Here is a 115343-nt window from a genome sequence, read left to right on the forward strand (position 1 = left end):
ACGGCCGGGTCCCGCTCGCCGCGGCCTACGTCCTCGGCACCCTCCTGGCCTGCCTGGTCGCCGTGGCCCTCGCCGACACCCTCACGTCGCGCCGCGAGCCGGTCGACGCCCCATGACCGTCCTGCTCGTGGCCCTCGGCGCAGCCGTGGGCGCGCCGCTGCGGTTCGTCGTGGCGACCTGGCTCGACGACGAGGTCCCGTGGGGCACGCTCACGGTCAACGTCGTGGGCTCGTTCGTGCTCGGGCTGCTCGTCGCCCTCTCCGTCGACGCCGACGCCTACGCCCTGCTCGGGGTCGGCTTCTGCGGCGGCCTGACCACCTACTCGTCCTTCGCGGTGCAGACCGCCCGCCTCGGACGCCGCGGGACGGCGTACGCCGCCGCCACGATCGTCGTGTCGGTCGCGGCCGCCGCACTCGGCTACACCGTCGGCTGAGGCTCGAGGCACCAGGGTCGGCTCAGCCGTAGCCGAGCTCGTGCAGCCGGTCGTCGTCGATGCCGAAGTGGTGCGCCACCTCGTGCACGACGGTGACCCGCACCTCCTCCTCGAGCTGGGCCGCGTCGTCGCAGTAGTCGAGCAGGGGCTTGCGGAAGACGAAGATCCGGTCGGGCAGGGCACCGCCCCACATGTCGTTGCGCTCGGTCAGCGCGACGCCGACGTAGAGGCCGAGGAGGTCGGCAGGCTCGTCGGGCGGCGGCTCGTCCTCGACCAGGACCACGACGTTGTGCACGTGGGAGGCGAGCTCGTCGGGGATCTGGTCGAGGGCGCGGTCGACCAGGGCCTCGAAGGCGTCGCGCTCCATCTGCATCGGCACGACGCCATCGTGCCCGCACCGGTCAACCCTCGGCGCGTCGGCGCAGGCGCGCGAAGGGCCCTGGCCGGCGTGTGCCGGGCCAGGGCCCTTCGTTGCTGTGCGACCCCGACGGGACTCGAACCCGCGGCCTCCGCCGTGACAGGGCGGCGCGCTAACCAACTGCGCTACGGGGCCTTGCTGGACGTGCGTGGTGAAGCGTGGGAACTCTAACGCACGCCCACCGCGAGCACCCAATCGGATGGCGATCGGGTGCCGATCGGGTGCGCGACGACGAAGAGGACGACGGTGATGTGGCACCCCCAACGGGATTCGAACCCGTGCTACCGCCGTGAAAGGGCGGGGTCCTGGGCCGCTAGACGATGGGGGCCGGACTGCCCGACCATCGTAGTGGGCGGCCACGCGATCCCTCACACGCGTTCGGGCTTCGCCGGTAGGTTGGCCCGACCCACCCCACCCCAGGGCTCCGACACGAGCGAGGACCACGCACGCATGATCCAGCTGACCAAGGGCACCAACGCACCGCTCGACGCGACGCAGGTGACGGTGACGGTCGACATCAACGCCACCGCCGACCTGTCCGCCCTCCTGCTCGCCGCCGGCGGCAAGGTGCGCACCGAGGACGACTTCGTGTTCTACAACGCCCCCCACGGCCCCGGGGTGCAGTGCCGGCCGCCGGCCGGTGGCGCCGGCTGGCAGGTCACCGTCGACCTCGCCGCCGTGCCCGCCGACGTCGAGATCGTGCGCCTGGTGACCTCCCTCGACGACGGGGGCAGGACCTTCGGCCAGGTCGGTCAGCCGGTCGCCCGCGTCGCCGACGCCTCCGGCACGCCCCTGGTCGAGTTCGCGATGACCGACCTGTCGTCGGAGATCATCGTGATGCCGCTGGAGATCTACCGCCGCCAGGGCGCCTGGAAGGTCCGCGCCGTCGGCCAGGGCTACGCCGGCGGGCTCGCCGCGCTGCTCAAGGACCACGGCATCGACGCCACCGACGAGCCCACCCCCGGCGCCAGCACCCCGCCGCCCCCGCGGCCCTCCGCGGCCCCCACGTCCACCCCCGTGCCGCCGCCCCCGCCGGCCTACCCGACCCCGTCCTCGACGCCCGCGCCGCCGCCGCCCCCGCCCCCGGGCTACCAGGCCTCCACGCCGGCTCCGCCGCCGCCCGCCCCGAGCACGGGTGGCGTCAACCTGACCAAGGGCCGTCCGGTCAACCTCACCAAGGGCCAGAGCGTCAACCTGGTCAAGGACGGCAACCAGAAGCTCACGATGGTGCGGATGGGCCTGGGCTGGGACGCCATCAAGAAGGGCGGCTTCTTCGGCAGCCGTGAGGTCGACGTCGACCTCGACGCCTCCGCGGTCCTCTTCGCCGGCGGCCAGGTCGCCGACCTGGCGTTCTACAACAACCTCACCACCAAGGACGGCTCCATCCAGCACATGGGTGACAACCGCACCGGTGAGGGCGACGGCGACGACGAGGTGGTCGCGGTCGACCTGACCCGGGTGCCCGTCCACGTCGACACCGTCTTCTTCATCGTCACCAGCTACCAGGGCCAGACGTTCGAGCAGATCCAGAACGCCTTCTGCCGGCTCATCGACCACCAGGACGGCGAGCTCGCGCGCTACACGCTGACCGGCGGCATGCCCTTCACCGGCATGGTGATGGCCAAGATCAGCCGCACGCCCAGCGGCTGGCAGTTCACCGCCATCGGTGACGGCATCAACGCCAAGACGCCCCTCGACGCGCTGCCCCAGCTCGACCGCTACCTCTCCAAGTAGCCCGACCCGCCGTGACCGAGCTGCGCAGCGGCGAGAACCGGCCCTGGCCCGACGCGCGGGTGACGGCGTACGTCGCCGGGGCGCAGGTCGGCGCGCTCCTGCTCGGCCCCGACGGGCGCGCCCTCAGTACGGCCGCCTGGGTCGACGCGGCCACCCCGGCCCGCGGGGCGGTCGCGCACGTGGCCGGGTCCGTGCAGGGCGTCACCGCGCTGCTCGCCGACGTCGACCCGGCCGTGGCCAGGGTGCTGGTCGTGGCGACCGGCTTCGACGGTGCGCCGACCGCGCAGGTGCTCACCTCCGACGGTGCGGTCGCCTTCACGGTCACCCCGGCCGCGCTGTCGACCGAGACGGCCCTGGTGATGGTCGAGGTCTACCGGCGCGACGGCGCCTGGAAGGTCCGCGCCCTCGCCCAGGGCTACGCCGGCGGCCTCGCCGCGCTCGCCGCGGCGTACGGCGCCGCGACGCCGACGTCCGCACCCGCATCGGCCGCCCCGGCCGCCCCGAGCCCGGTGCTGGACGACCCCGTCCGCCAGATCGGGATGATCCTCGACGACGCCTCGCGCACGACCGCGTCGTTCGAGTCGTCACAGGCCTTCGCCGAGCAGCGCCTGGAGCGCGACCTCGAGCAGCTGGTCGGCGACCCGTCGCTGCGGGTCGGGCCGGCCGCCGAGGCGGCCCGGGCGGCGGCCCAGCAGCGTCGCGACCAGCTCGTCGTCGAGGCCCGGGCGCGACACCGCACCGACCTCGCCCAGCTGGGCGACGAGCTGGCGACGCTGGCCCGGGTGCTGCCGCCCTCGCTGGCGCCGTGGACGGCGCCGGGCTGGCAGGTGCCGCGGCCCGACGCGGCCCCCGCGGCCTGGGCGGTCCGGCTCGGCGAGCTGGCCCTGCCCTCGGCCCCCGACTTCCGGCTGCCGATGGTGCGCACCCTGCCGCTGGCCCCCGCCCTGTGGATCGAGACCGAGGACGGCGGCGAGGTGGTCGCCGCCCGGATGATGGCGGCCCTCACCACCCGGCTCGTCGTCGGCCTCCCCCGCGCCCCGCGACTGGCCGTCGTCGACGTCGGCGACCGCGCGATGCTCGGCCACCTGCCGACCTCCGAGCCGCCCGCCACCGATCCCGGCGAGGCGTCGCGCGTGCTCCAGGAGCACGTCGAGCACCTGCGGATGGTCGCGATGGCCCGCCGCTCGCAGGCCCTCGACGACCTGCCGCCCCAGCACCGGCCCGGTCGCGTGCTGCTGGTCCCCGACTTCCCCGGCGGCCTCGACGACTCCTCCGTGGCGGCCGTCCACCAGCTCGTGGCCCACGGCGCCGACTGCGGGGTCAACGTCGTGCTGTCCGGCCGGCGCCCCGAGAGCCTCGGCATCGCCGTGCTCGACCTCGTCCACGACCTCTGCCTGCGGGTGCCGACCGCCCCCGGGGGCGACCTGGTCGACTCCTACGGCGGCGTGAGCTGGGTCTTCCACCCCGACCTCGGCCCCGACGACCCCTTCGTCGCCGAGCGCGTGCAGGACGCCGTGACCCGGCGCGTCACCGAGCGCGACCGGACCTGAGACCGGACCTGATACCGGACCTGATACCGATTCGATCGGTGCCGGACGGCTCCGGTAAGGTTCTCGTCGTTCGGGGCAGGTAGCTCAGTTGGTACGAGCGATCGCCTGAAAAGTGATAGGTCGGCGGTTCGACCCCGCCCCTGCCCACCGAGCACAGCACCCCCGTCGGTCAGCCGGCGGGGGTGTTCTCATGCCGGCGGGGGCGCAGCGTCCGCCACGCCCACCCCAGCCCGGCGCTCGTACGACGGTGCAGCCCGTAGGCGGCGACGCCGACGGCCACCGAGGCCAGGACGGCGAGGTAGGGGTGGCCGGCGTCCTCGAGGTCGGGGTAGACCTGCCACTGCGTGAGGTAGATCCACAGCGACGCGGCCGCGACCAGGCGTACGACGGCCGCGAGCGGCGCCGGAAGGCGCACGGGTCGGCCCCACAGCAGCAGGGCGAGGCCGACGGCGACGACCGCCTCGCGCTGGGGGTCGGCGAAGAAGCCGTGGCTGGCGACCACGGCGAAGGCCCCGACGGCCAGGCGCTGCGGCGTCGTGCGCGCCTCGGCGGCCGCCCAGCCGGCGGCCACGCACCACAGGACCAGCGGCACGGAGTAGCGCTCGGTGGGGCCGGCGGTGACGCCGGTCCAGACGTAGCGCAGCGCGAGCGCGCCCACCGCGAGCGCCAACGGCGTCGCGAAGGGACGCGCGCGCTGGAGCCGGTCGAACGCGGGGACGGCGAGCAGCGCCGCGAGGCCGACGGGCACCCAGACCACGACCTCGAGGAACCACAGCTGCCAGTCAGGGGTCCACCGCTGGTCGCCGAGCAGCCCGTTGAGGAAGAACGCGGTGGCGGGCCGGTAGTCGCCGACCAGCACGACGCACCCCCCGATCCACAGCGAGGCGGGCACGGCGACCGCGGCCGCCGAGGCGAGCAGCCGACCCGCGCGTCGCCGGCGTCCGGCCACGGCCAGGGGGAAGCGGGCCAGGTTGAAGCCGACGACGGCGAGCAGCACGTGGGCACCGCCGGGCACCAGGACGAGGTCGGCGTGCGTGGCCAGGATCATCACGATCGCGACGGCGCGGATCACCACGGGCAGCTCGAGCGAGGTGGTGTGGCGGCGCGGACGGCGCGCGGTGGCGGCGAGGTCGCGGATCGGCAGGGCCTGCCAGTGCGACGGCAGGTGGCCGAGCACCTGGCTCAGCCGGGTCGAGACCTCGACGAACGACAGCGAGTCGCCGCCCAGGCTGACGAAGGTGTCGTCGGGCGTCGCGTCGGGCCGGCCGAGGACGGCGGCGTAGAGGTCGCGCAGCGAGGCGGCGCTGACCCGGGGTGCCGGCGTGGGGGTGCCGGCGCGGGCCTCGGCGAGGGCCGCGGCGTGTCGGGCCAGGGCGGCGTGGTCGACCTTGCCCGACCCGGTCAGCGGGAGTCGCTCGAGCCGGTGCACGCGTACAGCGCCGGGCGGCAGCCCCGTGCGCGCGACGAGCCGGGCCCGGACGCGGTGGGCCACCCGGCTGCGCGTGACGAAGGCGTGCAGGGCGTCGTCGTGCACGACGACGGCGGTCGGCACGTCGGCCTGCTGCTCGAGCCGGTCGAGGTCGAGCCGCAGGCCGAGGACCTTGCGCTGGCGACCGAGCCGACCGGTCACCTCCCACATCCCGTCGGGGGCGCGGCGACCCAGGTCGCCGGTGCGCAGCTCGGTCAGCTCGGGGCCGCGCGCGAGGTCGGCGGGCGAGGTGGCGTAGCCCATCATCACGTTGGGACCCGCGTAGACGAGCTCGCCGACGCCGTCGGCGAGGTCGTCGGGGTCGAGCCCCTCGACCGGGTCGACGCGCAGCGACCCGCCCGGCACGGGGACCCCGATCGCGGTGGGCCGACCGGCCGCCAGGTCGGGCGGGAGGTAGGCCATGCGGGCCGTGGCCTCGGTCTGGCCGTACATCACGACGAGGTCCCAGCCGCGGCGCTGCCCGAGTTGGGCGAAGCGGGTGACGCGCTCGGGCGCGAGCCGCCCGCCGGCCTGGGTGACGTAGCGCAGGCTCGGCAGGTCGCGCTCTGCGAAGCCGCTGGCCTCGAGGACCTCGAAGGTGTGGGGCACGCCCGCGACCCCGGTCACGCGGTGCTCGGCCACGAGGTCCCAGAAGCACTCGTCGGCCACCGACAGCTCAGTGAGGACGACGCCGGCACCGGCGGCGAGGTGGCTGGTGAGCACCGAGAGCCCGTAGCAGTAGTGCAGCGGCAGGGAGGTGATCGCGCGGTCGCGCGGCGAGAGCCGGAGGTAGTCGGCGATGGCGTGGGCGTTGGAGACCACGTTGTCGAGGCTGAGCCGCACCAGCTTGGGCGACCCGGTCGAGCCGGAGGTCGACAGCAGCTGGGCGAGGTCGGGGTGCAGGTCGTCGCGGTCGTGCGGGCGGGTCGTCACCTGCAGCCCGGCGGGGGTCGCGACGACGTCGGGAGCGTAGGTGGCGCGGATGTCGTCGGCGCGCGCCCCGTCGGCCTGGCCGACGACGAGCACCGGGTGGCCGCCGGCCAGGCAGGCGAGGTAGGTGACCACGGTGCGCAGGTCGCGGGTGGCCTCCAGCAGCACCAGGCGGCGCGAGGGCCCGAGCGCCTCGACGGTGGCCCGCACGGCGGCCGCCAGCTCGGCGTACGTCGTGGTGCCCTCGGGGGTGACCAGGGCGACGGCCTCCGGGGCGCCGCCGAGCAGCGGCAGGGCATGGCCACGCCGGGGTCGGGTGGTGGGCCCGGGGGCCACCGGCCGCGTGGTCACGACGGGGTCTGGTCGTCGGGGGCGAAGGCGACGGCCGGTCCGACGACCCTGGCCCGCGCGATCGAGCCGACCTCGGGGATGGTGCCGCTGGGGGTGCGCGCGGTGAGCAGGTCGCCGGTCTCCTCCACGCGGACCCGCACGGTCGCGTCGTGGCCGAAGAAGCTCACGTCGAGGACCCGGACCCGGGCTCCGTGGGCCGGGTCGTCGTCGCTGACGAGCTGCACCTGCTCGGAGCGTACGGCGATCCGCACGGCCCCGGGGGCGTGGTGGTCGCGCAGCGCGACGACGCCGAGCGGGCTGGTCGCGGAGCCGGGCGCCCCGGCGGTGACGACGCCGCCGACGAGCGTGGCGTGCCCGATGAACGAGGCGACCACGGGGTCGGCCGGCGACAGGTAGACCTCGGCCGGCGTCGCGACCTGGCGGAAGCGGCCGCCGTCCATCACGGCAACCTGGTCGGCCAGCGACAGCGCCTCGCCCTGGTCGTGGGTCACCAGGATGCCGGCGGCTCCGCTGGCGCGCACGGCGCGGGTGACGGCGCGACCGGTCTCCTCGCGCAGCCCGGCGTCGAGGGAGGAGAACGGCTCGTCGAGCAGCACCAGTGCCGGGCGGGGCGCCAGCGCCCGGGCCAGGGCGACGCGCTGCTGCTGGCCGCCGGAGAGCTGGTGGGGGTGACGGTGCGCGAGGTCGGCGGGCAGCTCGACGAGCTCGAGCATCTCGGCGACCACCGAGCCCCGACGCTCGGAGCGCAGCAGCCCGAAGCCGATGTTGGCCGCGACGTCGAGGTGGGGGAACAGCGCACCCTCCTGCGGCACGTAGCCGATGCCGCGGCGGCGCGGCGGGACCGTGCGTCCGCGCGACACCATCGCGGTGCCGGCCACGGTCACGGTGCCGGCGGCCGGCTTGAGGAACCCAGCGACGACCCGCAGCAGCGTGGTCTTGCCGCAGCCCGACGACCCGAGGACCGCGGTCACGCCGCTCTCGACGGTGAGGTCGACGCCACGTAGGACCGGGCGGTCGCCGTAGGACAGCGAGACGCCGTCGACGCGCAGGGCGGTCATGCGCTGCGCCCGAGCGTCATGCGGCCCAGCAACCAGGTCGCGGGCACCGAGAGCACCACGAGGGTCAGCGCGTAGGGGGCCGCGGCGCCGTAGGCGACCGCGGAGGCGTCCTGCCAGAAGCCGGTCGCGAGGGTCGTCGTGCCGGTCGGCGAGAGCAGCAGGGTGGCGGTGAGCTCGGTCGAGACGGCCAGCGAGACCAGGGCGACCGACGCCGCGAGCCCCGGGGCGACCAGCGGCAGGGTGACGCGCACCGTGGCCTGCGGGCCCGAGCAGCCGAGCGAGCGGGCGACGTCGTCGAGCACGGGCGGCGCGAGCTCGAGGGTGGACCGGACGCTGACGACGGCGCGCGGCAGGAACAGCACGACGTAGCCGAGGAGCAGCAGGACCACGGTCTGGTACAGCGCCGGGACCGACCGGATCGACACCGTCACCAGGGCGAGGCCGACCACGATGCCGGGCATGGCGCTCGCGGTGTAGGTGAAGCGCTCGATCACGGTGCTCAGCCACCCGCGGTGGCGCACGGCCAGCCAGGCGACGGGCAGCGCGGCGACCGTGGCGATGGCGCCGCCGACGACGGCCAGCCCCACGGTGGTGCCGGCGGCGGTGGCCAGCGCGCCCAGGTCGAGCGAGGTCGACGCCCCCCGCAGCAGCCAGCGCCCCAGGCTCACCAGGGGTACGGCGAGCGCGAGGAGCGCCAGCACTCCCAGGCCCGCGGCGGCCGCCGGCGCGCGGCGGCCGAGCTGGACCTGCGTGGCGGCGCGCGACGCGCCGCCGCCGACCCGCGAACGCCGCCGCCGGCCCCGCAGGGCCAGCTCGAGGCCCAGCAGCAGCAGGCAGAACACCACCAGCACGCCGGCGAGCAGCGTCGCGGCCGGGCCGTTGAAGGCGCTGGCGTACTGCTGCAGGATCGCGGTCGTCAGGGTGGGGTAGTTGAGCAGCTGCAGCGCGCCGTACTCGGCGAGCAGGTGCAGCCCGACCAGGAGCGCCCCGCCGAGCACGGCCGGGCTGATCGCCGGCAGCACGATGCGCAGGAAGCTCGTCCACGGGCCGTGGCCCAGCGAGGCGGCGACCTCCTCGAGGCTGGGGTCGAGGCGGCGCAGCGCGGCGACCGTCGGCAGGTAGACCAGGGGGTAGTAGGACAGGCTCATCACGAGCACCGCGCCGGGGAAGCTCTGCACGGCGTGGGTGGTGGAGACCCAGGCGTAGCCGTTGACGAACGCCGGGACCGCGAGCGGCGCGCACATGACGCCGTGCCACAGCCGGCCGCCCGGCACGTCGGTGCGCTCGACCAGCCAGGCCGCACCCACCCCGAGCGCCACGCTGAGGAGGGTCCCGGCCACCAGCAGCCGGGTGGTGTTCCACAGCAGCTCGCCGATGCGGGGCCGGACCAGGAAGTCGACGGCCTCGCCGGGGGGCTGGTCGGTGGCCGACCACACGACGTAGCCGAGCGGGACCAGGCAGGCCGCTGCCACGACGAGCCCGGCCACCAGCAGCGGGACCGACGCCGTGCCGCGGGCCCCCGGGGGCGGTCCGGCGGGCGACCGGACCGCCACGGCGGTAGCGCTCAGAGGAACCCGGCCTCGGTGAGCATCGAGACGACCTTCTCGCTGTCGAGGTCGGAGACGTCGACCGGCGGCGGGTCGAGCTCGCTGAACGGCTTGACCCCGTCGCCCAGCGTGACGCTCGGGTCGAGGGGGTACTCCAGCGCGTAGCTGTCGGCCAGGCCCTGCTGCCCGGCCTTGCTGGTGAGGAAGGCGATGAACTTCTCGGCGTCGCTCTGGTGGTCGCTGGAGGCGAGCACCCCCGCGCCCGAGACGCTCACGAACGCGCCCGGGTCCTGGTCGCCGAAGAAGTGCAGCTGGGTGTTGTCGCTGACCTCGCCTGACTCGGCCTGGTCCCTGTACCAGTAGTAGTGGTAGATGATCCCGAGGTCGGACTGGCCCGCGTTGACCGACTCGAGCACCACGTTGTTGCCGTCGTAGACGGTGCCGTTGGCCTTGATGCCGGCCAGCCAGTCACGAGTGGCGTCCTCGCCCTCGAGCTCGAGGACGGCCGCGACGATGGCCTGGAAGTCGGCGCCCGTCGGGGAGAACGAGATGCGGCCCTTCCACTCGGGGTCGGCGAGGTCGAGCAGCGAGTCGGGCAGCTCGGACTCCTGCACCTGGTCGGTGTTGTAGACCAGCACGGTCGAGCGGGCCACGAACCCGGTCCACTCGCCGCTCGCCGGGCGGTACTGCGCCGGGATGGCCCCCAGGTCGGCCTGCGGCAGCTTCTGGAGCAGGCCGGCACGCTCGACGGCCGCCATCGCCGGGGAGTTCTCGGTGAGGAAGACGTCGGCCGGGGACGCGTCGCCCTCGGCGACCAGCTGCGAGGCGAGCTCGAGGTCGGAGCCGTTGCGCAGCTCGACCTCGATGCCGGTCTCCTCGGTGAAGGCCGGGGCCAGCTCCTCGATCAGCTGCTCGTGCTGGGCGTTGTAGACCACGATCTTCGGGCCGTCGTCGCCGCCGCACCCGGCGAGGGCGAAGGGCAGCGAGAGCGCGAGAGCCAGGGGCAGCAGGAGACGAGTCACGGGACCTTCACAGCCTTCGTATGGTTAGGACAGCCTCACCATACCGCGCCCGCTCAACTCGTGTGCGTGCGCTCCATCACCCCGGGGCGGAGGCCGACCGCGCCCCGCGCCACCGCTCCCAGGCCCACGCGGCCACCATCACGGCCAGGGCCAGCAACGCCCCGACGACCTCGTCGATCACGTAGTGCTCGGCGAAGTAGACCAGGGCGACGCACATCGACGCCGGGTAGGCGAGCAGCAGCCAGCGCCAGGCCGTGCGCAGCCGCCAGATGCCGTACGCCGCCACGAGGACCGCGGTGCCCGCGTGCAGCGACGGCATCGCCGCGACCGGGTTGCCGACCCCGTTGAGGACGACGTTGGCGCGGTGCAGGCCGAGCTCGCCCCAGCCGCGCGAGGTGATCCGCTCCACGGTCTCGACGTAGCCCTCGTCGGAGGCCATCCACGGCGGGGCCATCGGGTAGAGGATGTAGATGGCCAGGCCGGCGAAGTTGAGACCGAGGTAGCGACGCATCCAGACCAGCCACTCGCCGCGGTTGCGCGCCCACAGCCACACCGCCAGCGAGAGCCCCACCACGAAGTGGGAGGCGTAGACGGTCGTGAAGAACGTGTCGTACCAGCGCACCGGCGACTGCAGGGTGCACGGGTCGCCGCACCACGCCTGCTGCAGGGAGGTGGTCGGCAGGGTGCCCCCGAACAGCCACCGGTCGACGTCGATCGGCATCGTCCAGTGCACGGTGATGTCGAACTCGTCGACCCAGCCGCGGCTGTAGAAGTAGACCGCGAGCAGCAGCGCGGGGATCGACCAGTCGCGCGGGAAGCCCAGGTGGTGGCGCCACGGCGCCTCGACGTGCCAGGCGATCGTGAGCAGCCACAGCGTGATCAGGACCGCCCACGGGTCGTTGGGGATGCCGATCGAGGCCGACCACGCGACCAGCGCCATGATCCACACCCCCACCGCCACCGAGCGGGTGACGGGCCGGGTGACGGGCCGGGTGACCGGCCGGGTGACGGGCCGGGCGGGCGCGGCTCCCCCCGTCGGCTCGTCGCCGACCGCCGGCACCGAGGGCGCTGTCGTCATGACGAAACTCTAGGCCCAGGTGAACCCGAGATGGCCGTACGACGTCCGATCACCTCGCGATCAAGCACGTGTCCTAGTCGTGGGACCGGCGGACACCAGCGCCGTCGCCCGCCATGCTGTGGCCGTGGACACACCTGCCTCCCCGTCTCCTTCCGCCCCCGCCGCCTCCCCCGCCGTGCCGACCTCCCGGCTCGCCGGGCGTCGCGTGGTCGTCACCGGCGCCGGCTCCGGGATCGGCCGGGCCACCGCCCTGCGGCTGGCGCGCGAGGGCGCGCGCGTGACCGCCCTGGACGTCGTACCGGCCGGCCTCGCGGAGCTCGAGGCCGAGGCCGCGGCCGACCCCGGCGTCGACGGGCGGGTCCACACCGGTCCGGTCGACATCTCCGACGAGCAGTCGGTCGTCGCGGCGGTGAGCGCAGCCGTCGAGGCCGGCGGTGGCCTCGACGCGATCGTCAACGCCGCCGCGATCCACTACGGCGACCACACCCACACCACGACCCTCGCCCGCTGGCAGCGGATCATCGACGTCAACCTCACCGGCACGTTCCTGATGACCCGCGAGGCCCTGCCCGCGCTGCTCGAGTCGGAGCACGGCGGTGTGGTAGTCAACTTCAGCTCCACCTCGGCGTTCTTCGCCCACCCCTACATGGCGGCGTACGCCGCGACCAAGGGCGCGATCATGTCGTTCACCCACGCCATCGCCCTGGAGTACGCCGACCGCGGCCTGCGCGCGGTCAGCCTCGTGCCGGGCGGCATCGAGACCGCCATCACCGGCGCCACCCCCGCCAACCTGCCCGCCGACGTCGACTGGGACAAGTTCGCCAAGCTCATGCCGACGCTGCGCCGCGGGAAGTTCGGCGGACCCGACGACATCGCCGGCGTGGTCGCCATGCTCGTCAGCGACGACGGCCGCTACATCACCGGCACCGAGATCCGCGTCGACGGCGGCACGCATATGTGATGGGTCGACACCCGGTGGCTCGGGCCGCGGACCTGCGCTGCCTGGTAGCGCTGCCGCCGGCCTGGCCTCGCAGGCCCGACCGGCCCGGCGGCCCACCGGGGTCGACCGTGCGCCCTGTGGTCACCTTCTCGTCGGGTCGGGGCGCCTGTGCGTGGTCGGGGCTCGGGCCCAGGTCTGGTTCGTCAGTCTGGTCCGACCCCGACGATGGAGCAGTGACAGGACCGATGAAATTTCAGCGTCCCTGTCACAGGTTCAGCGTCCCGGTGGGACCACCGCGTGACCTACGCGGCCGCCCGACCCGGACCCCGAAAGACCCGGAGCCAGAAGGCACCCCGGTCCGGCTGGTGTGGTCTCGAGACGGTCGCGGGCGACCTCCTCGACCACCGTGGGTGGCGGCGGAGGTCAGGCCATGAGGCCGATGGGGGCCGAGGGCGCGAGACCGGGGAAGACGGTCGAGCGCTGTCCCGAGATCGCGGGGAAGCGCGACGACACGACCTCCCAGAGCACGTCGCGGAAGTCGTGGCGCAGGGCGAGGTCGCCGTCCTCGAGGTCGGCCTGGGCCAGCCCGGGCCAGGCACCGCGCACGCTGCCGCCGTCGACCCCGGCGCCGAGCAGCAGCATCGCGTTGGCGTAGCCGTGGTCGACGCCGCCGCTGCCGTTCTCCTCGACCCGGCGCCCGAACTCGCTGATCGTGACCACGGTGACCCGCGAGGCCGACGCACCAAGGTCGGCGAAGAAGGCGCTGACCGAGGCGGCGAAGTGGGTCAGGTGGTCGTGCATCCAGCCGCCGTCGGCGGCGCCGAGACCCTCGTGCATGTCCCAGTCGCCGTAGTCGATCGCGATCATCGAGGTGCCGAGGTCCTCACGCACCAGGGCGGCGGTGTTGGCGAGCACGGTCTGCAGCGGGCCCTCGGGGTACGCCGCGGTGCGCACCTTGGTGTCCGCCTGGTCGACCAGCGGGGCGAAGCGCTGGGCCGCGCCCACGGCCAACCGGACCCCCTGACCCAGCGGGGTGCGGCTCGGGCCCCACATCGTGCTGATCGAGCGACGGCGTACGGCGCCGCTCTGGCCGAGGTCGGCCACCGCGAAGTCGCCCACCTGGTAGGCACCCAGGGCGGCGGCGGGTCCGAGCATCGACACCGGCAGCAGGGTCTCCCCGAGCGACACCGCAGTCTCGGGGGCCGCGGTCGTGTCGAGGCCGGTGACCCGGTTGATCCACCCGACCCGGGCAGCCGACCCGGGGTCGGCGTCCTCGATCTGCTCCATGGCGGCGAAGTGGCTCCGGTTGGGCGCCGGCAGCCCGACCGCGTGGACCGCGCCCATGGTGCCGGCCCCCCACATGCCCATCAGCGGCGCGAGAGCCGGGTGCAGGCCGAAGCGCGGGTCGGCCCCGAGCAGGCTGCCCTCGGGCACCACGATGCCGGGGCGGTACGCCGCCAGGCGGTCGTGGTCGACCCCGCGGGGCACCACGACCGAGAGGCCGTCGGCGCCGCCACGCAGGCTCAGCACGACCACGACGTTGCCGCCGGGCTCGGCGCCGTACGCGACCTGCCGGAAGGCGTCGCCGAACACCTGGCCGGCCGCGAGCACGCCGCCCGCGGCCAGCGACGTGCCGAGCATCCGGCGTCGCGACAGGCGGAAGTCCGGGCACCCGCACGGGGTGCCGGCGCTGGTGGTCGAGGCGGTCGGGTCCATGTCGGGGTCCTCAGCGGTGCAGGTGGAGCGGGGAGTCGAGCAGGGAGGCCTGGATGCGGCGCAGCAGCCAGTAGTCAACGAGGACGTCGTCACGCGTCAGTCGTCGCGCCAGACCGATGCCGAGCACCTGGGCGATGCCGGTGCAGATCGCCGTGCCCGGCTTCTGTCCGAGCATCCGCAGCGAGACGGTGTCGATGACCGTCTGCAGGGTCGCGGGCATCGGCGGCAGCAGGGACTCCTCGCTGGGGAAGGCGGCCTGCTCGCTCGGCCACCACCGCGCCGCGAGGTCCTGGTGGTGACCGAAGCTGGTGAGCACCCGGCCGGCACCGGCCCACGCCGCGCCGAACTCGGGGTAGCCGTTGGGCGCCGGCCACTCGTAGGGGGCCTGCCCGTTGCCGGAGTACTGCCAGTACATCGAGCGGGCGAACGACTCGTCGGTCGTGGGCCGCTGGATCCTGATGCCGAGCGAGCGGACGGAGGCGATCCAGTCCTCCATCGGCATCCGCACCTTGCCCAGGGGGTCGGCACCGAAGTCGGGGTGGTCGACCATCGCGCGCAGCGTGGGCCTGATGGCGGTGCCGTGGGCCAGGTAGGCCTTGGCCACCGCCTTGACGATCGCGGGCGTCGGGGTGTCTGAGACGAACTTGACGCACAGCCGCCGCGCGAGCCGCTGGGCCGTCGCAGGGTGCCGCGCCAGGTAGGAGAGGTACGCCGTCGTCGCGGCCCGACCGTCGGCCGCGTCGTTGGCGTGGCGGAAGCCCAGGACCCGCACGGGACTCGTGTCGTGGTCGGCCGGGCTGTAGTAGGCCCGGAACTCCGGCCACCACAGGTCGACGCGGTAGCCGGTCAGCATCCGGGCCGAGGCCCTGACGTCGGCCTCGGCGTAGCCGCCGTCGACGCCGACGGTGTGCAGCTCGAGGAGCTCGCGCCCGAGGTTCTCGTTGGGGGCTTGCTTGGTGGAGGACGCGTTGTCGAGGTAGAGGCCCATGGCGGGGTGGATGACGGCCGCGCGCAGCAGGGCCTCGAAGCTGGTCAGCGCGTTGGCCCGGACCACCCGGTCGTAGTGGGCGCGCCAGAAGATCGCGTCGTCGTGGAACAGCGTGACGTTGAGCAGGTTGGACCAGAAGTCGGTCATCACCTCGTGCAGCTGGCGCGCACCGTGGACACGCCGGGCGACGGTCCAGCGGCTCAGGTCGACCGCGACCTCCCACGCGCCCTGGACGTCGTCGACCTGGTTCTGGAAGATCCGCTGCGGCGTCTGCGCGACCGAGGGGAACCAGCCGTCGACGGCGGCCCCGGCCGGGTCGAGCACGCGCGCCGGGACGAGCTGCTGCTCGAACCACGCGCGCGCCCCACCGGCCCGGCGTACGTCGGCGGCGAGCTGGGGCGTGAGGCCCCAGCTGAAGCGGCGGACCAGGTGGCGCTCTCGCGCCGGCAGCGGCGAGGGTGACGAGGCGCGGTAGACGCTGGCCGGCCGGCCGCGGCGGCGCGGCGGTGCGGCGTCGACGGGTGGCCGGGACCGTGACTGGGACACGCAGCACTCCTGGGAGACCGGACGCCGGTGGGGGACGGCGAGGTCGTCCCACGCTAGGCGCGCCACCGGCGGACCGACAGGGACGCGACCGAGGTCTGACCGATCGTCCGGCGTCCCTGGTCACGACGGGCCACGACGCCCCGACCGGTCGGCCCGCCGTGACCTCGGTCACCCGGCGAGCGTGAGTTTGACGGCGTAAGGAACGGGAAATGAGCGCGGGACGTCTGAGTCGATAAACTCGGGCACGGCCACCGTGCCGCTCACCTGCGGTGCGCCCAGTCCCACATCATCCTCCCACCCCCTCCACCAGTCGCGGAAGCAGGGTCAACGAGTGTCCGAGCAGCTCATCGACACACCGGTCGAACCCGCCGGTGAGCTGCGTCGTGAGCCTGCCGAGCGCACCGCCTGGCAGGCGGTGCTGTGGGCGCAGCGGGTCTCCTGGCTCGGCGCGATGGCCTGCGCCCTGGTGCTCGAGCTCTCCGGACTGATCGGCCAGGACGCCGGCTGGTGGCGCGCGACCTTCGTCAACGGCCTCGGCTACGTCGCCGACAGCCTCGTGATCTGGCTGGTCCTGCTGGTGCTGATCGCGCTGACCAACCGGGTGATCCTGTCGCTGGGCATCGTGGTGGCGTTCACCGTGGTCATCGCGGTCGCCAACCGGGTCAAGCTCGGGCTGCGCTCCGAGCCGATCTACCCCAGCGACGTCGACTTCCTCAAGCAGCCCAAGTTCCTGGCCACCATGGTGGCCCCCCACATGATGGTCGTGGCGGGCATCGGCCTGGCCGCGATCGTGCTCGCCGCCTGGTTCCTCGGCCGCAGGTACGAGCCGCGGATGGTGCCCATCTGGCCCTCCCACCTCTCGCTCGGCCGCCAGTTCGGCGCGGTCCTGGTGCGGGCCAGCGTCGTCACGCTGGCGCTCGCGCTGCTCGTCGACACCACCCACTTCAACAGCCCCGGCAACCCGTGGCGCGGCATCTACGAGGTCGGCGACGGCCAGAAGTGGCGCTACTGGGACCAGCGCGCCAACTACAACTCCAACGGCTTCGTCGGCGGCTTCCTCTACAACATGCCGACGGTCGCGATGGAGACCCCCGAGGGCTACAGCGAGCAGACGATGGACGCCCTCGCCACGCGCTACGAGCGGCTGGCGGCCAGGGTCAACCGCACCCGCACCGGGTCCCTCGACGACGTCAACGTCGTACTGGTCCTCAGCGAGTCGTTCTCCGACCCGACGCGCCTCAACGGCTTCCAGCTCGACGAGGACCCGATCCCGAAGACGCGCGCGCTGATGGAGGCCGGCACGTCCGGCACGATGATGCCCCAGCTCCTGGGCGGCGGCACCGCCAACATGGAGTTCGAGATGCTGACCGGGCAGTCGATCGGCCTGTTCGCGCCCCAGCTCAGCTCGCCGTACCAGATGCTGGTGCCGGGGTTCGACCAGTACCCCTCGGCCGTCGGGTGGTTCGGCTCGCACGGGCACACGCCGATCGCGGTCCACCCCTACATCACCAGCTTCTACAAGCGCGACCAGGTCTACAAGGTCTTCGGGTTCGACAGCTTTATCCACGACACGACGATGGCCGAGCAGGAGCGCATCGACGACAACGAGTTCATCGACGACCAGTCGGCCTTCGACGAGGTGCGCCGCCAGATCGACGCGTCCGCCTCACCGCTGATGGTCAACCTCGTCACGATGCAGAACCACATCCCCGTCGACGGCAACTACCACGACCCGATCGGCGTCCAGGGCGTCGACGGCGCCGAGGCCGACCGGATCGGCAACTACGCCCGCGGCCTGGCCCACACCGACGACGCCCTCGCCGACTTCCTGCAGAAGCTCAAGGACTCCGACGAGAAGACCGTCGTGGTGTTCTACGGCGACCACCTGCCCGGCATCTACAGCTCCGACACCATCGACCAGAACCCCGGCCTGGGCATGTACACCACGCCGTTCTTCCTGTGGAGCAGCGAGGGCACGCCCCAGAAGGTGCTGCCACAGAGCAGCCCGACCCAGTTCCTGCCTATGCTCTACGACCTGGCCAACGCCCCCATCCCGCCCTACTTCGCACTGCTCGACCGGCTGCGCACCAAGATCGCCGCCCTCGAGCAGGGCCGGATGCTCGACCCCACCGGGCAGCAGATCACCGTCGACGACCTCGACCGGCAGGGCACCAGGATCCTCAACGACGCCCGCCTGGTCCAGTACGACTTCTCGATCGGCAACCGCTACTCCGTCGACCGGATGTGGCCCGGGTCGCTGCGCTGAACGCTCCCCGGCCCTCACCGCCCTTCCCGCGGTTCGCCCCGGTCGCACGGCTGCGTCCGGTCGCGCTGGTCCAGCCCGGCACCGACCTGCCCGGGGCGCCGTACGCCGCCGTCGAGCGCGACCTGCCCGACGCCGGGTTCGCCGCCGAGGTCTCCTTGAGCTCCGGCCCCACCCGGTACGCCGCCACCTGGGACGGCACGCGCGTCGGGCTGGTCACCACCGTCGCGGGCCGCACCCGCCCGCACGTGAGCCGTCGCCACGGTCGCGCGGAGGACCCGACCGGCCTGGCCCTGAGCCTGACCGGCCCGTTCCTGACGGCCTGGACGCGCGAGGGCGAGCGGTGGGTGGCGCGGGCCGTCGTCGACCTCGACGAGCCCGGTGCGCCCGGCGGTCCGGACCCGCACGACGAGGGCTGGCTCGCCGGCCTCACCGCCGACGGCGACCGCGCAGGCTGCTTCGGCCAGCTGGGCCTGCGCGACGTCCGCGTGGTGACCGACGCCGACGGCACGCCGTGCACCGACGACGGCCGGGTGCTCCTGACCGCGACCAGCGCCGGGCCGGGCGGCTTCCGCACCGGGCACACCTCGGTGTGGTCGCTCGACCCCGACACCCTCGACCTCGGGCACCGCGGCGACCTGTTCTTCCGGCGCCCCGAACGACCCGGGGTGCTCGGCGACCACGCGACCCACCTGGTGCGCGACCGCGGGGTCGACGGGGGCGTCGAGGGGGACCGCTGGCTGGTCGCCACCAGCACCTGGGGCGACTTCGACCGGCGCCGCCGCGCGCGCGTCACCACCACCGTGGCCACCGTCCCCGCCACGACCGACGTGACCCGCGGCAGCCACGTGCTCGACACGGTGGCGCTGCGGCTGCCCACCCCGCCCGACTCGGTCGGGTCGTGGGACCCGCACCTGGTCCGCGACGGTGACGGGTGGTGGGCGACCTACGTCAGCGCGAGCCGCTTCTTCCGCTTCCACCCGGTCGTGGCCCAGGGCCCGGCCCTGGACCGGATGTCGCTGCGCGCCTCGGCCACCGGCCGCACGGCGACCGAGGGCCCGACCCTGGTCCGGCGCGACGACCGCTGGTGGGTGCTCGCCTCCGACGGTCGCGACGGGCCCCGCGCCCACCGGGCCCGCTACCCCGTGCTCGACCTCGACCTGCACCAGCACGGCCACCTCGACGCGGCGTACCCCACCAACCTGCCGTGGCCGAGCCTCGTCGACCTGCCCGGACGCCGGCCGCTGCTGGTCGGGTTCAACGGGGCTGCGTACGGCGGCCCGTTGCTGGGCTACGGGACGCACGGCGCGCTGGTCGTGCAGCGGGCCGGCGAGGACTGAGCCCCTCCTGCGGGTTGGCAGGCACGGCCCGGCCCCCTATTATCTGTAGTGTCTCAGTAGATATAGGAGTCAGCGATGAGCACCGTACGCGCCCCCCACCGCAGCCTCGACGACCTCCCGACGCGCGGTCGCGAGTCGCGGCGAGCCGACCTCGACCGTGACCTGGTCGCGGTGCTGAGCATGCTCGCGATCCTGGCCCTGACGGCCCTGTGCTTCCTGGCTCGCACCGCGCTGCCGGCCTGAGCCCCGCGCGTCCGTCCCCCTCCCGTCACCCTCCCGTCACGCCGCGCGACCCGCCCGGTCGTCCGGCGTGGCGGCGGGCTGCGCTACGGTCGGCAGCCGCGGCCCGTCGTGGCCACGACCCTGACCACCATCGAGAGGACACGTCATCCCCATGAACCGCACCGAGCTGCGCGAGGCCATCGCCACCGAGACGGGCCTCAGCGGCGCGCAGGCCGACCAGGCCCTCACCGCTGTGCTCGACGCCATCACCGGCGCCCTGGCCAAGGGCGACAAGGTCACCCTGCCGGGCTTCGGCACGTTCGAGACCCGTGAGCGCGCCGCGCGCCAGGGGCGCAACCCGCAGACCGGCGAGAGCATCGACATCGCCGCCAGCACCGCGCCCGCCTTCAAGGCCGGCGCCGCGCTCAAGAAGGCCGTCTCCGGCAGCTGAGCCACCCCCGTTCCACCCGGAGCCGGTCGGCCCTCCTCGTAGGGGCGACCGGCTCCGCCGGGTCTGCGCGACGGCACGGCCTCGCGCCGAATCGGCTCCGCCGGGGGTCCTGCCAGGCGAGAATGGCGATCGGAGGTGGCTCATGACGGACGGCGGCGACAGCCTGTGGCGCCGACTCTTCGACGCGACCCCTGACGCGATGTGGCTGGTCGGGTTCGACGGCGAGACGTTGATGGCCAACCAGCGCTTCGCCGACCTGGTCGGCCACCCGTACGAGACCATCACCAGCATCTCCGGGTTCGACATCGCCGACGAGGAGGGCCGGGTCGACTTCGCGCGACACCTCGAGGCGATGCGGGCCGGCCACCCCGGTGTCACCAACGAGGACGTCCTGGTCGTGCGCGGCGACGGCACCCGGATCTGGACCCTGTCGAGCTGGTCCCCGGTCCCCGACGCGGCCGGCACGGGAGTCGTCGGCTACCTCCACCGGCTCACCGAGCACACCGAGCAGCGCCACCTCCTCGACACGCTGCGCGACCGCGAGCTGCAGCTCGCCAACGCCCAACGCATCGCCCGCCTCGGCAGCTGGACGTGGGACCTCGAGACCGACCACCTCTGGTGGTCCCCCGAGCTCCTCGACGTCTACGGCGTCAGCGCGCAGGACTTCACCCCGACGCCCGACAGCATCGCCGAGCTGATCCACCCCGACGACCTGGCCACGGTCCGGTCCTCGGTCATCAGCGCGATGAAGACCAGTGACGGCTTCGTCCTCGAGGGCCGCGCGATCACCCCCGCCGGCGAGCTGCGCTGGATCCGCGGGGTCGCCGAGGTCGAGCGCGACGCGACGGGCCGCGCGGTCCGGCTGAGCGGCACGGGCCAGGACGTCACCGAACGACGCCAGGCCCTCGACGCCGCCACCACCGCGACCCGACGTCTCACGCTGCTGCAGCAGCTCGCCGAGGCCGCCAACCGCTCGAGCACCCTCGCCGACGCGCTGGTCCGCTCGGCCCGGCTGCTGGCCGGCTCGCGCGAGTGGACCCCGCTGTGCGTCGTCGTGCGCGCCGAGCGCGGGGCACCCCTCAGCGTCCTGCGCCTCCCCGAGCCCGCAGCCCCCGGCCTGCCCGCCCCCGACCTCGACGCGGCCGGCGAGTGCTGGCGCACCCGCGAGATGGTGCTCACGCGGCTGCCGGGCACGTCCGGCAGCCTCCTGCTGAGCCTCCCGGTCCGCGCGGGGCGCCAGATGGCCTGCGTGGTCCAGGTCGTCGCCGACCTCGACCGCCAGGACGACTACACCCGGTCGCTCATGGCCCAGGTCAGCGAGCAGCTCAGCAGCGTCGCCGAGCGCGAGCGGGCGGCCGACCAGCTCGAGGAGGCGCGCGACCAGGCGATGGCGGCCTCGCGGCACAAGTCCGAGTTCCTCGCCACGATGAGCCACGAGATCCGGACGCCCATGAACGGCGTGATCGGGTTGACCGACCTGCTCCTGCGCACCGACCTCGACGACCGGCAGCGGCGCCTGGCCGAGGGCCTGCGCGGCGCCGGCCTGACCCTGCTCTCGCTCATCAACGACGTCCTGGACCTGTCCAAGATCGAGTCGGGCAAGCTCGAGCTCGAGGCGATCGAGTTCGACGTGCGCCGCGTGGTCGACGAGACCGCGACGATCCTGGCCGGTCCCGCGGCCGAGAAGGGGCTCGAGCTGGTCGTCGGCTGCGACCCCGAGGTTCCCCGGCTGGTCCTGGGCGACCCGGTCCGCCTGGGACAGGTGCTCACCAACCTCGGCAGCAACGCCGTGAAGTTCACCGAGACCGGCGAGGTCGTCATCGACGTCCGGGTCGATCCCGACGACCAGCACGGGCAGGACGGGCAGGACGGGCAGGACAAGCCGCGCGGGCAGCACGGGGCCGGCCCGTCGGTCCTGCTCCGGGTCGAGGTGCGCGACACCGGCGTCGGGATCGCCGACGACGACCTCGACGGCCTGTTCGACGCCTTCACCCAGGCCGACCGCTCCACCACCCGCCAGCACGGTGGCACCGGCCTGGGCCTGGCGATCTCCCGTCAGCTCGTCGACGGGATGGGCGGGCGGATCGGGGTCCGCAGCGTCCCGGGCGCCGGCAGCGTCTTCTGGTTCACCGCCCGCTTCGGGGCCGTCGAGGCCGACGCCGACCCGCCGCGCGACGACCGTCCGCCCGAGCGCCGGCGGGTGCTCGTCGTCGCCGACCATCCGTCCACGGCGTCGTTCCTGCTGCGTCAGCTGACCGCGTGGCAGCTGCGGGTCGACCACGTCGCCTCCGCGCAGGAGGCGTCGGCCGCCCTGGCCGAGGCCGCCGACGCCGGCACCCCCTACGACGTGGCGCTGGTCGACCTCCCGGTCTCCGGCGACGCCGGCCCCGACCTCGGCCGTCGGGTGCGCGCCGACCCGACCGTCGGATCGGTCGACCTCGTCCTCGTGGCGGGTGACGGTGCGATGACCGACGACGAGATGCGCGCCGCCGGCTACCGCACGCGGGTGAGCAAGCCCGTGCGCACCTCCGAGCTGCGTGCCGCGCTCCTCGGCGCGAGCCACGAGCCGCACCGGGTCGTCGAGGACCGCCCCCCGCTCCCCACCAGGGCGCCGCTGGGCCTGCACGTCCTCGTCGTGGAGGACAACGCCGTCAACCAGCTCGTCGCGACGGGCCTGCTTGAGAACCTCGGCTGCACCGTCGCGGCCGTCGGCAACGGGGCCGAGGCCGTCGACGCGCTGTCCGAGGGGCACGACATCGACGTGGTGCTGATGGACTGCCGGATGCCGCGCATGGACGGCTTCGCCGCGACCCGCGCCATCCGCAGGCGCGAGGCCGCCCGGCCCGGGCGGCGGGTGCCGATCATCGCGATGACGGCCTCGGCCCTGCCCGGTGAGCGGGACCGCTGCCTGGCAGCCGGCATGGACGACTTCCTCACCAAGCCGGTCGACCCGGCCCAGCTCGCGGCGGCCGTGTCCCGGGCCGCGGCGCCCGGGCGCCTGCACCGCGCCCCCGCGGCCACCCCCGCCGCTCCCGTGAGCGCTCCTCCGGCCGGCGCCCTCGACCTCGAGCGGGTCGAGCTGCTGCGAGAGCTCGTCAAGGACGGCGTCACCTTCTTCGAGCGCACCCGCACCTCGTTCCTCTCGCGCATCGACGGCGCCGTGGCCCAGATCAGCACCGCCGTGGCCGACGGCGACGTCGAGCGCACCGGGGCGGACGCCCACCAGCTCAAGGGCAGCGCGTTCAACCTCGGCCTGGTGCGGGTGGGGGCCGCCGCGGCCGCGATCGAGGAGCTCGCCCTCACCGGCGACCTCACGGGCGCCGACGACCTGCTCGCGACGCTGCGCGACGCGGTCACCGAGGGCGTCGACGCCCTCATCGCCGTCGGCGGGCCCTGACCACCGGGCCGCACCGCCCACGGCCCTCGCGAGCACACGTCGACCTGTCGTGGGCACTACCCTGGGACCAGGCCCGCGCCACCCCTGCGAGCCCTCCGAGACCACCCACCCCGTGGTCGCCCACCACCTCGAACGGACACCACCCATGCCCTCCTCCGACGTCTTCGAGCTCGGCCCCGACCACGAGCAGGTCGTCTTCGCCCACGACCCCGCCACCGGCCTGCGCGCCATCATCGCGATCCACTCGACCGCCCTCGGCCCGGCCCTCGGCGGCACCCGCTTCCACCCCTACGCCTCGACCGACGCCGCCCTGGCCGACGTGCTCGACCTCTCGCGCGGCATGTCCTACAAGGCCGCGCTCGCGGGCCTCGACCTCGGTGGGGGCAAGGCCGTCATCATCGGCGACCCCGCCACGCTGAAGTCCGAGGCCCTGCTGCGGGCCTACGGCCGCTTCGTGCAGTCGCTCTCGGGCCGCTACCTCACCGCCTGCGACGTCGGCACCTACTCCGAGGACATGGACCAGGTCGCCCGCGAGTGCGACTACGTCACCGGCCGCACGGTCGCCCACGGCGGCGCCGGCGACAGCTCGGTGCTCACGGCGTACGGCGTCTTCCGCGGCATGCTGGCCGCCGCCGAGGTCGCGTGGGGCACCCCCGCCGGCAGCGGCGCGCTCGAGGGTCGCACCGTCGGCGTGGCCGGCGTCGGCAAGGTCGGCCGACACCTGGTCGGCCACCTCCTCGAGGCCGGCGCACGGGTGGTCGTCACCGACGTGTGGCAGCCCGCCGTCGACCGGGTGCTCGACGAGCACCCGTCGGTCCGGGTGGCCGAGTCCACCGAGGCCCTGGTCGCCTCCGCCCTCGACGTCTACGCCCCCTGCGCTCTGGGCCACGCCCTGACCGACGAGGTCGTCGACGTCCTCTCGGCCCGGGTGGTCTGCGGCGCCGCCAACAACCAGCTGGCCCACCCCGGGGTCGACAAGACCCTGGCCGACCGCGGCGTCGTCTACGCGCCCGACTACTGCGTCAACGCCGGCGGGCTGATCCAGGTCGCCGACGAGCTGGAGGGCTTCTCGTTCGAGCGCGCGCAGCAGCGCGCGACCACGATCTACGACACCACCCGCGCCGTGCTCGAGCTCGCGGCGGCCGACGGGGTCACCCCCGCCGTCGCGGCCGACCGGCTGGCCGAGAAGCGGATGCGCGAGGTCGGCCGGCTGCGCGGCATCTGGTTGCGCTGAGCGTCCGGCGGCGGGTGCCCCACCTGGTGCCCGCCGCTGCGACCTCCGGGGCAGGTGCGGGTCGGGGACGGACGGGCGCGGCCGTCCGCCCCGGACCCGAAGGCCCTGTGGCACGAGATGGCGTGCCGGTGCGGCCCGGTGTGGTCTCGTGACGCTCCCTAGCGGGAGCTCCTCGACCACCGTGGGGTGCAGTCGTGGCGCTTCCTGGCGGGAGCTACTCGAGCACGGTGTGCGCGCACGCGAGAGTCGGCCCACGCGACGATGCGCGAGGGTCCTACCGAGGGGAGAGGTCAGTCCCGGGAGCGGTCGGCGTAGTCCGACCACTCGTCGGGGAGCTCGTCTGCCACCGGGTCGGAATGGACTTCGTCGCCGTGCAGCTCCTTGGCCAGCGCCCCGAAGTCCGTCTCGTGAGTACGGTACTTCAGGTCGCGCGCGACCTTCGTCTGCTTGGCTTTCGCTCGGCCGCGGCCCATAGGGTCCAGCCCCCTCGCACACTTGGCCGGGCGCGTGTCCGCGTCCCGGGCTCTCTCAACAGGATCTCGTGAGGACAACGCTACCTGCTGCGTGTCTGTTCCGGCACGCGGGTTCGCGGTTTGGTGCCATTAATTCAAGAGTCGTACGTCACCAGTCGGGGTGCTGACCCGTCAGGCGCACCGTCGAGGCCTGGTCGGGGTCGACGTCGACCTGCCCGGCGACCCACGCCTTGAGCCCCAGGCCCTCGGCCAGGTGCAGGGCGGGGTCGACCGAGTCGGGCGGGCAGAGCACGACCATGCCGACGCCGCAGTTGAGGGTCGCCTCGAGGTCGTCCTGACTGAGGTCGCCGACACGACGGACCAGGTCGAAGACCGGCTGGGGGTTCCAGGTACCGCGCTCGAGGGTGGCGCGCAGCTCGACCGGCAGCACCCGGGCCAGGTTGGCGGCCAGCCCGCCACCGGTGACGTGGGCCATGGCGTGGACCTCGGTGTGGTCGGCCAGGGCCAGGCACGCCTTGGCAAAGATCCGGGTCGGCTCGAGCAGCTCCTCGCCCAGCGTGCGACCGAGCTCGGGCACGTCGCGGTCGAGGGCCCACCCGGCCTCCTGGAGCAGCACGTGGCGCACCAGCGAGTAGCCGTTGGAGTGCAGGCCCGAGGAGGCCAGCGCGATGACGGCGTCACCGGGGCGCACCCGGCCCGGGCCCAGCAGCCGGTCGGCCTCCACGACGCCGGTGGCGGCGCCGGCGACGTCGTACTCGTCGGGGGCCAGCAGACCGGGGTGCTCGGCGGTCTCGCCGCCGACCAGGGCGCAGCCGGCCTCGATGCAGGCCTCGGCGATGCCCTTGACGATCGCGGCGATCCGCTCGGGGACGACGCGGCCGGTGGCGATGTAGTCGGTCATGAAGAGCGGCTCGGCACCGCACACGACGAGGTCGTCGACGACCATGCCGACCAGGTCGAAGCCGATGGTGTCGTGCTTGTCCATGGCCTGGGCGATCGCGACCTTGGTGCCGACGCCGTCGGTCGACGTCGCGAGCAGCGGGCGCGTGTAGGACGTCAGCGCGCTGGCGTCGAAGAGCCCGGCGAACCCGCCGAGCCCGCCGATGACCTCGGGACGGCTGGCCTTGGCGACCCAGCCCTTCATCAGCTCGATCGCGGTGTCGGCGGCGTCGATGTCGACGCCCGCGCGGGCGTAGGCGTTCTGGGGCTGCTCGGTCACGAGGCCGTCCTCACGGGTTGTTGAGCACGGGCAGGGCCTTGCCGTGCGTGGGCGACTGGATCGAGGTCTCGAGCAGGTGCTTGCCGAGCATGCTCTCGTCGGGCAGCGGTACGGGGTACTCGCCGGTGAAGCACGCGCGGCACAGGGTGTCGGGGGCCTGCCTGGTGGCGCCGATCATCCCCTCGAGGGAGATGTAGCCGAGGCTGTCGGCACCGACGCTGGCGGCGATCTCGTCGGGGCTCAGGCCGTTGGCGATCAGCTCGGCGCGGGTCGCGAAGTCGATGCCGTAGAAGCACGGCCACTTCACCGGGGGGCTGGAGATGCGGACGTGGACCTCGAGAGCCCCGGCCTCGCGCAGCATCCGCACCTGGGCCCGCTGGGTGTTGCCGCGCACGATGGAGTCGTCGACGACGACGACGCGCTTGCCGCGGATCATGTGGTCGAGGGCGTTGAGCTTGAGCCGGATGCCGAGCTGGCGCAGGGTCTGGCTGGGCTGGATGAAGGTGCGGCCCACGTAGGCGTTCTTGACGAAGCCCTGGCCGAACGGGATGCCGCTCTCCTCGGCGTAGCCGGCGGCGGCGGGGGTGCCCGACTCGGGCACCGGGATGACCAGGTCGGCCTCGACGGGGAACTCGCGGGCGAGCTGGCGACCCATCTCGACGCGCGACTCGTGGACGCTGCGGCCGCTGATGGTGGCGTCGGGTCGCGCGAGGTAGACGTACTCGAAGACGCAGCCCTTGCGGTCGGCCTCGGCGAAGCGGTGCGAGCGCAGGCCGTTCTCGTCGATCACGATCATCTCGCCCGGCTCGACCTCGCGCACGACGCTCGCGCCGATGGTGGCCAGGGCGGCGTCCTCGCTCGCGACGACCCAGCCGCGGTCGAGCCGCCCCAGGACCAGCGGACGGATCCCCTGCGGGTCGCGGGCGGCGTAGAGGGTGTTCTCGTTCATCCACACGAAGCAGTAGGCGCCCCGCAGCAGCGGCAGCACCTCCATCGCGCGCTCCTCCAACGTCGTGTCGGGGTGGTGCGCGAGCAGGGCGGTCACCAGGCTGGTGTCGTTGGTGGCCGCGTTGCCGGGGCGGGTGTGCAGCTCGAGCTCGTCGTCGGGGCCCGGGAGAGCCTCGACCATCTCGCGCAGCTCGTGGGTGTTGATCAGGTTGCCGTTGTGGCCCAGCGCGATCGAGCCGTCGAACGTCGCCCGGAAGGTCGGCTGGGCGTTCTCCCAGGTGCTGGCCCCGGTGGTGGAGTAGCGCGCGTGGCCCACGGCCAGGTGGCCCTTGAGGGAGGCCAGCGTGGTCTCGTCGAAGACCTGCGAGACCAGCCCCATGTCCTTGTAGACCAGGATCTGGCGGCCGTTGCTCACCGCGATGCCGGCCGACTCCTGACCGCGGTGCTGCAGGGCGTAGAGCCCGAAGTAGGTCAGCTTGGCGACCTCCTCCCCCGGGGCCCAGACACCGAACACGCCACAGGCGTCCTGGGGTCCCTGGTCGTGAGGGTCGAGTGCCGCGGTCAGCCGACCGTCACCACCGGGCCGGGAGCGACTGCTCTGGAAAGGCACGGGCTCATCGTAGTCGCCCCCGCCCGACACTCGGACGGTTGCCCGATCTGCCGCCGGATCCGGCCGTCCGACGTAGGGTGAGGCAACCCACGACAAACGACGAGGCCACGTCTTGACCGACGGCTCATCCCTTGCACGCCCACAGATCGACGTCACCACCTGGTCCGACGCCGGGTCCCGTGACGCCCTCGACCTGGTGGCGTCCTCGGTGGCGGAGATGATCGGCTTCGAGATCGCGATCATCAGCGTCGTGCGCGGCGAGCAGATGTACGCCGTCTCCGTCGAGGGCAGCAGCGGCGCGACCGACGCGATGCTGGGCCTGGCCACGCCGATCTCGATGGTGCTGCCCGAGCTCGAGCGCGCCGACGACTGGGGCCGCTTCCACTTCGTCCCCCACGAGCGGATCGAGTCCGACGTCGACCCGATCGGGTGGATCCCCGACATGGAGCCGATCGACGCGCCTGACGCCTGGCACCCGCTCGACTTGCTGATCGCCCCGTTGTACGACGACGCGTCGCACATGATCGGCCTGCTGTCGATCGACGTGCCCAGCAGCGGCCGGCGCCCGGGCCCGACCCAGCGCGACCTGCTCGAGCGCTACGTCGGGCAGGCCGAGCGGGCGCTGCGGATGGCCGTCGAGCGCGACGAGCTCGCCGAGCGGATCCGGCTGGCCGAGGCGGCGCGTCGTGTCGTGCGGTTCGCGACCTCCCAGGACGACCTCGAGAGCGTGCTCGACGACTGCCGTGAGCCGCTGCTCGAGGGCTTCCGCGCCGACTACCTCAGCATCCGGACCTACCCCAGTGCCGGCGTCCCCTCCGCCGGCAGCCCGTCGAGCAACCTGCCGTCCGACCACGTCGACAAGATCCGCAGCCGCGCCCGGCGGGCCTGGGCGCAGCAGGAGGTCGTGATCGTCGGGGGACGCCCCGGGGGCGGCGACGAGGCCGGCGCTGTCGACACCGCCGAGCACCGGGCGATGACCGAGGCCATGGCCATGACGGGCCTGGGCACGGTGATGCTGGTGCCGCTCGGCGCCGGTCGCGAGAGCCTCGGCCACGTGATCCTGGGCCGCAAGGACCCCGACCTGCACTGGAGCCCCGACGAGCAGAGCGGCGCGCTCGACATCGCCCGTGACATCGGGCAGGCGGTGGTCAACTCGCGCAACCTGCTGCAGGAGCAGCAGCTGGTCTCCGAGCTGCGCCGCCTGGCGACCTACAAGTCCCAGGTCCTCAGCACCGTGTCGCACGAGCTCAAGAACCCGCTCAGCGCCATCACCGGCTATCTCGAGATGCTCGAGTCCGACCCGTCGGTCACCGGCGACGCGCGCCGCTCGATCGACGCCGTGGACCGGGCGGCACGCCGGATGGTGCGGGTCGTCGACGACCTGCTGCTCCTCGCCGCGGTCGAGGACCCCGACAGCGTCCGGCCCACCGAGCCGATGGACGCCGTACCCGTGCTGCTCGACGCGCTCGAGCTCACCCGGGTCGCCGCCGAGCGGCGCCAGCAGCGCCTGGAGGTCATCGCGCCCGAGGGCGAGGTGCGGGTCCGGTGCGACGCCGGCGACCTCGACCGGGTGCTCACCAACCTGCTCAGCAACGCGGTCAAGTACACCCCCCAGGGCCGGACGATCCGCGTCACGCTCGCCGACCGGGGCGACGAGGTCGAGCTGGCCGTCACCGACGAGGGGATCGGCATCTCGGCGGCCGACCAGGAGCGGTTGTTCACCGAGTTCTTCCGCTCCACCAACCCCGGGGCGTTCGCGCAGCCGGGCACCGGACTGGGCCTGACGATCTGCCGCCGGATCGTCGAGCGCCACGGCGGCCGCATCGAGGTCGAGTCCGAGCTCGGCGTCGGCAGCACCTTCCGGGTCTTCCTGCCCGCCGGGGACCGGTAGCCGCACCCCCCCCCGACGGGCGCGCTCAGGCGGGCGTGACGGCCCGCACGGCGCCGGACCGCGCGGGCGACGACGTCCGGGCCAGGATCCGGTCGGCGACCGCCGCGGCCTGCGCCCGGATCTCGGGGATGGCGGTCGACTCCCACAGGGTGCCCTTGCGTGACGGACCGACGGCGTACAGGCCGGGGACGGCCTCACCGTGCTCGCCGACCAGCTCTCCGCCGTCGAGGGTGTCGATGCCGAGCAGCAGCGGGTCGGGGGTCAGCAGGCCGCGCTCGCGCAGCGCGAGGAGCAGCGGGTCGTCGCTGCGCGTGACGTCGGTGGCCGGGCCCGTGCAGTTGACCAGGGCCTGGGCGGTGACGGCGGTCGGCAGGTCGCCGATGCGGACCTCGCAGTGCCCGCCCCGGTCGGCGACCGAGGTGAGGCCGCCGGCGAGCACGCTGAGCCGCCCCTCGTCCTGGTAGCCGCGGATGCGGGCGGCGACCTCGGGGGCCATGCGGTGACGCCGTACCTCCCACTCGTGGGCGTGGACGGCGAGGAAGCGACGGCGCTCGTCGAGCGGCAGGCGCTTCCACAACGGCGTCGTCGCCGCGCGCAGCCCGTCGACGACCGCACGCCAGCCGACCCCCTGGGTGGCGGCGGCGCGCACCTGGTCGCGGACGTGGTCGGCGAGCAGGTCGGCGGTCAGCGGCCCCTCCGGCACGGGCTGCACCCACGCCGTCGACGACGCGGCGACGTGGGCCGCCGGCAGGCGACCGCGGCGGCTGACCATGACGACCCGACGACGCGGGCCCTCCTCGAGCAGGGTGACGACCACGTCGACGGCCGTCAGGCCCGTGCCCACGACGACGACGGTCGCGTCGTCGGCGAGCACGCGCAGGGCACCGAGGTCCCAGGGGTCCGCGACGTACCAGGACGCCGGCGGCAGCTGGTCGCCGTCGAGGACCAGCGGCCGCGGCCGCTGGTGGCCGTGGGCGAGCACCACGCTGTCGGCGCGACTCACGTCACCCGCGGTCCGCACCTCGAAGCAGCCGTCGACCGCGACGACGTCGTCGACGCGGCCCGCGCAGATGCGCAGCCGGTGGTCGGCGACCTCGGCGAGCCGGTCCTGCAGGTAGGTCGCGAAGTCGAGGCGGGGCAGGAAGGCCTGGGGGTCGAGGCTGCGACCGGTGCGCCGGGCCCACTCGATCAGGTCCGAGGGGACGTCGGGGAAGGCACTCATGTGACGCGACCGCACGTTGAGCAGGTGCCGCGCGTCGTTGGTGCCGTAGGCGATGCCGCGCCCCACGATGCCCGTGGCCTCGTGGATCTCGACCCGCAGCCCCGGGTCGGCGCTGCGGCCCAGCAGGTTGATCGCGGTGAGCACGCCGCTGGCCCCGCCGCCGATCACCGCGACCCGGTGGTGGTCACCGCCGGGGTACGCGGTGGGCTTCGCGGCAGGGGTCGGGCGGGGGTGGGTAACCATCCCCAAAGTCTACAAACAAAGGTGACTCAATGGGTAAAGGTGAGGGTGTGTGGGAGCGGGTCCGAGTCATCGCCTGGTCCGAGGGTCTCGAGACGCGCAGGACCCCCGCGAGCACGCTCGCGGGGGTCCTGCACTACGCGACCCGATCGACCTGCGTCAGCGCATCGCGCGGGCGCCGGCCTCGATGGCCTCGCGGATGCGGACGTAGGAGCCGCACCGGCAGATGTTGCGGATGGTGTCGAGGTCGGACTCGCGGATGTCGCGGCCCTCGCGGCGCACCCGCTTGACCAGGGCCACCGCGGCCATGATCTGGCCGGGCTGGCAGTAGCCGCACTGGGAGACGTCGCGGTCGATCCAGGCCTGCTGCATCGGGTGCAGGTCGCCGGGGGTGGTCTTGGCCAGCCCCTCGATGGTGGTGACCCGGTCCTTGGGCTTGAGGTCACCCACGCGGACGGCGCAGGGGTTGAACGCCTTGCCGTTGATGTGGGACGTGCACGCCTTGCACACGTTGATGCCGCAGCCGTACTTGGGGCCGGTGACACCGAGGAGGTCGCGCAGGACCCAGAGGACCCGGACGTCGTCGTTGACGTTGACGGTCACGGTCTTGCCGTTGAGGATGAAGGTCTGCTTGGGCATGTTCTTCGAGTCTCCTTCGCCGTCAGCGGGCGAGCTTGAGGCCGTTGGTGGGCGAGGGCGGGATCGGCGGCACGAACGTCTTGGGCTTGAAGCTGATCTCCCCGTGGTTGATCGGGAAGAACTTCGGCATCGTCTTGGTCGCCCGGGCGTAGGCACACGCCACCGCGGCCGCGGTGGAGCCGACAGCCGCCTCACCGGCCCCACCGGGGGTCTCGGAGTCGGACTTGATGATGTGCACCTCGACCTTGGGCGGCACGTTCCACTGGCGCGTGTAGAAGTAGTTGTCCCAGCTGGCCTCGAGGAAGTGGCCGTCGCGCAGGTGGCAGCTGCTGGTCAGCGTCATGGCGATGCCGTCCATCGCCCCGCCCTGCATCTGGGCCTCCAGACCGCGCGGGTTGATGACCAGGCCGGGGTCGACCGCGATGACGACCTTGGTCACCCGCGGACCCGTCACGGTCTCCTTGCCGAGGTCGCGGTTGACCGTCCGGGGACGGCAGTCGATCTCGACCAGGACGGCCGTGCAGCCCTTGTACTCCTTGTGGATGGCGACACCCTGGGCCATGCCGGCGGGCATCGTGCGGCCCCAGTTGCCCTCCTCGGCCACCTTGCGCAGCGCGGTCTTGACGCGCTCGTCCTTGAGCATCTCGAGCCGGAACGCGACGGGGTCCTTGCCGACCTTCTTGGCGATCTGGTCGATCGTCAGCTCGGTCGCCGTGGCGGTGTCGGGCGAGTAGATGTTGCGCATCGACCCGGTGCTGAACTTGTCCTCGAACTCGAGCGGCTCGTTGAGCAGCTGGGTGACCAGGCCGAAGTTGTAGGGCAGCTCCTGGGTGAGGGTGAAGATGCTCTCGGCGAAGCTCAGCCCACCGAGCCCGAGCGGGTCGAGCTCGTCGGCCTGCGAGGTGATCATCTCGCCGAGGCCGTGGCTGAAGTCGGTGGTGACGCTGGTGTGGCGCTGCTCGAAGCTGAGCACCTGGCCGTTGAGCACGGTCGCGCGGCAGCGCGAGGTGGCCATGGGGTGCAGGCGACCCTGGCGGGGCTCGTCGGCGCGGTGCCACATCAGCTTGACCGGGACGCCCATCGCCTTGGAGATCTGGGCCGCCTCGATGGCGTGGTCGCCGAACAGCTTGTGGCCGAAGGAGCCACCACTGGTGATGACGTTGACCTTGACCTGCTCCTGCGTGAGGCCGACCGCCTCGGCCACGCGCTGCTGCGCAAGGATCGGCACCTTGAGGCCGGCCCAGATCGTCGCCCGGTCGGGACGGACGTCGGCGATGGCCGAGTAGGTCTCCAGCGCGGCGGTGCTGCGGAAGGCGAACGCGAAGTCGGTCTCGATCGTCTCGGCGAGGATCGGCACGTCCGGCACCGCGAGCGGGAGCTCGGCCGCGCGCAGCTTGGACAAGATGGTGGCGTCGGACTCGCCGGACACGGTGCCGGGGTTCCAGTCGACGTCCATCGCGCGGATCGCGTCGATGCACTGACCGAACGTCTTGGCCCGCACCGCGATGCCGGTCGGCACCTGGGCCACGTGGGTCACCCCGGGCATCCGCAGGATCCTCGAGCGGTTCTTGAGCCGCTTCGGGGTGCCCATGTGCTCGGGTGCCCGGCAGACCATGGTGGGCAGGGCGCCGGGGACCTGGAGGTCGGTGGTGAACCTCTTCTTGCCGGTCACCGCGTCGCGGGCGTCGATGCGGTTGCGGGGGCGGCCGACGACCTTGAACTCCTTGCGCGGGCGCAGCGTGACCTCGACGGCCTTGACGACCTGGCTCGCCGCCGCCTCGGCCAGGTCGCCGTAGCCGACCTGGTTGCCGGCCGGGTCGGTGATGACCCCGCCGATCGTGGTCAGGCGGTCGGCGGACGTGCCGAAGAGGATGGCCGCGGCCTCGAGCAGCTGCTGGCGGGCGATGGCGGCGGCGACGCGGATCGGCGTGTAGGTGGAGAACGTCGTGTTGGAGCCGCCGGTGAGCTGGTTGAGCAGCAGCTCGGGGCGTGCGGGCGCCAGCGTGACGTCGACCTTGTCGAAGGGCAGGTCGAGCTCGTCGGCGAGGATCATCGCCGTCGAGGTCATGATGCCCTGGCCGACCTCGGTGCGCGGGAGCGCGAACTGGGCGCGGCCCTGCTTGGTGATCGTGACGGAGATCAGCGCGGAGGTGGGCAGCGCGGAGTCAGTCTGCAGGTCCTCGAGGTCGTAGAACGACGGGATCTGCGGACCCGACGGGACGGCGGCGCGTGCCGGCCGGCCGGTGGCCAGGTCGGCCGCCACGACGAGCGTGCTGCCCGCCATCACGTAGCCGAGGAACGTGCGACGGTTGAGCGCACCGGACCCGCCGGAGGCGTTGTGCAGGTCGCTGGACGGGACGGAGGCGTCGAAGAGTTGAGTCATGTGAATCCCCATGGTGGCGAACGACCCGGGCCTCTGAGCAGGAGGCAGCCCGGGTGAGCAGCGTTCGTGCGACCACTGTGACAGCGATCACCGGACGGCACCATGCCGCGAGTGCCCATGATCACACCGGCGTCGTTGTGCACAGTGCACTGGATTTCACCCAGGTGGGTGGGAAGTGGAACCCAAGCCCATCCGGCGCGCGCGCAGGGCGAGGTCGAGCTCGACCGGCGGGGCGTCGTCGGTCAGGACGACGCCGGTCAGGTCGGCCACCCGGCGCAGCCGGTTGACCACCGTGTTGCGGTGGCAGTGCACCGCGGCGGCGGTCCGCGTGGCCGAGCCGGCGTGGGCCACCCAGGCGGTGAGGGTCTCGACCAGGACCCGCTGCTCGGCCGCCGGCAGGGCGTCGAGCGGCTCGACCCAGCGCGCGACCAGGCGCGACGCGGTCACCGGCGAGCTCAGCAGCAGCGCCTCCGGCAGCCGCTCGTCGAGCACGGCCAGCCCGGGCTGCGCGCCCTGGGCCCGCAGCGCGAGCACGGCCTGGCGGTAGCCGTCGTCGGCCGAGGCCAGCCCGGACACCACCGCGGACACCCCGACCGGGACGCCGTCGGCGCGGGCGGCGGCGTCCAGGGCGGCGTTGGCCTCTTTGGCGCTGTCGTCGCGCAGGGCGACCAGCCCCACCAGCCCCTCGGTACGGCGTACCCAGGCGGTCGCGTGGGGCGACAACCGGTCGTCGACGGCGCGGACGCCGAGCCGGGGGGCCACCACGACGAGCAGGTCGGCCGCCTGGGGCAGGTCGAGGCGCAGCGCGGCGTCGCGCGCGAACCCGGGCTCGCGACCCCGTCCGGCCAGCAGGCCCTCCCACAGCTCGGCGCGCTGCTGCTCGTCGGCGCGCACCAGGGAGCGCTCGTGGGCGTGGTAGGCCGTGGCCACCTGGGCGGAGGTCGCGTCGACGACCTCCCACAGCTGGGTGCCGATGTCGCGCAGCGCGGCGGCGTCGAGGACCTCCTCGCCGCGCTCGATGAGGTCCTCCCAGATCAGCCGGCCGCCCATCCGGAAGGAGCGCAGCACGTCGTCGAGGGGGACTCCCTGCTCGGCGCGGCGGGTGCCCGTCGCCCGCGCGGCGTCGTAGGCGGGGTCCTGGTCGTTCTGGTGCGGCCGCACGCCGGAGCCGACGGCGTCGGCCAGCAGCTCGAGGATGCGCACCACGTTGGTGACGCACGAGTGGCGCAGGTCGGAACGGCTGACCTGCGGGCCGCGGTAGGTCGGGTTGTCGCGCTGGATCGTGTCGACGAGCCGGTCGCTGATGACGTCGGCGCGCTCGCGTCGGTGACTGACCAGGAAGTCCAGGGTCGCGGCGCGCACGGGCGTGGTGCCTACAGCCGGCCCAGGTTGCGCAGCAGGAACGCCTCGGCGAGGACGACCTTCTCGAACTCGGCCAGGTGCAGGCCCTCGTTGGCGCCGTGGGCGCGGGTGTCGGGGTCCTCGACGCCGGTGACGAGCACGCTGGCCTCGGGGAAGGCCTCGAGGAACTCGGCGATGAACGGGATCGAGCCGCCGACACCCATGTCGACCGGGGCCGTGCCGTCCCAGGCCTCGGCGAACGCCGCGCGGGCCGCCTCGTAGGCCGGCCCGGTCGCGTCGATGGCCGTGGGCTCGCCGGTGTCGACGGTGGTGACGGTCATCGTCGCGCCCCAGGGGACGTGCTTCTCGAGGTGGGCAGTCAGGCAGGCCAGGGCGTTGGCGGTGGTGTCGCCGGGCGCGATCCGCAGGCTGAGCTTGGCGCGCGCGGCGGGGGTGAGGGTGTTGCTCGCGCCGTCGACCTTGGGGGCGTCGAGACCGGTGATGGTGAGCGCGGGCTGGGTCCACAGGCGCTCGACGACGGGCCCGCGGCCGATCCACTCGACGCCGGGGGCCGCGCCGCTCTCGGCGCGCAGCCGCGCCTCGGGGTACTCGACGTCGGCGGCCGGGCCGTGGTGGAGACCGGCGACCGCGACGGCGCCCTGCTCGTCGTACAGGGTGGCGAGGAGGGTGGTGAGCGTCATGATCGCGTCGGGCACCAGGCCGCCCCACATGCCGGAGTGGACGGCGTGGGTGAGGGTGCGCACCTCGACGTCGACGCGGACCAGGCCGCGCAGGCTGGTGGTGAGGGCGGGCTCGCCGATGTCCCAGTTGCCGGAGTCGGCGATGACGATGACGTCGGCGCGCAGCGCCTCCTGGTGCTCGGCCAGGAGCGCGGGGAGGGTGTCGGAGCCGACCTCCTCCTCGCCCTCGATGAACATGGTGACGCTGACCGGCAGGTCGTCGCCGAAGACGCGCAGCGCCCCGAGGTGGGCGGCGATGCCGGCCTTGTCGTCGGCGGCGCCGCGGCCGTAGAGGCGGTCACCGCGCTCGGTCGGCTCGAACGGCGGGCTGTCCCACTCGGCGTGGTCGTTCTCGGGCTGGACGTCGTGGTGGGCGTAGAGGAGCACGGTGGGGGCGCCCTCGGGGCCGGGCTTGTGGGCGATCACGGCGGGCGCGCCGCCGTCGGCGCTGACGATGTCGACGCTGGCGAACCCCTCGGCGCGGAACAGCGCCGCCACGGCCTCGGCGCTGCGCTGCACCTCGGAGGCGCGCGCCGGGTCGGCGCTGACGGACTCGATGCGGACGAGGTCCTCGAGGTCCTGGCGGATCTGCGGCAGCAGCTCGGTCACCTTGCGGCGGATGTCGTCGCTCATGCCGATCAACCTAGCGGGGGCCCGGGTACTATCGTCGGGGACCTTCTGCAGGCGACCCGGCACAGCGCCAGGTCGTGTGCAGAAGGTCCACGACTATCCCAGGGGGAGGTAGGAGGTGAGGTCGGTGCGCTCCCCGGAGGCCGAGACCCTGGCGTCGGTGAGGGCGTCGACCCAGGCGAGGGCGCCGGTGGCCAGGGCGATGAAGGTCTCGGCGTCGGTCTCGACGACGGCCGGCGGGGTGCCCCGGGTGTGGCGGACCCCCTCGATCACCTGCACCGCGGCGTACGGCGGGACGCGCACCTCGACCGAGGCGCCCGGCGCCTTGTCCTCGAGCAGGGCCAGGTAGTGCTTGACGAGCAGCTTGAGGTCGGCCCGCTCGGCCGTGCCGTCGCTCAGCCGGTCGGTCGCCGCGGCGACCGCGAGCGGGTCGGCGGGACGGAGTCGGGCGGGCACGCCCCGAGACTAGTGAGGTAGGCGGCCATCAGGTCGCCGGGGCGCCAGCCGGTGGCCCGGGCACGGGTCGTGTCGAGGCAGACGGGGTGCGCCAGCGTGTCGACGGCGTACGGCGTCAGCAGCGCCTCGCGGCGGGTCAGCCCCGCCAGCGCCTCGAGGCCGCGCGCGGCCCCGCGGGCCACGGGCAGCGGCAGGTGGGCGACGGTGACCGGCCGGGCCAGCGCCGCCCCGAGGACGGCGGCGACGGTCTCGTCGCGGCGTACCGGCACCCGGTCGGCGACGTTGTAGGGACCCGGCGGCCAGCCGAGCGCGGCGACGCACGCGGCGGCGAGGTTGTCGACGTGGGTCAGCGAGAGCGCGACGTCGGCGCCCGGCAGCACGATCCGGTCGCGGCGGCAGGCCCGGAGCAGCCGCGGCAGCAGGTGGGTGTCGCCGGGCCCGTAGACGGCGCGCGGTCGGACGACCACGGCCCCGGCGGCGAGCGCGAGACGGTCGCCGGCCGCCTTGGTGCGGCCGTAGGCGTTGAGGTGGCCGCTGCCGGTCGGGTGGTCCTCGGTGACCAGGCTGCGGTCGGGGCGCGGGTCGTAGACGCTCGACGAGCTCACCCAGACCACGCGCCGCTGACCCGCGGCGGCCAGCAGGCGGCGGGCCCCGTCGACGTTGACGCGCTCGAACTCGCGGGCGTCGGTGCCCGGACGCGGGTCGCCGACCGCCGCCGCGAGGTGGACCACCGCGTCGGTGCCGTCGAGGTCGGGCTCGTTGACCGCGGCGTCCCAGCGTCGCCACTCCCCCACGTCGGCGGGGCGGCGTCCCAGGGCCACCACCTCGTGGCCCTGCGCGACCAGCAGCCGGGCGACGCCCCCGCCGCAGAAGCCGGTGGCGCCGGTGACCGCGACCCTCACCGGACCCCCACGTCACCACACCGGACGACCAGCTGGCGCCAGGCGGGCAGGGCCGCGCGCCGGTCGGGCCGGGCCCGGACCACGTGCGGGGACTGCGGGGCGAGCGCCGCGAGCACGTCGTCGAGCTGCGTCCGGGCCAGGGCGGCCCCCGGGCAGGCGTGCGGTCCGGCGCCGAAGACGAGCCGGCTCACCGCCGCCGGCGCGGGGTGAACGACCGACGGGTCGCGCCGGTGGGCGTCGACGGCGTGGCGGACCACGAGCAGCAGCTGGTCGTCGGGGCCGACGTCGTGGCCGCCGACGACGGCCGGCGCGGCGGCGACGCGGGGCAGCAGCGGGGTCGGGGCCAGCACGCGCAGCAGCTCGTCGACCAGGACCGGCCGGCGGGCGTCGTCGCCCGCGTCGGACCACCACCCCTCGTCGGCGACCCAGGCCACGGCCCGCGGCACCGTGGCGTACGTCGTGGTGACCGCCGCGAGGGCCAGCATCTTGCCGAGCGGGTCGACGCGCCCGCCGCAGGCGTCGGCCAGGTGGTCGCGGTAGCGGGTCCGGCGCAGCGACGGCAGCTCGGCGGCCGCCGCGCTCGACGCCGTACGCCGGGCGGCCCGGGCGAGCGCGGCGCACTCGTCGGGCGTGAGGTCGAGGCCGAGCAGGGCGGCGGCCGTGCGCCCCGCGACCGCGTCGGCCAGGCGGCAGACGTCGAGCTCGCCGCCGGCGCGCAGCAGCGCGCCGGCCTCGTCGAGGACCGGACGCCACACCGGGCGCAGGGCGACCACCCCGCGCGAGTCGAGCCGCTCGGCCAGGGCCCGGCGCGAGGCGCGGTGCTCGCTGCCGGACTCGTCGAACAGGGCGCCGGCACCCTCGTGCTTGCGGATGGCGCCCCCGGTCGTGCGGGTGTCGGTGCGGTCGAGCGGTACGGAGGTGAGCACTGCTCTCACCTCGTCGTGGCCGTTCACGACGACCCGGGAACCCAGTCGCTGCACGGGCTTGCGGCGCACGCCGGCCATCAGGGCGAACAGGAGAGGGTGGCCTGCGAGGTAGACACGACGGTCCCGGCTGCGCGCGGTGGTCCTCACCGGACGTGCACCTCGTCGGAGGTGGGCGGGACGTAGCGGCGGTCCCAGTACCAGAGCAGGGTGCGCCGCACGCCCCACTCACGCAGCCGCCGCAGGCTGTTCTCGACGACGACCTCGTCGGCGCGCACGACGTGCGGGGTGACGCGACGGGCCCGGTTGAGCAGCTCGACGTCCTCGGAGCCCTCCTCGAGCCGCTGCAGGGACGCGCCTCCCGCACGGGAGTAGACGTCGGCGGTGATCGCGAACGAGTGGCCGTGGGTGAGCACGTAGGGCGCGAGGTAGTCGGGACCGCGGTGCTCGCCCCGGTAGCGCCCGTAGAGCGCCAGCAGCCGTTGCACCGAGGGCAGCACGAAGCGCTCGGCCCACGTCGGGTGCTCGTCGCGGCGCGGCACGCTCGCGCCGCAGACGACCTCGGCGCCGCGGGCGAACCGGTCGCGGATCGCGCTGACCCAGTCGGGGCGGGGCAGGGCGTCGGCGTCGGTGCGCGCGATCAGCAGGGCACCGTGGTCGAGCGCGAAGCGGACGCCCGCCCCGACGGCGTGCCCCACGCCCCGCTCGGGCTCGACGACGACGTGCACGGGGAACGGGGCGGTGGCGGCGAAGGCCTCGACGACCGCGACCGTGGCGTCGCTCGAGGCGTTGTCGGCGACGACGAGGCTGAAGCGGGTGTCGTCCTGCGCGGCGAGCGCGGCCAGGGTGGCGCCGATCCCGGCGGCCTCCTGGTAGGCCGGTACGACGACCCAGAGCGGCCGGTCGTCGGGCAGCGCCGGGTGCGACCACTCCTCGACGACCGAGGCGATGGACAGCGCGCGCAGCACGGCGCGCACCGAGAGCGCGACCCACAGGGCGGTCGCCACCAGCGTCGCGACGGCCCCGAAGACCGCGCTGCGACCGGGCATCGTGTGCTCGAGATAGGTGCCGCCCAGGGTGCCGAGGAGCAGGACCACGACCGTCGCGGCGACCGCGGCCCACGCGGTGCGGGCCGGCGACGGACGCCGCTCGTCGGGCCACGGCAGCAGCCACATCAGCCCGCCGACGAGCCCCCCGAGCAGGACCGCGCCGGCGACCTCGGCCGAGACGCGCGTCGGCATCGCGACGACGACCACCACCGCGACGGTCGCGGCGGCGTACAGCGCGGCGGCGAGCCAGACGTCGCGCAGGTTGTCGAGCACCGGGTTGCCCGAGCCGTTGTCCTGGCCGCAGACCGCCCGGAACGCCGTGCGCAGCGCCCGCACCGACCGCACCGAGAGCCACAGCACGATCGCGGCCGAGACCCAGGTGAGGCTGCGGTCGAGGTCGGCGCTCGCGGTGGTCACGACCTGGGCCACCTCGGTGGGCAGCGTGCGGTCGGCGGCGGTGCGCACCCCGCGGGCCACCGTGGAGTGGTCGGTGCCGGCCCAGCCGAGCACGGTGCCGACCAGCAGCAGCACCGGCACGAGGCCGACCAGCAGCGAGTAGGTCACCGAGCCCGCGAGCGCGTCGCCGTTGGCCCGCGTGTAGCGCCGGTGCGAGGCCATCAGCAGCTCGCGCCAGCGCCGGGCGGTCCGGCGGCTCGGGCTCGTCACGAGAGCATCCTGGCGGTCGCGGCGCGGTCGGGCTTGCGCGACCGCCCGCTCGTCGGGATGGTCGCGACCACGACGTCGTCGGGCCGGGCCCGGCCCAGGGCCGCCACCGGCGCCCGCAGCCGTCGTCGTACGTCGGCCTCGCTGACGCCCGGCTCGGGCTCGACGACCAGCACCAGGCGCTCGTCGAGGTCGTGCCCGGGCACACCGACCAGCAGGGCGAGGGCGACGCCGGGCACCTGCAGCGACGGCTCGTGCAGACCGGGGTAGATGTTGTCGGCGCCGCGCAGCACCATGTCCTTGAGCCGCCCGTGGAGCACGACCGAGCGCCCGACGACCTCGCCCCGGTCGCCGGTGGCGACCTCGTCGAGGTCGGGGCCGCCGAGGTAGCGGGCGGCGGTCCCCGTGCCGGCGACCACCACCTGGCCCTCGTCGTCGGTGCGGGCCGTCATGCCGGGCACGAGCTCCCCCACCAGGTCGCCGTCGCGGCCCTCGGCGGCGTGCGCGGCCTTGGTGCGCGCCTCCACCGCGGCGACGGGGAAGGCCTCGGTCATCGCGTAGACCCCCCACGCCTCCTCGGCCCCTGCGTCGCGCAGGCGCTCGAGCAGGCGCGCCGAGACCGGCGCTGAGCCGGCGAACACCCGCCCGGAGAAGCGGGTGCCGCCGGCGAGCAGGTCGCGGGCCTGGGGCGGGGTGACGTAGGTGAGCTGGGGTCGCAACGCCTGGATCGTGCGGCGCCCAGCGTGGGTCGCGACCGGCGCGCCGGCGAGCAGTGCGGGTGCCATGGCGAAGAAGGTGCTGCCGACGACGGGACGGCCGGGCCGCACGTCCGCGAGGTCGGTGACCGCGGCGAGCCCGGCCGAGAGCGACGCGGTGGTGTGCACGACCGCGCGCGGGTCGCCGGTCGTGCCGGAGGTGAAGATGACCAGCGCCTCGGCGGCGCGGTCGGGCCCGTCGCCGCAGCGGTCGGGCGACGGCCCGGCGGGGAGGCGGCGCGGGAGCACCGCGACCGGGGCGATCGCGTCGAGGGGGGCCAGTCGCAGGCCGGCGCACCGGGCGATCGGCGCGGCCCAGCCGGCCGCGGCGCGCACCAGGGGGTCGGCGACGACCAGCCGCGCGTCGGCGGCGCGGAGCCGGGCGGTGAGCAGGGCGGGCGGCACGGCCGGGTCGACGAGCGCGACGCGCACGAGCAGCCGCACGCAGGCCAGGACGACCGCGAGAGCGGCCGGCCCCGGCCGGACGGCGAGCGCGACCGTGTCGCCCTCCCCCAGGCCGCGCCGGTGCAGCTCGGCGGCCACGGCGAGCGCCCGCGCGGCGAGGTCGCCCCGCGTGAGCGTCGTACGCCGGGTGGTGACGAACGCGGGGGCGCCCGGCGTGGCGAGCAGCCGCGGCAGGAGCTCGTCGACGCTCACCGGGGGTCGGGGGTCAGCCGGCCGGGGCCGCGGTCGAGGTACCAGCGGGCGGCGCCGACGACGCCGTAGGCGTCGATGCGGCGCATGGAGTTCTCGGAGACCATCGTGCGGCGCTGCTGGATCGCGGTCGTGCAGCGGCGCACGCGGTTGAGGAAGGTGCGGTCGGTGGGCGAGGGCATGCGGGGCATACCGCCGCAGCGCTCGTAGAGGTCGGCCGTGATCGCCATGTTGTTGCCGGCGTGCATCTGGTAGGGCACGAGGTAGTCCGGACCGCGGTTCTTGGCGCGGTAACGACCGAAGAGGGCCGCACCGACGACCATCCCGCGGAAGGCGGCACGGGCGAGAGCACCGTTCTCGTCGCGGCGGGCGACCAGGTGGCCGCAGACCAGCTCGGCCCCGTCGGCGAACCCGCCACGCACCTCGGCGACCCAGTCGGGCCGTGGGAGGCAGTCGGCGTCGGTGCGCGCGAGGTGGGTGGCCCCGCCCGCGATCGCCGCGCGGAAGCCGGTGTCGACCGCGCACCCCACGCCCTTCTCGGGCTCGTCGAGCACGTGCACCACGAACGGCACCGTGCGGGCGAACTCACGGGCGACCGCACCGGTGCGGTCGCGCGAGCCGTTGTCGACGACGACGAGCGTGAAGTCGTCGTCGCTCTGCCGCGCCAGGGCTGCGAGCGTGGCCGGGAGCGTCGCCTCCTCGTCGTAGGCCGGGACCACGACCCACAGGTCCATCTGCTCCCTCGGCGTCGGGCCGCTCACGACTTGGTCCACAGGGTCGACATGACCGAGACGCCGCCGCCGAGACCGAGCAGCATGACGGTGTCGCCGGGGCGCAGCCGGTCCCACTGCCCGCTCAGCTGCAGCGGGAGCGTGGCGGAGGCGACGTTGCCGTGGGTCTCGATCGTGACGTCGAGCAGGTCGCGCGGCGCGCCGGTCACCTCGCAGAAGCGGTCGACGTACGGCGCGGTGACCTGGTGCACGAGGACCGCGGCGAGATCGCTCCACTCCAGGCCGGCGTGGGCCATGGTCGAGTCGACGATGGCGGGCCCGATCTTCTCGAAGACGCGCTTGAGCTCGGCGCCCGCGCCGGTGAAGTAGAGCTTGTCGTGGTCGCGGGGGTAGCGGCTGCCACCGCCGAAGATGCCGCCGACGGCCCAGTGCTCGCTGTGGGTCTCGGTCTCGGTGCGCCCGAACCCGCCGGTGGCGACGGGCTCGACGACCACGGCGGCGCCCGCGTCGCCGAACGTGTAGCCGGCGAAGTGGTGGACGGCGTCTCGGACGTCGCGGACCGACCACCGCGTCGACAGCGAGGGCGTCTCACCGGTCACGACGAGAGCGGTGCTCGCGCGGCCCGACTCGATCATCGCGCGGGCCAGGTCGAGGCCGTTGAGGAAGGAGTTGCAGGCGTTGGTGACGTCGAGGCAGTGCGCGCGCATGCCGAGCGCGTGGTTGACCACGTGGGCCGTGGCCGGCTCGACGAAGTCGCGCGTGGCGCTCGCGAAGAGCAGCAGGTCGACCTCCTCGGGCTCGCGGCCGGCCCGGGCCAGGGCGACCCGGGCGGCGTCGATCGCCAGCGACGACGCCCACTGCTCGCCCTCGACGACCACCCGGCGCTCGCTGATGCCGGTGATCCGCTCGAGCAGCCCGGCGGGGAGGGTGAAGCCGGAGGCGGCCTCGACGCGGGCCTGCAGGTCGGTCGTGGTGAGCACCGTGGGGGGCAGGACGTGGGCGGCGGCGGTGATGCCGACACGGACGGGGACGGGGGCAGCGGGGGCAGCGGGGAGGACGTCCGGGGACGGGCGAGGCATGGATCCGAGGCTAGGTGAGCGCGCGGGCGCTCGGGTGAGTATCGCTACTCCCCGTCGGGCGGTGCGTCGGTCGGTGCGTCGGTCGGCGCCTCGGTCGGTGCGTCGAGCGGTGCGTCGGTCGGCGGGACGACGGCGCCGGGCCGCTCGGGGTAGGGCTGCAGGGCCGACAGGAAGAGGTAGGTGCGCCGCTCGACGCTGCGGTCGTCACGGGTCCGGGTCACCCACCGGTCGAGCACCTCGGTGACCTCGGCGGCCAGCTGGCGGGCCTCGTCGCGGGTGAGCCGCACGGGCACGTCGCCCACCGTGCGCAGGGTGCCCTCGACCCGCTCGCCCTCGTAGGCCTGCTGGACGACGTACTGCGCCCACGCGGAGGCGGTGCGGCGGAACACGTCGGCCGCGGCGGGACCGCCGGGCGCCGCCTCGATCTCCTCGATGTTGATCGTGAAGCCGCTGTCGCTGACGGCGCGCCACACCCGGTCGCGTCGGTCCCGCGCGGCAGCGGGATCCTCCTCGACCAGGCCGTACTTGGCCAGCTGGCGCAGGTGGAAGCTGGCCTGGTTGGCCGGTACGTCGAGGGTGCGGGCGACGTCGGCGGCCCGCATGGGCCCCTGGGCGCTGAGCTCGTTGAGGATCCGGTTGCGCATCGGGTGGGCGATCGCCCGGAGCACCTGGGGGTCGCGGAGGTGCATCGGGTCGGCCACGGCACCATCCTAACCAATCCCGCACCATGTATTGCGCAACACATAATGCGCAACATATGGTGCGCAACATGCCGTCCTACCGCCGCCTCGCCCGCAACCACGACTTCACCGTGCTCTGGGTCGGCCAGACCGTCTCCAGCCTGGGCAGCCGGATGAGCCTGTTCGTCTTCCCGCTGCTGGCCTACGCGCTGACCGGCTCGGCGGTGGTCGCAGCGGTCGCCGAGGCGCTCCACCTGCTCGGTGTCGTGTGCGTGCTGCTGCCCGCCGGCGTGCTCGCCGACCGCGTCGACCGGCGTCGGCTGATGCGGCTGGCCAGCGGCTCCGGGGTCCTGCTCCACGCCTCGCTGGCGGTCGCCGGCCTCACCGACCACCTCGTGCTGGCGCACCTGCTGGTCGTGGCGCTGCTGACCGGGGTCTGCGCCGGGCTGTTCGCCCCGGCCGAGACCTCGGCGGTGCGTGCCGTCGTAGCGACCGACGACCTGACGACCGCGCTGAGCCAGAACCAGGCCCGCGAGCACGTCGCCGCCCTGCTCGGCGCACCCCTCGGCGGAGCCCTGTACGCCGTGACGCGGTGGCTGCCCTTCGCCGCCGACGCCGTGACCTACGCCGTCTCGTGGGTGCTGCTGGGCCGCATCCGCACCGACCTGTCGCCCATGCCCCACGAGGGCAGACGGGCGCGGGTGCGCGACGACCTCGCCACCGGCGCGCGGTTCGTGCTGGGGCAGCCGCTGTTCCGCACGCTGCTGACCTGGTCGGCGCTGACCAACCTGCTGGCCAACGCGCTGTTCTTCGTCGCCGTGCTGCGGCTGATCTCGGCGGACGTCGACCCGGTGCACCTCGGGCTCGTCGAGACCGCCGCCGGGGCGGCCGGGATCGCCGGGGCGGTCGTGGCACCGTGGGTCATCGAGCGCTTCGCGACCGGGTGGCTCACCATCGTGATCGCGTGGAGCTTCCTGCCGGTGCTGGTGCCGCTCGCGCTGTGGAGCGACCCGGCCGTCGTGGCCGTAGCGCTCGGGTCGGTGATGCTGCTCAATCCTGCGGGCAACGCGGGCATCGGGGCCTACCGGATCGCGGTGACCCCGCCGGACCTGCTCGGGCGCAGCCAGTCGTTCATGTCCTTCGCCTCGATGTCGGCGATGCCCCTGGCGCCGGTGCTGGCCGGCACGGCGCTGACGGTCCTGGGCGGAGCGGGCGCGGTGCTCGCGCTCGGGGCGCTCCTGGGCGTCGCGGCGCTCGTCCCGACCCTGAGCCGCACCGTGCGCTCGGTGCCCCGCCCGGAGGTCTGGCGGGCCGAGGTCGCCCCGGCGGCATCAGCGCCGGCGACCGTGTAGACAGGCCCCGTGGACGCTACCGTCGCCGGCCGCACGGCCCGCACCCTCGAGACCCTGCACGCGCTCGGCTACTTCGCGCCCGAGGTCGACGCCGAGGTGGCCGCCCTCGGGGTCCGCACGGGGCGGTCGACCTACTTCGCGTCGCGCTCCGCGGCGATGGGGGCCGTCGGCGCCGGCCCGGTGGCGGCGACGTTCTTCGTCTTCAACCCGGCGCTGGTCGCCAAGCTCGTGCCCGCCGTGTGGGAGGCCGCCTCGCCAGCCGACGTCGTCGCGGCCCGCCTGCGCGGGATCGACGCGGCCTACCGCCGGCTCCTCGGCGACGAGATCCTCGACTCCCCCGAGGTCGCCGAGGCCGCCGAGCTCACCCGCACCGCCGTTGCCGGCTGCGACCCCGCCGGCCGCCCGTTGTACGCCGGGCACGCCGACCTCGACTGGCCGCAGGCACCGCACCTGGCGCTGTGGCACGGGCTGACGCTGCTGCGCGAGTACCGCGGCGACGGCCACGTCGCGGCGCTCCTCGCGCACGGACTGACCGGGCTCGAGGCGCTGGTGACGCACACCGCGACCGGCAAGGGCTTCACCGAGCCGGCGGCCAAGCTGACCCGCGGGTGGTCCGACGAGCAGTGGGCCGGGGCGGTGGCCTCGCTCGCAGCCAGAGGCCTGATGACCGACGACGGTCGACTCACCGCCGCCGGCGAGGAGCAGCGGGTCTCGATCGAGGCCGCGACCGACCAGCTGGCGGTCGCGCCGTGGGCGACCCTCGGCGAGGAGGGTCGTGCCCGGCTCAAGGAGATCGGCAAGCCGCTGGTGATGACGGCGCTCGCGGCCGGGGCCTTCCCCGAGGGCGTCTTCGCCTGAGGGTCGGAGTCAGCCGAGCTCGACGACCGCGCCGGCCGCGCCCCGCCGGGCCAGGTCGACGACGGCAACGGCGACCCGCGACGCCGGCGCCCCGCCCGGCACGACGCACGTCACCCGCGCCCTCGGGGACGTGAGGCGCACCAGGCCGGCGGCCTCGGCGCCCGACGCGACGTGGACGACCACCCCCGGCTCGAGAGCCCGGCCCCGGCGCTGGTCGAGGCCGTCGAGGAACAGCTGCGTCAGGCGGGTCGGTGCGGCCACCGTGTCGACCAGCACGTCGGCGCCACCGAGGTCGCGCAGCCGGGCGGCGAGGAGCCCGAGGTCGTCGTCGCGGGTGACGTCGGCCTGCACCGACCAGGCCTGCACCCGGCAGGCGCGGGCGAACCCCGCGGTCTCGTCGGCGGCAGCCGCGTCACGGTCGACGGCCACGACGCCCGCGCCCACCCGCGCGAACCGCAGCGCGACCTCGCGGCCCAGGCCCGTCCCGGCCCCGGTCACGACGACGGTGCGCCAGCGCAGGTCCATGTCCCGACCGTACGGGTGGCCGGTCGCGGCCCCTGCGGTCGGCATGATGGAACCGTGCCGGAGGGGGACAGCGTCTACCAGCTCGCGCGCCGGCTCGACCGGTCGCTGCCGGGCCGCACCGTCGTGCGCTCGGACCTGCGGGTGCCCCGGTTGGCCACCCGCGACCTGGCCGGGCGCACCGTGGTCGAGCACGCGACGTACGGCAAGCACCTGCTGACCCGGTTCTCGGCCGGGGCCGGGGACGCGCCGGTGACCCTGCACAGCCACCTGCGCATGGACGGCGAGTGGTCGGTGACGCGGCCCGGCAAGGTGCTGCCGCGACGGCTGATGCCCGAGGTGCGCCTAGTGCTCGAGCTCGACTCCGGCTCGACGGCGTGGGGGCTGCGGCTGCACGACCTCGACCTGGCGCCGACCACCGACGAGGCGCGCTGGGTCGGCCACCTCGGCCCCGACCCCCTGCGCGGCGACTGGGACCCCGCCGAGGCCGTACGCCGCCTGCGCGCGACCCCGTCGACCCCGCTGGTCTCGGCGCTGCTCGACCAGACGCGGGTCTGCGGGCTGGGCAACCTGTGGGCCAACGAGCTGGCCTTCCTCATGGGCGTCAGCCCATGGACCCCGATCGGCGAGGTCGACGTCGAGCGGCTCGTGACCCGGGCCGCCACCGCCCTCAAGCACTCCGCCACCGTGCCGGGTGCCTACCAGGTCACCACCGGCCTGGCCCGCCGCGGCGAGAGCCACTGGGTCGCCGGCCGCCAGCGCCGCCCCTGCCTGCGCTGCGGGACGACCGTGCTGATGGTCGCCGAGCTGCCCGACGACGCGGCCCACCGGCGTACGTGGTGGTGCCCGCACTGCCAACCCGGCCCCGGCCCCGAGACCCGCGTGCCGTCCCCCCGACCGGGCTAGCCCTGGCCCCCGTCCTCCACAGATCCCCGTCGACCCGTCGCGTAGACGCGACGGGTCGACCTGCTTGTCCACAGATCTGGGTCGACCCGTCGCGTAGACGCGACGGGTCGACGTCGTTGTCCACAGGAGATGGCTAGGTTGGCGGCCATGGCAGACCTGGACCGGCTGGCTGCGCGCGAGGTGCGCCTGACCGTCGACCGGCTCGAGGAGCGCATCGCCGCCCGCTTCCCGGGGCGTGGGATCGGCCGGCTCGTGGTGCGGCTCGGCGCGCTGGTCGACGACGTCGACACCAGTGCACCCGACCGCAACCGGCGCCAGCGGCAGGCCCGGCTCGCGTCGCGCGTCGTCGCGGCGCTCGTGCTGGTGGCCACCGTGGTGGCGATGGGGCTCGCGCTGCGCGACGCCCTCGACCACGGGGTCGAGCGCACCGTCGACTGGCTGCCGCTGATCGAGTCGACGATCAACGACCTCGTGTTCGCCGCGATCGCGCTGTTCTTCCTCTACTCGATCCCCGAGCGGCTGCAGCGCGGGCGGTCGCTGGCCCTGCTGCACCGGCTGCGCTCGCTGGCGCACGTGGTCGACATGCACCAGCTCACCAAGGACCCCGAGCGGTTCCGCCCCGACTTCGTGGCGACCGCGCGCTCGGTCGACCCGCGGCTCACGCCGGCGGAGATGGAGCGCTACCTCGACTACTGCTCCGAGATCCTCAGCCTGGTCGGCAAGACCGCGGCCCTGGTGGCCGAGGAGTCGCGCGACGCCGTCGTGCTCGACGCCGTGGCCGGCATCGAGAACCTCACCACCAGCATGAGCCGCAAGATCTGGCAGAAGATCACCCTGCTCTCGCGGCTCTGAGGACGGTCCCGAGGGTGGCTACCCGATCCCGTCGAGCACCTCGAGCGTGCGCGTCCAGGCGTCGGACTCGACGTCGATGACGGTGAAGTGGTCGCCGTCGACCTCGACCAGTTCGGCCGTCGCCCCCGCGGCCGTCGCCCGGTCGACGTACGACGTCGACTGGCTCAGCGGGACGATGGTGTCGTCGGTGCCGTGCACGCACCAGACGGGCACGTCGAGCGGCAGCTGCTGCGCGGGGTCGTAGCGCTCGTCGGCGACCGTGGGCTGGTGGCCGAGGAACAACCCGGCGGCCCCTCCCCCGAGGTTCTGCGCCTCGGCCTCGACCAGGTCGAGGACCCCGGCCTGGCTGATCACGTGGGTGACCGGGACCTCGTCGGTCCAGCCGTAGCGGCCGCGGGCCGCCGCCCACGCGGCGAGGTGCCCGCCGGCGCTGTGCCCGAGGGTGACGACCCTCGCGGTGCCGACACCGAGGTCGGCGAGCTTGTCGATACCCGCGGCGACGTCGTCGAAGGTGGCCGGGGCCCCGCCGCCGCCCCCCTCGCCGTCACCGATGCGGCGGTACTCGAGGTTCCACGCGGCCCAGCCCGCACCCGCCAGCGAGACCGCCAGCGGGGTGCCGAGGTCCTCGGCGTTGTACTCGGAGCGCCAGAAGCCGCCGTGGATCACCACGACCACACCACGGGGCTTGCCCACCGGCAGGTGGAGCTCGCCGTACTGGCTGGGGTCGTCGCCGTAGGGCACCCGCCTGGGCCCCGGCAGGGCAGGATCGGCCACGGAATCGTCCTCTCCACACGCGGTCAGGGTCGGACCGAGCGCCGCGAGGGCGCTGAGGGCGAGGAAGCGTCGTCGGTCCACGGCCCTGATCCTCTCGCACGGGCGGTGACGCCCGCGTCCGGGTCGTGCGCCTCAGGCCAGGGCGGCCGGCAGCGTCGCCATCCAGGTCGAGCGGAGCTCGAGCAGGTTGACCTCGAACTGACCCTCGACCGCGAGCACGTCACCCCCGGTGACGCCCAGCTCGACGAGGGGTACGCCGTGGCGCCCGGCGAGCTCGACGAGCCGGTCGGTGTCGCGGTCGGCGACGGTGACCAGCACCCGGCCGGCCGACTCGGAGAACAGCGCGACGAACGGGTCGGCGGCGACGCTCTCGACGGCGACGGTCACGCCGCACATGTGCCGGATCGCGCACTCGGCCAGCGCCTGGGCGAGGCCGCCGTCGGAGAGGTCGTGCGCCGAGGTCAGCAGGCCGACCCCGTCGACCAGCAGCTCGGCCAGTCGCTTCTCGGCGGCCAGGTCGACCACGGGCGGGAGGCCGCCGAGGTGGCCGTGGACGACGTGGGCCCACTCCGAGCCGCTGAGCTCCTCGCGGGTCTCGCCCAGCAGGAACACCCGGTCACCGGTCTGGTCGCCCTCGACGGCCGCCCACGCGGACGGCGTACGGCGGGTGACGTCGTCGATCACGCCGAGCACGGCGACGACGGGGGTGGGCAGGATCGCGGTCTCGCCGGTCTGGTTGTAGAGCGAGACGTTGCCGCCGGTGACGGGGATGCCGAGCTCGAGGCAGCCGTCCTTGAGCCCGCGGCAGGCCTCGGCGAACTGCCACATGACACCGGGGTCCTCGGGCGAGCCGAAGTTGAGGCAGTCGGAGATGGCCAGCGGAACGGCGCCGCCGGTGGCGACGTTGCGGTAGGACTCGGCCAGCGCGAGCCGGGCGCCGGCGTAGGGGTCGAGGCGCGCGAAGCGGCCGTTGCAGTCGGTGGAGACGGCGACGCCGAGGTTGGTCGACTCGTCGACGCGGATCATGCCGCTGTCGCTGGGCTGGGCCAGGACGGTGTTGCCACGGACGTAGCGGTCGTACTGGTCGGTGATCCACGACTTGTCGCACAGGTTGGGGCTCGCGGCCAGCCTCAGCAGGGTGGCGCGCAGCTCGTCACCCGTCGACGGTCGCGGCAGCGACTCGGCGCCGTCGGCCTGGAGCACGTCCTGGCTGTCGGGGCGGGCGTAGGGGCGCTGGTAGGTGGGGCCGTCGTGGGCCACCGAGCGCGGGGGCACGTCGACGACGCGCTCGCCGTGCCAGTCGATCTCGAGGCGTCCGGTGTCGGTGACCTCGCCGACGACGACGGCCTCGACGTCCCACTTGGCGCAGATGGCCATGAAGCGCTCGACGTCGTCGGGGGTGACGACCGCCATCATGCGCTCCTGGCTCTCGCTCATGAGGATCTCCTCGGGCGCCAGGGTCGAGTCGCGCAGCGGCACCCGGTCGAGCTCGACGTGCATGCCGCCGTCGCCGGCCGAGGCCAGCTCGGACGTCGCGCAGGACAGCCCGGCGCCGCCGAGGTCCTGGATGCCGGCGACCACGCCGGCGGCGAAGAGCTCGAGGGTGCACTCGATGAGGAGCTTCTCCATGAAGGGGTCGCCGACCTGCACGCTCGGGCGCTTGGCCGGGCCGGTCGACTCGAAGGTCTCCGAGGCGAGGATCGAGACGCCGCCGATGCCGTCGCCACCGGTGCGGGCGCCGTACAGGATCACCTGGTTGCCGGTGCCGGAGGCGTTGGCGAGGTGGAGGTCCTCGTGGCGCAGCACGCCGACGCACAGGGCGTTGACCAGCGGGTTGCCGACGTAGGTCTCGTCGAAGACGGCCTCGCCGCCGATGTTGGGCAGGCCCAGGCAGTTGCCGTAGCCGCCGACCCCGGCGACGATGCCCGGCAGCACGCGCTGGGTGTCGGGGGCGTCGAGCGGGCCGAAGCGCAGGGGGTCCATGACGGCGACCGGGCGCGCACCCATGGCGAGGATGTCGCGCACGATGCCGCCGACGCCGGTCGCGGCGCCCTGGTAGGGCTCGACGAAGCTCGGGTGGTTGTGCGACTCGACCTTGAAGGTCACGGCGTAGCCCTGGCCGATGTCGATGACGCCGGCGTTCTCGCCGATGCCGGCGAGCATGCCGCCGATCGGCGTGTGCTGCGGGATCTCGGAGAACTGCTTGAGGTGCACCTTGGTCGACTTGTAGGAGCAGTGCTCGCTCCACATCACCGAGTACATCGCCAGCTCGGAGCTGGTGGGGCGCCGTCCGAGGATCTCGCGGATCGACTGGTACTCGTCGGCCTTGAGGCCGAGGTCGGCCCACGGCTGCTCGCGACCGGGGTCGGTGGCCGCGACGGCCACGGTGTCGAGGGCGGACGTCGGCGCAGCGGGCTCGGTCACAGGCGAAATCTACCGGGGCCCGCTGGCGCCCCCGCCGGTGCCTTACCGGTCGCGCTACCGGTCGCGCTGCCGGTCGTGGGCCAGGGCGCCCATGGGGTCCCAGGCCGGCAGCACGATGGGCTCGGTGTCGAGGGCGGCCCGCAGGTCGGCCGGCAGCCGGTCGCGACGTACGGCGGTCTCGAAGACGTACTCGTCGAACCAGCCGTCGGTCATCGTCCAGAACCCCTGGTCGCCCTTCTCGGCACCCCAGCTGTTCTCGACGCGCCAGCGACGGGCGCGGCCGTCGACGACGTCGACGCCGGTGAGCATCATCGCGTGGGTCATCGCGGTCGCCCCGTGCAGCAGTCGGTCGGCCTTGTCGAGGTCGGTCGTGGTGCCGTAGACCCCGTCGTAGTCGTAGAGCTCGGCGTCCCAGGACCCGGAGTCGCCGTGGTGCATCTGGTCGACGTCGCAGCCGAACCACACGGGCTCGCCGCCGACGATCGCCTCCTGCGCCCAGGTCTTGATCTGGGCGATGTCGACGTTGAGGTAGACCACCGGCGGCGCCCCGACGACGTTGCCGAGGTGCTCGACGGTGAAGGTGCGGCCCAGCGGGCTGCTCGGGCGCGGGTCGTGGACCACGCAGACGTAGTCGTCCAGCGGCACGTCGACCCAGCGGGCGGCGAACTCGAGGGGCGTCGTCTCGGGCTCGCGGTGGAAGACGTCGTCCTTGTCGGTCCACTGCCACGCGAAGCGCTCGGGTGGCGTGCCGAGGTGCAGCGAGAGCATCTTGTGGACGACGTCGAGGGTCTCCTCCTTGCGCTGGCGCAGCTGCTCCAGGCCGTCACCGGCCGCCGCCGCCGCGCGCAGGTCGCGGGCGGCCTGGCGCAGCACGGCGGCCAGCCGGGTGTTGAGCTGGTGGGTGGCCCCGGACGAGGCGGTCTCGGGCATCACCGACTGGGGCACCAGGCCGTGCTTGGCGACCAGCGCGACGAACATGTTCCACTGCCCGCCGTCCTCGGTGGGGCTGGCCATCAGGTGGGCCACGGTGCGGTCGTCGACGTCGCGGTCGGCCAGGGCGATGACCGCCTCGAGCCAGTGGTTGGCCTTCTCGAGCTTGTCCCAGAAGAGCAGGTGGTTCTGCGAGAACTCGAAGTCCTTGAGGCCCATCTGGCGTGCCGCGCCCACGCGCAGGAGGTTGAGCCCGGCGAACAGCCAGCACCGACCGCTCTTCTGCTGGTTGGTGACGGCCCAGGCGTCGAGCCGGTGCGACATCGACCGGTCGACGGCCAGGGCGCGCCGCCGGTCGAGCGCCACCGTGTCGACGGGGTGGGCGGTCAGCGCGTTCTGCCAGAGCTGGTGCTGGGGATCAGCCGCCCGCTGCTTGCTGAACGCGTCGAGCAGGTCGGGTCCGAGCTGTCCGTGGGTCACGTCGACGAACATACGCCCGAAGGTCAGGCGCGGGCGAGCATCCCGTCGGCCACGACCTCGAGCAGCGGGCGTACGGCGTCGGCGTCGAGCTCGGACTGGTCGGCGACCGCCGCGACCCCGCCGACCAGGCGGCAGACCTGCACCGAGTCGACGCCCGGGCGCAGGGCACCGCGCGCGGCGAGCTGGTCCATGACGCGGTCGGCCGCCCCGGAGAGCACCTGGCACTTGCTGCGGATCGGCGACTCGGGGTTGCCCATCGCCGTGGTGATCTTGGCCGGCCCGCCCTTGTGGAGGCTGATCAGCTCGACGTAGGTCTCGAACCAGCGCAGCAGCAGGTCGCGGTCGGAGCCCTCGAAGGCCAGCACCTTGTCGGTCGACTCGGTGACCCGGTCGACCCAGCTCTGCATGAGCGCGTCGATCAGGTCGTCGCGGGTCGGGAAGTGGCGGTAGAGGGTGCCGGCGCCGACCCCGGCGCGCTTGGCGACCAGGTCGAGCGAGGCGTCGTAGCCCTGCTCGCGAAACACGTCGCGGGCGACCTCGACGATGCGGTCGCGGTTGCGCTTGGCGTCGGCGCGCACGGCAATCTTCCTCTTTCCACTTGCTAAACGGAGAGTGTCTCCGTATCGTGGTGCAAGAACCGGAGAACGTCTCCACTATACGTCCCCCTCGGCCGATCGGCCAGAACAGGACCTCCTCCTCCCATGTCGCACCAGACACTGTCCCCTGCCCACCAGGCCCTTCCCGACGACCTGCCGCCCGACGCCACCCGCGCCGCGGCCGGCATCGCCCTGGTCCTGGTCGCCCAGCTCATGCTCGTCCTCGACGCGACCGTCGTGAACGTCGCGCTCCCCCACATCGCCACCGACCTGTCCTTCGGCCCGGCCGGGCTGTCGTGGGTCCTCAACGCCTACACCCTCGCCTTCGGCGGCCTGCTGCTGCTCGGGGGCCGGCTCGGCGACGTCTTCGGGCGCCGCCGGATGTTCGAGGCCGGCCTCGCGCTCTTCACCGTCGCCTCGCTGCTCGGCGGCCTGGCCCAGACCCCCGGCATGCTCGTCGGTGCCCGCGCCCTCCAGGGCGTCGGCGCCGCCCTCGCCGCCCCCGGGGTGCTCGCCCTGCTCACCACCAGCGCGCCCGACGAGGCCGCCCGCAACCGCGCCCTCGCGCTCTTCGGGGCCGTGTCGTCGGGCGGCATGTCGATCGGCCTGCTGCTCGGCGGCGCGCTCACCGACCTCGGCTCGTGGCGCTGGACGATGTTCATCAACGTGCCGATCGGCCTGGCCGTCCTGGCGCTCACCCGCCGCGTCCTCGACGAGACCACCCGCCGTCCTGGTCGCTTCGACGTCGTCGGCGCCCTCACCGCGACCGGTGGTGCCGTGTCGGTCGTGTGGGCGCTGATCCAGGCCCCCGAGCACGGGTGGGCCTCGGCCCGCGTGCTCGGCGGGCTCGCGCTCGGCGCCGCCCTGATCGCCCTGCTCGCCCGTACCGAGCTGCGGGTCGCCCACCCGATGCTGCGTCCCGAGCTCCTGCGCGACGGCCGCCGCGTCGGCGGCCTGGCCGTGATGGCCCTGGTCGTCGGCGGCCAGCTGTCGATGTTCTTCCTCGCCGTGCAGTTCATCGAGGGTGAGCTCGGCTTCGGCCCGATGGAGTCGGGCCTGGCCTTCCTGCCGCTGACGCTCGGCATCTTCGCGATGTCGCGGGTCACCCCGCGGCTGCTGGCCCGCTTCGGCCCGAGCCCGATGATCATCGTCGGCGCGACCGGCCTGGCCACCAGCTTCGCGTGGCTGAGCACGCTCTCGGCCTCCGACGACTACCTCTCGGGCCTGTTCGGCCCGATGCTGCTCAACGGCCTGTCGGCGGGCCTGGCCTTCATGCCCGTCACCGCCATCGTCCTGGCCGGCGTCGAGCCCGAGCACGCCGGCTCGGCCTCCGGGCTGTTGCAGACCTTCCAGCAGCTCGGCGGCGCCATCGGCCTGGCCGTCATCGTCTCGGTGTACGCCGTGGGCGCGGTGCCCGGCGAGTTCCTGCCCGGCGCGCGGGCGGCGTTCCTCACCTCGGCGGGCTTCGCCGCCGTGGCCCTGGCGGTCGGCGTCGCCCTGCACCTGCAGGGCCGTCGTACGGCACGGGGCCGGGCGGGAGCGGACGAGCCGCGAGTCGTGGCCGTGGAGGCTGCCTGACCCTCGTGCTCCGGCTCGACCGTCCGTCCGCGCGTGCGGACGGGCGGTCGAGTCGCAGGGGGGTGAGAGCGGGTCGGGCAGCCCCCGGGCTCAGGCCGACTCGGGCCTGCGCACCTGCCAGTGCTCGCCGTCCCACCACCAGTGCCCGTCGCAGCTGAAGACGGGCGGACCGCCGGGCCACGGGTCGGCCTGGAAGGCCGGCGCCCAGGCCAGGACGGCTGGTTCGGTCCAGGTGTCCTCGCTCATGGTCCGGCTCCTCGCCTCGGTGGGGGAACACCAGCGTGATCCCGCGGCCCGACCCACGTCCGGCGAACCGGGCCACGCCGACCGAACGGACGCAGGGATCCCCCGAACGGGCCACCCCGGGCCCGTCTGACCGTCGTCGACCCCGGGCGCGGGTTACGGTCGGGCCATGTCACTGCGCCCGTCGTCCCTGCGCTCGGCGCTGGCCCCGATCGCGCTCGGCGCGGTCCTCCTCGGCGGGCTCCTCGCGTGCGGCGGTGGCGACGACGGCGCCGACGCACCCGGCGCGGCACCGGGCGCCCCGACCGCCCCGGCCACCACCGCGACGGCCCCGGCCTCCCCGACGCCCTCGTCGACCCGGCCGCCGACACCGACACCCACCTCGACCCCGGCTCAGGCGGCGCCGTTCGGCGGTCGGCACGTGGTCGCGATCTCGATCGACGGCCTCAACCCCGACGCCCTGCGGACCCTCGGCCGCGACGGTGCCCCGGCGATCTGGTCGCTGATCGACCGCGGCACCGCCACGCTCGACGCGCGCGCCGAGGTCGAGCAGACGGTGACGCTGCCCAACCACGTCGGCATGGTCACCGGCCGTCCGATCGACCCCGCGGCCGGCGGCCACGGCGTCACCTGGAACGACGACCTCCCGGGCCGCACCGTGCAGCAGGCCGCCGGCGAGCCCGTAGCGTCGGTCTTCGACGTCGTCCACGACGCCGGCGGGAGCACCGCGGTGTTCGCGGGCAAGACGAAGTTCGACCTGCTCGAGGCCTCGTGGCCCGACGCCATCGACACGATCGACATCCTCGACGACCTGCCGCAGCTGACCACCGACGTCACCGCCGACCTCGCCGACCAGCACCGCACGTTCACCTTCGTGCACGTCGCCGAGCCCGACCTGGTCGGCCACGTGGAGGGATGGCTCTCCCCGGCCTACCTCGACGCCGTCCGGCGCTCCGACGCCTTCGTCGGCCGCCTGCTCGAGGTCGTGGACGCGACGCCGCAGCTGCGCGACCACACGGTCGTGGTGCTCACCGCCGACCACGGCGGCCGCGGCCTCGACCACGGCGACCCCGCGCTCGCCGACGACTACACGATCCCGTTCGTGGTGGCCGGTGACGGCGTGCCCGCCGGCGACCTCTACGACCTGTCGCCCGGCCTGCGCGACCCCGGCACCGGGCGGCCGTCGTACGCCGGTCCGCAGCCGATCCGCAACTGCGACCTGGCCAACGTGTCGCTGCGCGCGCTCGGTCTCGCTGAGGTGCCGGGCAGCCGGTGTGTCGGCGCCCGCTCGGTGCCCGTACGCCGACCCTGATCTCGAATTACAGCGTTGTAGTTGTCGCGAACGCCTGTTACGGGTGTGACTCGTGAGGCTAGGGTTCCGCACACGACGGTCCCGCCCCGCCTCTTCCCCCTGGAGCTCCGCCATGCGTACGGCCCTGTCCCGACACCTGCTGCGCCCCGCCCTGCTGGGCGTGACCGCGACGGCCCTGCTCGCCTCGGGGGTCGCGAGCACGGCCGCCGGCCCGACCGTCCTGACCACCGACGTCAGCACGAGCACGACGGCCGGCACCGCCGCGCGCGCCACCGCCCTGCCCCCGACCCCCGGCGACTTCACCGGCTACGGCTTCGACCAGTGCCTGGCCCCGACGCAGGCCACGATGAACCGGTGGCTGAGCAGCTCGCCGTACCTCGCGGTCGGCATCTACATCTCCGGCGACTCCCGCGCGTGCCGCGACCAGCCCCACCTGACCCCGACGTGGATCCGCACCCAGCTGAAGAACGGCTGGAAGCTGCTGCCGATCACGCTCGGTCCGCAGGCGTCGTGCCAGCCTCGCTTCCCGCGCTACAGCGACGACTTCACCATCGACCCGTTCCGCGGCAAGGGCCGCTACCCCCGCGCCCGGGAGATGGGCCGCGCCTCGGGCGCGAGCACCGTCGCCGACGCCCAGAAGCTGGGCATCCCCGCCGGCAGCACCCTGTGGTACGACCTCGAGGGCTTCGACTCCACCAACACCGCCTGCCGCGAGTCGGCGCTGGCGTTCTTGTCCGACTGGGTCACCACCGTCAAGGCCGCGGGCTTCGTCACCGGCGTCTACTCCAGCGCCGGGTCGGGCATCCAGGTGCTCGACGAGGTCCGCGCGACCCGCCCCTCGGCGTACCGGCTGCCCGACCGGATCTGGCTGGCCCGCTGGGACGGCGTCGCCAACACCTCGACGTCCTACATCCGTGAGGACGGCTGGCGCCCGGGTGGCCGCGTCAAGCAGTACCGCGGCGGGCACGACGAGACCTGGGGCGGCGTGCGGATCAACATCGACACCAACTACCTCGACCTCGGCAAGGGCATGGTCGCCGCCCCCGAGGCCCACTGCGGCTCCACCAAGGTCGACTTCGTCGACTACGGCACCCTCGAGCCCGCCCGCGAGGGCTACGTCGCCCCCGCCGACCGGGTCGCCGCACTCAAGTGCCTGATGAAGGAGCGCGGCTACTACGACGGGCCGGTCGACGGCACCTACGGCTCCGGCATCATCGCGAGCGTGCGCCGGTGGAAGGCCGAGCGCAGCCAGCCCGCCGACGACCGCTGGTTCCGCAAGGACTGGACCGCGCTGCTCTCCGGCGGCTCGCGCCCGATCCTCAAGCTCGGCTCGGCCAGCGCCTACGGCCCCTACGTACGCCGCGTGCAGCGGGCGGTCAACGCCGCCGACATCGGCGCCAAGACCAACGTCGACGGCACCTTCAGCACCGACACCACCGCCGCGGTCAAGCGCTACCAGCGCCGCGTCGGGCTGACCCAGTCGGGCATCGTCGACCTCCCCACGTGGGCCAAGCTGCAGGCCGGCATCCGCTAGCCCACACCCCTCGGCGCACGACCTCGCACGACACCTAGGGTGCGACCCATGGTCAACGAGGGCATGCAGCAGACCTGGACCCAGCTGGCGGCGGGCTGGGTCGAGCACCAGGAGATCTTCGACGCGATCTTCGCCCCGGTGACCACCGCGCTGCTGGCGCGCGCCGGCCTCGACGAGGGCCACCGGGTCCTCGACGTGGGCTGCGGCTCGGGCTCCCTGCTGGCGGCGGCGGTGGACGCCGGGGCGCTCGCCGTCGGCGTCGACGTCTCCCCCGGCATGGTGGCCGCGGCGCGGTCCCGGGTGCCTGGCGCGCGGGTGCTGCTCGCCGACGCCCAGACCACCGACCTGCTCGCGGCGGCCCCGGGAGACCCCTTCGACCGGGTGGTCTCCCGCTTCGGCGTGATGTTCTTCGACGACCCGGTGGCGGCGTTCTCCTCGATCCGCGCCGCGTGCGCGCCCGGCGCCCTGCTGACGTTCGCCTGCTGGCGCACCTTCGCGGAGAACCCGATGATGACCCTCGGGCAGGACCTCCTGCTCGCTCGCCTCGGCGAGCCCCCGGTCGACCTGCCCGCCGACGCACCCGGACCGATGGCCTTCGCCGACCCCGACCGGGTCCGCGCGGTGCTGACGGGCGCCGGCTGGTCGGACGTCGCGGTGACGCCGTACGACTTCGACTGCGACTACGGCTGGGACGGCAGCGACGGTGTCGAGCACCGGATGGCCACGATGCTCGCCACGACCACCGGCCAACGGGTGCAGGCGCAGCTGCGGCCACGACTCGGGCCGGACGGGTGGGCGCTGCTGCTCGACGAGGTGCGTGCCCACCTGCGCGGGCACCTCGTCGACGGGTCGCTCCGCTTCCCGGCGGCCGTCTGGCTGGTCACGGGCACCGCCTGACGTGGCCCCCCGCGCCGGGTCCTAGGTCTCGTCGTACGCGATGTCCGGTCGCGCTCGGCGCGCCTTGAGCTCGCGGTAGGCGGTGGCGGCCACGAACCCGCCGCACCCGATCAACAGGCCGTTCGACGTCGCCAGTCCCGCGATGCAGACCGTCACCATCGCGAGCAGGAAGATCCAGAGCGCCGCGACGCTGCGCAGCAAGCGCCGGAAGCCGAGCCACCAGCGTCGTGCGGCGGGCATCCGCGTTGCTCCGAGCCCAGGGTCGGGCGGTTGGGGAAGGTGCAGGTACGCCGGCACGCCTGCGTCCAGGGCCGCAACGGCCCTGTGGCCCTGGCGCCAAGCGCTCGGCTGGACGAACAGGGCCCAGCCGTCGCGTCTGATGAGGTGACGGCTGCCGTCAGCTCGGGTGAGCATGCCCGCGAGGTCGTCGAAGCGGACCGCTTGGGCGGCGGCTCCTACTCGCAGCTCGACCCGATCGGCACCGACCGTGAGGGTGCCCTCGTCGGCAGGCCAGTCGGCGCTGCGATAGGTGCGGCCCTCAGCCCTGGCCGGCGCGATCGGGTAACGGAGCATCGGGAGCTGGTCGTTCCAGGTCGTCTTGCCCGGCACGCCCAGCAGCAAAGATCCGGTGAACTCCCGCAGGGAGTCCCGGACCGCAGGACCGTCCACGGCGTGGAGCTCAGCCAGCAGCTCGTCGTGGGAGTGCACCGTGGTCTCGTCGAGGTGGTCGTGCGCCGCACGAACGGCGAGCGCCGGCCCGAAGAGGGGATCGTTCATCCCCTGGAGACGGGCCTGGAGGACCTCCGACAGCCACGGCCCAGGGACGTCTTCTGTGTCGATGGCGGTGCACATGCTCAGCAGCGTGTCCACGAGGTCCGGCAAGCGTTCGGGAAGCACGTCGCTGCCGCCGAGCAGCACGGCTCGGGTCCGGTCGACCCGCTCGTAGGTCGCCCACGGCGCATAGGCCCCTCCCGTCGCTCGCAGCCGGTCGTGGAGCGCACGCTGGAGGATCTCGACAGCGATCGTCGCGGCCAGCGAACGCCCGACCGTCCCGCTCAGCACCGGGCCGCCCTCATCGACGTAGGCCGCCGGTGTCGGTTGCTCCAACGGGCGGGCCTGCGCGGGCGGGAGCAGGGAGCCCTCGGGCAGTGAGAGACGCAGACCGGGCGGCGGCGGCCCATCCAGGACGAGCACCGCGTTCTGGCGGGTGAACACCCGAGCGGCACGCGCCACCAGCGGTTCCGCTGCTGCTCTGCCGAGGCCGGGCTCGCCCTGCGACAAGGTCCCGGGCCCCTGAGCGCCGTACCGCCAGCCGAGCGCCCGCACGACCGGCCCCCCACGCAGCGCTGCCTCCGCGCGGAGGACCTCACGCTCGTGCTCGAGGTCGTGCAGCGAGGGCCGGCTCAGCCAGTCGACCAGATGACCGAGGTGATCCACGACCGCGTCGCGGGGGCCATGCGCATCGAAGGCTGTGTGCAGGAGGGAGACCGAGCCATTGACCTGCAAGGCCCCACCGCCTCGGCCCTCGAGAGCAGCGTGCTCGAGAAGGTGGAGCCACCCCCGTTCGTGCACGGGCTCGTCGGCGACCCCCTGCCGGAAGATCAGCTGAGCCGCCAGCGTGGGGCGCCCCGTGGCAACCCAGTAGCAGGCGACACCGTCGATGTCGGTGTGGTGCAGTTCGAACACGTGGACACATCCCGAGTCGGTGATGAAGCGGCTGCAGCCTAGACCGCACCTGACGACCGTCGGGGAGGCCTGACGAACAAATGTGGAGAGCGGGGCCGGAGGCGGACGGTGAGGGACAGGACCGATGAGAACCGGCGCCGGCGGCGGTCGTTGTCTCCATACGTCGAGCAGAGGAGCTTTCATGTCGCAGTACGTCATCTTCTTCAACCAGCAGTGGGTGGGCGACCACTCGGCGGAGTGGTTCGGGAGCCGTGGGCCGCTGGCGAGAGCTGTCGTGGACGACATCAAGGCGGCCGGGGCGTTCGTCGCGGCCGGCGGCCTGGAGGAGGACGACGCCCAGGCAGCTCACGCCGATGCGACCAGCGGCGCACTCGTCGTGGGCGAGGGCCCCTACGCGCCCGACGAGCAGCGGGTGGGCGGACTGACGATCATCGACGTCGAGGACGACGCCACTGCTCGGGTGTGGGCGGGCCGCATCGCCGAGGCGTGCGGATGGCCGCAGGAGGTCCGGCGGCTCTGGTGAGCGCGGCACGAGCCGGGGCCCGTCCCCACAGGCGTAGGGGTGGGCGGGCGTCAGGAGCCGACGGGCGGACCGACCAGCAGCGCGAGGCCGGTGAGGGCCGCGACGGCGGCAAGCCCGACGACCAGCCCGCGCACCGGGTTGCGCAGCAGCCAGGCGACCGGACGGTCCGCAGCACGCGCCGGCGCGTCGACGGTGAGCCGCCAGGGGCCGAAGGCACCGCGCCGCTCGGCGAGCAGGTCGAAGACCACCGTGACGAACGGCGGGATCGACGACAGCAGCCCCAGCGCCGTACGCCGCAGCGTCCAGCGCTGGTCGACGGCCACGACCACGGCGGTGACGCAGTAGGCGACGAACGCGACGCCGTGGATCGGGCCCGCGACGCGGACCCCGAGCTCGGTGGTGTCGGTGACGTACTTGAGGAACATCCCGGCCAGCAGCAGGGCCCAGGTGACGGCTTCGGCGACCGCGACGCGGCGGAAGAGCGCCTGGGGCGTCATCAGGCGAACGTCGCCGCGGCGAGCGAGGTGAAGAAGCCGAGGCCGTCGGTGCCGGCCCCGGTGAGGTCCTCGACGGCGTGCTCGGGGTGGGGCATCAGGCCGACGACGTTGCCGCGCTCGTTGGTGATGCCGGCGATGTCGCGCAGCGAGCCGTTGGGGTTGTCGCCGAGGTAGCGCGCGACGACGCGGCCCTCTCCCTCGAGGCGATCGAGGGTGTCGGTGTCGGCGACGAAGCCGCCCTCGCCGTTCTTGAGCACGATCGTGACCTCCTGGCCCTCGGCGTACGACGAGGTCCACGGGGTCGAGACGTTCTCGATGCGCAGCCGCTGGTCGCGGCAGACGAACTTGCGGTGGTCGTTGCGGATCAGCGCACCGGGCAGCAGGTGCGACTCGCACAGGATCTGGAAGCCGTTGCAGATCCCGAGCACCGGCAGGCCCTTGGCGGCCGCCTCGACGACCTCGGTCATCACCGGCGAGAAGCGCGAGATGGCCCCGCAGCGCAGGTAGTCGCCGTAGGAGAAGCCGCCGGGCAGCACGACCGCGTCGACACCCTGCAGGTCGTGGTCGCCGTGCCACAGGGCGACGGCCTCGTGGCCGCCGATGCGCACCGCACGCTGGGCGTCGACGTCGTCGAGCGAGCCCGGGAAGGTGACGACACCGACCTTCACGCGGGGTCCCCGGCGTCGACGTGCACGGTGAAGTCCTCGATGACCGGGTTGGACAGCAGCGTCCCAGCCATCTCGCGCACCCGGGCGAGGACCTCGTCGGTCACCTCACCGGCGACCTCGAGCTCGAAGCGCTTGCCCTGGCGGACGTCGACGACGCCGTCGAACCCCAGCCGGGGCAGCGCGCCGAGCACGGCCTTCCCCTGGGGATCGAGGATCTCGGGCTTGGGCATCACGTCCACGACGACCTTGGGCACGCCCTGATCCTATGGGTCGTCGACGTCATCGCGGTGGTCGGGCTCCACGACCTGCGCGCTGCCGGAGGGCGCGGACGCAGCGGAGGCCGCGGAGCCCGTGGGCGGACAGGGCACACTGGGCGCATGAGCATGTCGTCCCCCACAGGTCCCCCGGGTCGCCCGGTCCCCCACGCGATGCGTCTGGAGTTCCCCCAGTCACTGGCGGTCTACGACGACTACGCCCAGGCCCAGAAGACCGTCGACTTCCTGTCCGACGAGCACTTCCCCGTCGAGAACTGCATGATCGTCGGCACCGACCTCAAGCGCATCGAACGCATCACGGGCCGGCTCACCACCGGCCGCGTGGCCGCCGGTGCCGCCGCGTCCGGGGCCTGGTTCGGCCTGTTCATCGGCGTGGTGCTCTCGCTGTTCTCCACCGAGGGCACCCTGGGCATCATCGTCTCGACGATGCTGTTCGGCATCGCGTTCTTCGTGATCTGGGGACTCCTCGGCTACGCCATGACCCGCGGCCAGCGCGACTTCCAGTCGGTGACCTCGGTCGTGGCGACCCGCTACGAGGTGCTGGTCGAGCACAAGGTCGCCGCGCAGGCCCGCGAGATCCTCGCCCGGCTGCCCGGCGCCCTGCCCAACCCGTTCGAGTAGGGCGACCGAGCCGCTACTCCCGCCGGCGTACGACGACGATGCCGAGGGCCAGGCCGAACCCGGCGACGATCGGTCCGATCGTCGCCCAGGTCCGGCTGCCGGTCATGAAGCTGCCCTCGATGTAGCCCAGGCCCTGGAAGGTCCAGACGACCCCGACCGCGACGAGCAGGAACGCCAGGGTCAGCCCGGCGGTCTTGGCGAGCACGCTGCGGCCCTACGACAATTCGCGCTTGAGGATCTTGCCGGTCGCGGTCATCGGCAGCGCGTCGACGAACTCCACGATCCGGGGGTACTTGTAGCCGGCCATCTCCTGCTTGCCCCAGGCGACGAGCTCCTCCTCGGTGAGGGTGGAGCCCTTCTCGCGGATGACGACGGCCTTGATCTCCTCGCCGTGGCTCTCGTGGGGCACGCCGATGACGGCGGCCAGCGAGACGTCGGGGTGGGTGAGCAGGTGCTCCTCGATCTCGCGCGGGTAGACGTTGAAACCGCCGCGGATGATCATGTCCTTGGACCGGTCGACGATGTAGTACCAGCCGTCGGCGTCGCGGCGGCCCAGGTCGCCGGAGCGGAACCAGCCGTCCTGGATGGCCTCGTCGGTCGCGTCGGGGCGCCCGTAGTAGCCCTTCATCACGTTGTGGCCCTTGATGGCGATCTCGCCGATGACCTGCTCGGGGTCCTCGCCCTCGGCGGGCTCGACCTCGTCCCACGAGTCGTCCTTGAGGAGCTTCATCTCGACGCCGGGGATGGGCGTGCCGATCGAGCCGACGCGTACGGGCTCGCCGAACTTGGAGAAGCTCGCGACCGGCGACGTCTCGGACAGGCCGTAGCCCTCGAGGATGGTGACGCCGAACTTCTTCTCGAACGCCTTGTGCACCTCGACCGGCAGCGCCGAGCCGCCGGCGGCGGCGACGCGGAGGTTCTTGGCGATGGCGCTGATGTCGACGCCCTCCTCGACCGCGCCGAGCAGGCCCCAGTACATCGTGGGCACCCCGGCGAAGTAGGACACCTCGTTGTCGAGCATCAGCTGCAGCGCGGCCTTGGCCTCGAAGCGCGGCAGCATGACGACGGTGCCGCCGAAGGCGAAGGCGCCGTTCTGGATGCAGGTCTGGCCGAACGAGTGGAACAGCGGTAGCACGCACAGGTAGGTGTCGGGGTTGTCGGCGTCGGCGCCGAACAGGTCCTTGCCTGCCAGGGCGTTGTCGCGCATGTTGCGGTGGCGCAGCTCGGCGCCCTTGGGCTGCCCGGTGGTGCCGGAGGTGTAGAGGATGACGGCGGTGTCGTCCTCGTCGGTGGTGACGGTGTCGAAGGTGGGCGGCTGCCCGGCCGTGGCCTGGCCCAGCGTCTCGGTGCCCTCGATCGGGCTCGCAGCGGTCGGGTCGGCGGTGATCATGAAGAAGTGCTCGCAGGAGTCGGTCTGCTCGAACCCGGCGTGGCCCTCCTGGCCGATCGCGAGCTCGGGGGTGCCCTGGAAGCAGAAGTAGGCCTTCGCGTCGGAGTCGGCGAGGTGGTAGGCGACCTCGCGGCCCTTGAGCAGCACGTTGAGGGGCACCACGGTGCCGCCGGCCTTGAGGATGCCGAAGTACACGATCGTGAAGTAGGGCAGGTTGGGGCAGCTCAGGGCCACCTTGTCGCCGCGCACGATGCCGCGCGAGGCCAGGAGGTTGGCGACCTGGTTGGCCGCGCCGTCGACCTGCGCGTAGGTGAGCCGGGTGTCACCGAACACGAGGGCCTCGCGCTCGGGGTGCTCGGCGGTGGTGTCCTCGAGAAGGCTGGCCAGGTTGTAGTCCGTCACGCCGGACAACCTACTCAGACGTCGGTGACCGGGACCACACCCTGTCTCGTGGACGCGGCAGTGGTGGCGTCGTGGCGCGACAGGCCCCCGGGCCACCAGAACCGGCGACCCAGCAGGGCCACCAGCGCGGGGACCAGCACGCTGCGCACCAGCAGGGTGTCGAGCAGGACGCCGAACCCGACGATGACGCCGATCTGGGTGAGCACGATGAGGGGCAGCACGCCGAGCACCGTGAACACCGACGCCAGCAGGATGCCGGCGCTGGTGATGACGCCACCGGTGACGGCCAGCGCGACCCGGATCGCCTCGGCGGTGTCCTCGTCCTCGTGGGTGCCGGCCGCCTCGGCCTCCTCCTTGGCGCGGGTGGTCAGGAAGATGTTGTAGTCGACACCGAGCGCGACCAGGAACAGGAACGACAGCAGCGGCACGCTGAGGTCGAGCGCGGGGAACCCGAACCAGTGGGTGAAGGCCCACCAGCTCGCGCCGAGGCTCGCGACGTACGTCGCGACGACGGTCAGCACGAGCACCACCGCCGCGACCACCGAGCGCAGCAGCACCAGCAGCACGAGCAGCACGACGCCGAGGATCAGCGGGACGATCAGCCGCTGGTCGTGGTCGGCGGCGTCGGCGGCGTCGAGCGACTCGGCGTCCGGCCCGCCGACCAGCGCGTCGGGCTCGACCGCGTGGGCCGCCGTACGCACGGCCCGCACGGCGTCGAAGGCCTGCTCGGAGGCGGGGTCGGTGGTCAGCACGACCGAGAGCACCGCGGTGCCGTCGGCCCCGCCGGCCGGCTCGACCTGCTGCACGCCGTCGACGCCGCGCACGGCCTCGGCGACCCGGTCGCTCGAGCCGGCCGGCAGCACCACCGTGGTCGGCTGCGACGAGCCCGCGGCGAAGTGCTCGGCGAGCACCTCCTGGCCGGTCACCGACTCGGGGGTCGCGCGGAACTGCTCGGTGTCGGACAACCCGACCTTGAGGCCCACCAGCGGCAGGGCCAGCGCCACGAGCACGACCACGCCGACGACGCTGACCACGACGGGTCGGGCGGTCACGCCGGCCCCGACGCGGGCCCAGAAGCCGTCGCGGGTCGGGTCCTGCTGACCGACGCGGGGCACGAACGGCCAGAAGAGCCGGCGTCCGAAGCACGTCATCGCGGCCGGCAGCACGAGCAGCGCGTAGGCCACCGCGGTCGCGATGCCGATCGCCCCGCCGAAGCCGATGCTGCGGCTGCTGGGGTTGTCGGCCAGCCCCAGGCACAGCAGCGCCAGCACCACGGTGCCGGAGCTGGCGAGGATGGCGGGGGCCGCGGCGTCGAGGGCGGCGCGCATGGCGTCGTAGCGGTCCTCGACGCGACGCAGCTCCTCGCGGTAGCGCGCGATGATGAGCAGGGCGTAGTTGGTGCCGGCGCCGAAGACCAGCACCGAGGTGATGCCCGTCGACGCCCCGTCGGTCGGGAAGCCGAAGACCTGGGTGCCGACCGCGACCAGCTGGGCGGCGACCTGGTCGGCGACGCCCACGACGGCCAGCGGGACGAGCCAGAGCCAGGGGCTGCGGTAGGTGATGAGCAGCAGCAGCGCGACGACGCCGGCAGTGACGGTGAGCAGGCGGGTGTCGGCGCCGTCGAAGACCTTCGACAGGTCGGCGACGAAGGCCGGCCCACCGGTCACCTGCGCGTCGAGCCCGTCGGGCAGGTCCTTCACCGCGGCCGCGCGCAGGTCGTCGACGATCGTGCCGAGGTCCTCCTCGGAGGTGTCGGCGGCGATCGGGACGCCGATGAACGCCGCCGCACCGTCGTCGGCGAAGACCGGGAAGGTCTGCTGTCCCGCGGCGGCGTACTGCTGCAGGGCCTGGGCCTGCTGGGCGACCGCGGCCCGGTCGGCCTCGGTGAGCGGGACGCCGCCCCGGTCGAGCACGACGATCGCGGGGGTGAACTCGGCCGTGCCGAGCCGGTCCTGCAGCCGCGCCGCCTGGGCGGACTCCGCGTCGGTCGGCAGGTTGGACGTCGAGTTGTCGGCGACCTTGGCCTCGATGCCCGCCCCCAGCAGGGCACCCGAGAAGAGGATCGCGACCACCACGACGAGCCAGCTCAGCCGGCGACCGACGAGGTGCGGCAGGCGATACTTCGATGAGATGAGTATTTCCACGGACGAAAGAGTAAGGTGGGCGCGTGCCCGGCGCGACCCCCCCTCCGGATCCCGGCCGTACCGAGACCGCTCGGCAGGTCGTGCGGGCCCTGCGGCGCTACGCCACGGAGTCGGACCTCTACGTCGCCGACGCCTCGCGTGACAGCGAGATGCACCGCACCGACCTCAACGCGCTGGCGCTGGTGATGGACTGGGGGATGGTCGGCGAGACCGCGACTCCCGGGCGCCTGAGCGCGGCGATGCGACTGAGCGCCCCGGCCACGTCGGCGTTGCTGGACCGCCTCGAGCGGGCCGGCCACGTCACCCGCAGCCCCCACCCCGACGACCGCCGCTCGGTCGTCGTCGGAGTCACCGACCACGCGCTCGACGTCGGCGGGCGGATGTTCGGCCGGCTCGCCGCCCACCTCGCGCCCGTCCTGGACCAGCGCTCGGACGAGGAGCTGGCCCTGATCGCCGACTTCCTCGACCAGGTCGCTGCGGCGACCGTCGCGGCCCGCCACGACATCGCCGCCCACCGGGACGGGTAGGCGCCGACTATTCCTTGCGGGCGACGATCTTGGCCGCGCGCCGGAGGTCGGAGCGGACCGCGGCCGGGGCCAGGCGGTTGAGCACGGCGGCGACCGGGCGGGCCACCCCGGTGCCGCCCACGTGCATCGACACCCCGACGTCGCAGAAGGTGCCGACCGGGGTGAAGGTCAGCGTCAGGGTGGCGAAGAAGCCGCGCCACGTGCCGCGCTCGGACCAGCGGTGCGGGCGGTCGGCGTCGGTGAGCTCCATGTGGGGGCGCACCCGCGCCGTGGTGACGTCGGTCCAGGTCTGGCCGACCACGCCGTCGGGGCCGACCACGTCGACCACGTCGCGCAGGCTCGACTGCCACTGCGCCCGGTTGGCCGGGTCGATCAGGTAGTCGTAGGCGTCCTCGCAGGAGACCTCGAACCGCACTGGAGCGACCACGGCTACCACTTCTCCCCGGTCAGGAGCTCGAAGGCCTCGACGTAGCGGGCGCGGGTGCGCTCGACGACCTCAGCGGGCAGGGGTGGCGGTGCCTGCCCCGACGCACGGTCCCAGCCCGACTCGGGCGACAGCGCCCAGTTGCGCACGATCTGCTTGTCGTACGACGCCTGGGGACGCCCGGGCGTCCAGGCGTCGGCGGGCCAGAACCGCGAGGAGTCGGGGGTCAGCACCTCGTCACCGAGCACGATGGTGCCGGGACCGTCGAGCCGACGACCGAACTCGAGCTTGGTGTCGGCCAGGATGATGCCGCGCTCACGGGCGATGGTCTCGGCCCGCGCGTAGACCGCGAGGGTCAGCTCGCGCAGGGTCGCCGCGGCCTCGGCCCCGACCTCGGTCGCGACGGCGTCGTAGGAGACGTTCTCGTCGTGGTCGCCCAGGTCGGCCTTGGTGGCAGGGGTGAAGATCGGCGTGGGGAGCCGGCTGCCGTCGACCAGCCCGGCCGGGAGCGGGATCCCGCAGACCTCGCCGGTCGCGTCGTAGTCGAGCAGGCCCGTGCCGGTGAGGTAGCCACGGGCCACGCACTCGACCGGGAACATGTCGAGGCGCTCGCACACGACCGCACGTCGCGCGACGGCGGCGGGCACGTCGGTCGACACGACGTGACCGGGGACGAGGTCGGCGAGCTGGTCGAACCACCACAGCGACATCCGCGTGAGGATCTCGCCCTTGTCGGGGATGGTCGAGTCGAGCACGAAGTCGAAGATCGAGATCCGGTCGCTGGCGACCATGAGCAGGTGGCCGTCGTGCGGGCCGCCCTGCAGCTCGTAGAGGTCGCGCACCTTGCCCGAGTGCAGGTGGGTCGCCCCGTCGATGACCGGCGCCTCGGGGATGTTGAGCACGACCCGATCCTAGGGGCCGACCCCTGCGACCCGGCGCCCCGGTCAGCAGCCGCAGGAGAAGTAGGTGACGTCCCAGTGGTTGCCCTCGTCGGCGTACAGGTTGCCCGACGCCGCCTTGTACAGGGGCGCGCCGTCGCTGCGCAGGCCCTGGTAGCTGTAGGTGCTGTGCACCCAGCTGGTCAGGCAGGTGGTGCGGGTGAAGTCGAGCTTGTAGCCGTTGTAGTGGCTGTAGGTGCCCGACGCGTGGCCGACCTCGGTGCCCCCGGTGATGTTGAGGGCGCAGCCGCTGGCCCGCTTGAGCGTGATGGCGCCGTCGATCGACGTCTGGCGCAGGCCCTCGAAGGAGGTGCAGGTCGAGACGCTGCGCGTCGTGCAGCCGCCCGAGGACGACCAGGTGATGCCGGCGGCGCGCAGCTGCGACTCGGCGCTGGACTGGGTGACGGCCGACGCCGTACCCGCAGTGGCGAGCAGCCCGACCAGGGCGAGCACGAGGATGGTGAGGAGCGTGACGGTGCGGGAGACAGGGGTCATGGGACCCACGCTCACACGACCTCGCACCCGGGGGCATCGGGGAAGACCCTCGCGTCGACCCCCTGCCGACAGGTGGCAGCATGGTCGCCATGCCGGAGCCTGCTGAGGACGTCTACGCACGCATCGTCGAGGCCGTCGGACCCGACGGCCACCTGCCGATGCCGGCCCAGGGCGGGTGGGACATCTTCCCGTGGACCGTCGTCGACGGGGTCATCGCACCACGCACCCTCGCGCCGCCGGCCGACGAGGAGCCCCGCTACGGCGAGTCCCCCGACAAGCCGTGCGGCCTGTGCCAGGACGGCGTCGACGCCGCCCGCGTGGTGTGGGAGGACGAGCTCTGGGTGCTCACCCACCACGGCGCCCCCTCCGGCCTGCCGCTGGTGCTGACGCTGAGCACCCGCGAGCACCAGGACATGGGCGAGCTCGACGACGAGCTGGCCTCCCAGCTCGGCCGGATCACCAACCGCCTGGTGCGCATCATCGAGAACCTCCCCCACATCGGGCGCGTCCACGTCAACCGCTGGGGCGACGGAGGGTCGCACTTCCACCAGTGGTTCTTCGCGCGCACCGCGCGCCTGCCCCACGTGCTGGGCTCGACCGCCGTCGACTGGGACGACATCATCCCGCCGGGTCCCGAGGACGTCTGGCGCGCCGACCTGCACCTGGTCGCGACCAAGCTCGCCAACTGGGGCGGCGACGCCCGGGCCTGAGGTCCGCTCGCCCACGGCCCAGGCCGCCCAGGGCACCGAGCCCCTGGTCGTCGCCGAAGGTCCTGGCGGCCGCCGCCGACCGGGCCAGCGTCGAGACCGCCATCGGCGCGCCCATCGGCGTGCGACCCGACCGCGACACGGTGCGCCTGGCCGACCTCGACCGCGACGACACCGGCCCGCGCGCGATCCTGCCCCTGCTCGACCTCGACCGGGGCAACAAGCAGGTCGCCCACGGCATCAACCGGGTGCTGCGTCCCATCGACCTCTGACGCGCAGCCCCAGCCGGCCGTCGCCGTGCGCCGCGTCGCTCAGGCGCGCCACGGCGGCGGCTGGCCCTGCAGCCACCACTGCAGCCGGCGGGTGATCCACGGCAGGAACACGTAGGTCATCAGCGGCGTCATCACCAGCACCGTCGCGAGCACCCGCACGGGCAGGACCACGTCGGCGAGGAGGTCGCGCGAGAGGTAGTTGGCGAGCACGCTGAGCGGGAAGAACACGACGAAGATCGTGGTGGCCTGCTTCCAGCGCGGCGGCGGGGTGGGCAGCGCGGCCGCGGACTCGAGCACCGTCGAGGCCGGTACGTCGAACCAGCCCTCGATGCCGGTGCGCTTCTCCACGCGGGCCTCGACGACACCCAGCCCGGACGCCGCCGAGCGCCACCACTGGCGCTGCGCCGAGTGCTCCCACTGATCGAGGGACTGCTGGTCGGCGAACCGGTAGAGCATGTGCCACTCCTCCGAGTCGGCCTCGGTGCGCACCCAGCCGGCGCCCAGGAAGCCGGGGAACTTCTCGGCCAGCCCGATGCCGGCGTTGAGCCACGTGCGCATCTCGGCCTCGTGGCCGTTGGCGAGGTGGCGCGTGATCGCGACGGTGACGGGAGCAGTCATGCCCCCATCGTCCCGTGTCGGACGCCCGGGTCGTCCGCCTGAGGGTGAGTCATCGCTCACGGTGGGGCGGACGACCGAGCGGACCGGCCGACCTACAGGATCGCGCCAGGCGAGTACGCCGCCGCCTGCGGGTGGCGGGCGGCGACCTCGGCGACCCGGCGGCAGACCGCCTGGGTCTGCGCGACGGCGGCACCGGTGAAGGTGATCGGGTCGGCGACCAGGCTCGCGAGCTGGTCGGTCGTGAGGCCGAGGCGCTCGTCGGCGGCGAGCTTGGCGAAGACGTCGTTGTCGGCCTGGCCCTGGCGCATCGACAGCGCCGTGCCGACCGCCGCCTCCTTGATCGCCTCGTGGGCGGTCTCGCGGCCGACCCCGTTGCGCACCGCGGCCATGAGCACCTTGGTGGTGGCCAGGAAGGGCAGGTAGCGGTCGAGCTCGCGCTGGATGACGGCCGGGAACGCGCCGAACTCGTCGAGCACGGTCAAGAAGGTCTGGAACAACCCGTCGGCGGCGAAGAACGCGTCGGGCAGGGCCACCCGGCGTACGACGGAGCAGGAGACGTCGCCCTCGTTCCACTGGTCGCCGGCCAGCTCGCCGACCATCGAGAGGTAGCCGCGGGTGACGACGGCCAGGCCGTTGACGCGCTCGCACGAGCGGGTGTTCATCTTGTGGGGCATCGCCGAGGAGCCGACCTGGCCCTCCTTGAAGCCCTCGGTGACGATCTCGTTGCCGGCCATCAGCCGGATCGTCGTGGCGAGGTTGGAGGGGCCGGCGACCAGCTGGACGACGGCGCTGAGCACGTCGAAGTCGAGCGAGCGCGGGTAGACCTGGCCCACGCTGGTGAGCACCCGGTCGAAGCCGAGGTGGGCGGCGACCCGGCGCTCGAGCTCCTCGAGGCGGCTCTCGTCTCCGTCGAGCAGGTCGAGCATGTCCTGGGCGGTGCCCATCGGGCCCTTGATGCCGCGCAGCGGGTAGCGCGCCAGCAGCTCCTCGACCCGCTCCAGGCCGATCAGCATCTCGTCGGCGACCGTCGCGAAGCGCTTGCCGAGCGTGGTGGCCTGGGCGGCGACGTTGTGGGAGCGCCCGGCCATCACGGTGTTCTCGTGCTCGGCCGCCAACCGGGCCAGGCGGGCGAGCGTGGCCACGGCGCGGTCGCGCAGCAGGGCGAGCGACTGCTTGACCTGCAGCTGCTCGACGTTCTCGGTGAGGTCGCGCGAGGTCATGCCCTTGTGGATCTGCTCGTGACCGGCGAGGGCCGAGAACTCCTCGATGCGGGCCTTGACGTCGTGGCGCGTGACCCGCTCGCGGGCGGCGATGGAGGCCAGGTCGACCGTGCCGACGACGGCCTCGTAGGCCTCCACGACCCCGTCGGGCACCTCGATGCCGAGGTCGCGCTGGGCCTTGAGCACCGCGATCCACAGCTGCCGCTCGAGCACGATCTTGTGCTCGGGCGACCAGATCTCGGCGAGGTCGGCCCCGGCGTAGCGGGTGGCCAGGACGTTGGGGACGGTCACGCCCCTCATCCTCCCGTGGCGGTAGTCCCTGACGAAAATCAAGGATCCGGGGTCGAGATCGTTGATTTCCGTCAGGGACTATTACGACGTGGCGGGCACCCAGGCGTACCCGATCGCCACGGCCGCGACACGTTCAGACGGAGAAGACCTCGTCGAGGGAGAGCGGGACCGTGCCGTGCCCGCCGACGACGACGTCACCGCTCGGGGCCGCGTCGTCGAGGCGCAGCACCCGCTCCCAGGCCCCGTCGACGGCCTCGAACACGTCGATCGCCCGCGCGTCGGGGTCGACGACCCAGTACTGGGAGATGCCGGCGGAGAGGTAGTCGCCCGACTTGCGCATCGTGTCCTCCGAGCGGGTGCTCGGCGAGAGGACCTCCACCACGAGCACGGGCGGGTCGGTGACCCACCGGCCCTCCGGCCTGCGCTGCACGACCATGAGGTCGGGGGCGCGCAACCGGTTGCGGGGCAACCAGACGCCGACCTCGGTGACGACGCGGAGCCCGGTGAGCGTCGTGCGGAGGGCGACCGCAAGTGAGATCACGGCATCGCCGTGCTCGTAGGAGACCGGCGGGCTCACCACGACCTCGCCGTCGACCCACTCCGCCTTGGGCTTCTCCGGCAGCAGGAGGTAGTCGTCCCACGACATGCGCAGAAGCTGCAGGCCCTCCTCGGCGACGGACATCGCAACTCCCACGATCGGCTCGGACACATCGGTGCTCCCTCCAGTGTGGACCCCGGACGAGGCCGGGACCACCCTGGCGCAGCCCACCGACCCCCGTCGGCGGTCATCCACAGGCTGCGGGACTCAGATCCCCGCAGCGATGTCGGTGCGGTGCTGGGCGCCGGCGAACGAGATCGCCGCGACCCCGTCGTACGCCGCGGCGCGGGCCTGCGCGACGGACCCGCCGGTCGCGACGACCGCGAGCACCCGGCCGCCCGCGGTGACGAGGTCGCCGGACGCCGACAGGGCGGTGCCGGCCTGGATGACGTGGACGCCGGGCACGGCCTCGGCCGCGTCGACGCCGGTGATCACGTCGCCCGAGGACGACGAGGCGGGGTAGCCGGCCGACGCCATCACGACGCCGACGGCGGCGCCGGGCTTCCACACCGGCGGCGCGACGTCGGCGAGGGTGCCGGTGGCGGCGCCGAGCAGCAGCGGCAGCAGGGGCGCGTCGAGCAGGGCCAGCAGCGGCTGGGTCTCGGGGTCACCGAAGCGGGCGTTGAACTCCACGACGCGGGTGCCGCGCGAGGTCAGCGCGAGCCCGGCGTAGAGCAGCCCGGCGAACGGTGTGCCGCGACGCGCCATCTCGTCGACGGTCGGCTGCAGCACGTCGCGCAGCACCTCGTCGACCAGGCCCTCGGGCGCCCACGGCAGCGGCGTGTAGGCGCCCATGCCGCCGGTGTTGGGGCCCTGGTCGCCGTTGCCGATGCGCTTGAAGTCCTGGGCGGGCTGCATCGGGTAGACGGTGCGACCGTCGGTGATCGCGAACAGCGACACCTCGGGCCCGTCGAGGAACTCCTCGATCACCACGCGCTCGCAGCCGGCGGCGTGGGCCAGCGCCTCGTCGCGCGACTCGGTCACGATGACGCCCTTGCCGGCGGCCAGCCCGTCGTCCTTGACGACGTACGGCGACCCGAGCTCGTCGAGCGCCGCTGCGGCCTCCTCGGGCGTGGTGCAGACCCGCGCCGCCGCCGTCGGTACGCCGGCAGCCGCCATGACCTCCTTGGCGAAGGCCTTCGACCCCTCGAGCCGCGCCGCGGCACCGCTCGGGCCGAAGACCGGGATGCCGCGCGTCGTCACGGCGTCGGCGACCCCGGCGACCAGCGGACCCTCGGGCCCGACGACGACCAGGTCGACCCCGAGCGCGTCGGCGAGCGCCGCGACGGCCTCGCCGTCGATCGGGTCGACGTCGTGCAGGGTCGCCACCGCCGCGATCCCGGGGTTGCCGGGTGCGCAGTGCACCTCGGTGACGGTGGGGTCGCAGGCGAGCGCCCGGGCGAGGGCGTGCTCACGACCTCCGGGTCCGATGACGAGGATCTTCACGGCACACGACCCTAGTGGCGCGTCGTCCCACCGGGGGTGCTGAGGCATGATGTGCCGCGATCGACCCCGCTCGGAGGGTCGATCGTCGACATCCTGGGTAAGGGCGGTCTCGTGGCACTTCCCCAGGTCGGTCAGGTCTTCGGTCGTTACCGCATCGACGACGTCGTCGGTCGCGGCGGCATGGGCGTCGTGCTGGGAGCGACCGACACCGGCCTGGGACGCCGGGTGGCGCTCAAGGTCGTGGCGGCCGACCTCGGCGGCGCCGCCGAGTTCCGCACGCGCTTCGAGCGCGAGGCCGCCACCCTGGCCCGGCTCGCCTCGCCCCACGTCATCGCGATCTACGACTACGGCACCCTCGACGGCTGCCCCTACATCGCCACCCAATACGTCGCCGGCGGCGACCTGGGTGCCCTCCTGCACGACCGGGGCCCGCTGCGGCCCGGCGACGCGCTGCGCGTGTGCGCCCAGGTGGCCGACGCGCTCGACGACGCCCACCGGGCCGGGATCGTGCACCGCGACATCAAGCCGACCAACGTGCTGGTGCGCGACCGCGCCGCCGACGAGCCGCACGTCTACCTCTGCGACTTCGGCATCGCCCGCACCGGCACCGACGGGCTCACCGCGGTCGGCGCGGTCGCCGGCACGTGGAGCTACCTGGCCCCCGAGAACGGCCGCGGGGTGCCGGCCACCGCCTCCTCCGACCTCTACGCCCTCGGCTGCCTGCTGTGGGCGACCCTCACCGGCCACCCGCCCTACCGCGGCACCGACGTCGAGATCGCCCTGGCCCACCAGCGCGACCCGGTGCCCCGGCTGGTCGGCGGCTCGGCGCTGGCGACCGCCGTCAACGACCTGCTGACGCGCAGCATGGCCAAGGACCCCGCCGACCGCTTCCCCGACGCCGCCTCCATGCGTGCCGCCCTGCTCGCCGCGGCCGACCTGCCCGGGGCCGACGCCCCGCTGCCGCCCGTCGTGCAGCACGACCCCACGGTCCCCCCGCACACCGGCGTGCGCCCCTCGACCCCACCGCCGACCACCCCACCACCGGCCACCCCACGACCGGCCACCCCACCACCTCCCGCCCCCCGCCGCCCGTCCGGCCGACGTCGTACGGCGCTGGCCGGCGCGGCCGCCGCGGCGCTGCTGGTCGCCGGTGGGGTCACGGCGTTCGCGCTGACCCGCGGCGACAGCGCCGACGACCCCGGCACCGCCGACCCGAGCGGGGCGACGTCCGGGGCGACGTCCGGGGCGGCGTCCGACCCGGCCACCGTGCCGCCCCCGGGCGACCGACCGGTCACCGGCGACCTCGACGGCGACGGGCTCGGCGACGTCAGCGCCGACTACGACCCCGCCGACGGCGACGCGCTGCTGACGACGACGTGGTCCTCCGACGGGTCCACCCTCGTCGACCCCCGGACCGACGACCTCGGCCCGCGCACCGGGCTGCCGACGTGGCGGGTGCGCGGCCACCTCGACGCCGACGACACCGAGGACGTCCTGGTCCTGCGCCGGCCCGGCGGCAAGGGCCCGATCAGCGTGTCCAGCGACCTCAGCGGCGGCGGCCGCGTCGACGCCGAGCTCGACCCCGGCCAGGACGTGTCGAGCAACGACGCGCTGGCCGACCTCGACGGCGACGGCCTCGACGACCTGCTCCACCTCGAGGTCGTCGACGAGCGGCTGGTGCTCAGCACCCGCACCTTCGACGGCACCGGCTTCGGACCCGCGCAGGAGCGGCTGACCCTCGACGACGACCTCGACCTGCTCTGGATCCGTCCGGGTGACTTCGACGGCGACGGCCGGGTCGACCTCGCGACGCTGGTCCTCACCGGCACCTACGACAACGGCTACCCCGGCAGCGTCGACATCCGGCTGGGCGACGGCGCGGGCGGGTTCGCCGAGCCGATCAGCGCCCCCTTCACCTCGGCCGGGGCCACCCTCTTCCTGCGCAGCGGCGACGTCGACGGCGACGGTCTCGACGAGCTGGTCGTCGCCGACCTCGACACCCGGATCGTCGTGCTCAACCTCTTCGACGTCGACGACGGCGCCATCACCCCCCGCGGCAACGCCGGCAGCATCCGCTACGTCAACACCACCCCGCTCGACCTGGCCGTCAGCGACGTCGACGGCGACCACACCGACGACGTGGTGGCCCTGAGCCTGGTCCGCCCCGGCGGCACGGCCCGCGTGCAGGCCGGCCTGTCCGACGGCACCACCTTCACCAGCAGCCTGTGGCTCGCCTGGGACCAGCTGTTCACCGCCGAGGACAACGGTGACGACGAACGATTCGAGCTCCTGGAGGACGCACGATGGTGAACCCCGCAACCCCGCCCCCGAGCCCCGGAACGACCTTCGGGCCTTACCGGATCGACTCGGTCGTCGCCCAGGGACCCACCGAGGTCGTCTACCTGGCCACTGACCAGCGCCTGGGCCGCCCCGTCGCGCTCAAGGTCGCCGTCACCGCCCCGACGTCCGCCCCGACGTCCGCCCCGACGTCCGCCCCGACGTCCGGCCCCGACCTCGCCGGGCCCTTCCAGCGCGAGGCCGCCGCCCTGGCCCGCGTCGAGTCGTCCCACGTGGTGCAGGTCTTCGACCACGGGGTCGTGGACGGGCGACCCTTCCTCGCCACCCAGTACGCCGCCGGCGGCGACCTCGGCACCCTGCTGGCCCGGCTCGGCCCGATGCCGCTCCCGGTCGCGGCCACCGTGACCTCCCAGGTCGCCGAGGCGCTGCGCGACGTCCACCAGGCCGGGCTCGTGCACGGCCACCTCGACCCGGGCACCGTGCTGCTGCGCGACGAGCGCCTCGACCGCCCCCACGTCCTGGTCTGCGACGTCGGCGTCGCGCCCACCCAGGACCCGGCCCAGGACCGGACCCAGGGCCCGACCCAGGCCGACGACGTCCTCGCCCTGGGGGCCCTGCTCCACCACGCCGTCACCGGACGGCCGCCCCACGACGACGGTGCGGTGCCCCAGGTGCCCGGCACCGACGACGCCACCCGACGGCTCAACGAGGTCCTCGCCCGCACGATGGCCCAGGACCCCGCGCAGCGGCCCTCGGCCGCTGAGGTCCGCGCCGAGCTGCGGGCCTTCGCCGGTCTCCTCTCCGCACCCCCCCGCCGTCCCCGCACCTCCCGTCCACGCGCCGCCCCCGCCGCCCCCGCCCGCCTACCAGTCGCTCAGCGTCCCCCAGGCCCCGCCGTACGCCGCGTACCCCGCCGCGTACCCCGCCGCGGGCGCGAACGGCGCGAACGGCGCGAAGAAGAACCGGACCCTGCTGCTCGTGGCCGGCGCCGCCGCGCTCACGTTGCTGCTCGTCGTGGGCGTCGTGGTCGCCGTCCTCGCCGGCGGCGACGACCCCGCCCCGAGCGCCGGGCCCGCCGACCCCGTGCCGACGTCCAGCACGAGCGACCCGGCGACCACCGACCCCGCCGACCCCACCGCCACCGGTCCGACCGAGCCCGAGACCACCGCGCCCGTGCCGGTCACGCCCGACACGTCGGGTGCCGTGCGCGGCGACATCGACGGCGACGGGTTCGGCGACCTCACGCTGCTCAGCTTCGACGGACTGTTCGTCCTGTCCTCCGACGGCACGTCGTCGTTCGGCAAGCCCGAGGTGCGCCGCAACCGCAGCGGCCTGACCGGCATGTCCGGCGACGTCGACGGCGACGGCCGGCTCGACCTGGTGCGCATCCAGGGGTCGCCGCCACGGATGGCCGCCACGGTCTCGGTCGCCGGCTCGGCCGTCTCACCCGTCGCCACCCCCGACACGCCCGACGTCATCAGCAGCCTCGACGTCCAGATGGCGCTGGGCGACGTCGACGGCGACGGCGACCTCGACCTGGCGGCGCTCACCCCGCTCACCAAGACCAAGGTGCAGGTCGACGTGGCGCTCGGCGACGGCACCGGCCGGTTCGCGGCGACGACGACCTGGTTCGCCGGTGACCTGTTCGCCTCCGAGGGACGCATCGCGCTGGCCGACGTCGACGGCGACGGCGACGCCGACCTGTTCCACAACACCACCGACCGAGACTCCGCGACGCCGATGGGCGAGCTGCTCACCAGCGACGGCGCGTCGTTCGCCGTCGCGGGCAGCGCGTTCACCTTCGACAACGGCGGCTACGCCACCAACTCGGTCAAGGTCGGTGACGTCGACGGCGACGGCGCCGACGAGCTCGTGAGCTTCGCCAGCTACGGGCCCGCCATCAACGTGCTGTCCTACGACGGCAGCACCTTCGAGCAGCCCTCGTGGTACGACAACTCCGACACCGTCGACCCGGTGTCGATCACCGACTGGACGATCAGCGACGTCAACGGCGACGGCTTCGACGACATCGTGACCCTCGGCTCCGACGACAACTTCGACTACGTCATCAGCGGCGCGTTCCTCAGCGACGGGCAGACGTTCACACCGGCCCTGGAGTGGGCCGGGCCGCTGCGCGTCGGCGACACCACGTTCGGCCTGCTCGGCCCGAGCGTGCCCTGACGGGCTGGAGGTCTAGGGCCCGCTGAGTCGTCAGCCCGGCAGCAGGTCGTGCCGCACGATGGTGGCGGCCCGCGACGGGCCCACGCCGACGACCGAGATGCGCGCGCCCGACATGGCCTCGACGGCCTCGACATACGCGCGCGCGTTGGCGGGCAGCTCCTCGAAGGTGCGGCACTCGGAGAGGTCCTCCCACCAGCCGGGGAGGTACTCGTAGATCGGCACGGCGTGGTGGAAGTCGCTCTGGTTGACCGGCATCTCGTCGTGGCGCACGCCGCCGACGTCGTAGGCCACGCACACCGGGACCTGCTCGATGCCGGTGAGCACGTCGAGCTTGGTGAGCACGAAGTCGGTGACGCCGTTGACGCGGGCGGCGTAGCGGGCGATGACCGCGTCGTACCAGCCGCAGCGGCGCGGGCGACCGGTGGTCGTGCCGTACTCGGCGCCGATCTTGCGCAGGTGCTCGCCCGAGTCGTCGAACAGCTCGGTCGGGAACGGGCCCTCACCGACGCGGGTCGTGTAGGCCTTGACGATGGCGACGACCTGGTCGAGCCGCATCGGCGGGATGCCCGAGCCGGTGCAGGCGCCGGCGGCGGTGCACGACGACGACGTGACGAACGGGTAGGTGCCGTGGTCGACGTCGAGCAGCGTGGCCTGGCCGGCCTCGAGCAGCACGGTGTCGCCGGCGTCGAGGCGCTGGTTGAGGAACAGCCCGGTGTCGCACACCATCGGCGCGAGGCGCTCGGCGTAGGCCAGCAGCTCCTCGACGATCTCCTCGACCTCGGGGGCGCGGCGGTTGTAGATCTTGGTGAGCACCTGACCCTTGAGGTCGAGGGCGCCCTCGACCTTCTTGCGCAGGATGCTCTCGTCGAAGAGGTCCTGGACGCGGATGCCGATGCGGTTCATCTTGTCGGCGTACGTCGGCCCGATGCCGCGCCCGGTGGTGCCGAGGCGCCGCGAGCCGAGGAAGCGCTCGGTCACCTTGTCGACCGCCTTGTTGTAGCTCGGGATCACGTGGGCGTTGGCGCTGACCTTGAGCTTGCTGACGTCGACCCCACGGGCCGACAGCGCGTCGAGCTCCTCGAAGAGCACCTCGACGTCGATGACGACGCCGTTGCCGATCACGGGGGTGCAGTTGGGGCTCAGGATGCCCGACGGCAGCAGGTGGAGTGCGTACTTCTCGTCGCCGATCACCACCGTGTGGCCGGCGTTGTTGCCGCCGTTGAACTTGACGACGTGGTCGACGCGGCTGCCGAGCAGGTCGGTCGCCTTGCCCTTGCCCTCGTCGCCCCACTGGGCGCCGATGATCGCGATCGCGGGCATGTGCACACTCCAAAGCTGAGAGAAAAACGTCGGAACCCCGGGGCAACAGCGGCCGGGGCTCTTGCGTCGGTACGTTACCAAGCCCCGGGCCGACCGCGTCCGTTAGGTTCTCGACGTGGACCCGTTGCTCGTCATCACCAACTCCTCGGCCGGCACGTCCGACGAGGAGAACCTCGAGCGCGCCCTGGCCGTGCTGCGCCCGCACACCTCGGTCGAGGTCGAGGCGACCTCCGAGCCCGGTGAGCTCGACGGCGTCCTGCACCGCGCCGGTTCGCGCACGATCGTGGTGGCCGGCGGCGACGGCAGCATGCACGCGGTCATCTCCGCGCTGCACAAGCGCAACGACCTCGGCAAGAACGTCATCGGCCTGCTCCCCCTCGGCACCGGCAACGACTTCGCCCGCGGGCTGGGCCTCCCCCTCGACGTCGAGGACGCGGCGCAGGTCCTGCTCGAGGGCACCCCGCGCGCGATGGACCTGATCGTCGACGAGGTCGGCGAGGTGGTCGTCAACAACGTCCACGTCGGCGCCGGTGCCGCCGCCAGCCGCCGCGCCCACCGGTGGAAGGAGCGCCTGGGCTCCGTCGGGGTGGGCAGCCTCAACCTCGGCAAGCTCGGCTACCCGATCGGTGCTGCCATCACGGCGTGGAACCCGCCGGTCATCCGGCTGCGCGTCGAGCTCGACGGCGAGGTCGTGACCGACCTCGACACCCAGGTCCTGCAGGTCGCGGTCGGCAACGGCTCGTCGGTCGGCGGCGGCACCGACCTGGTGCCCGACGCCGAGGCCGACGACGGCCGGCTCGACCTGATGGTCTCGCGGGCGACCGGCCCGGTCTCCCGGCTCGTCTACGCCTCCCGCCTGGCCCTGGGCAGCCACCCCGAGCACGCCGACGTCGACTACCTGCGCGGCCAGTCGGTCACCGTCACCGGCGAGGAGTTCTGGATCAGCGCCGACGGCGAGATCTCCGGCCCCGAGCGGCACCGGTCCTGGCGACTGCAGCGGGCGGCGTACGAGATGGTGCTGCCCGCTCGATAGCCTCGCGCCCATGAGTGACGAGCCCGCCGCCACCCCCGACGCCGCCCCGGCCGACGACGACCTGTCCCAGGAAGCCGTCCGCCGCGACAAGCGCGAGCGGCTGCTGGCCGAGGGCCACGAGCCCTACCCCGTCGCGGTGCCCCGCACCCACACGCTCGCGCAGGTGCGCGGGCAGTGGGCCCACCTCGAGACCGGCGAGGAGACCCAGGACGTCGTCGGCGTCGCCGGGCGCGTGATGTTCGTGCGCAACACCGGCAAGCTGTGCTTTGCCACGCTGCAGGAGGGCATCGGGACCCGGCTGCAGGTGATGCTGTCGCTGGCCGAGGTCGGCGAGGAGGCCCTCGAGGCCTGGAAGCGCACTGTCGACCTCGGTGACCACGTCTTCGTCTCCGGTCGCGTCATCTCCTCGCGCCGCGGCGAGCTGTCGGTGATGGCGTCGTCGTGGCAGATGGCCTCCAAGGCGCTGCGCCCGCTGCCGGTGCTCCACAAGGACCTGTCCGAGGAGGCGCGCGTCCGCCAGCGCTACGCCGACCTGATCGTGCGCCAGGAGGCGCGCGACATGGTGCGCGAGCGCTCGGCGATCACCCGCGCGGTGCGTCGTACGCTCGAGGAGCAGGGCTACCTCGAGATCGAGACCCCCGTCCTGCAGCTGGTCCACGGCGGCGCCAACGCGCGGCCGTTCCACACCCACCACAACGCGTTCGACCAGGACATGACCCTGCGGATCGCGCTCGAGCTCAACCTCAAGAAGGCCGTCGTCGGCGGCGTCGACCGGGTCTTCGAGATCGGGCGGATCTTCCGCAACGAGGGCGCCGACTCCACGCACTCCCCCGAGTTCACGATGCTCGAGGTCTACGAGGCCTACGGCGACCAGTTCACGATGGCCGCCTTGATGCGCGACATGTTCCTCGCCGCCGCCGACGCCATCGGCTCGCGCCGCGTCGAGACGCCGGCCGGGCTCGTCGACCTCGACGGCGAGTGGCCGTGGCTGCCCGTCTACGACGCGGTGTCCGCCGCGGTGGGCGAGGAGGTCACGACCACGACCCCCGCCGCGCGGCTGCGCGAGCTGCTCGCGCAGCACTCGCTCGAGTTCGACCCCGCGTGGGGCGCCGAGAAGCTCGTCCTCGAGCTGCTCTCCGAGCTCGTCGAGCCGACCCTGGTCCAGCCGACCTTCCTGTGCGACTACCCCGCCTCGGCCCAGCCCCTGGCCCGACCGCACCGTTCCAAGCCCGGCCTCATCGAGGCCTGGGACCTCATCATCGGCGGCGTCGAGCGCGGCACCGCCTTCTCCGAGCTGATCGACCCGGTGATCCAGCGCCAGGTGCTCGAGGCCCAGTCGCTCCTCGCCGCCGGCGGCGACCCCGAGGCCATGCAGGTCGACGAGGACTTCCTGCGCGCCCTCGAGTACGGCGCCCCGCCCATGGGCGGCCTCGGCCTCGGCCTGGACCGGATGATCATGCTCTTCACCGGCGTCGGCATCCGCGAGACCATCCTCTTCCCGCACCTGCGGCGCGAGGCGCGCTAGGCCCGCGGCGGCCAGCGCATGTAACTGACTGTTCATCGCTCATGTCGAGCGGTAGAGCGCCCAGGATGTACGCCGAACAGTCAGTTACATGTTCGCCGTCCCGGGCCCCCCAAGAAGGTTCTCCACAGGCCGGACAAGCGCAGGGTTCAACCGGCGACGAGTGCGGCACCAGAGCACCCATGACGCACCTCAACCCGCGCGTGGTGGCCCACCTCGCGTCCCACCACGGTCTGATCACGCCCGGACAGGCACGCGACCTCGGCATGTCGCAGACCTACATCACGCACATGCTGCGCGAGCGCCTGTGGCTGGTCCTGCACCGCGGCGTGTACGTCGACGCCGTGGTCTGGCGCGCGCTCGACCCCTGGCACGGTCAGCCGCTCCTGCGGGCCCGCGCAGCCCTGATGGTCATGAAGCGCGACGTCGTGCTCAGCCACGACTCCAGCGTGCACGCCCTGCGACTGGACTACCTGGCGCCGTACGGACCACCGGGGCCGTTCGTCCACGTGACCGGCCGCGGCAGCGCCAACGCGTGGGTCCGGGGCCGGGTCAAGCACCACCTCGCCCGCTTCGCCGACGACGACGTGGTCGAGGTCGGGGGGCTGAAGGTGCTCGGCGAGGCCAGGACCGTCGTCGACATCGCCCGCGAGCACGGCTACCGCGCGGGGCTCGTCACGGCTGACTCGGCGTTGCGCCGGGGGCTGCCAAAGGCGGCGCTGTGGAACGTCGCCGACGCCATGGCGAGCTGGCGGCACATCACCGTCGTCCGCGACGTCATCGAACATGCCGACCACCGTTCGCAGAGCGCCGCCGAGGTGCTGGCCCGCGACTTCCTGCAGGAGCTCGGCCTGGGCGACGTCGACCTGCAGTGGCCCAGGCAACGCTCTGACGGCCGCATCGCGTGGTGCGACCTTCGGATCGGACGCGTGGTCTTCGAGGTGCACGGCAAGATCAAGGTTCTGTCGCCCGCGGACGGCGGCGTCGCCTCGACGTCAGCGGCAGAGGTCCTCTGGGAGGACCGCAAGCGCGAGCGGCTGGTCGCCACGGACGGCTTGGCCCTCTGCAACCTCTACTGGGCCGATTTCTTCGGCAGCAACCGTGTCGCGGCGCAGGCCCGCGTGCGGGCCGAGGTCGCCCACACCATCGAGCGGTTCGGCGACAACGTCCTGCCCGACCGCCTCGACCGGGTCGCCCGCGAGATCCGCGCCCGCGAGGACCGGCCGGACGCTTCGTGAGCCGGTCCTGCGCAGGGTCCCTGACGTCGACGAGCAGATGTAACTGACTGTTCGCGGCACAGGTCGAGCGCTAGAGCGCCCAGGATCTGTGATGAACAGTCAGTTACATGCGCGACCGGCACGCCGCGGCCGCCGCCCGCTCAGCCCAGCAGCTCGTCGTACGCCGTGGGGCTGGAGTCGCGCAGGAACTCCGAGCAGCGCTCCCACTCGTCGTCCTCGCCGATGGCGCGGGCGGCCTTGGCGAGCAGGGACAGGCACACCAGGAAGCCGCGGTTGGGCTCGTGCTCCCACGGCACCGGGCCGTGGCCCTTCCAGCCGTTGCGGCGCAACATGTCGAGGGAGCGGTGGTAGCCGACGCGGGCGTAGGCGTAGACGGTCACCGCGTCGGCGTCGGCCGCCACCGACTCCGAGGCCAGGGCGGCCCAGGCGACAGGCGAGGCGGGGTGGGTCCGCACGACGTCGATGGGCGTGGAGCCGGACGCGAGGGCGTCGGCCGCGGGGTCGGGGGGCAGGTGGGTCGGCGGGGGGCCGGCCATCAGGTCGCCGAAGGAGCTCATGGCCCCATCATGGCGCCTACGTCGCGACGCCTGCCCGGCCGGGCGCCCCCGCAGAAGGAATGCCGAGGGGTGGGAAGGAATGTCCCCGCCAGGGTGTTCACTGCGATCGTGACCCGCACCGACCCCATGACCACCGACCTCGCGCGCCAGGACAAGGACCCCTGGCCGGCCCTCTTCGCCCTGTGCCTGGGCTTCTTCATGATCCTCGTCGACTCGACGATCGTGTCGGTCGCGACCCCGGCCCTCATCGAGGACCTCGGCTCCGACGTCAACGCCGTGGTGTGGGTGACCAGCGCCTACCTGCTGGCCTACGCCGTCCCGGTGCTCATCACGGGCCGTCTCGGCGACCGCTACGGCCCCAAGAACCTCTACCTCGCGGGCCTGACGGTGTTCACCCTGGCCAGCCTCGCGTGCGGCCTGACCAGCACGATCGAGGGCCTCATCATCGCCCGCGTCGTCCAGGGTCTCGGCGCCAGCATGATCACCCCGCAGACGATGGCGATCATCACCCGGATCTTCCCCGCCGAGCGCCGCGGCAAGGCGATGGCGCTGTGGGGCGCGACCGCCGGCGTCGCGACGCTGGTCGGACCGATCCTGGGCGGCGTCCTGGTCGACGTCGCGGGCTGGGAGTGGATCTTCTTCATCAACGTGCCGATCGGCGTCGTCGGCTTCGTCCTGGCCTGGCGGCTGGTGCCGACCCTCGAGACCCGCAGCCACCGCTTCGACTGGCTCGGGGTGGCGCTGTCCGGGGTCGGCATGTTCCTGCTCGTCTTCGGCATCCAGGAGGGCGAGCAGCTCGACTGGAGCACCCTGGTGTGGACCATGATCGCCGGCGGCCTGGTCGTCCTCGGAGGCTTCGTGCTCTGGCAGGCGCGCAACAAGGCCGAGCCGCTGGTGCCGCTGCACCTGTTCCGCGACCGCAACTTCTCGCTGGCCAACGTCGCGATCACCGTCATGGGGTTCTCGATCACCTCGGTCGCGATCCCGCTGATGCTGTGGGCCCAGCTGGTCCGTGGCTACAGCCCGACCCAGGCCGCGCTGCTGCTGGCGCCGATGGCCATCATGACGATCGGGCTCGCCAAGGTCGTCGGCGGGCTCACCGACCGGGTGCACCCCCGCTACCTGGTCAGCTTCGGCTTCGTGTCGCTGTTCGTGTCGCTGATCTGGCTCGTGCAGGGCATCACCCCCGACTCGGCGATCTGGACCGTGATCGCCCCGATGGCCCTCTTCGGCGTCGGCAACGCCTTCGTCTGGGCGCCCAACTCCGCGACCGCGACCCGCAACCTGCCCGGCCAGCTCGCCGGCGCCGGGTCCGGCGTCTACAACGCCACCCGCCAGCTCGGTGCCGTCGTCGGCGCCGCCGGCATCGCGGTCCTCATCGACGCCCGTCTGGTCGCCCAGGGCCTCGGCACCGGCGGCAGCGGCGAGGGCCGACTGCAGCGCCTGCCCGAGGTCGTGCAGGCGCCGTACGCCGAGGCGATGGGCCAGTCGCTCTACCTGCCGGCGTTCGCGTTCCTCATCGGGCTGGTGGCCGTGCTGTTCTTCGAGCGCCCCCAGCACGCGGGGTTCGCGCCCACCGCCGCCCGGCCCCCGGCCACCGCGGGGGTCCCGGCCGACTGAGCCGGCCGGGACCTCACGGGCTCAGCCGAGGGACCTGCCCGACGAGCGCAGGTTCTCGCACGCCTCGACGACCCGGGCGGCCATGCCGGCCTCGGCAGCCTTGCCCCAGGCGCGCGGGTCGTACATCTTCTTGTTGCCGACCTCGCCGTCGATCTTCAGCACGCCGTCGTAGTTGATCATCATGTGGGCGGCGACCGGGCGGGTGAAGGCGTACTGCGTGTCGGTGTCGACGTTCATCTTGACCACGCCGTAGTCGAGGGCCTCGGCGATCTCGTCGGGCGAGGAGCCCGAACCACCGTGGAAGACCAGGTGGAAGGGCTTGGCGCCCTTCTCGAGGCCGAACTCCTCCACGACCGCGGCCTGGGCGTCACGCAGCACCGACGGCCGCAGCTTGACGTTGCCCGGTTTGTAGACGCCGTGCACGTTGCCGAAGGTCAGCGCGGTCATGTAGTAACCCTGCTCGCCGTAGCCCAGGGCCTTGGCAGTGGCGATGGCGTCCTCGGGGGTCGAGTAGAGCTTGTCGTTGATCTCGGCCTCGACGCCGTCCTCCTCGCCGCCGACGACGCCCACCTCGATCTCGAGGATGATCCTGGCCGCGATGCACTTCTCGAGCAGCTCGGCGGCGATCGAGAGGTTCTCGTCGAGGGGCACGGCCGAGCCGTCCCACATGTGCGACTGGAACAGCGGGGCGTGGCCGGCCTTGACCCGCTCGATCGACAGGTCGAGCAGCGGGCGGACGAAGCCGTCGAGCTTGTCCTTGGGGCAGTGGTCGGTGTGCAGGGCGATGTTGACGGGGTAGCTCTTGGCGACCTCGGCGGCGTACGCCGCGAAGGCGAGCGAGCCCGAGACCATGTTCTTGACCTGCGGGCCGGAGAGGTACTCCGCGCCGCCGGTGGAAACCTGGATGATGCCGTCGCTCCCGGCGTCGGCGAACCCTTGGAGGGCCGCGTTGAGGGTCTGCGAGGACGACACATTGATGGCCGGGAACGCGTAGGAGCCCGCCTTCGCGGCGTCCAGCATCTCGGCGTACTTCTCAGGGGTGGCGATAGGCATGACCCCAACCTAGTGCCAACCCCTGCGTAGATTCATCGTCATGCGTCGCGCCCGAACACTCCACACGTCACGACGCTCGGCCGTCGTCGCGCTCGACCCCACCGCCGCCTGGGACGTCGTCGTGTCGGGCGAGAGCGGCCCGCAGTGGTACGTCGACGCCGCACCCCTGGTGGTGCGGCGCTGGATCGACCGGCTCGCCCTGGGCCCGGCGCTGCGCCGCGAGCCACCCGGACGTCCGCGGCTCGCGACCGGCGACGAGGTGGGGTTCTGGAAGGTCGTCGACGCCGACCACCGCTCCCGCCACCTCGTGCTCGTCGCCCGGGTGCGCTCGCCGGGCCGCGTCACCCTCGAGGTCCGGACCCGGCCGCACGGCCAGGGCGCCGAGGTCGAGCTGACCGTCACGCTCAGCCCGCGTGGTCTCGTGGGGCGGGTCTACGAGCTGGTCGACCTGCCGGCGCGTGAGGCGGTCAGCGAGCTGCTGATGCTGCACCTGCTCACCGTGCTGCGCCGCCGTGACGCGACCTCCGCGGCGTGCTGATCGTCCGCCACGACGATCGGGCGTTCTCCTCCGCGCGCGGGTGGTCCTCGTCTAGGGTCCTTGCGACTCGGCCATCTCGGACAGAAGGACATCTCGTGAAGACCTCCCCCCTGCGCGCCCTCGGCGGCGCGGTGCTCGTCGCCGCCCTCGCCGGCGCCCTGCTCAACCCCCCGGCGGCGTCGTACGCCGCGGGTGCGACCGTCCAGGCCCGCGCCACGGCCGACAAGCCGGCCGTCGGCAGCTGCCACGCGCTGACGCTGGCCGAGGCCGCGAAGGCGACCGACCCCGACCCGGTCGTCGACTGCGCGACGTCGCACACCTCGCGGACCTTCGCGGTCCCGTCGGTGCCCGACGGCGTCGACATGGGCGACAACGACGCCCTGAGCAAGGTGGTCACCCGCAAGTGCGTCCCCGCCTACGCGACGGCGGTCAGCACCAACATCAAGAAGCGACTGCTCTCGGCCTACTTCTACGTCTGGTTCGCCCCGACCCAGCAGCAGATCGACGCCGGTGCGCGGTGGGTGCGCTGCGACCTCGCTCTGAGCGGCGGCAAGAGCCTCGTGCCGCTGCCCGAGGCCAAGACCCCCGCGCTGGGCACGACCCCGTTCCCCGACGTCGAGGCCCGCTGCTACACCGGCCGGGCCGGCGGCTTCCGCCCGCTGTCCTGCAGCCGAGCCCACCGGTTCCGCGCCAGGAGCGTCTACTCGATGACGGGGCGCGCCTACCCCTCCCAGGCGAAGCGCCAGCGCGTCGCGGAGCGTCGGTGCAGGCCGGTGGCGGGTCAGCGGTGGACCGTGTTCGGGCCGTCCCAGGAGCAGTGGAAGGCCGGCTTCAAGTACTTCGTCTGCACGACCGCCACCCGGCGCTGACCGCCCGGCTCACCCCCGCCACGCGTCACCGCCGCCGAGGTCGGCGTGCACCCGCACCCAGGCGTGCATGGCGATCGCGGCGGCGGCCGAGGCGTTGATCGAGCGGGTCGAGCCGAACTGCGCGATCGAGAACGTGCCCGCGCACGACTCCCTGGCGGAGTCGGACAGACCGGGTCCCTCCTGACCGAAGAGGAAGCACAGGCGCCGCGGCACCTCCATCGTCTCGAGGTGCCGCGAGCCGGGCAGGTTGTCGATGCCCCACAACGGCACCGGGACGTCGAGCCCGTCGAGGTAGGCCGCCAGGTCGGCGACCGTCGGGTGGTGACGCACGTGCTGGTAGCGGTCGGTGACCATCGCACCGCGCCGGTTCCAGCGCCGCTCCCCCACGATGTGCACCTCGGCGGCCAGGAACGCGTTGGCGGTGCGCACGATCGTGCCGATGTTGAAGTCGTGCTGCCAGTTCTCGATGGCGACGTGGAACCCGTGGCGCCGGGTGTCGAGGTCGGCGCGGATCGCCTCCAGGCTCCAGTAGCGGTAGCGGTCGACGACGTTGCGCCGGTCGCCGTCGGCGAGCAGCGCGGCGTCGTAGACCTCGCTGCCCGGGCCGCTGGGCCACGGGCCCTCCCAGGGCCCGACACCCACCTCGGGCCGGCCGTGCGGCATCGGGTCGTACGGCGCCCGCGCCGGTGGACCCACGGCGGGATCCGGGGTGATCTCAGGGTCGGTCTCCCGCACGCCCGCGACCCTACGGCAGGTACCGTGGGCGCGTGAGCCTGACCGTTGCCGCCGACCACCTGGCTCCGATGCTGCTCGGCATCAAGTGGCTCGACCCCAACTGGCTGCTCGACCAGTACGGCGCGGGGTTCATCTGGCTCAGCCTCGCGATCGTGTTCGTCGAGTGCGGCCTGTTCTTCCCGTTCCTGCCCGGTGACACCCTGCTGTTCGCCCTCGGCCTGTTCATCGCCGGGCAGCAGATCGAGGTCATCGGCGTCTCCAACGAGCCGGTCGAGCTCGTGATGGCGCTGCTCGTGCTCACCCTGGCGGCCTTCCTCGGCAACGTCGTCGGCTACGAGATCGGGCGCAGGCTGGGCCCACCACTCTACGAGCGCGACGGCCGGCTGCTCAAGCGCAAGTACTTCGACAACACCAGCGCCTTCTTCGAGAAGCACGGCAACAAGGCCCTCGTGATCGGCCGGTTCGTGCCCTTCGTGCGCACCTTCATCACCGTGGTGGCCGGCGTGACCCAGATGCAGCGCCGCCGCTTCTTCATCTGGAGCTTCGTGGGAGCGCTGCTGTGGGTGTTCAGCATCGTCCTGATCGGCTACTTCCTGGGCGCCGCGTTCCCGGTGATCGGCGAGAACATCGACTACGCCGCGATCGCCATCGCGATCTTCACCATCGCCCCGCTGCTCTACGAGGGCATCCGGCACCGCCGTGAGCTCGGGTTCGACGACGAGGACGACGAGGCGGCCCCGACCGCCGACACGACCGCCGAGACGTCGGGCGACCTCCCCGGCGCCGTCGAGGCCTGAGCCCCAGCCGGCCTCAGCCGGCCGCGGCCACCGCGTCGAGGTCGGCGCGGGTGAGCACCGAGCGCACCTCGAGGCCCACGTCGGCCAGCGGGTTCTCACCGGCCGGTGAGCGGTCGATCGCGCACACGACCACCTCGACGATCGCGCCGCTCTCGCGCAGCGCGCGGGTGGCGTCGCGCACGGCGCCGCCGGTGGTGATGACGTCCTCGACGAGCGTGACCCGCTTGCCGTCGTACGACGGGCCCTCGGCGAGCTTGCAGGTGCCGTAGGTCTTGGCCTGCTTGCGCACGAACAGCGCGGGGGTGCCGGTGATGGCGCTGACCACGGTGGCCAGCGGGATGCCGCCCATCTCGAGCCCGCCGAGCAGGTCGGTGTCGTGCGGGAGGAGCTGGATCATCTCCCGGGCGACACGCCCGAGCAGCAGCGGGTCGGCCTCGAAGAGGTACTTGTCGAAGTAGGTGTCGGACACCTGCCCGGAGCGGAGGGTGAACTCGCCCCTCAGGCGGCACGTGGCGTCGATGTCGGCAGCGAGCGAGTCGTCGGTGGTGGTCACGTCAGTAGTCTCCCAGGGGTGACCGCCTCCCGTCTGCACGGCATCGCGCCCACGATCTTCGCCGAGATGTCGGCCCTCGCAGCGCGCACCGGCTCGGTCAACCTGGGCCAAGGCTTCCCCGACGAGGACGGTCCGGCCGAGGTGCTCGCCGCCGCCGTCGCCGCGCTGGAGGGCGGGGCCAACCAGTACGCCCCCGGGATCGGCGTACCCGCGCTGCGGCGGGCCATCGCCGACCACCAGCGCCGCCACTACGGCCTCGACCTCGACCCCGACACCCAGGTCGCCGTCACCACCGGGTGCACCGAGGCCGTGGCCGCCGCCCTGCTCGGGCTGGTCGAGCCCGGCGACGAGGTCGTGGTGCTCGAGCCCTACTACGACTCCTACCTCGCGATGCTGCAGATGGCCGGCGGCGCACGCCGCCCGGTCACCCTGCGCTCCCCCGACTTCCGCGTCGACCTCGACGAGCTGCGAGCCGCGGTGACCCCCCGCACCCGGTTCGTGCTGCTCAACAGCCCGCACAACCCGACCGGCACGGTGCTCACCCGCACCGAGGTCGAGGCGGTCGCGGCGCTGGCGATCGAGCACGACCTGACGGTCATCACCGACGAGGTCTACGAGCACCTGGTCTTCGACGGCCCCGGCGACCCCGAGCACGTCCCGGTCGCGACCCTGCCGGGCATGGCCGAGCGGACCCTGAGCCTGTCGAGCATCGGCAAGTCCTACTCGCTGACCGGCTGGAAGGTCGGCTGGGCCACGGGGCCGGTCCACCTCGTCGCCGCGATGGTCGCCGCCAAGCAGTGGCTGACCTTCACCTCCGGTGCCCCGCTGCAGCCGGCGGCCGCGGTCGCGCTCACCGAGCACCCCGACTGGCCGCGGGCCCTCGCGCGCGAGCTGCAGGCCAAGCGCGACCTGCTGGTCGCAGGGCTGACCGCCGCCGGCCTGCCGACCTCGACGCCGCAGGGCACCTACTTCGCGACCTCCGACGTGCGCGAGCTCGGCTGGGACGACGGCCTGGCCTTCTGCCTGGCCCTGCCCGAGCGTGCGGGGGTGGTCGCGATCCCCGCGCAGGTCTTCTACGACGACCCCGCCGGCCCCGGTCGTCACCTCGTGCGCTGGGCCTTCTGCAAGAGGCGGACCGTGCTGGCCGAGGCGGTGGCCCGGCTCGGGTCTGTCGACCTCACGCGCTGAGGTCCCTGCTCCCGCTGCATCCGCAAGTCGGTGCGCGAGGCACGGGGATGAGTCATCATCGACACATGACAGCCCTGGGGAGGGACGGCGTCTTCGCGTGCGACGGCGAGATGGCCCGACGCGCCCGCGAGTTCGACTGGGCCACCACGCCGCTGGGCCCGGTCGAGACGTGGTCGGCGAGTCTGCGCACCGCGGTGGCCATCGTGCTGCGCACGCGCTACCCGATGATCCTGAGCTGGGGACCGTCGTTCGTGATGATCTACAACGACGCCTTCATCCCGACCCTCGGCCGCAAGCACCCCGGCGCGCTGGGCGGACTGCTGACCCACGAGTTCGCCGAGATCTGGGACGACGTCGGTCCGCTCCAACGTGCGGTCCTCGCCGGAGGCTCCGCCACCTGGGAGGAGGACCTCCCGCTGCCCATCGAGCGGGGGCACGGCCCGGAGGAGACGTTCTTCACCTTCTCCTACTCCCACGTCCCCGACGACGACGGGCCCGGCGGGGTGCTCGCGGTCCTCAGCGTCACCACCGAGAAGGTCGTGGGAGCCCGGCGGATCGCGCTGCTCAACGCGCTGGCCTCACAAGCGACCGCCATCGGCTCGGTGGACCAGGCCACCGCCGCGCTCGACGCCGTGCTGGCGGGGGCCAGCACCGAGCTGGTCGGCGCCGCGCTGCTGCTGACCCTCGACGACGGGCCGACCCTGGTCATGGGCTTCGACGACACCGGCGAGGCCGTCGACCGACCCGACGCCGACTCCGTGAGGGCCAGCCCGCGCCTGCTCGCCACGCGGGCGCTGGCCTCCGGTGAGCAGGAGGTCGACGTGATCGACGTACCCGGCCGCGGACGCGCGACCCGGGTCGCCTGCCCCGTCCGTGACGGCGACAAGGTCGTCGGCGTGCTCGTGGTCGACCCCCACCCGCTGCGACCAGTTGACGACGAGCACCTGCGGTTCCTCGACCTCCTGGCCGGAACGGCCGGGCAGCTGCTGGCCCTGGGGCACGCGCGCCAGGAGGAGACCGAGCGGCTCGCCGCCCTGGACCGTCTCGACGCGGCCAGGACCGCGTTCCTGTCGACGGTCAGCCACGAGCTCCGCACCCCGCTGACCCTGGTGCTGGGGCCCCTCGAGGACGTCGTCAACGGACGGCGCGACGCGCTCGACCCCGACGAGGTCCTCGACATGTACCGCAGTGCCGAGCGGCTCCTCGGCCTGGTGGAGGCGTTGCTCGACATCTCGCGGGCCAACACCGTGGGCCTGGCGGCCCAGTGGCGACCCACGGACGTCCGGGCGATCACCGCCGAGGTCCTGCGCCCCTTCCGGTTGGCCGCCGACCGCGCCGGGTTGACGCTGGTCACCGCCCTCCAGGCCGACATCGAGGTGGTCGAGCTCGACGCCGACCTCTGGGAGAAGATCCTCATCAACCTGGTCGCCAACGCGCTGAAGTTCACCGAGGCCGGACAGGTCACCGTCTCCCTGAGCACCGCGCCCGACCCCTCGGCCGGCTCCTCGCTCGTGCTGCAGGTGCAGGACACCGGCCCCGGGATCCCCCCCGAGGACCAGTCGGCCGTCTTCGACCGGTTCCACCGCATCCAGACCCCCGGCGCGCGCAGCATCGAGGGCAGCGGCCTCGGGCTGGCCGTGGCCCTGGAGTCGGCCCGTGCCCTGGGCGGCGAGCTCACGGTGCACTCGGTCCCCGGCGAGGGGTCGACGTTCACCGCCGTCGTACCGCTGCTGGCGTCGACCCAGGACGCGCGGCCCCGGGCGGCCACCCGGCGGGCCGCCTCGATGGCCGAGAGCCTGGTGCCGCTCTCGGCGTCGGCCTTCGTGCCCGACGACGTGACCGAGCCCGACGTCGCCGAGGCCCCCACGGACGGCTCCCGGCCCGTGGTCCTCGTGGTCGACGACCACGCCGCGCTGCGCCACCGGGTGGCCCGGACGCTGTCCCCCCTCGGCACGATCCTCACCGCCGAGGACGGGCAGGCTGCGTGGGAGCTGCTCGACGGTGGGCGGCACGTCGACCTCGTCGTCACCGACGTGATGATGCCCCGCCTCGACGGCCACGAGCTCGTACGACGGGTGCGCGCCGACCCACGCCTGCGCAGCCTGCCGGTCGTCGTCCTGTCGGCCCGCGCCGGGAGCGAGGCCGCGAGCGAGGCCATGAGCCTGCTGGCCGACGACTACGTCGTGAAGCCCTTCGGCTCCGAGGAGCTGCTCGTGCGCTGCCGCACCGCGCTGGAGCTGGCCGGCCTGCGCACCCAGGAGGCGGGACGCCACGCCCGGACCCTCATCCTCGCGGGCGTCTCCCACGACATGCAGACCCCTCTGGCGATCGTCGGGGCCGCGCTCGAGCTCGCGTCCGACCCGGAGATCCCGGAGGAGACTCGGCGCGACCTGCTCGTGCGGGCCGAGCCCCGGGTCGCCCACCTGCGCCGACTGGTACTGCGCTTCCTCGACTGGTCGCGGCTGTCGGTCGACGAGGGGCTGCCGATCGCCGTGTCGGTCGTCGACCTGGCCCCGTTGCTGGGCGCGGTGGCGGCCGGCCGGCCGGGAGTCACGCTGACGCTGCCCTCGACCCGGGCGTGGGCCCGCTGCGACGAGCTGCGCACGGAGGCGGCCCTGCACAACCTGGTCGACAACGCCTGTCGGGCCGCCACCCACGTCGCGATCGAGGTGGACACCACCGGATCCGAGATGGTGGTCCGGGTCCGCGACGACGGCCCGGGGATCGACGCGGCGGTGGCGGCCTCCCTGTTCGACCCGTTCACGGGGATCGGACGACCGGGGTCCCACGGGCTCGGGTTGTACGTCTCGCGCGAGGCGGCCCGCGCCCAGGGCGGCGACCTCGTCCTGGAGGAGACCTCGGCCACCGGCACGACCTTCGCCCTCCACCTGCCGGCCGCCCGACTCGAGGAACCCTGACATGCGGGTCCTGCTGGCCGACGACGACCCGGACATCCGGCTGGTCCTGTCGGCGATGATGGCTCGTCGTGGGTGGTCGGTGGTCACCGCGAACCACGGCGAGGAGGCCCTCGCCCGGCTTGCCGACACCGACGTCGACGCGGCGATCCTCGACCAGCAGATGCCACCGGTGCTCGGCATGGAGGTCGCGCACGAGGCACGGCGCCGCGGGCTGACCCTGCCGCTGGTCCTGTGCACCGGATGGAGCGGCACCGTCGACCGCGACGAGGCCGACCGGCTCGACGTCGTCGTGGCGGACAAGACCCAGCTCTCGGCGACCGTCCAGCTGCTCGCCGACCTGCTCGACCACGCCTGAGCGTCCGCTGCGCCGACCGCGCGGGATCGCGGACCGGGATCAGGGCCGGTCGGCCGGGGACCCCGGGCGGCGGGTCGTGAACCACGCCGCCACGTCGCGGCGCAGGAGCAGCACCGCCACCGTGACGCAGGCGGCGGTGATCGCCAGCGGCAGCACCGCGAGCACCCCGACCAGGCTGACCAGGGCGGCGCCGATCGCCGAGACGACGAGGGTGATCCGGGCGGCGTTGCTGCCCCGCAGGGTGAGCACGGCCAGGACGATCGACGCCAGCGCCCAGACGACCAGGACGGCCATCGCGACGACCATGACGTCGGTGAGGACCCCGGCGTCGAGACCGGCGTCACGGTAGGCCTGCTGCGAGGCGATCTCGTCGGCGATCTGGCGCTCGAACCGGGCCCGGTCGCCGAGCACGACCAGCAGCCCGATCCCCAGCAGCAGGGCCACCAGGGTCGAGCTCGCCACCGTGACGAGCGCGGCGGCCACGACACCGCCGGGGCGCTGCTGCGCACCGTGGGCCCAGGACGCGACGGGCTGGTACGGGTGGGCCGGGTACGCCGGGTACGCCGGGTACGCCGGGGCGAACGGGGCACTCGACGCACCGGGGGCCGGGGCCTGCACCGGCCCGGCCCGCATGCCGGCCAGGGCCGGGTGCTCGGAGACGGCGACGCCGTCGAGCCACTGCCGGGTCGGCGGGCGCCAGAGCAGCAGGACGGCGACGGCCATGATGGCCGGGACGAAGTCGGCCACGGCGATGCCGGCGACCAGGCCGACCGGCGCCAGCACGCTCAGCGCCAGCCGCGCGGTGCGGTCGCGCTGGAGCACCCGCCAGCCGAGGTAGCCGGTGACCACGGCGAGCCCGGCGGCGACCATGCACAGCACCCGGAGCACCGACTGCCACTCGTCGGCGTCGAGGCCGACGCCCTTGCCGACGGAGTCGGCGAAGAGCTGGGCCTGCTCCTGCGCCTCGATCGTGCCGAGCGACGACATCCGGCTGAAGGCCAGCAGGATGACCAGCGCCGAGCCCACGACCAGCGTGCCACCGCAGAAGGTGGCCTGCGGGGGCCTGGGCTGGGTCGTGTCGCTCACGGCCCCAGTGTCCCAGGCACCCCCTGACCCCGGTCAGGTGGAACGGTCAGGTGGACAGGGTCACGTCGACAGGGTCACGTCGACAGGGTGAGGCCGCCGCCCTCGGGGGCGAGGTCGACCTCGACCGTGCCGCCGTCGGTCACCTGGCCGCTGATGAGCAGTCGCGCCAGGGGGTCGCCGAGGGCCGACTGGATGAGCCGGCGCAGCGGGCGGGCGCCGTACGCCGGGTCGTAGCCGACGTCGGCCAGCCAGGACTGGGCCCGGTCGCTGACGTGGATGGAGATCCGCCGCACGGCCAGTCGCTTCTCGAGCAGCGCGAGCTGCAGGCCCACGATGTGGGTGAGCGCGTCCTGGGTGAGGGACTCGAACTGGACGATCTCGTCGAGGCGGTTGAGGAACTCGGGCTTGAACGACGCCCGCACGACGGCCAGCACCGACTCCGCCTTCTTCTCGGGGTCCAGCGTCGGGTCGACGAGGTAGGACGAGCCGAGGTTGGAGGTGAGGATGAGGATCGTGTTGCGGAAGTCGACGGTGCGGCCCTGGCCGTCGGTCAGCCGGCCGTCGTCGAGCACCTGCAGCAGGAGGTCGAAGACCTCGGGGTGAGCCTTCTCGACCTCGTCGAGCAGCACGACGGAGTAGGGGCGCCGGCGCACGGCCTCGGTGAGCTGGCCGCCCTCGTCGTAGCCGACGTAGCCGGGAGGGGCCCCGACCAGGCGCGAGACGGAGTGCTTCTCGGAGTACTCGCTCATGTCGATGCGCACGATCGCGCGCTCGTCGTCGAAGAGGAAGTCGGCCAGGGCCTTGGCCAGCTCGGTCTTGCCGACGCCGGTGGGGCCGAGGAACAGGAACGACCCGGTCGGCCGGTCGGGGTCGGCGATGCCCGCACGCGAGCGGCGTACGGCGTCGCTGACCGCCCGCACGGCGTCGCGCTGACCGACCAGGCGCTCGCCGATGACGTCCTCCATCCGCAGCAGCTTGGCGGTCTCGCCCTCGAGCATCCGGCCGGTGGGGATGCCGGTCCAGGCCTCGACGACGTCGGCGATCTGCTCGGCCCCGACGGAGTCGCCGACCAGCGGGTCGACCTCGGAGCGGTCGGCCGACGCGGCCGCCTCGATGCGCCGCGCGAGGTCCTGGCGCTCGGTGGCCAGCTCCGACATCCGCCGCAGGATCGGCACGCGCTCCTCCTCGTCGAGGCCCTCCTGGAGCGCGTTCTCCTGCAGCCGCATGAAGGTCGTGAGCTGGTCGAGCTGGCGGCGCAGCTCGCCCTCGCCCTCGCGGGAGGCCTTCTCGCGCTCCCAGCGGGCCTCGAGGGCGCGCAGCTCCTCCTGCTTGTCGGCGAGGTCGGCGCGCAGGACGGCCAACCGCTCGACCGACGCGGCGTCGTCCTCCTTGTCGAGGGCGAACTCCTCCATCTTGAGCCGGTCGACCTGGCGGCGCAGCTGGTCGATCTCCTCGGGACTGCTCTCGATCTCCATCTTCAGGCGCGAGCTGGCCTCGTCGACGAGGTCGATGGCCTTGTCGGGCAGCTGGCGGCCGGTGATGTAGCGGTCGGAGAGCGTCGCGGCCGCCACCAGCGCGGCGTCGGTGATGCGGACCTTGTGGTGGGCCTCGTACTTCTCGCGGATGCCGCGCAGGATCTGGATGGTGTCCTCGACCGAGGGCTCGCCCACGAAGACCTGCTGGAAGCGGCGCTCGAGCGCGGGGTCCTTCTCGATGCGCTCGCGGTACTCGTCGAGGGTGGTCGCGCCGATCATGTGCAGCTCGCCGCGGGCGAGCATCGGCTTGAGCATGTTGCCGGCATCCATCGCGGAGTCGCCGCCGGCGCCCGCGCCGACGACGGTGTGCAGCTCGTCGATGAACGTGATCACCTGCCCGCCGGCGTCCTTGATCTCCTCCAGCACGGCCTTGAGCCGCTCCTCGAACTCGCCGCGGTACTTCGCCCCGGCGACCATCGCGGCCAGGTCGAGGCTGAGCACGCGCCGTCCCTTGAGCGAGTCGGGCACGTCGCCGGCCACGACGCGCTGGGCCAGGCCCTCGACGACGGCGGTCTTGCCGACCCCGGGCTCACCGATGAGGACCGGGTTGTTCTTGGTGCGCCGCGACAGCACCTGGATGACGCGGCGGATCTCGGCGTCGCGCCCGATCACCGGGTCGAGGGACCCGGCCTCGGCCGCGGCGGTCAGGTCGACGGAGTACTTCTCGAGCGCCTCGTACGTCGACTCGGCGTCCTGGCTGGTGACGCGGCGGTTGCCGCGCACCGCGGTCAGCCCCTCGCGCAGGCCCTTCTCGCTCAGCCCGGCGTCGGACAGCAGGCGCTGGGCCGCGGAGTCGGTGCCGGCCAGCGCGATCAGCAGGTGCTCGGTGGCGACGTAGTCGTCCTTGAGGCCCGCCGCCAGGTCGAGGGCGCCGGCCAGCACCCGGGTCAGGGCCGGCGCGGACGCCGGCGTCTTGACCGTGGCGCCGCTCGCGCTGGGCAGGGCCGCGACGGCGGCCTCTGTCGTCGCAGCCAGGGCCGCGGCGTCGACACCCGACGTGGTGACCAGGGTGCGGGCTGCGCCCTCGGGGTCGCGCAGCAGGGCCGCGAGCAGGTGGAGCGGCTCCACCGTGCTGTGGCCGGAGGCGGTCGCGGACAGCTGTGCGGCCTCGATGGCCTCGCGACTGCGGGTCGTGAACTTCTCGGCGCCGAACTGGGACATGGGGGTGCTCCGTGGTGAGGTGTGGATGGTCCTGCTGGGTCCAACGATCAGAAAGTTGAGTCTGTTCCACTCAAGTCTGGCTCGTCGACTGTCTAGACCAGCAGGCCACGATCCCGACGAACCCCGGGCGCTCCGCGGCGACCGGGCCTACCGTGAGAGCCAAGCAGGTGCTGTCTGGGAGGGCGGCGTAGGGAGGGAAGCGGTGACAGCGATGTCGACCGCGGTCAGCGCGAGCATGCTCTCGCACGGGCTGCACTACGTCTTGGTGCTGGCGGGTCTGTGGGGCCTGGCAGCGCTGCTCCTTCCCCACGGCCTGACCCGGTTCGGCGCGCCGCCGCCGACCGACGAGCACTCCTGGCGGGTCGCCGAGCTGCGCGCGGCGCTGGCGTCCGGCGCCGTGGGCACCGCCCCCGCGCAGACCCTGACCCGGCCCCGCCCCGCCCCCGTGGCCGGGGCGGTCTGGCTGCCCCTGGCACTCGTCGCGTCGGCCGCGGCCGCCGGCACCCACGCCGCGGTCGCCCCCGCCCACCTCGCCGAGGAGGTGGCGGCCGGGGGCTTCCTGCTGGCGGCGGCGATCGCCCAGCTCGCCTGGGCCGTGGCCGCCCTGCGGCCGACGCCGGCCCTGCTGCGGCTCGGCCTGGTCCTCCAGCTCGCCCTGGTCGCGACCTGGGCGGCGAGCCGGACCGCGGGCCTGCCGTTCGGGCTCCAGGCCGACCCGCACCCGGTCGGCCCCTGGGACCTGACCTGCGTCGCCTGGGAGCTGACCGCGGTCGTCGCCTGCGCCCGCACCCTGCACGACGGCGTACCCGCACGGTGCCCGGCCTGGTCGGCCTGGCACCCGTCCACCCGGACCGCCGTCGGCCTCGCCGCCGCCGTCCTGGTCCTCCTCACCTCGAGCGGAGCACACGCATGAGCGCCCCCGAGACCTGGCAGATCGGGATGGTGGCCAACGCCGTCATCGCCGTCGCCTACCTGCTGATCTGCCTGGCGATCGTGGTGCCGCTCGCGCGCAGCAACCAGCTGCGGACCAATCCGCTCGGAGCCGCGACCGGCGCCATCTTCCTCACCTGCACCATCCACCACGGCTCGCACGCCGTGCACATGCTGGTGCCGACGTTCTTCGACGGCGACGACCGTGGCCTCGCGATGCGGGCCGCGTGGGGGTGGCCGCTGGCGCTCTGGGACGTCGTCGGCGCCCTCGTCGCGGTCTACTACTGGTCGTTGCGGCGCCACTACGGCGCCCCGGCCGACCGCGCCCAGCTCTTCAGCGACATCCGCGAGCGCGAGCAGCAGGCCCTCGAGCTCAACGACTCGGTGCTGCAGGGGCTCGTGGTCTCCAAGATGGCCCTCGACCTCGACGACGTCGACAAGGCCCGGGCCGCACTCGGCGCCTCGATCGACTCGGCGAGCCGGATCATCACCAACCTGCTCGGCGACGAGCAGTTCCGCATCCGGCTGCTTCGCAGCGACCCCGCCGCGGTCGAGCTCGACCATGACGGCCCGACCCTGACCCTGGACCGGCCGACCGAGGAGAAGACGTGATGAGTGCCGTCGCGACCACCCGACCACTGCGGGTCGTGATCATCGACGACACCCCCGACCTGCGCGAGCTGCTGCGGATCGCGCTGACCCGCGGCGGCTTCGACGTCGTGGGCGAGGCCGGCGACGGGTCCAAGGGCATCGACGTCGTCCGCCTGCACCGACCCGACGTGGTCCTGCTCGACCTCGCGATGCCGGTCATGGACGGACTCGAGGCGCTGCCCTCGATCCGCCGGCTGTGCCCGGCCGCCAAGATCGTGGTGCTCTCGGGCTTCGGGGCCCAGCAGATGTCGGCGCGCGCCGTCGCCGCCGGCGCCGACGGCTACGTCCAGAAGGGCGCCCCCCTCAACACGATCCTCGACTACGTCCGCGACATGTCGGCCGGCGGCCGCCGCCCGAGCCGCGGGCTGTCGGTCGTGCCCGTCGCCGACCCCGCCACGGCGACCCCGAGCGCCGACCAGGTCGACCAGCCCGAGGCCCGGGTCGCCGCACCGGCCGCCGCCGCCGGACCGGCCGTCGGGCCCGGCAACGTGTCGGCGTGGGAGGCGCTGCGGATGGCGCCGTACGGCGTGGTCGAGCTCGCCGACGAGCCGTTGTTCCGTGTCATCCACGCCAACCCGGTGGGCGCGCGCCTGCTCGGCACCGACAAGTCCGGCACCCCCCTGGCGACCGTCGCCCCCGACCTGGCCTCGCTGGTGTCCTACCACCGCCTCGACGCCGACGCGACGTTCGAGACCCAGGTCGAGGGTGGCCGGGTCAAGGTCGCGCTGCGGCGTACGGGCTGGTCGATCATGGTCTTCCTCGACTCGACCGCCGAGGACGTCGGCCTGCTGCGGCGCGCCATCGCGACCACCGCCCACGAGGTGCGTGGTCCCGTCGCCGTGCTCTGCGGCATCGCCGAGACCCTCGCCTGGGACGGCGACCAGATGGCGCTCGAGCAGACCCGGCGCCTCATGGAGTCCGTCGCGCGCCAGGCCAGGATCCTCGACCGCATCACCGCCGACCTGCTCACCGCCGCGCAGATCCAGCGCGGCACCCTGCGCATCGACTTCCAGGTCGTCGAGCCCCGCACCCTGATCCTCGGCGCCATCGAGGGCCGGTGGGACGTCGAGGTCGCCATCGACGACGAGCGCTCGGTGCGCGCCGACCCGTTGCGCCTGGAGCAGATGCTCACCAACCTGCTGAGCAACGCGCACAAGTACGGCGCCGCGCCGTACGTCGTCCGCGTGCGCGCCGAGGGCGCCTACGTCGCCATCGAGGTCATCGACCACGGCGAGGGCGTGCCCCTGGAGTTCCGTGACGACCTGTTCCACGAGTTCGCCCGTGCCCACGGCGCCGTCGCCACCGGCACCGGCCTCGGGCTCTACGTCGTCAAGACCCTCGCCAAGGCCCAGAACGGCGCCATCTCCTACGCCCCCGGCCCCCACGGCGGCTCGGTCTTCACGATCAAGCTGCTGGCCTGCTGACGTCGACCGGCTCGGGCCCGCCGTCACCCCCTAGGCTCCTGGTCATGACCGTCGACTGGACGACGTACCGGGCCGTGCTCTTCGACCTCGACGGGGTGATCACGCCGACCGCGGAGGTCCACATGCGGGCGTGGTCGTCGATGTTCAACACCTTCCTGGCCACACGGGAGGGCCAGCAGCCCTATACCGACGACGACTACTTCGAGCACGTCGACGGCAAGCCCCGCTACGACGGCGTGCGCGACTTCCTCGCGTCGCGCGGGATCGAGCTCGCCGACGGCAGCCCCGACGACCCGGCCGACCAGGCCGCGGGCCAGGAGACGGTGTGCGGCCTGGGCAACCGCAAGAACGACGCGTTCGGCGAGGTGCTGCGTCGAGACGGGGTCGAGGCCTACCCCGGCTCGCGCCGGCTGCTCGACCAGCTGCGGGCCCAGGGCATGCCGCTGGCGATCGTGTCGTCGTCCAAGAACGCTCCCGACGTGCTCGACGCGGCCGGTGTCACCGACTACTTCCAGGTCGTCGTCCACGGTGGGGTCGCGACCGAGAAGCACCTCAAGGGCAAGCCCGCGCCCGACATGTTCGAGGAGGCCGCGCGCGAGCTCGGCGTGCCCGACGACGGCGCGGTGGTCGTCGAGGACGCGATCAACGGCGTCCGGGCCGGCGCGGCCGGCGGGTTCGCGCTGGTCATCGGCGTCGACCGCGGCGCCGGGCCCGAGGCCCTCGCCGAGGCCGGGGCCCAGGTCGTCGTCGCCGACCTCGACGAGCTCGTGGACGGGGCCCAGCGGTGAGCACGACCGACCCCCACCTCGAGGACCGTCACGGCGCCAGCCACGAGGCGCCGCCGGCGGTCGACCCGCTCGACCGCGACCGGTTCCCCGTCGACGAGTGGCGCCTGGTCGAGACCCGCTTCGACGACTCCGACCTCGGGACGACCGAGTCGGTGTTCAGCGTCGGCAACGGCTACCTCGGGCTGCGCGGCAACTACGAGGAGAGCCGCGACTTCCACGCCAACGGCACCTTCGTCAACGGCTTCCACGAGACCTGGCCGATCCAGCACGCCGAGGAGGCGTTCGGCTTCGCCAAGGTCGGCCAGACGATCGTCAACGCCCCCGACGCCAAGGTGATCCGCCTCTACGTCGACGACGAGCCGCTCGAGCTGTCGGCCGCCGACCTGGTCGAGTACGAGCGCAGCCTTGACTTCCGCACCGGAGTCCTGTCGCGCCACGTCGTGTGGCGCACGCCCAGCGGCAAGCGCGTGCAGGTCGACAGCACCCGCATGGTGTCCTTCCACCAGCGCCACGTCGCGGTGATGACCTTCGAGGTCACGCTGCTCGACGAGGCGGCGCCGATCATCATCAGCTCGCAGGTCATCAACCGCCAGGACGCCGACCGCGGGGCGTCGGTCGAGATGGCCAAGATGGCCGCCGACTTCGACCCCCGCAAGGCCAACGGCTTCGAGCACCGGGTGCTCGAGCCCGAGAACGACGTCGCGTCGTCGGAAGGGGTGCTGCCCGACGACCGGATGGCGCTGCGCTACAAGTGCGCCAACAGCGGCATGTCGATGGCGCTGGCGGTCGACCACGACTTCGAGTCCGTCGACGCCCACCACCACGAGGTCCAGCGCAGCGACGACCTGCTGCGGGCGGTCTACCTCGTCGACGCCCAGCCCGGCAACACGATCCGCCTCACCAAGACCGTCAGCTACTACACCGCCCGCGTGGTGCCGACCAGCGAGCTGCTCGACCGCTGCACCCGCACCCTCGACCGGCTGCGGGCCGAGGGCCTCGAGACGATGCGCCGCCGCCAGCGCGAGTGGCTCAGCGACTTCTGGGAGCGCTCCGACGTCGAGGTCGGCGGCCAGCCGGCGCTGCAGCAGGCGGTGCGCTGGAACCTCTTCAGCATCGCCCAGGCCTCGGCGCGCGCCGACGGGTCCGGCATCCCGGCCAAGGGGGTGACCGGCTCCGGCTACGGCGGTCACTACTTCTGGGACACCGAGATCTACGTGATGCCGTTCCTCACCTACACGAGCCCGACGGCGGCCCGCAACGCCCTGCGCTTCCGTCACGAGCTCCTCGACTCGGCGCGCGTGCGGGCCCGGGCGCTGGCCCAGCGCGGCGCGCTCTACGCGTGGCGCACGATCAACGGCGAGGAGGCCTCGGCCTACTACGCGGCCGGCACGGCGCAGTACCACATCGACGCCGACATCGCCTTCGCGCTCAGCCAGTACGTCGGCGCGACCGGCGACTACGAGTTCCTCGACCGGGCGGCGGTCGACATCCTCGTCGAGACCGCTCGGCTGTGGGCCGACCTCGGGTTCTGGCGCGACGAGAACGGCGGCACCTTCCACATCCACGGGGTGACCGGGCCCGACGAGTACACCACCGTCGTCAACGACAACCTCTACACGAACGTCATGGCGCGCTACAACCTGCGCCGCGCCGCCGAGGCCGTGCGCTTCATCGAGGCCAACCGGCCCGAGAACTTCCGCGAGATGGCTGCACGGGTGCGGCTGCGCGACGGCGAGGTCGACGAGTGGGAGCGCTGCGCCGACGGCATGATGATCCCGTTCGACGAGCACATCGGGATCCACCCGCAGGACGCCCACTTCCTCGAGCGCGAGATGTGGGACCTCGGGCACACCCCGGTCGAGAAGCGCCCGCTGCTGCTGCACTACCACCCGCTGGTGATCTACCGGTTCCAGGTGCTCAAGCAGGCCGACGTCGTGCTGGCGCTGTTCCTGCGCGGCGACGAGTTCACCCTGGAGCAGAAGAAGGCCGACTTCGACTACTACGACCCGATCACCACCGGTGACTCGACGCTGTCGGCCGTCGTGCAGTCGATCGTGGCGGCCGAGGTCGGCTACCACGACCTCGCGCTGCGCTACTTCCACGCCGCCCTGTTCGTCGACCTCGCCGACCGGCACGCCAACACCGCCGACGGCGTCCACGTCGCCTCGACCGGGGGCGTCTGGAGCGCGCTGGTCGCAGGCTTCGGCGGGTTCCGCGCCCACGACCAGGGCACGTGGTACCTCGACCCCCGCCTGCCCGACGGCTGGGACCACCTGACCTTCCGCCTCACCCTGCGCGGCACCCGGGTCCGGGTCACCGTCCGCGAGGACGAGCTCGACCTCGAGGTCGAGGACGGCACCGGCGAGCTGACCTTCGACGTGCGCGGCACGGCCACCACCGTCGCCCCCGGCTCCCCCGCCACCGTCGCCCTCGACGGCCACGGCCCCCGCATCGACGGCGAGCCCAAGAACCCGGTCGGCACCCGCCGCGCCGACGGCACCGTCATCACCGCCACGGTCCCGTCGGGCGACTGAGTCACCGGTCGCCGTACGACGCCACCACACGGTGGTCGTCAGGCGACTGGGTCAGGAGGACGGCGAGATGGCCTCGCCGTCGCCGGGGGTGCCGTGCTCGGGGAAGTCGGCGGTGGCGGCGTCCTCCTCGACCAGGCAGGTGCGGCAGAAGTCCTCGCCGAAAGGCGTGAGGTGGATGGAGCGGCGGACGACCTTGGCGAACTTGACCGAGTGCATGGCGGCCAGGACGTCGGGCTGGGCCTCGACGACCTGGTACTCCATCGGGTCGCGCAGCGACTCGCGGCTGAACCAGATCAGGCCGAGCCGGAAGAGGTTGTTGAGGTAGGAGGGCACCTGGTCGACGTAGCGGCATCCGGCGCGGGGGCCGATCATCGTCAGCCCCGGCGCGATGAGCTGCGACGACACCATGCCGACCGGCCCGCCGGTGCGGACGTCGACGCTGGGCTGGGGGCCCTTGTTGAGCAACAGCATCAGGATGCGGGCCTCGTCGGGGGCCACCTCGGACAGGATGCGGCCGAAGGCGGGGTGGCCCTGGTCGGTGCTCCACACGTCGCGCGACTGGTGCAGCAGCTCCTGGCCCCGCTCGCGCAGCGTCGGCTCGAGGTTCTTGGGCGGCACCGCGGCCCGGTGGGCGTCGACCTGGCCGTTGACGGCCTCGGTGACGGGCTCGGGCACCAGTCCACCGAGGGCGGCGCCGGTCGAGACGAGGGCCTTGCCGAGGGGGGTGCCGGACGAGGCAGCCTTGGCGATCTCGCCGACGGCGGCCAGGGCGGTGCCGGCCTCGCGGGCCAGGGCCACGGCCTCGTGGCGGCTGGTGGCGGCGCGGCCGACCCGCAGCCACCCCTTGGCCGAGCTCTTCACGCCCCAGCCGGCGGTGTGCCAGGCGGCGGAGGCCGCGACCCGGGCCAGGCCGGGCAGCGACTCGCTCCCGGCGCGCAGGTCGGCCCGGAGGTCGGGCAGCAGCGAGCGCTGGCGGGAGGGGTCGTCGGGCAGGTGCGCGTCGGTCATCAGCCCCCCTGGACGCCGAAGATCGCCAGGTGGAGGAAGCCTCCGGCGGCTCCCATGATCGCGCCGTGGGCGTAGAGCATCCACTCATCCTCCCTGATCGCCGAGCGCATCATGTCGACGAAGTCGCGCGGCGGGAGCTCCTTGGTGCGCGTGGCCACCAGGGTGCGGATCTTGTCGGCCTGCCGGGCGCTGAACTCGGGGTCCTTGAACGGCGTCAGGGTCCGGCCCACGGCCTCGAGCGCGACCTGGTCGCGGATGGTGTCGAACCGGGTGCTGCCGATCGCGACCCGCAGGGCGCCGCGCGCCGGACCGGCGGCCAGGTCGATGGCCGGGCGCAGCGCGGTGGCCAACATCTGGCGGGTCCGGTCGCCGCGGGGTCCGTCGAGCAGGAAGTTGCCGATGCGCTCGAGGGTGATGACGTCGTCGGCGATGATCTGGGCGTAGACCTCCGCGGCCTCGCTCTGCCGCTTGAGGAACAGGCCGTGCCAGGTGAAGCCGAGGATCTTCTTGGGCTCCGGCGGCTCGAAGATCAGCCACATGCCCAGGGCGTTGGTGATCCACCCGACGACCACGCCCATGACGGGCAGCAGCCACGCCTGGTGCACGAGGGAGTCGATGAGGGCGACCGGGATGCCGAGCAGGAACCCGAAGATGAAGCCGAACCGGACCATCATGTCCAGCTCCTTTTGACCGAAGTCACGGAAGATCCGCACCACCAGGCCAGGGTTGTCCTGGAAGTGGTCGATCACCATGATCTTGGGGTCGAGGAGCTGGTCGATGTGGATGCCGATCTCGGTGGTCACCGTGCCGACGACGCTGGGCAGCTGGGCCTGGACCCGCTGGTAGACCGCCGTCTTCACCGACTCGGGCAGGTCGTGCCACAGCCGGGGGTGCTCGGCCTCCATGACCTGGTCGACGAGCTCGGGGATCTCGGGTCGGAAGACGGTGACGATGTGCTCGGCGATCTGGTCGGGCTCGAGCTGCTGGTAGAACTCCGCGGGGGTGCCGAGCTTGGCGATCGCCTTGTCGACGGCGATGCTGCCCATCTTGGCGGCCCGGGCCGGCACGATGCCCTGCCAGCCGATGCCGCCCTGCAGCACGCCGGGGACCTCCTGGATCTTGCGCGGCAGGACCGACGCGAGCTCCTTCATGCCGGGCACCCGGACCCCGTGGAAGCGCAGCGGCGCGAAGAGCATGACCAGGCCCGACCAGTTGATCGCCCAGCCGATGACCCCGGTGAAGACCGGGATGGTGACGAAGGCCCACCAGTCGACCTCATGGACGTAGTCACTGAGCCAGTCCACCGTGACCACCCTTCGCCGTGGGCGGCCCCATCACCGCCACGCAGCGAAGACTAGTGGCAACCCTCACGCTGTGACACCGTGTCGCACGTAACGGACGAGGTGCTGGTCACATCCCGGATCACGGTCGGGTCACAGGGCGAGCAGCGCCACCACGACGACCACCGTCAGGGCGAACAGGCCCAGGCCGACCTGGGCGGCGTACAGCAGGCGGGCGACGGTGCCGTCGGTCCGCGGCAGGTCGGCCAGACGGTCGCGGCGCAGCGCCCACAACAACGCGGCCCCGAGCCCCAGCAACGGGGCCATGGTGGTCCAGTAGCGGGGGCCGGCGATGTGCACGAACGGCTGCACCATCAACGCCAGGACGCTGACCTTGAGCAGCACCAGCTGCAGCTGGTGGTCGAAGGAGCGGCGCGTCCAGGCGCCGAGCACCACCAGGATCAGCAGGCTCGCGGGGTAGAACAGCCCGAGGGTCACCACCTCGGCCAGGGGCACGATGTCGACCGGGCTGTCCTGCCAGCGCAGCAGCGTCGCGAAGCGGGCCGGCTGGCCGAAGTAGCGCCCGGTGTTGATGGCGACGTCGCGGGCGTACGACGTCGAGGTGACGTCCTGGCGCGCGTAGGCCGACATCTCGTCGGCGATGTCGACCTCGCTGAGGCCGGTGGCGCGAGCCTGCTCGCGGGAGTAGCGCAGCGGCGAGAACCAGATGCTGCTGCCGGGGTCGCACTCGCCGAAGCAGAGCCGGTCGCGGTCACCGAAGGTGTTGGCCCGCACCGTCGGCACCGACACGGTCGTGACCACGCGCGCGTCGAGCGCCAGGGACGCACCGACGCTCCACGGCGCGAGGATCGCCAGGAAGGCGACGCCGGCGGCGACGTAGGACAGCACGACCCGACCGCGCTCGCGCGGCGCCGCGAGCATCATGGAGACCACGAACGTCACCCCGAGGACGCCCACGACGAGCAGGCTCACGCTGGAGCGGAAGTAGACCGCGACGATCGCGTAGACCCCCAGCGCGAGGCCGGCGCGCCACGAGATCGAGCCGTGCTCGCGCACGGTGCGCAGCATGTCGATCGCCTGGCAGATCACGATCACCGCCATCAGCCCGGCGGCGCTGTCGCCCCAGCCCGCGGCCCCGAAGGCGGCGTAGGTCGGCACGAGGCCGGGGTAGACCAGGATCGCCCCCGCCGAGGCGTTGCCGAGCGTGCGCCGGACCCGCAGGGCGGTGACCAGGAGCAGCAGCGACGTGAGGACGGCGAGGTAGAGACGCGCGGCCGCCAGGGGAGCCGTGGGGAAGAGCAGGTAGAACGGCGTGAGGACCACCGACATGCCGGGCATGAACCAGCCGCTGCCGACGACGATGCGGTCCATCTCGGCGGTATCGGGGGCGCGCAGCCACACGACGTCGCGCAGCGCGTTGGACAGCGCCCGCCCGGAGTCGAGGTAGTAGGCCTCGTCGCCGACCAGCACGTCGCCGGCCACCCCGACGTAGACGAACACCTTGAGGGCCACGGTGGCCAGGAACAACCACACCAGGACCCGCTCGGGCCGCCCGAGCCCGTGCCAGCGCTCGCGCACCCGGTCGCGCACCCGGTCGCGCAGCCCCGTCACGAGCGGTCCGGGAGGTCGGGGGTGAAGCGCTTGGTGGAGTTGGCGTCGTCGCAGACCGGGTCGTCGGACTGCGCGGCGATCGTGGGCAGGTCGAGCACCATCTCACCGCGCACCACGGCGTCGTCGGGGACGCCCTCGAAGTCGCGGGCGGTGACGCGCACGTCGGCGGCGGCCACCCCGGCCGCGGCGAGCTGCGCCTGGATCCTACGGACGGCCTCGGCGGCGTCGACCCGGTCGAGCTGCAGCACCGTGCGGCGGTGCAGGCCGTGAGCGTCGACGGTGTCACCGTCGCGGCGCAGCACGTAGGCGAAGTCGGGGACGACGTCGCCCGGCAGCGGGTAGCAGCCGTTGGTCAGGCCGTCGGGGGGCAGCAGCGGGCGGTACTGCCCACTGACCGGCGCCCGGCCCAGCGCCGGGCTGATCAGCAGCAGCACCAGCGCCACCAGGGCTCCCAGCACCGCCACGCGGTGACGCGTGCGGGTCGGGAGGAGTCGGCTCATGGCGCGGCCCATCCTAGGGAGGGCGCCGTCGCGGTCGCTGTATAGAGTCCGGCGGGTGCGTGCGTCGCGGTGGGTCCCACCGGTGGTCTCGTGGCTGGTCGTGGTGCTCGTCGCGGTCGCGACGACGGCCGGCCTCAGCGCGCGCTACCTCACGCCCGAGGGGGCGCCGTACCCGCTGCTGAGCCGGGAGGTCGGCGACCACCCGCTGCTCGTCCTGGCGATGCTGTGGTTGTCGCTGGCGGCCTACGCGGCCGTCTTCGTCGCGCTGCGCACGCTCGTCGACGCGTGGCGCACCCCCGCGCCGTCCCCCCGTCCGACCGTAGGTCGGGCCGCGCGCCTGGTGGCGCTGGTCGACTGGACCTTCGCGCGGTGGTGGCGCGTCTCGCTGGTGCTCGCCGTGCTGTGGCTGCCGTGGTTCGTCAGCTCCTTCCCCGGCCAGCCGAGCCCCGACCCGTCCAACATGATCACCGAGTTCTTGTCGCGGCGGTCGGACTTCGCGGGGGCGCCGCTGCTGGGCGACGGCAGCCACACCGCGCCGTACGTCGACTACCCCACGTCGTCCTACCTGCTCACCGACGGCGACAGCCTGTGGTCCAACCACCACCCGTTCTTCCTGATGCTGGGCTACGGCTCGGTGAGCGCCGTGAGCGTCGCGCTCTTCGACAGCCTCGTGCCGGCCCTCGTCGTGCTGTCCGCGGCCTCGGCCGCGTTCACGTTGTTGGCCTTCGGACGGGCCCTGGCGATCCTCGGCACGCTGGTGCCCGGCTGGCGGCCGCGCGCGCTGGCGCTGCTGGTGCTCGCACTCAGCCCGCTGATCGCGCTGTGGAGCATGGCCGAGCACAAGAACCAGCTGTTCTGCGCGGCGTTCGTCTGGTGGCTGGCACTGCTCGCCCGGTTGGTCCACTCCGTCGGGCCGGTCGGTCTGCTCGGCCGACGCTGGTACGTCGAGACGTTCGCCGTGTCACTGGTCATGGCGGCGACCGTGCAGTTCGGCTGGATCCTGCTGGTCGCCCAGACCCTCGCGATGGTCCTGATGAAGCGCGAGCGGGTCGCGGTGCTCGTGGCCGTCGGCGTCCCGGCGGTGCTGGTCTACGGCAGCATCTCGGCCGCGACGGCCGCCGGTGTGCTGATCCCCTCGGACCCGGTCGAGACCAAGGGCGTGCAGCTGCAGGTGCTGGCCCTGGAGCTCACCGAGCACCCCGACGCGCTGACGGCCACGCAGCGCGAGGACCTGTCGCGGATCTTCGACCTCGACGCGTTCGTCGCGAGCTTCGACCCGTCGAGCACCGACCCGCTGAAGTCGACCGGACCGCTCGCGCGCAAGACGGCGAGCTTCCGCTACCAGACGGTGCGGCCCGAGGACTGGGACACCTTCGACGCCATCGTGCTCGACGTCGCCTCGCGCTACCCCGCCACCGCGGTCGACGCGCTGTTCCTGAAGTCCTCGCGCTACCTCGACCCGTTCGACGAGGGCACCGACTGGTACCCGCCGTGGTCGCCGTCGTACGACCGGACGATCGACGGCCACCGGGTCGCGCCGCTCGACCTCAACCTGGCCGCCCGCGGCTGGACGCGCGACCGCGCCTTCGACTGCTACGCCGTGTCGGTGTGCCGGCCGGTGATCTCGCACGGCCTGCGGACGATCGTCGTCGTGCTGCTGCTGGCCGCCGCGATCGGTGTACGGCGCCGGTTCGCCTGGCTGTGGGCACTGCCGTTCGCCCTGCAGCTCGCCATCGCCGGGGTGTCGCCGCTGAGCGCCGGCGGTCGCTACGTGCTGGCCTTCACCTACGGGTTGGCGGTCGTGCTGCTGCTGCTCGCGGTCGAGGACCGCCCGGCGTCGGTGCCGGACCGCGACCCGGTGAAGACGTAGCGGTAGCCCAGGAAGTTCGACACCATCCCGACCGCCACGGCAGCGAGCTTGGCGCCCGGCTCGACGAGCCCGTCGGACAGGTCGGGGGTCAGGGCCGCGGCCGCGGCGATGACGCCGAGGATGACCAACGACTGGAGCACCAGCGCCGAGAAGAGGGTCACCGAGACGAACCCCAGGTAGGACCTCACCCCCGCCGTCTCGGCGCGGAAGACCCAGGCCCGGTTGACGAAGAAGCTCACCGTCATCACCACGGCGGTCGAGACCACGTTGGCGAGGACCGGGGGCACCCCGGCAGCGACCGCCAGCAGGGTGAAGAGCAGCAGGTCGAGGGCGGTGTTGGCGACGCCCACGACCAGGTAGCGGTGGGTGCTGCTGCTCAGCACGTCAGCCGCGGGTGTGGACCGAGGACCGCACCGACGCACGGTCGGCCGACATCGCCGGCAGCTGGAGGTAGAACAGCCGCCGCGTCTCGCGGGTGCCGCGCAGCACGGCGTTCATGAGCATGCCGATGCCGACGAGCAGCACGGCCAGCACCATCAGCGACGACGCCAGGATCGCGGTCGGGAACCGCTCGACGAGCCCGGTGTCGACGTAGTCGAGGACGACGGGGATGCCCAGCAGCAAGCCGACCAGCGCGCTGAACAGGCCGGCGTACCCGCAGACGAGCAGCGGCCGCTCGTGCAGCAGCAGGTGGCCGAGCAGGCCGAGGATCTTGAAGCCGTCGCGGAAGGTGCGCAGCTTGGACTCCGAGCCCTCGGGACGGTCCTTGAACCCGACCGGCACCTCGGTCTGCGGGACCCGCAGGTTGGCGGCGTGGATCGTCAGCTCGGTCTCGATCTCAAACTCCTGGGAGTTGGCCGGGAAGGACTTGACGTAGCGCCGCGAGAACGCGCGGTAGCCCGACAACATGTCGCTGACCTGCTCGCCGAACATCATGGTGGTGACCCGGTTGAACGCCGCGTTGCCCATCGCGTGGCCGGGGCGATAGCTGCCGTCGTCGGTGTTGGTGTCGACGCGGACGCCGACGACGTGGTCGAGCGGGCCGGACACGAGGGCCTCGATCAGGCGGGGCGCGGCCGCGGCGTCGTAGGTGTCGTCGCCGTCGATCATCAGGTAGACGTCGGCCTCGATGTCGGCGAAGGCCCGGCGCACGACGTTGCCCTTGCCCTTGCGGCTCTCGAAGCGCACGATCGCCCCGGCCTCGGCCGCGACGCGGCTGGTCTGGTCGGAGGAATTGTTGTCGTAGACGTAGATCTCGGCGCGGGGCACGGCGGCGCGCAGGTCGGCCACGACCGTGCCGATCGTGAGCTCCTCGTTGTAGCAGGGCACGATGACCGCGACCCGGAACTCCTCGAGTGTCATGACGTCCTTGCGGTTGCGGTGGCGTGGGCAGCACCCCACTCTACGGGGCGTGAGGCCCGCGTCCCTCGTCAGCGCGCGTCGCGTCTGGGGCCGTCAGCGGCGGACCTCCGGGACCCGCACCTGCCCCGGTCGCACCGGCGAGCCGTCGGTGGTCGTGCCGGGCGCGTTGCCCAGCACCACGGCCACGGTCTGGACCTGGCCGCCTCCGCCGGACGACCAGTTGCCGAGGAAGACCGTGACGCGCGCCGCCCGCCTCGAGCGACACCCGGCCCGTCACGCCGCCCTCCCCGTCTCGTCTCCCCGAAGGACCTCCGTGCCCGCGCCCCTGGCCGACCAGCTGACCGTGATCATCCCGGCCTACAACGAGGCGGCCTCGGTCGCCGACACGGTCCGCAGCGTCCTGGAGCAGACGACGCCGCCGGCCCGCGTGATCGTCGTCGACGACCGGTCCACCGACGCGACCGGCACCCTGGCGCGCGCCGCGGGCGCCGAGGTCATCTGCCCGCCCACCAACACCGGGTCGAAGGCGGGCGCCCAGAACCTCGCGCTCGACGTGGTCGACACGCCGTACTGCATGGCGATCGACGGCGACACCACGCTCGCCCCGGACGCGATCGAGCGGCTGATGGTGCCGCTGGCCGACGACCCGGAGGTGGCGGCGGCCTGCGGCTTCGTCGTCCCGCGGCACGTCAGCACCGTCTGGGAGCGCGGCCGCTACGTCGAGTACCTGCTGTCGTTCACCTTCTACAAGCCGACCCAGGACTACTACGGCAACCCGCTGATCTCCTCAGGGTGCTTCTCGGCCTACCGCACCGACCGGCTGCGCGAGGCCGGCGGATGGTCGGAGCGCACCCGCGCCGAGGACATGGACCTGACCTGGAGCTTCTACCGGG

Annotated in this window: 102 protein-coding genes, 3 tRNA genes and 1 pseudogene (2 of these 106 running past the window's edge); 46 read left to right on the top strand and 60 right to left on the bottom strand. The window is 73.3% G+C overall.

Annotation, left to right across the window (positions count from 1 at the left end):
• Together FZC61_RS01945 and FZC61_RS01950 are read left to right on the top strand one after the other, a co-directional pair.
• Positions 1-116, top strand: partial view of a fluoride efflux transporter FluC gene (locus tag FZC61_RS01945; RefSeq protein WP_148611930.1) — the 3' portion only. Its footprint begins 277 nt before the window's first position; only the last 116 of its 393 coding nucleotides appear in the window; the start codon falls outside the window, past its left edge; its stop codon occupies positions 114-116.
• A complete protein-coding gene (locus tag FZC61_RS01950) occupies positions 113-433 on the top strand; it encodes a fluoride efflux transporter FluC (protein WP_148611932.1) in 321 nt (106 codons plus the stop codon). Before FZC61_RS01945 ends, FZC61_RS01950 begins: the two co-directional genes overlap by 4 nt.
• A gap of 22 nt (positions 434-455) precedes the next feature.
• On the opposite strand, the gene FZC61_RS01955 is transcribed toward FZC61_RS01950, so the two are convergent.
• The 3 genes from FZC61_RS01955 to FZC61_RS01965 form a co-directional block, all read right to left on the bottom strand.
• Positions 456-806 (bottom strand): metallopeptidase family protein, encoded by a 351-nt coding sequence (locus tag FZC61_RS01955; RefSeq protein ID WP_211357067.1) that lies wholly within the window; start codon positions 804-806, stop codon positions 456-458.
• Between the two features lie 106 nt (positions 807-912).
• Positions 913-986 (bottom strand) — tRNA-Asp (locus tag FZC61_RS01960).
• 117 nt (positions 987-1103) lie between these two features.
• A tRNA-Glu gene (locus FZC61_RS01965) sits at positions 1104-1179 on the bottom strand.
• A 122-nt stretch (positions 1180-1301) separates the two neighbouring features.
• Here FZC61_RS01965 and FZC61_RS01970 point away from each other — a divergent pair.
• The 3 genes from FZC61_RS01970 to FZC61_RS01980 all read left to right on the top strand — a co-directional run bounded on the left by FZC61_RS01970 (position 1302) and on the right by FZC61_RS01980 (position 4282).
• Positions 1302-2585, top strand: coding sequence for a TerD family protein (locus FZC61_RS01970; RefSeq protein ID WP_148611936.1), 1284 nt, complete (start codon positions 1302-1304; stop codon positions 2583-2585).
• 11 nt (positions 2586-2596) lie between these two features.
• Positions 2597-4135 carry a TerD family protein gene (locus FZC61_RS01975; protein WP_148611938.1) on the top strand — a complete coding sequence of 513 codons (1539 nt, stop codon included), beginning with the start codon at positions 2597-2599 and terminating at the stop codon, positions 4133-4135.
• A 73-nt stretch (positions 4136-4208) separates the two neighbouring features.
• Positions 4209-4282, top strand: a tRNA-Phe gene (locus FZC61_RS01980).
• Between the two features lie 22 nt (positions 4283-4304).
• Here the strand turns inward: FZC61_RS01980 and FZC61_RS01985 are convergent.
• From FZC61_RS01985 to FZC61_RS02005, 5 genes are all read right to left on the bottom strand, one after another.
• Positions 4305-6884: a non-ribosomal peptide synthetase gene (locus tag FZC61_RS01985; RefSeq protein WP_246142465.1), complete on the bottom strand. Its 2580-nt coding sequence runs from the start codon at positions 6882-6884 to the stop codon at positions 4305-4307.
• On the bottom strand, positions 6881-7942 hold the full coding sequence (locus FZC61_RS01990; protein WP_148611940.1) for an ABC transporter ATP-binding protein: 1062 nt from the start codon (positions 7940-7942) through the stop codon (positions 6881-6883). Before FZC61_RS01990 ends, FZC61_RS01985 begins: the two co-directional genes overlap by 4 nt.
• Positions 7939-9495: an ABC transporter permease gene (locus FZC61_RS01995; protein WP_148611942.1), complete on the bottom strand. Its 1557-nt coding sequence runs from the start codon at positions 9493-9495 to the stop codon at positions 7939-7941. Before FZC61_RS01995 ends, FZC61_RS01990 begins: the two co-directional genes overlap by 4 nt.
• Before the next feature lie 11 nt (positions 9496-9506).
• Positions 9507-10511, bottom strand: a complete 1005-nt coding sequence (locus FZC61_RS02000; protein ID WP_148611944.1) for an iron ABC transporter substrate-binding protein — start codon at positions 10509-10511, stop codon at positions 9507-9509.
• A 76-nt stretch (positions 10512-10587) separates the two neighbouring features.
• Positions 10588-11589: a phosphatase PAP2 family protein gene (locus FZC61_RS02005; protein WP_148611945.1), complete on the bottom strand. Its 1002-nt coding sequence runs from the start codon at positions 11587-11589 to the stop codon at positions 10588-10590.
• A gap of 124 nt (positions 11590-11713) precedes the next feature.
• Between FZC61_RS02005 and FZC61_RS02010 the strand changes: the two genes are divergently transcribed.
• Positions 11714-12550: an SDR family NAD(P)-dependent oxidoreductase gene (locus FZC61_RS02010; protein ID WP_246142466.1), complete on the top strand. Its 837-nt coding sequence runs from the start codon at positions 11714-11716 to the stop codon at positions 12548-12550.
• Between the two features lie 402 nt (positions 12551-12952).
• On the opposite strand, the gene FZC61_RS02015 is transcribed toward FZC61_RS02010, so the two are convergent.
• Positions 12953-14245: a DUF1501 domain-containing protein gene (locus tag FZC61_RS02015; protein WP_148611947.1), complete on the bottom strand. Its 1293-nt coding sequence runs from the start codon at positions 14243-14245 to the stop codon at positions 12953-12955.
• A 10-nt stretch (positions 14246-14255) separates the two neighbouring features.
• On the bottom strand, positions 14256-15779 hold the full coding sequence (locus FZC61_RS02020; RefSeq protein ID WP_170285933.1) for a DUF1800 domain-containing protein: 1524 nt from the start codon (positions 15777-15779) through the stop codon (positions 14256-14258).
• A 331-nt stretch (positions 15780-16110) separates the two neighbouring features.
• On the opposite strand from FZC61_RS02020, the gene FZC61_RS02025 reads away from it, so the two are divergent.
• The 6 genes from FZC61_RS02025 to FZC61_RS02045 all read left to right on the top strand — a co-directional run bounded on the left by FZC61_RS02025 (position 16111) and on the right by FZC61_RS02045 (position 24686).
• Positions 16111-18045, top strand: coding sequence for an LTA synthase family protein (locus FZC61_RS02025; RefSeq protein WP_148611951.1), 1935 nt, complete (start codon positions 16111-16113; stop codon positions 18043-18045).
• Positions 18024-19382: a hypothetical protein gene (locus FZC61_RS02030; RefSeq protein ID WP_246142467.1), complete on the top strand. Its 1359-nt coding sequence runs from the start codon at positions 18024-18026 to the stop codon at positions 19380-19382. The genes FZC61_RS02025 and FZC61_RS02030 overlap by 22 nt, the downstream gene beginning before the upstream one ends.
• A 75-nt stretch (positions 19383-19457) precedes the next feature.
• Complete coding sequence (locus tag FZC61_RS22870) at positions 19458-19625, top strand: hypothetical protein (protein WP_170285934.1); 168 nt, start codon at positions 19458-19460, stop codon at positions 19623-19625.
• A 151-nt stretch (positions 19626-19776) separates the two neighbouring features.
• Positions 19777-20055, top strand: a complete 279-nt coding sequence (locus tag FZC61_RS02035) for an HU family DNA-binding protein (protein ID WP_148611953.1) — start codon at positions 19777-19779, stop codon at positions 20053-20055.
• A 142-nt stretch (positions 20056-20197) separates the two neighbouring features.
• Positions 20198-23452, top strand: coding sequence for a response regulator (locus tag FZC61_RS02040; protein WP_148611955.1), 3255 nt, complete (start codon positions 20198-20200; stop codon positions 23450-23452).
• A gap of 145 nt (positions 23453-23597) precedes the next feature.
• Positions 23598-24686 (top strand): Glu/Leu/Phe/Val family dehydrogenase, encoded by a 1089-nt coding sequence (locus FZC61_RS02045; protein WP_148611957.1) that lies wholly within the window; start codon positions 23598-23600, stop codon positions 24684-24686.
• Between the two features lie 290 nt (positions 24687-24976).
• Here the strand turns inward: FZC61_RS02045 and FZC61_RS02050 are convergent, their stop codons facing one another.
• The 3 genes from FZC61_RS02050 to purF all read right to left on the bottom strand — a co-directional run bounded on the left by FZC61_RS02050 (position 24977) and on the right by purF (position 27936).
• Positions 24977-25159, bottom strand: a complete 183-nt coding sequence (locus tag FZC61_RS02050; RefSeq protein WP_148611959.1) for a DUF3073 domain-containing protein — start codon at positions 25157-25159, stop codon at positions 24977-24979.
• A gap of 148 nt (positions 25160-25307) precedes the next feature.
• Positions 25308-26378 carry a phosphoribosylformylglycinamidine cyclo-ligase gene (gene purM / locus FZC61_RS02055; protein ID WP_148611961.1) on the bottom strand — a complete coding sequence of 357 codons (1071 nt, stop codon included), beginning with the start codon at positions 26376-26378 and terminating at the stop codon, positions 25308-25310.
• Positions 26379-26388: 10 nt separating this feature from the next.
• Positions 26389-27936, bottom strand: a complete 1548-nt coding sequence (gene purF / locus FZC61_RS02060; protein WP_148611963.1) for an amidophosphoribosyltransferase — start codon at positions 27934-27936, stop codon at positions 26389-26391.
• A 112-nt stretch (positions 27937-28048) separates the two neighbouring features.
• Between purF and FZC61_RS02065 the strand changes: the two genes are divergently transcribed.
• A complete protein-coding gene (locus FZC61_RS02065; RefSeq protein ID WP_148611965.1) occupies positions 28049-29827 on the top strand; it encodes a sensor histidine kinase in 1779 nt (592 codons plus the stop codon).
• 25 nt (positions 29828-29852) lie between these two features.
• On the opposite strand, the gene FZC61_RS02070 is transcribed toward FZC61_RS02065, so the two are convergent.
• From FZC61_RS02070 to FZC61_RS02130, 13 genes are all read right to left on the bottom strand, one after another.
• Positions 29853-31292, bottom strand: a complete 1440-nt coding sequence (locus FZC61_RS02070; RefSeq protein ID WP_148611967.1) for an FAD/NAD(P)-binding protein — start codon at positions 31290-31292, stop codon at positions 29853-29855.
• A 156-nt stretch (positions 31293-31448) separates the two neighbouring features.
• The gene (locus FZC61_RS02075) at positions 31449-31928 is read right to left on the bottom strand and encodes a (2Fe-2S)-binding protein (RefSeq protein WP_148611969.1); all 480 of its coding nucleotides are present in this window, start codon (positions 31926-31928) and stop codon (positions 31449-31451) included.
• A gap of 22 nt (positions 31929-31950) precedes the next feature.
• Positions 31951-34311: a molybdopterin cofactor-binding domain-containing protein gene (locus FZC61_RS02080; RefSeq protein WP_148611971.1), complete on the bottom strand. Its 2361-nt coding sequence runs from the start codon at positions 34309-34311 to the stop codon at positions 31951-31953.
• A 156-nt stretch (positions 34312-34467) separates the two neighbouring features.
• Entirely contained in the window at positions 34468-35673 is a 1206-nt protein-coding gene (locus tag FZC61_RS02085) for a PucR family transcriptional regulator (protein ID WP_148611973.1), read from the bottom strand.
• Between the two features lie 11 nt (positions 35674-35684).
• A complete protein-coding gene (locus FZC61_RS02090; RefSeq protein WP_148611975.1) occupies positions 35685-37025 on the bottom strand; it encodes a dipeptidase in 1341 nt (446 codons plus the stop codon).
• Between the two features lie 93 nt (positions 37026-37118).
• Positions 37119-37478 (bottom strand): sterol carrier family protein, encoded by a 360-nt coding sequence (locus FZC61_RS02095; RefSeq protein ID WP_148611977.1) that lies wholly within the window; start codon positions 37476-37478, stop codon positions 37119-37121.
• Positions 37418-38380: an NAD-dependent epimerase/dehydratase family protein gene (locus tag FZC61_RS02100; protein ID WP_148611979.1), complete on the bottom strand. Its 963-nt coding sequence runs from the start codon at positions 38378-38380 to the stop codon at positions 37418-37420. Before FZC61_RS02100 ends, FZC61_RS02095 begins: the two co-directional genes overlap by 61 nt.
• Positions 38377-39453 (bottom strand): cytochrome P450 family protein, encoded by a 1077-nt coding sequence (locus FZC61_RS02105; protein ID WP_148611981.1) that lies wholly within the window; start codon positions 39451-39453, stop codon positions 38377-38379. The genes FZC61_RS02100 and FZC61_RS02105 overlap by 4 nt, the downstream gene beginning before the upstream one ends.
• Positions 39450-41018, bottom strand: a complete 1569-nt coding sequence (locus FZC61_RS02110) for a glycosyltransferase family A protein (RefSeq protein WP_148611983.1) — start codon at positions 41016-41018, stop codon at positions 39450-39452. Before FZC61_RS02110 ends, FZC61_RS02105 begins: the two co-directional genes overlap by 4 nt.
• Positions 41015-42427, bottom strand: coding sequence for an AMP-binding protein (locus tag FZC61_RS02115; RefSeq protein WP_211357037.1), 1413 nt, complete (start codon positions 42425-42427; stop codon positions 41015-41017). Before FZC61_RS02115 ends, FZC61_RS02110 begins: the two co-directional genes overlap by 4 nt.
• Complete coding sequence (locus tag FZC61_RS02120; RefSeq protein WP_211357038.1) at positions 42424-43185, bottom strand: glycosyltransferase family 2 protein; 762 nt, start codon at positions 43183-43185, stop codon at positions 42424-42426. The genes FZC61_RS02115 and FZC61_RS02120 overlap by 4 nt, the downstream gene beginning before the upstream one ends.
• On the bottom strand, positions 43182-44234 hold the full coding sequence (locus FZC61_RS02125; RefSeq protein ID WP_148611985.1) for a 3-oxoacyl-ACP synthase III family protein: 1053 nt from the start codon (positions 44232-44234) through the stop codon (positions 43182-43184). Before FZC61_RS02125 ends, FZC61_RS02120 begins: the two co-directional genes overlap by 4 nt.
• A gap of 44 nt (positions 44235-44278) precedes the next feature.
• A complete protein-coding gene (locus FZC61_RS02130) occupies positions 44279-44935 on the bottom strand; it encodes a winged helix-turn-helix domain-containing protein (protein WP_246142468.1) in 657 nt (218 codons plus the stop codon).
• A gap of 68 nt (positions 44936-45003) precedes the next feature.
• Between FZC61_RS02130 and FZC61_RS02135 the strand changes: the two genes are divergently transcribed.
• On the top strand, positions 45004-46266 hold the full coding sequence (locus tag FZC61_RS02135; protein ID WP_148611987.1) for an MFS transporter: 1263 nt from the start codon (positions 45004-45006) through the stop codon (positions 46264-46266).
• A 9-nt stretch (positions 46267-46275) separates the two neighbouring features.
• Positions 46276-47124, top strand: a complete 849-nt coding sequence (locus FZC61_RS02140) for an SCO6745 family protein (RefSeq protein WP_148611989.1) — start codon at positions 46276-46278, stop codon at positions 47122-47124.
• Between the two features lie 9 nt (positions 47125-47133).
• Here FZC61_RS02140 and FZC61_RS23330 read toward each other — a convergent pair whose 3' ends face one another.
• Entirely contained in the window at positions 47134-47649 is a 516-nt protein-coding gene (locus tag FZC61_RS23330; protein ID WP_211357039.1) for an SDR family NAD(P)-dependent oxidoreductase, read from the bottom strand.
• A gap of 54 nt (positions 47650-47703) precedes the next feature.
• On the opposite strand from FZC61_RS23330, the gene FZC61_RS02150 reads away from it, so the two are divergent.
• The gene (locus tag FZC61_RS02150) at positions 47704-48552 is read left to right on the top strand and encodes a DNA-formamidopyrimidine glycosylase family protein (protein WP_148611993.1); all 849 of its coding nucleotides are present in this window, start codon (positions 47704-47706) and stop codon (positions 48550-48552) included.
• A 147-nt stretch (positions 48553-48699) separates the two neighbouring features.
• Positions 48700-49404, top strand: coding sequence for a hypothetical protein (locus tag FZC61_RS02155; protein ID WP_148611994.1), 705 nt, complete (start codon positions 48700-48702; stop codon positions 49402-49404).
• A gap of 18 nt (positions 49405-49422) precedes the next feature.
• On the opposite strand, the gene FZC61_RS02160 is transcribed toward FZC61_RS02155, so the two are convergent.
• The 4 genes from FZC61_RS02160 to FZC61_RS02175 are packed head-to-tail and all read right to left on the bottom strand — an operon-like array spanning position 49423 to position 54590.
• The gene (locus tag FZC61_RS02160; protein WP_148611996.1) at positions 49423-50259 is read right to left on the bottom strand and encodes an alpha/beta hydrolase; all 837 of its coding nucleotides are present in this window, start codon (positions 50257-50259) and stop codon (positions 49423-49425) included.
• A gap of 51 nt (positions 50260-50310) precedes the next feature.
• Positions 50311-52602: a phosphoribosylformylglycinamidine synthase subunit PurL gene (gene purL / locus FZC61_RS02165; protein ID WP_211357040.1), complete on the bottom strand. Its 2292-nt coding sequence runs from the start codon at positions 52600-52602 to the stop codon at positions 50311-50313.
• Between the two features lie 54 nt (positions 52603-52656).
• The gene (locus tag FZC61_RS02170; protein WP_246142469.1) at positions 52657-54012 is read right to left on the bottom strand and encodes a C1 family peptidase; all 1356 of its coding nucleotides are present in this window, start codon (positions 54010-54012) and stop codon (positions 52657-52659) included.
• 23 nt (positions 54013-54035) lie between these two features.
• Positions 54036-54590 (bottom strand): TetR/AcrR family transcriptional regulator, encoded by a 555-nt coding sequence (locus FZC61_RS02175; RefSeq protein ID WP_148612000.1) that lies wholly within the window; start codon positions 54588-54590, stop codon positions 54036-54038.
• Positions 54591-54713: 123 nt separating this feature from the next.
• Between FZC61_RS02175 and FZC61_RS02180 the strand changes: the two genes are divergently transcribed.
• A complete protein-coding gene (locus FZC61_RS02180; RefSeq protein ID WP_148612002.1) occupies positions 54714-56186 on the top strand; it encodes an MFS transporter in 1473 nt (490 codons plus the stop codon).
• A gap of 90 nt (positions 56187-56276) precedes the next feature.
• Here the strand turns inward: FZC61_RS02180 and FZC61_RS22880 are convergent, their stop codons facing one another.
• Complete coding sequence (locus FZC61_RS22880) at positions 56277-56432, bottom strand: hypothetical protein (protein ID WP_170285935.1); 156 nt, start codon at positions 56430-56432, stop codon at positions 56277-56279.
• Positions 56433-56598: 166 nt separating this feature from the next.
• Between FZC61_RS22880 and FZC61_RS02185 the strand changes: the two genes are divergently transcribed.
• From FZC61_RS02185 to FZC61_RS02195, 3 genes are all read left to right on the top strand, one after another.
• Positions 56599-57741 carry an alkaline phosphatase family protein gene (locus FZC61_RS02185; protein WP_148612004.1) on the top strand — a complete coding sequence of 381 codons (1143 nt, stop codon included), beginning with the start codon at positions 56599-56601 and terminating at the stop codon, positions 57739-57741.
• Between the two features lie 112 nt (positions 57742-57853).
• Positions 57854-59275, top strand: coding sequence for a glycoside hydrolase domain-containing protein (locus tag FZC61_RS02190; RefSeq protein ID WP_148612006.1), 1422 nt, complete (start codon positions 57854-57856; stop codon positions 59273-59275).
• Positions 59276-59323: 48 nt separating this feature from the next.
• Positions 59324-60172: a class I SAM-dependent methyltransferase gene (locus FZC61_RS02195; RefSeq protein WP_170285936.1), complete on the top strand. Its 849-nt coding sequence runs from the start codon at positions 59324-59326 to the stop codon at positions 60170-60172.
• Positions 60173-60193: 21 nt separating this feature from the next.
• On the opposite strand, the gene FZC61_RS02200 is transcribed toward FZC61_RS02195, so the two are convergent.
• Entirely contained in the window at positions 60194-61858 is a 1665-nt protein-coding gene (locus FZC61_RS02200; protein ID WP_148612009.1) for a hypothetical protein, read from the bottom strand.
• A 181-nt stretch (positions 61859-62039) separates the two neighbouring features.
• Here FZC61_RS02200 and FZC61_RS02205 point away from each other — a divergent pair, with 181 nt between their 5' ends.
• On the top strand, positions 62040-62381 hold the full coding sequence (locus FZC61_RS02205) for a YciI family protein (RefSeq protein ID WP_148612011.1): 342 nt from the start codon (positions 62040-62042) through the stop codon (positions 62379-62381).
• 50 nt (positions 62382-62431) lie between these two features.
• On the opposite strand, the gene FZC61_RS02210 is transcribed toward FZC61_RS02205, so the two are convergent.
• Genes FZC61_RS02210 through purS form a run of 3 tightly spaced genes read right to left on the bottom strand, consistent with a single transcriptional unit; the run spans position 62432 to position 63800 of the window.
• On the bottom strand, positions 62432-62878 hold the full coding sequence (locus tag FZC61_RS02210; protein ID WP_148612013.1) for a DUF3817 domain-containing protein: 447 nt from the start codon (positions 62876-62878) through the stop codon (positions 62432-62434).
• Positions 62878-63546 carry a phosphoribosylformylglycinamidine synthase subunit PurQ gene (gene purQ / locus FZC61_RS02215; protein WP_148612015.1) on the bottom strand — a complete coding sequence of 223 codons (669 nt, stop codon included), beginning with the start codon at positions 63544-63546 and terminating at the stop codon, positions 62878-62880. Before purQ ends, FZC61_RS02210 begins: the two co-directional genes overlap by 1 nt.
• A complete protein-coding gene (gene purS, locus FZC61_RS02220) occupies positions 63543-63800 on the bottom strand; it encodes a phosphoribosylformylglycinamidine synthase subunit PurS (RefSeq protein ID WP_148612017.1) in 258 nt (85 codons plus the stop codon). Before purS ends, purQ begins: the two co-directional genes overlap by 4 nt.
• 129 nt (positions 63801-63929) lie before the next feature.
• On the opposite strand from purS, the gene FZC61_RS02225 reads away from it, so the two are divergent.
• A complete protein-coding gene (locus tag FZC61_RS02225; RefSeq protein WP_425465804.1) occupies positions 63930-64442 on the top strand; it encodes a YflT domain-containing protein in 513 nt (170 codons plus the stop codon).
• A 13-nt stretch (positions 64443-64455) separates the two neighbouring features.
• Here the strand turns inward: FZC61_RS02225 and FZC61_RS02230 are convergent, their stop codons facing one another.
• The 3 genes from FZC61_RS02230 to FZC61_RS02240 are packed head-to-tail and all read right to left on the bottom strand — an operon-like array spanning position 64456 to position 68378.
• Positions 64456-64647 carry a hypothetical protein gene (locus FZC61_RS02230; RefSeq protein WP_148612021.1) on the bottom strand — a complete coding sequence of 64 codons (192 nt, stop codon included), beginning with the start codon at positions 64645-64647 and terminating at the stop codon, positions 64456-64458.
• Between the two features lie 9 nt (positions 64648-64656).
• Positions 64657-66234, bottom strand: coding sequence for a long-chain-fatty-acid--CoA ligase (locus FZC61_RS02235; RefSeq protein ID WP_148612023.1), 1578 nt, complete (start codon positions 66232-66234; stop codon positions 64657-64659).
• A gap of 14 nt (positions 66235-66248) precedes the next feature.
• Entirely contained in the window at positions 66249-68378 is a 2130-nt protein-coding gene (locus FZC61_RS02240; RefSeq protein ID WP_211357041.1) for an MMPL family transporter, read from the bottom strand.
• Between the two features lie 23 nt (positions 68379-68401).
• Here FZC61_RS02240 and FZC61_RS02245 point away from each other — a divergent pair, with 23 nt between their 5' ends.
• Positions 68402-68905 carry a MarR family winged helix-turn-helix transcriptional regulator gene (locus FZC61_RS02245; protein WP_148612026.1) on the top strand — a complete coding sequence of 168 codons (504 nt, stop codon included), beginning with the start codon at positions 68402-68404 and terminating at the stop codon, positions 68903-68905.
• Positions 68906-68912: 7 nt separating this feature from the next.
• On the opposite strand, the gene FZC61_RS02250 is transcribed toward FZC61_RS02245, so the two are convergent.
• From FZC61_RS02250 to FZC61_RS02260, 3 genes are read right to left on the bottom strand one after another with little or no spacing between them, the layout of a single operon-like run.
• Complete coding sequence (locus FZC61_RS02250) at positions 68913-69332, bottom strand: SRPBCC family protein (protein WP_170285937.1); 420 nt, start codon at positions 69330-69332, stop codon at positions 68913-68915.
• Positions 69333-69334: 2 nt separating this feature from the next.
• Positions 69335-70222, bottom strand: coding sequence for a phosphoribosylaminoimidazolesuccinocarboxamide synthase (locus tag FZC61_RS02255; protein WP_425465805.1), 888 nt, complete (start codon positions 70220-70222; stop codon positions 69335-69337).
• Positions 70223-70273: 51 nt separating this feature from the next.
• Positions 70274-70762, bottom strand: a complete 489-nt coding sequence (locus tag FZC61_RS02260) for a hypothetical protein (RefSeq protein WP_148612032.1) — start codon at positions 70760-70762, stop codon at positions 70274-70276.
• Between the two features lie 89 nt (positions 70763-70851).
• Here FZC61_RS02260 and FZC61_RS02265 point away from each other — a divergent pair, with 89 nt between their 5' ends.
• Together FZC61_RS02265 and FZC61_RS22885 are read left to right on the top strand one after the other, a co-directional pair.
• A complete protein-coding gene (locus FZC61_RS02265) occupies positions 70852-71472 on the top strand; it encodes a hypothetical protein (RefSeq protein ID WP_148612034.1) in 621 nt (206 codons plus the stop codon).
• Positions 71473-71591: 119 nt separating this feature from the next.
• Positions 71592-71741 (top strand): hypothetical protein, encoded by a 150-nt coding sequence (locus FZC61_RS22885; RefSeq protein ID WP_170285938.1) that lies wholly within the window; start codon positions 71592-71594, stop codon positions 71739-71741.
• Positions 71742-71780: 39 nt separating this feature from the next.
• Here the strand turns inward: FZC61_RS22885 and FZC61_RS02270 are convergent, their stop codons facing one another.
• From FZC61_RS02270 to purD, 4 genes are all read right to left on the bottom strand, one after another.
• Positions 71781-72359, bottom strand: a complete 579-nt coding sequence (locus tag FZC61_RS02270) for an antibiotic biosynthesis monooxygenase (protein WP_148612036.1) — start codon at positions 72357-72359, stop codon at positions 71781-71783.
• A 92-nt stretch (positions 72360-72451) separates the two neighbouring features.
• The gene (purB, locus tag FZC61_RS02275) at positions 72452-73870 is read right to left on the bottom strand and encodes an adenylosuccinate lyase (protein WP_425465803.1); all 1419 of its coding nucleotides are present in this window, start codon (positions 73868-73870) and stop codon (positions 72452-72454) included.
• Positions 73871-74003: 133 nt separating this feature from the next.
• Positions 74004-74552: a Uma2 family endonuclease gene (locus FZC61_RS02280; protein WP_148612040.1), complete on the bottom strand. Its 549-nt coding sequence runs from the start codon at positions 74550-74552 to the stop codon at positions 74004-74006.
• 123 nt (positions 74553-74675) lie between these two features.
• Positions 74676-75914, bottom strand: coding sequence for a phosphoribosylamine--glycine ligase (gene purD, locus FZC61_RS02285; protein ID WP_148612042.1), 1239 nt, complete (start codon positions 75912-75914; stop codon positions 74676-74678).
• A 111-nt stretch (positions 75915-76025) separates the two neighbouring features.
• On the opposite strand from purD, the gene FZC61_RS23885 reads away from it, so the two are divergent.
• Both FZC61_RS23885 and FZC61_RS24055 read left to right on the top strand, forming a co-directional pair.
• Positions 76026-78224, top strand: coding sequence for a protein kinase domain-containing protein (locus FZC61_RS23885; RefSeq protein WP_148612044.1), 2199 nt, complete (start codon positions 76026-76028; stop codon positions 78222-78224).
• Positions 78218-78763, top strand: a pseudogene (locus FZC61_RS24055) (protein kinase domain-containing protein); the annotation flags it as partial. The gene FZC61_RS23885 and the pseudogene FZC61_RS24055, both read left to right, overlap by 7 nt.
• Before the next feature lie 312 nt (positions 78764-79075).
• Here FZC61_RS24055 and FZC61_RS22890 read toward each other — a convergent pair.
• Positions 79076-79213 carry a hypothetical protein gene (locus tag FZC61_RS22890; protein ID WP_170285939.1) on the bottom strand — a complete coding sequence of 46 codons (138 nt, stop codon included), beginning with the start codon at positions 79211-79213 and terminating at the stop codon, positions 79076-79078.
• On the opposite strand from FZC61_RS22890, the gene FZC61_RS02300 reads away from it, so the two are divergent.
• Positions 79191-80393: an FG-GAP repeat domain-containing protein gene (locus FZC61_RS02300; protein WP_148612046.1), complete on the top strand. Its 1203-nt coding sequence runs from the start codon at positions 79191-79193 to the stop codon at positions 80391-80393. The two genes, FZC61_RS22890 and FZC61_RS02300, sit on opposite strands and share 23 nt — an antisense overlap.
• 30 nt (positions 80394-80423) lie before the next feature.
• Here the strand turns inward: FZC61_RS02300 and FZC61_RS02305 are convergent, their stop codons facing one another.
• Positions 80424-81713, bottom strand: coding sequence for an adenylosuccinate synthase (locus FZC61_RS02305; RefSeq protein WP_148612048.1), 1290 nt, complete (start codon positions 81711-81713; stop codon positions 80424-80426).
• Positions 81714-81828: 115 nt separating this feature from the next.
• Between FZC61_RS02305 and FZC61_RS02310 the strand changes: the two genes are divergently transcribed.
• The 3 genes from FZC61_RS02310 (at position 81829) to FZC61_RS02320 (ending at position 85506) form a co-directional block, all read left to right on the top strand.
• The gene (locus FZC61_RS02310; protein ID WP_148612050.1) at positions 81829-82746 is read left to right on the top strand and encodes a diacylglycerol/lipid kinase family protein; all 918 of its coding nucleotides are present in this window, start codon (positions 81829-81831) and stop codon (positions 82744-82746) included.
• A gap of 10 nt (positions 82747-82756) precedes the next feature.
• Positions 82757-84271, top strand: a complete 1515-nt coding sequence (gene lysS, locus FZC61_RS02315; RefSeq protein ID WP_148612052.1) for a lysine--tRNA ligase — start codon at positions 82757-82759, stop codon at positions 84269-84271.
• A 179-nt stretch (positions 84272-84450) separates the two neighbouring features.
• Positions 84451-85506: a type IV toxin-antitoxin system AbiEi family antitoxin domain-containing protein gene (locus FZC61_RS02320; protein ID WP_170285940.1), complete on the top strand. Its 1056-nt coding sequence runs from the start codon at positions 84451-84453 to the stop codon at positions 85504-85506.
• Between the two features lie 140 nt (positions 85507-85646).
• Here the strand turns inward: FZC61_RS02320 and FZC61_RS02325 are convergent, their stop codons facing one another.
• The gene (locus tag FZC61_RS02325; protein ID WP_148612056.1) at positions 85647-86063 is read right to left on the bottom strand and encodes a DUF3151 domain-containing protein; all 417 of its coding nucleotides are present in this window, start codon (positions 86061-86063) and stop codon (positions 85647-85649) included.
• Between the two features lie 126 nt (positions 86064-86189).
• Here FZC61_RS02325 and FZC61_RS02330 point away from each other — a divergent pair, with 126 nt between their 5' ends.
• Entirely contained in the window at positions 86190-87683 is a 1494-nt protein-coding gene (locus FZC61_RS02330) for a DHA2 family efflux MFS transporter permease subunit (protein WP_148612549.1), read from the top strand.
• Between the two features lie 21 nt (positions 87684-87704).
• Here FZC61_RS02330 and fbaA read toward each other — a convergent pair whose 3' ends face one another.
• On the bottom strand, positions 87705-88736 hold the full coding sequence (fbaA, locus tag FZC61_RS02335) for a class II fructose-bisphosphate aldolase (protein ID WP_148612058.1): 1032 nt from the start codon (positions 88734-88736) through the stop codon (positions 87705-87707).
• Between the two features lie 40 nt (positions 88737-88776).
• On the opposite strand from fbaA, the gene FZC61_RS02340 reads away from it, so the two are divergent.
• Positions 88777-89274, top strand: coding sequence for a DUF2867 domain-containing protein (locus FZC61_RS02340; protein WP_148612060.1), 498 nt, complete (start codon positions 88777-88779; stop codon positions 89272-89274).
• A 95-nt stretch (positions 89275-89369) separates the two neighbouring features.
• On the top strand, positions 89370-90143 hold the full coding sequence (locus FZC61_RS02345) for a septum formation family protein (RefSeq protein ID WP_170285941.1): 774 nt from the start codon (positions 89370-89372) through the stop codon (positions 90141-90143).
• 9 nt (positions 90144-90152) lie between these two features.
• Here FZC61_RS02345 and FZC61_RS02350 read toward each other — a convergent pair whose 3' ends face one another.
• Positions 90153-90806: a TrmH family RNA methyltransferase gene (locus tag FZC61_RS02350; protein ID WP_148612550.1), complete on the bottom strand. Its 654-nt coding sequence runs from the start codon at positions 90804-90806 to the stop codon at positions 90153-90155.
• Positions 90807-90910: 104 nt separating this feature from the next.
• Here FZC61_RS02350 and FZC61_RS02355 point away from each other — a divergent pair, with 104 nt between their 5' ends.
• A complete protein-coding gene (locus FZC61_RS02355) occupies positions 90911-91675 on the top strand; it encodes a DedA family protein (protein ID WP_246142471.1) in 765 nt (254 codons plus the stop codon).
• Between the two features lie 13 nt (positions 91676-91688).
• On the opposite strand, the gene pyrE is transcribed toward FZC61_RS02355, so the two are convergent.
• A complete protein-coding gene (gene pyrE / locus FZC61_RS02360) occupies positions 91689-92228 on the bottom strand; it encodes an orotate phosphoribosyltransferase (protein WP_211357042.1) in 540 nt (179 codons plus the stop codon).
• A gap of 18 nt (positions 92229-92246) precedes the next feature.
• Between pyrE and FZC61_RS02365 the strand changes: the two genes are divergently transcribed.
• From FZC61_RS02365 to FZC61_RS02375, 3 genes are all read left to right on the top strand, one after another.
• Positions 92247-93416, top strand: a complete 1170-nt coding sequence (locus FZC61_RS02365; RefSeq protein WP_148612064.1) for a pyridoxal phosphate-dependent aminotransferase — start codon at positions 92247-92249, stop codon at positions 93414-93416.
• A 65-nt stretch (positions 93417-93481) separates the two neighbouring features.
• The gene (locus tag FZC61_RS02370) at positions 93482-96334 is read left to right on the top strand and encodes an ATP-binding protein (protein ID WP_170285942.1); all 2853 of its coding nucleotides are present in this window, start codon (positions 93482-93484) and stop codon (positions 96332-96334) included.
• Between the two features lies 1 nt (position 96335).
• A complete protein-coding gene (locus FZC61_RS02375) occupies positions 96336-96689 on the top strand; it encodes a response regulator (RefSeq protein WP_148612068.1) in 354 nt (117 codons plus the stop codon).
• 39 nt (positions 96690-96728) lie between these two features.
• Here FZC61_RS02375 and FZC61_RS02380 read toward each other — a convergent pair whose 3' ends face one another.
• Both FZC61_RS02380 and FZC61_RS02385 read right to left on the bottom strand, forming a co-directional pair.
• Positions 96729-97775, bottom strand: coding sequence for a hypothetical protein (locus FZC61_RS02380; protein ID WP_148612070.1), 1047 nt, complete (start codon positions 97773-97775; stop codon positions 96729-96731).
• 74 nt (positions 97776-97849) lie between these two features.
• Positions 97850-100471, bottom strand: coding sequence for an ATP-dependent Clp protease ATP-binding subunit (locus FZC61_RS02385; RefSeq protein ID WP_148612072.1), 2622 nt, complete (start codon positions 100469-100471; stop codon positions 97850-97852).
• A 202-nt stretch (positions 100472-100673) separates the two neighbouring features.
• On the opposite strand from FZC61_RS02385, the gene FZC61_RS02390 reads away from it, so the two are divergent.
• From FZC61_RS02390 to FZC61_RS02410, 5 genes are all read left to right on the top strand, one after another.
• Entirely contained in the window at positions 100674-101384 is a 711-nt protein-coding gene (locus FZC61_RS02390) for a hypothetical protein (RefSeq protein WP_148612075.1), read from the top strand.
• The gene (locus FZC61_RS02395; RefSeq protein WP_148612076.1) at positions 101381-102013 is read left to right on the top strand and encodes a hypothetical protein; all 633 of its coding nucleotides are present in this window, start codon (positions 101381-101383) and stop codon (positions 102011-102013) included. The genes FZC61_RS02390 and FZC61_RS02395 overlap by 4 nt, the downstream gene beginning before the upstream one ends.
• Complete coding sequence (locus tag FZC61_RS02400; RefSeq protein ID WP_148612078.1) at positions 102013-103476, top strand: ATP-binding response regulator; 1464 nt, start codon at positions 102013-102015, stop codon at positions 103474-103476. The genes FZC61_RS02395 and FZC61_RS02400 overlap by 1 nt, the downstream gene beginning before the upstream one ends.
• Before the next feature lie 44 nt (positions 103477-103520).
• The gene (locus tag FZC61_RS02405; protein ID WP_148612080.1) at positions 103521-104264 is read left to right on the top strand and encodes an HAD family hydrolase; all 744 of its coding nucleotides are present in this window, start codon (positions 103521-103523) and stop codon (positions 104262-104264) included.
• A 104-nt stretch (positions 104265-104368) separates the two neighbouring features.
• The gene (locus tag FZC61_RS02410) at positions 104369-106798 is read left to right on the top strand and encodes a glycoside hydrolase family 65 protein (protein WP_246142498.1); all 2430 of its coding nucleotides are present in this window, start codon (positions 104369-104371) and stop codon (positions 106796-106798) included.
• A 51-nt stretch (positions 106799-106849) separates the two neighbouring features.
• Here FZC61_RS02410 and FZC61_RS23335 read toward each other — a convergent pair whose 3' ends face one another.
• The 4 genes from FZC61_RS23335 to FZC61_RS02430 all read right to left on the bottom strand — a co-directional run bounded on the left by FZC61_RS23335 (position 106850) and on the right by FZC61_RS02430 (position 111218).
• On the bottom strand, positions 106850-107806 hold the full coding sequence (locus FZC61_RS23335) for an Abi-alpha family protein (RefSeq protein WP_211357043.1): 957 nt from the start codon (positions 107804-107806) through the stop codon (positions 106850-106852).
• Complete coding sequence (locus FZC61_RS02420; protein ID WP_246142472.1) at positions 107806-109110, bottom strand: DUF445 domain-containing protein; 1305 nt, start codon at positions 109108-109110, stop codon at positions 107806-107808. Before FZC61_RS02420 ends, FZC61_RS23335 begins: the two co-directional genes overlap by 1 nt.
• Positions 109111-109239: 129 nt before the next feature.
• Positions 109240-110718 carry a hypothetical protein gene (locus FZC61_RS02425; RefSeq protein ID WP_148612086.1) on the bottom strand — a complete coding sequence of 493 codons (1479 nt, stop codon included), beginning with the start codon at positions 110716-110718 and terminating at the stop codon, positions 109240-109242.
• Complete coding sequence (locus tag FZC61_RS02430; protein ID WP_148612088.1) at positions 110715-111218, bottom strand: hypothetical protein; 504 nt, start codon at positions 111216-111218, stop codon at positions 110715-110717. Before FZC61_RS02430 ends, FZC61_RS02425 begins: the two co-directional genes overlap by 4 nt.
• 55 nt (positions 111219-111273) lie before the next feature.
• Between FZC61_RS02430 and FZC61_RS02435 the strand changes: the two genes are divergently transcribed.
• The gene (locus tag FZC61_RS02435; protein ID WP_148612090.1) at positions 111274-113088 is read left to right on the top strand and encodes a DUF6020 family protein; all 1815 of its coding nucleotides are present in this window, start codon (positions 111274-111276) and stop codon (positions 113086-113088) included.
• On the opposite strand, the gene FZC61_RS02440 is transcribed toward FZC61_RS02435, so the two are convergent.
• Both FZC61_RS02440 and FZC61_RS02445 read right to left on the bottom strand, forming a co-directional pair.
• Positions 113004-113471, bottom strand: a complete 468-nt coding sequence (locus FZC61_RS02440; RefSeq protein ID WP_170285943.1) for a GtrA family protein — start codon at positions 113469-113471, stop codon at positions 113004-113006. The two genes, FZC61_RS02435 and FZC61_RS02440, sit on opposite strands and share 85 nt — an antisense overlap.
• Before the next feature lies 1 nt (position 113472).
• Entirely contained in the window at positions 113473-114450 is a 978-nt protein-coding gene (locus FZC61_RS02445; RefSeq protein WP_148612094.1) for a glycosyltransferase, read from the bottom strand.
• A gap of 313 nt (positions 114451-114763) precedes the next feature.
• On the opposite strand from FZC61_RS02445, the gene FZC61_RS02450 reads away from it, so the two are divergent.
• Positions 114764-115343: the 5' portion of a glycosyltransferase family 2 protein gene (locus FZC61_RS02450; protein WP_170285944.1), read on the top strand. Its footprint extends 461 nt past the window's final position; 580 of the gene's 1041 nt are visible here — the first part of the coding sequence; it begins with the start codon at positions 114764-114766; its stop codon lies beyond the right edge, outside the window.

Origin of the sequence: Nocardioides rubriscoriae, assembly GCF_008087085.1 — a bacterium.
In the GTDB taxonomy this organism is placed as follows: domain Bacteria; phylum Actinomycetota; class Actinomycetes; order Propionibacteriales; family Nocardioidaceae; genus Nocardioides; species Nocardioides rubriscoriae.

Bases quoted from the DNA above. Each gene is read 5' to 3' on its own strand.
- FZC61_RS01950 (WP_148611932.1), top strand. From the start codon at position 113: ATGACCGTCCTGCTCGTGGCCCTCGGCGCAGCCGTGGGCGCGCCGCTG.
- FZC61_RS01955 (WP_211357067.1), bottom strand. From the start codon at position 806: ATGCAGATGGAGCGCGACGCCTTCGAGGCCCTGGTCGACCGCGCCCTC.
- FZC61_RS01970 (WP_148611936.1), top strand. From the start codon at position 1,302: ATGATCCAGCTGACCAAGGGCACCAACGCACCGCTCGACGCGACGCAG.
- FZC61_RS01990 (WP_148611940.1), bottom strand. From the start codon at position 7,942: ATGACCGCCCTGCGCGTCGACGGCGTCTCGCTGTCCTACGGCGACCGC.
- FZC61_RS02005 (WP_148611945.1), bottom strand. From the start codon at position 11,589: ATGACGACAGCGCCCTCGGTGCCGGCGGTCGGCGACGAGCCGACGGGG.
- FZC61_RS02015 (WP_148611947.1), bottom strand. From the start codon at position 14,245: ATGGACCCGACCGCCTCGACCACCAGCGCCGGCACCCCGTGCGGGTGC.
- FZC61_RS22870 (WP_170285934.1), top strand. From the start codon at position 19,458: ATGAGCACCGTACGCGCCCCCCACCGCAGCCTCGACGACCTCCCGACG.
- FZC61_RS02035 (WP_148611953.1), top strand. From the start codon at position 19,777: ATGAACCGCACCGAGCTGCGCGAGGCCATCGCCACCGAGACGGGCCTC.
- FZC61_RS02040 (WP_148611955.1), top strand. From the start codon at position 20,198: ATGACGGACGGCGGCGACAGCCTGTGGCGCCGACTCTTCGACGCGACC.
- FZC61_RS02045 (WP_148611957.1), top strand. From the start codon at position 23,598: ATGCCCTCCTCCGACGTCTTCGAGCTCGGCCCCGACCACGAGCAGGTC.
- FZC61_RS02050 (WP_148611959.1), bottom strand. From the start codon at position 25,159: ATGGGCCGCGGCCGAGCGAAAGCCAAGCAGACGAAGGTCGCGCGCGAC.
- FZC61_RS02070 (WP_148611967.1), bottom strand. From the start codon at position 31,292: ATGGTTACCCACCCCCGCCCGACCCCTGCCGCGAAGCCCACCGCGTAC.
- FZC61_RS02075 (WP_148611969.1), bottom strand. From the start codon at position 31,928: ATGCCCAAGCAGACCTTCATCCTCAACGGCAAGACCGTGACCGTCAAC.
- FZC61_RS02080 (WP_148611971.1), bottom strand. From the start codon at position 34,311: ATGACTCAACTCTTCGACGCCTCCGTCCCGTCCAGCGACCTGCACAAC.
- FZC61_RS02090 (WP_148611975.1), bottom strand. From the start codon at position 37,025: ATGAGCGACGACATCCGCCGCAAGGTGACCGAGCTGCTGCCGCAGATC.
- FZC61_RS02125 (WP_148611985.1), bottom strand. From the start codon at position 44,234: ATGCCTCGCCCGTCCCCGGACGTCCTCCCCGCTGCCCCCGCTGCCCCC.
- FZC61_RS02135 (WP_148611987.1), top strand. From the start codon at position 45,004: ATGCCGTCCTACCGCCGCCTCGCCCGCAACCACGACTTCACCGTGCTC.
- FZC61_RS23330 (WP_211357039.1), bottom strand. From the start codon at position 47,649: ATGGACCTGCGCTGGCGCACCGTCGTCGTGACCGGGGCCGGGACGGGC.
- FZC61_RS02155 (WP_148611994.1), top strand. From the start codon at position 48,700: ATGGCAGACCTGGACCGGCTGGCTGCGCGCGAGGTGCGCCTGACCGTC.
- FZC61_RS02180 (WP_148612002.1), top strand. From the start codon at position 54,714: ATGTCGCACCAGACACTGTCCCCTGCCCACCAGGCCCTTCCCGACGAC.
- FZC61_RS22880 (WP_170285935.1), bottom strand. From the start codon at position 56,432: ATGAGCGAGGACACCTGGACCGAACCAGCCGTCCTGGCCTGGGCGCCG.
- FZC61_RS02185 (WP_148612004.1), top strand. From the start codon at position 56,599: ATGTCACTGCGCCCGTCGTCCCTGCGCTCGGCGCTGGCCCCGATCGCG.
- FZC61_RS02190 (WP_148612006.1), top strand. From the start codon at position 57,854: ATGCGTACGGCCCTGTCCCGACACCTGCTGCGCCCCGCCCTGCTGGGC.
- FZC61_RS02195 (WP_170285936.1), top strand. From the start codon at position 59,324: ATGGTCAACGAGGGCATGCAGCAGACCTGGACCCAGCTGGCGGCGGGC.
- FZC61_RS02205 (WP_148612011.1), top strand. From the start codon at position 62,040: ATGTCGCAGTACGTCATCTTCTTCAACCAGCAGTGGGTGGGCGACCAC.
- FZC61_RS02210 (WP_148612013.1), bottom strand. From the start codon at position 62,878: ATGACGCCCCAGGCGCTCTTCCGCCGCGTCGCGGTCGCCGAAGCCGTC.
- FZC61_RS02225 (WP_425465804.1), top strand. From the start codon at position 63,930: ATGTCGTCCCCCACAGGTCCCCCGGGTCGCCCGGTCCCCCACGCGATG.
- FZC61_RS02260 (WP_148612032.1), bottom strand. From the start codon at position 70,762: ATGACCCCTGTCTCCCGCACCGTCACGCTCCTCACCATCCTCGTGCTC.
- FZC61_RS02265 (WP_148612034.1), top strand. From the start codon at position 70,852: ATGCCGGAGCCTGCTGAGGACGTCTACGCACGCATCGTCGAGGCCGTC.
- FZC61_RS02270 (WP_148612036.1), bottom strand. From the start codon at position 72,359: ATGACTGCTCCCGTCACCGTCGCGATCACGCGCCACCTCGCCAACGGC.
- FZC61_RS02280 (WP_148612040.1), bottom strand. From the start codon at position 74,552: ATGTCCGTCGCCGAGGAGGGCCTGCAGCTTCTGCGCATGTCGTGGGAC.
- FZC61_RS02305 (WP_148612048.1), bottom strand. From the start codon at position 81,713: ATGCCCGCGATCGCGATCATCGGCGCCCAGTGGGGCGACGAGGGCAAG.
- lysS (WP_148612052.1), top strand. From the start codon at position 82,757: ATGAGTGACGAGCCCGCCGCCACCCCCGACGCCGCCCCGGCCGACGAC.
- FZC61_RS02320 (WP_170285940.1), top strand. From the start codon at position 84,451: ATGACGCACCTCAACCCGCGCGTGGTGGCCCACCTCGCGTCCCACCAC.
- FZC61_RS02325 (WP_148612056.1), bottom strand. From the start codon at position 86,063: ATGAGCTCCTTCGGCGACCTGATGGCCGGCCCCCCGCCGACCCACCTG.
- FZC61_RS02330 (WP_148612549.1), top strand. From the start codon at position 86,190: ATGACCACCGACCTCGCGCGCCAGGACAAGGACCCCTGGCCGGCCCTC.
- fbaA (WP_148612058.1), bottom strand. From the start codon at position 88,736: ATGCCTATCGCCACCCCTGAGAAGTACGCCGAGATGCTGGACGCCGCG.
- FZC61_RS02340 (WP_148612060.1), top strand. From the start codon at position 88,777: ATGCGTCGCGCCCGAACACTCCACACGTCACGACGCTCGGCCGTCGTC.
- FZC61_RS02350 (WP_148612550.1), bottom strand. From the start codon at position 90,806: ATGCCGCACGGCCGGCCCGAGGTGGGTGTCGGGCCCTGGGAGGGCCCG.
- FZC61_RS02370 (WP_170285942.1), top strand. From the start codon at position 93,482: ATGACAGCCCTGGGGAGGGACGGCGTCTTCGCGTGCGACGGCGAGATG.
- FZC61_RS02375 (WP_148612068.1), top strand. From the start codon at position 96,336: ATGCGGGTCCTGCTGGCCGACGACGACCCGGACATCCGGCTGGTCCTG.
- FZC61_RS02385 (WP_148612072.1), bottom strand. From the start codon at position 100,471: ATGTCCCAGTTCGGCGCCGAGAAGTTCACGACCCGCAGTCGCGAGGCC.
- FZC61_RS02395 (WP_148612076.1), top strand. From the start codon at position 101,381: ATGAGCGCCCCCGAGACCTGGCAGATCGGGATGGTGGCCAACGCCGTC.
- FZC61_RS02400 (WP_148612078.1), top strand. From the start codon at position 102,013: ATGAGTGCCGTCGCGACCACCCGACCACTGCGGGTCGTGATCATCGAC.
- FZC61_RS02405 (WP_148612080.1), top strand. From the start codon at position 103,521: ATGACCGTCGACTGGACGACGTACCGGGCCGTGCTCTTCGACCTCGAC.
- FZC61_RS23335 (WP_211357043.1), bottom strand. From the start codon at position 107,806: ATGACCGACGCGCACCTGCCCGACGACCCCTCCCGCCAGCGCTCGCTG.
- FZC61_RS02430 (WP_148612088.1), bottom strand. From the start codon at position 111,218: ATGAGCCGACTCCTCCCGACCCGCACGCGTCACCGCGTGGCGGTGCTG.
- FZC61_RS02445 (WP_148612094.1), bottom strand. From the start codon at position 114,450: ATGACACTCGAGGAGTTCCGGGTCGCGGTCATCGTGCCCTGCTACAAC.